Genomic DNA, 114283 nt, shown 5'->3' on the forward strand with positions numbered 1-114283 from the left:
GCGGCGGCCTGGGCGCTTATCTGCTGCAGGCTAACTCAAGGCTTAATACCGCCGGCACGTTTTCCGCCATCGGTTTTCTGGCCTTGCTGGGGGTCTTGAGCTTTCTGCTGGTTATCCTGCTGGAATATCTGGTTACGCCGTGGCGCTCCTCGTCGACCGCCAGGCGCTGGTCGCGGCGCTACTGGCGCCGTTAGTTTAATCCCGCACAGGGCGCCTGATGACCGATGATAGCGTAAAGCCTGGCAGGCCGGTAAGGCCTACGATTCGCGACGTGGCGCGTTTAGCCAATGTTTCCATCGGTACCGTCAGCGCGGTGCTTAACAACAGCGCGCGGCCGGTGGCCGCGGATACGCGCGCGCACGTGCTGCGCTGCATTGCCGAGCTGAATTTTGAACCCAACAACGCCGCGCGCAGCCTGAAACACCAGCGTATTTCCTCCATTGGTTTTATCGTGCCGGATCTGGGCAATGCGTTTTTCGCCGACGTGGCCGAAGGCATCCAGGGCGTGCTTGACCACCTTGATTGCCTGCTGGTGCTGTGCATGACCTGGGCTGATACGCAGCGCGAGGAGTATTACGCACAGGTGTTGCGTACCCAGCGCCTGAACGGGGTGATCTACCTGTCCGGCACCGGTCTGCCCAGCCCCTCGCTGATGAGGCTGGCGCAGCAAGGCGCGGTGGTATTTGTCGATGAATGCCTGCCGGGGATCGACGCGCCTTTTATCAGTGCGCAAAACCTGCTGGGCGCGCGCGCCATGGCGCAATATGTCCTGGGGCGCGGGCATCGGCGGCTGGCCGTCCTCGGCGGGCCGCGCGGATTGTGGACCAGCGAACAGCGCCTGGCCGGATTTCGCGAGGCATTTGCCGCCGCCGATATTATGCCGGACTCGGTGCCGGTATTAAGCGGCGACTATACCGAGGCGTCCGGCAGCCGGGCGGCGGATACGATTATCAATCTGCCGGCGACGGAGCGCCCTACGGCGGTGCTGTGCGCCAACGATCTGATAGCCATAGGCTTTATACGCCGTTGCCGTGAGCGGGGTATCGCCGTGCCGGAACACATCAGCGTCACCGGCTTTGATGATATCCCCGCGGCGCGGCTGCTCAGTCCCGCACTTACCACGGTACGCCAGCCGGGAAATGCCATGGGCCGCGCCGCCGCCACCCTGCTGTTGCAGCGCATCGGTGCCCTCCCGGACGCGCCCTGCCCAAGTGAATTCTCCACCGAGCTGCGCATCCGCCATTCGGTGGGGCAGGGACCGTCGGCCTGAGCCGCGCGGGTCGGCCGCGCATACCATGGCGGGCGGGACGGCGGCTGCGGTTAATTGCGCATGGGATTGTCCCTTAGCGGCGGGAATGTTCCTTTGCGTACCTTGTTATATTTCCGGTAATAACGCTTATTACGGCGTAGAACGGATATACCGACCAAAAAATCAATATGTTATACCGCCTCGTTTATTATTTTTATCAGGTGTGTATAAATATTTTTATAAATTTTTGAGTGGTAATTTGTTGTTGATTTAATTAATAAAAATCACCATTTCTATTATGTTAATAAATAATCCCATAAAACATAAATGCAAAAAATACATCTTTTTCAGTATGTTGAAATTCATTGTGAGGGTCATTTTCACCTAAATGCCGTATTTGCTCTTTTAGAGAACCTTGCCTAACATTAATTCCATTGATGATGAGTCACGTGTAATAAATAGTCATCAATAAACAGTTCAAGCCCGTTAAATGAATGGTATTAATAAGATGGGTAATATCTAACGGCTTGATGATATCATCTGCAATTGGAGGTTAACATGGCTGAACATCGTGGCGGTTCCGGCAACTTCGCCGAAGATAAACAGAAAGCGTCCGACGCGGGTAAAAAAGGCGGTCAGCAGAGTGGCGGCAACTTTAAGAACGATCCTGAAAAAGCCTCGGAAGCAGGCAAGAAAGGCGGTCAACACAGCCATGGCGGCGGCCGCAGCTCTTAGTTAGCATCGGGGAAAACAACGCGTTACCCGCACCGATGAGATGAAAAGCACTTTGGTAAAAACTGCTGATACTCTCTTAATGACCGTCGTGTCGTAATAGGGCGGATTAAGTGATGACAGGGTTAAGGTAGTCATTGCGCCTCCAAAACGGGTTTTGGGGGCGCTGAATTTGCCGGGTGCGCAGCGTGGCTATTATCGTCGTGCTATTAAGGTGATAGCCGCATCTTCACCGGAAAGTTTCTGTTCTGAGCGGCTGTTGATTTATTTAAATTTTTTTGTGCCTATGATACCGGAGAACAATTAAATTATGGGAATCAATAAATGACGCACAAAAAAAAGGATTAAAAGAGCAAATCGCCCTTTCTTCAGGCGCCTGGGCGGGTATTTTTAGACGCCAAGCCAACAAATCAGCGATCAGGGTTCATCAGTATCATTTTCCCATCGCCCATACTCTTATCTTCCGTATCCTCTCTGTGCCCCTTCAGGCTTTTTACATCCACGGGTGGTTAACATCCATGTCACCGGATAGGTATCCCGCGGGAAAACCCCTATCACCTTGATGCAGGGTGATTGCTCGCTGAAAGATAGCGCGGGATAGCGTCCTTTAGCCGGGTCTGCGCACCCAGCGTCATCTGGACGTGCGCCTTAGCTGATTTTTTGCCACTTCCACTCCTTGACGTCGGGCAGATCGTCGCCGTGCTCGCGCACATAATGATAATGTTCATCCAGCCTGGCCTTGAAAAAATCGATGGCGGCGGCGGCCTTGGCGGAATCCTTCAGTCCGGGAATGCGTTTGATCGCCGCCATGGCCAGATGGAAACGATCAAGTTTATTCAGCACGGTCATATCGAACGGCGTGGTGGTGGTGCCTTCCTCCATAAAGCCGTGCACGTGGATATTGGCGTGATTTTTCCGCTTATAGGTGAGGCGGTGGATCAGGAACGGATAACCGTGATAGGCAAAAATCACCGGCCGGTCGGGGGTAAAAAGCCTATCGAAAAATTCATCGCTGTGGCCGTGCGGATGCTGTGTCTCGGACTCCAGCGCCAGCAGATCCACCACGTTGACGACCCGGATGCGCAGCTCCGGCACGTGCCGGCGCAACAGCTCGACGGCGGCCAGCGTTTCCATGGTGGGCACGTCGCCGGCGCAGGCCATCACCACATCGGGGGCGGTGGTGCCGTCCTCGTTGCCGGCCCAGTCCCAGATGCCCAGACCGGCCTCGCAGTGTGTCACCGCCTCGTCCATAGACAGCCACTGCGGCGCGGGCTGCTTGCCGGCCACGATCACATTAATGCGATCGTAGGTTTTCAGGCAATGATCGCCGACCCACAGCAGCGTATTGGCGTCCGGCGGGAAATAGATGCGCACGATATCAGCCTTTTTATTGGCGACCAGATCGACAAAACCCGGATCCTGATGGCTATAGCCGTTATGATCCTGGCGCCAGACGTGCGAGGACAGCAGGTAATTGAGCGAGGAAACGGGCTTGCGCCAGGGCAGGGCGCGCGACACCTTGAGCCATTTGGCATGCTGATTGAACATGGAATCGACAATATGGATAAAGGCTTCATAACAGGAAAACAGCCCGTGGCGGCCGGTGAGCAGGTAGCCTTCCAGCCAGCCCTGGCACAGATGCTCGCTCAGCACCTCCATCACCCGACCGTCCTGGGACAGCTGCTCGTCGTAAGCTTTGGTTTCCTCCATCCAGACCCGGTTAGTGGCCTCGAACACGCTGCTTAAACGATTGGAGGCGGTTTCGTCGGGGCCGAACAGGCGAAAGTTGGCATTATCCGCATTGAGCCGGAAGATATCGCGCAGGTACTCGCCGAATATTTTGGTGGCTTCGGCCTGGATATCCCCCCGTTTCTTGCTGGCCACCGCATAATCCTGGATTGCCGGCGCCTTCAGCGCCTTACGCAGCAGACCGCCGTTGGCATTGGGATTGGCGCCCATGCGCCTGCCGCCCTCCGGCGCCAGTTTGCGCAGTTCCGGCAGCAAACGGCCGTTGCCGTCGAACAAATCGTCCGGGTTATAGCTGCGCAGCCAGTGTTCCAGGATCTGCCGGTGGCCCTCGTCCTCGCGACAGCCCGCCACCGGCACCTGATGGGCGCGCCAGAAGCCCTCGACCTTTTTGCCGTCCACCTCTCTCGGCCCGGTCCAGCCCTTGGGGCTGCGCAGGATAATCATCGGCCAGCGGGGGAGCGATTGCGGCGCGGCGTTGCCGGTGAGCGCGTCGTTTTGGATGGCGCGGATCTCATCGAACGCCTGGTCGAACGCGGCGGCCATCAGCGGATGCATTTTGGCCGGCTCATGGCCTGCGACGAAAATCGGCCGGTAGCCGTAGCCCTGGAACAGCTGACGCAAATCGTCATCGCTGCTGCGCCCGAGCAGGGTAGGATTGGCGATTTTATAGCCATTAAGATGCAGGATAGGCAGCACCGCGCCGTCGCGGGCGGGGTTGATAAATTTATTGGAATGCCAGCTGGCGGCCATCGGCCCGGTTTCGGCCTCGCCGTCGCCGATAACGCAGGCGGCGATCAGATCGGGATTATCGAACACGGCGCCGTAGGCATGGACCAGGGCATAGCCCAGCTCGCCGCCTTCGTTAATGGAACCCGGCGTTTCCGCCGCCGCATGGCTCGGAATGCCGCCGGGAAAGGAAAACTGGCGAAACAGTTTGCGCATGCCTTCGGCATCGTCGGAAATATCCGGATAAATCTCGCTGTAGGTGCCTTCCAGCCAGGTATTGGCCACCATGCCGGGGCCGCCGTGCCCCGGCCCGCAGATATAAATCATATCCAGGTCGCGGGCGCGGATAACCCGGTTCAGGTGTGCATAGATGAAATTAAGGCCGGGAGTGGTGCCCCAGTGGCCGAGCAGGCGCGGCTTGATATGGTCCGGCAACAGCGGCCGGCGCAGCAGGGGGTTATCCATCAGGTAGATCTGGCCCACCGACAGGTAATTCGCCGCCCGCCAGTAGCGGTCGATCAGCGCCAGTTCGGCGGCGTCGGGGGCGGAAACCTGCGAGGTCGTATTTTCCATGTCATTGCTCCTTCGGAGTAGGTTCTACGGAATGGCTCTACCTCAAGTCTAGCGTGGGATGGCGGCCATGCCCGGCGCACGGCCCGTGGAACTATGAAGAAATGTATCTCAAGCGGGGTCGCGGCGCGTGCCGCAGGACGAGCGGATGATCATCTCGCCGCGCAGCTGCAGATGGCGCGGCGCGTCCTGGGGAAACTGCAGCCGGTTAAGCATTAGGAATATGGCGTTCCTGGCAATATCGCCAAAGGGCTGTTTATAGGTGGTCAGCGGAATACCGAGCAGGGCGGAGTATTCATTATCGTCAAAGCCGACGACATTAACCTGGCGACCTATCTGGCCGCAGGTGGATAATAATTTCATGGCGGTAAAATCATTGGCGCAGACAATATTCGTGGCGCCGCCGTCGAGAACGCCGTTAATAAAGTCCTTATCCCCCGCCAGACCCTTGTGCACCCAGCCTTCCTGCGCTTGGATGCCGGCGTCCAGCAGCGCCAGCTTATAGCCCATGATGCGCATTGAAACGGTATGCGCCGAATAGTTTTCACATAAAAAATCAACGCGACGGGTCGCGTTTTTTAATAAATGGCGGGTGACTTCAAAACCGGCGGCAATATTATCAATGCCCACCAGATCGTAGGCGCACTTATTGGGATAGGCTTTGAAATCGCTGTCAACCAGGATGACTCTGATATTGAACAAAGAAAGTTTTTGCAGGATCATCTGGTTAATTTCATCGGCGAAGGGATGGAACTCTATCGGTATAAAAAATATCCCGTGAACATTATTTTTAATGTAGCGATCGATGATGTTTTCAATGGTCTGGATTATTTTCTGCTTACTGGCGTCGATGCCCATGGTGACGATGCCGTTCCAGACCAGGGAGAAATTGAACTGCTGGGAGAGCGATGCAATGGACTTAAAGATCTGCTCGAACAGGAAGCCGCTTTCATTGGCTTCCATGCGCGGCGAGAGGATGCCGAGGGTCAGTTCTCCCTGCGCCGCCGCCGCCGGCTGCTGCCGCGCGCAGACATAATGGCCGGACCCCTGGGTGCTGCTGATAAGCCCCAGTTCCCGCAGTTTGGACAGCGCCTTGGAGACGGTGGGGCGCGATACCGAGAATTCATCGCATAATACCGATTCCGACGGCAGACGCTGGCCTTCCTGGTAAATATTGTCGCGAATGCGCTGTTCGATATTCAAAAAAACGCTATCCAGTTTACCTCTTTTCGCCATGATGATTCTTTTGCCCATGCTGAAATTAATTATCCAAAAGAAATGAGTGAGGACCGCTGGATTATTACAGCTACTGTACAACATGCGTCGCGTAATGTTGCAAAACACCATAAATGATAAAAGTTGTAAAATCAAGCGGGTTATTCGGCTGATAAATACGGCGATAGCGCCTATGTTTAGCGGCCGATTATCCTGTTTCAGCGATAAATAAACCCACGAGCAGCGCGCTAAATCGAGATTTTTTTCCGGTTTTTTTCGCCGCCCCGGCCGGGCGGCATTTTTGTTCAATCTTTATGTCGCCGCGAATGCCGTAGCCGCCGCGGATGCGAAGCGCGCCGCGCCAGGTCGCGGTTTGCTGCCGGCGTCATAGCGCTCCTGCTGGGGGACAGGATGTCAACAGGCAGGTAACGGAATATCGCGCAATAGTAATGTGATCCTTATCACTTAACTGCACATTTCATCATAATATTTAACATTTCGGCGTAAAAAATGTGATCAATATCGATAGATATGACAAAAATTTATCGTATGTTGTATGCATATGTTGGCTAATTAATTTTACATATCAGCTAACATGTAAATTATATTGCGCCTCCCGCCGACGATGATAAAAGTGAGGAATTGCCGATGTATACCTACAAAGGCCTGGTAGAACAGGTGATAGCGGAAAACAAAGCCACCCTGCTGGCCGTGGATGAAGCTGAAATAAGCCAATTGATGGATGAAATTTGTAAAGCAAAGACCATTCAACTCTATGCCATGGGGCGAATGCAACTCTCGGTGCGCGCGTTCGCCATGCGCCTGAAACATATGGGGTTCGACAGCTATGTGGTTTACGACACCACCACGCCCTGTCTTGGCGCGGGCGACTTGCTGATCGGCCATTGCGCGGTCACCAATGTCGAGCTGAACGTGATAAAACTGGCCAAGGAGGCCGGCGCCCGGGTGGCGCTGCTTACCGCCCATCCGGAAAACGAACACGGCGGCTATGCCGATCTGACCGTGCGCGTGCCGGGGCAGATTTTCGGCGGCGACCAGGAAGTGCCGTCAATCCAGCCGATGTCCTCGCTACTGGAGCAATCGCTGTTTCTGTTTGTCGATATCATTACCATGCTGTTGATTGAAAAAACCGGTATTTCCCTCGACGAGATGAAAACACGCCATACCAATCTGGAAGGCTTGCCGCAAAAATTTGCCTGAGACCCGTACCCTTATTTAAAAAGGTTCCACGATGAAAGACGGTGACATTATTCAAATAGCGCATCTGGTGGAAAACCTGGATGACGCCATGGCGCATTATTATCAAGTATGCGATATCGGCCCCTGGGATGTGTATACCTATGGTCCGCACAATATTCGCCATTCACTCTATCGCGGCAAACCGGCGGAGCATATTTATAAAATAGCCGTGTGCTGGGTTAATGGAATTCAAATGGAATTAATGCAGCCGGTCAGCGGTTATAGCATCTATGACGAATATATTGAAAAGCACGGCTACGGCCTGCACCACATGAAGCTGTATTTCCAGGATTGCGACCAGGCGATTGCGCGTTATGCGGCGCGCGGCTACCAGGTGGTGCAAAGCGGCAATATAGGTGACGATGTTTTTTATTATCTTGATACCGAAGAACGGTTTCAGGGCGCGGTGATCGAATTAGGCAATGCCGGCGCTATCCCGCAACCCGAAAGCCGTTATCCCGCCTGATAAAGCTTAGTCAGCGATAAGGAAAAACCATGAAAAAGATCAATGCAATGGCGCTCTGCATGCTGTTGGGCGCGTCCGTCAGCCTGTTGCCCAGCATCAGCGGCGCCGCCGACAAGGAATTAACCATGGTGGGCATCCCGAAATTACGCTCCGCCTGGTTTAACGATTATGAAAAAGGGCTGAAAAAAGCCGGTAAGGATTTTGATGTCAAGGTCTATCAGCAGGCGCCCGCGTCGCCGGATGAGGCGCAGCAGGTGCGTATTATCGAGGATTCGATAAGCCAGGGCGTTAATGCGCTGCTGGTGGTGCCGAACAACGCCAGCTCCTGCGAGCCGGTATTTGCCCGCGCCCATGAAAAGGGCATCGTGGTGATTACCCATGAATCGGTGAATCAGCCCAATGCCGATTACGATGTGGAAATGATTGAAAATGAAAAATTCGGCAAATATATGATGGATCAATTTGCCCAGCACGCTAAAGACGGCGGGGAATATGCCATTTTTGTCGGCTCGCTTACCGTACCGGCCCATAATATCTGGGCGGATGCCGCCATCAAGGAGGCCAAGGAAAAATACCCGAACCTGAAGCTTATTGCCGACCGTTTCCCGGTCAGCGAGGACCGTAACGCCTCGCGCCAGAAAACGCTGGAACTGCTGTCGACCTATCCGGATTTAAAAGGCGTCATCTCCTTCGGCAGCCAGGGCGCGCCGGGTGCCGCCCAGGCGCTGCGCGAAAAGGGGCTGGTAGGCAAGCTGACCGTGATGGGCACCACTTCGCCCAAGGAAAGCGCCTCGTTCCTCAAGGACGGTTCCATTACCACCTCCGTGCTCTGGAGCCCGGGCGATGCCGCCTATTCCATGACCTATATCGCCAAGATGATCCTTGACGGCAAACGCGATCAAATCAAGAACGGCCTGGAAATCCCCGGCATCGGCAAGCCGGTTGTCGACGGCAAAAATATCATTTTTGATAAGCCGCTGACGGTCACCAAGGAAAACTACAGCCAGTACGATTTCTAATCATAGCCACTCCAGGCGTGGCGCCCCTGACCGGGAACCACGCCGTTACGCCTGAGGAATACGACATGGAATTTCTTGCCGTTGAACATGTTACCAAGACATTTGACGGGGTCACCGCCCTCAATGATGTCAGTTTTGACATTAACGTCGGGGAAATTCACGGTTTAGTGGGGGAGAACGGCTGCGGTAAGTCGACCCTGATGAAGATTGTCGCCGGGGTCCTGGCCTACGATCGCGGTTTGCTGCGCATCAACGGCCGGCGCATCGAAAAATATTCCGCCATCGAGGCGGTAAAACAGGGTATCGGCATTATCTACCAGGATCTGTCGTTATTTCCCAACCTGACGGTAATGGAAAATATCTACATCAGCCAGATGATCAACGACCAGAAACCCTGGGTGTTTTCCAGCGCCTATCAGGAGCAGGTGAAGGCCATTATCGGGCAGTTGGGCGTCAGCCTGGACCTGGATGCCCTGGTGGAGGATTTGCCCATTGCCAAACAGCAATTGGTGGCCATCGCCCGGGCGCTGATCAACGACTCGCGGCTGATTATCCTTGATGAGCCGACCACCGCCCTGACGCGCACCGAAATCAAACATCTGTTTACCCTTCTCAACCGCCTGCGTTCCCGGGGCATCTCGTTTATTTTTATCAGCCATAAGCTGAACGAACTGCTGGAAATCTGCGATCGCATTACCGTCATGCGCGACGGGCGGCTGATCGATACCGTCGCCGCCCACGCGCTGACCACCGCGCGGATTGAAGAGCTGATGCTGGGGTATGAACTGACCTATCCGCCGCGCGTCTCCCATGCCACGCAGAACGTGCTGCTGAGCGTGCGCGGGCTCAGCAAGAAAAACAGTTTCCAGGATATCAGTTTCGATTTACATCAGGGCGAGGTGCTGGGTATCGCCGGCCTGCTGGGCGCGGGACGCACCGAGCTGGCGCTGGCGTTGTTCGGCGTGGAGCCGGCCCAGGAGGGGCAAATACTGATTGATAACCGTCCGGTGCGCATCGGCGGCATCAGCGCCGCCGTGGCCAACGGCATTGCCTATGTGCCGGAGGACCGGCTCGCGCAGGGGCTTATCATGGAGCAAAGCATTGCCGCCAATACCGCCATCTGCTCGCTGAAGGATTACCTTAATCCGCTGAAACTGATTAACAGCCGCAAAATGCGCGCCGCGGTAAGGGGATTGCTCCAGGGCATGCAGGTGAAATACGGCGGCATGGATAAAGAGATCCGCATGCTGTCGGGCGGCAATCAGCAAAAAGTGGTGCTGGCCAAATGGCTGGCGACCAATCCGCGCATCTTTATCCTCGACAGCCCGACGGTGGGCATCGACGTCGGCGCTAAAAGTTATATCTACCAGACGGTGAAAGAAAAAGCGGCGGCGGGTATGGGCATCGTGTTTATTTCCGACGAACTGCCGGAGCTGCTGGCGAATTGCGATCGCATCATCATGATGACCCGGGGGCGTTTCGGTAAGGAATACGCGACCGATGCCGTCGACAACGAGGCGTTGCAGCAGGAGATGGAAAGTGCCTGATATCAAGAGGTGGTCTTATTATGGCTTTTGTTAAACTTTTTAAAGCGCGTGAAGCAGTGCTGTTAATACTGATTATCGTATTTTCCATCGCCATCGCCCTGATCAATCCGGCCTTCCTGTCATTGGACAATATCGCCAGCCTGCTTAAATCCTATACGGTGCTGGGGATCTTCGCCCTCGGGGTGCTGCTGGTGCTGCTCTCCGGCGGTTTCGACGTGTCGTTTACCGCCATCGCCCAGGTGGCGCAGTACGCCGTGGTGTATTGGTTTTTGCAGGCCAATCTGGACAATATTTACCTGGCGATTTTGTGCAGCATGATAATCGGCGCGGCCATGGGCTTATTAAACGGCGTCATAATTTATTATTTCAAGATTACCGCCATTATCGTCACCATCGCCACCAACAGCCTGTTCTACGGCTTATTGTATGTCGTGACCCAGGGCGACCTGATTTACGATATTCCGCCGTCGTTCCTTGGGCTGGCGGAATTAAAGATTTTCCCGCTGCATGCCGCCAACGGCTCGCTTTACGGCATCAGCTTTGTCACCTGCCTGTGGTTCTTGCTGGCGATTGTCCTGCATTTTTTCCTGCGCCATACCATCCTTGGGCGCAGCCTGTACGCGGTGGGCGGCAATGCGCTCTCCGCCGAACGGGTGGGATTCAACCTGAAAAAAACCACCTTGTTTATCTATACCCTGGTGGGGGCCATTTCCGGTTTTGCCAGTATCGTCCAGGTGTCGATTGTGCAAACGGTGATCCCCAATTCCATCGTCGGGTCGGAACTGCAGGTCATCGCCGCCGTGGTATTGGGCGGGGCATCGGTCACCGGCGGGCGCGGCACCGTGCCGGGCACGCTGCTCGGGGTACTGTTGTTCGCCATTCTCAGCAATAGCCTGACCCTGCTGAAAGTCTCTCCCTATTATTACAACGTATTCACCGGCCTGGTGATCCTGGTAAGCGTAGCGGCTAACGCGCTGCAGGTCATCAAGCAACGGCGTTCGCGGGTGCGGGTTTTGGTTGAACTTAAGGAGCCATCATGAAAGCGGTCGGCAACAGTAATACACTACCGGGCGCGGCGGCGGGCCTGCCGCCGGCGCTGAAAGAAAACGCCTCGCTGTATGTGGTGCTGGCGGCGGTCTTTATGGTGATGTATGCCTTGAACGGCGACAAATTCCTCAGCCTGCAGAACTTCAGCTCCATGGCGTATCAGCTGCCCATCGTCGGATTTCTGTCGCTGGGCATGATGATTTCCATGTTGTCCGGCGGCATTAACCTGTCGATTATCGCCACCACCAACCTGAACGGCATCGTCATCGCCCTGTTTTTGCAATCCGTGTCGGTTAACGGCATGAAGCTGGCCTCGGGCGAGATGGTGGCGCTGGCCATTTTCCTGGGGCTGCTGGCCTGCATTCTGGTGGGCGTAGTCAATGGTTTGCTGATAGCCCTGCTGAAAATTCCGGACATCCTGGTGACCCTGGGCACCATGACCTTGATTTCCGGCCTGAATGTGGTCTTTACCAAGGGGTATACCATTACCGGATTTCCGCCGGCGCTGGTGAATATCGGCAATGGCCAGAGTTTCGGCGTGCCCAACTCGCTGTATCTGTTTGCCGCCGCCGCCATCGTCGCCTCGGTGATCCTCAATAAGACCCGGTTTGGTTTTAACCTGTACATGATGGGTTCCAATCCGGTGGCCGCGCGCTTTTCCAACGTCAATACCGTCAAGGTGACGGTGATCCAGTATGTGCTGTCGTCGTGTTTCGCCGCCCTGACCGCGCTGGTGATGATAGGCCAGCTGAACTCGGTCAAGGCCAGCTATGCGGATTCGTACCTGCTGGTGGCGGTGCTGGCGGCGTTCCTGGGCAAAGTCAGTCCGTTCGGCGGTTTCGGCCGGGTATCCGGCGTGGTGCTGGCGGTGATTATCCTGCAGCTTATCTCCAGCGGCCTGAACCTGCTGCGGCTGGATCCGTTTATGATCACCGCCACCTGGGGCGGCATTATCATCGTCATCGTGGTGTGCCGCGGCCTGTTTGCCTGGCTCGGCAAGCGGCTAAATCAGCGCAACCCGTGACAGACATCGGCATAACAAAGGTATCCGTATGTATATTGGCATTGATTTAGGCGGCACCAAGACCGAGGTTATCGCGCTGGATCCGGCGGGCGGCGAACTGTACCGTTACCGGGTGCCGACGCCGCGCGACGATTATGCGGCGACGCTTGCCACCATCCGCGATCTGATCCTGGGGGCGGAGCGGGCGGTGGGCGAACAGGGCTCCGTCGGCATCGGCATTCCCGGCACCCTGTCCCGGCTGACCGGCAAGGTCAAGAACGCCAATTCGGTATGGCTTAACGGCCGGCCGTTCAAGGAGGATTTGGGCGCGCTGCTGGGGCGTCCCATTACGGTTGCCAACGACGCCAACTGCCTGGCGATATCCGAGGCCACCGACGGCGCCGGCGCCGGCGAGGAAATGGTGTTCGCGGTGATCATCGGCACCGGCTGCGGCGGGGGCCTGGCGGTCAACGGCCGGGTATATGCCGGCCATAACGGCATCGCCGGCGAGTGGGGCCATAATCCGCTGCCCTGGCCCGACGCGACCGAATTGGTATACCAGCGCGAGGTGCCCTGTTACTGCGGCAAAACCGGCTGCAATGAAACCTTTATCTCCGGCACCGGTTTTGCCACCGCCTACCGGCGCGCCGCCGGGGCGACCCTGAGCGGCGCGGAAATCGCCCGGCGCGCCGGGGACGGCGACGGCGACGCCGAACTGGCGCTGCAGCAGTATGAACGCCGCCTGGCCAAGGCGCTGGCCGGCGTGATTAATACCCTGGACCCGCGGGTGATTGTGCTGGGGGGCGGCATGAGCAACGTGGATCGGCTGTATACCACGCTGCCGGCGCTATTGCCGCAATGGGTATTCGGCGGCGAGTGCGATACGCCGGTGCGCAAAGCCCGTCATGGTGATTCCAGCGGGGTTCGCGGCGCGGCCTGGCTGCCGCGCATCGATTAGCACGCCGTGTCTGTCTATCGGCGTAATAGAATGGGTCGGTAATGCCATTAAAGGTCTATGCTTAGCGGTATAGACCTTTTTATCTCTTGAATGGAGCACAACGCCATGACCGACCCTAAAACCGATGCGGTAAAAACCGGCGAATCCAATGCCGGCGAAGGACAGAAACCCGAGGATGTGACCATCAGCCAGGGGCTGGGTAAGCTTTTCGAGGCGGAAGAAGAATTGACCGATGAGCAGACGGACGCCATGGCCGAAAAGGCCCGGGCGGCGGCCAAAGACAGCCGGGCCGAACGCGATAACAAGAACGCCCAGATAGCCTCGGGCAACGATAAATAATCGCCCCCCCGGGGCTTATTGCCGCCGGCGCGCCCGCGCCGGCACGCCGCGCATCCCGCACTGAAATTTCGTGACCGGCCTCTCACCATCTTATTCATTTGCACAAATAATTTCATTTCCCCACGCGCAACACTGTGCCGTTTTCCAATGTTGGCGCAAAAACCGCTAACTATAATGACTTATATCCCAATAACTTAACGCCGATATCCGGCAAATAAACCGACCGCGTAGAGGCACAGGTTATGAAGATTACCGCGATTGAAGTGATGCGCGTGGCGATGCCGTTCACGTCCGGCAGAAGCAGCGACCAGACGGGCGGCGGCGGGGATGACGCCTATAATGCCGCCTCGCGCGAGCTGACCCGCATGGAAACATTATTGGTGCGTGTGACCACGGACGACGGTCTGCAGGGATGGGGCGAGGGGTTTGGTCATTTGTCCAATCCCGTGACCTACGCCGCGCTGGACGGCCCGGTGGGACGATTTTTCCTCGGCCGGTCCTTCGACGGCACGACCGCGGGCTTAGGACAACTGATGGATCACGCGCAGCGGGCTTTTCATGCCTTTGGCCGCAGCGGGCCGGTCCAGTTCGCGCTGTCGGCGATGGATATCGCCTTATGGGATCTGTGCGCCAAACAGGCCGGTAAACCGTTGTGGCAGCTATTGGGCGCCGCACGCGGGGAAATTGGCGTGTACGCCAGCCTGGTAAGCTATGACAACGACCCGTCGCAGGTGGCCGCCCATGCCCTGCGCGCCTACCGCGCCGGCTTTCGCGCCATCAAGCTGCATGAAACCGAGTATGCCGCCATCGCGGCGGCGCGCGACGCCTTGCCGGACGACGCGCAGCTGATGGTGGACGTAAACTGCCCGTGGCCGGTGGACGAAGCCTGCCGGCGGGCGCAGGCCCTCAATGAACTGGGCCTGGCCTGGCTGGAGGAACCGGTCTGGCCGCCGGACGATCTGGCCGGACTGGCCCGGGTGCGGGCCTGCGGCACGCCCATCGCCGCCGGCGAAAATGCCCAGGGCGTGCAGGGATTTCTACAGCATTTCGCGGCGGGGGCCGTCAGCGTCGCCCAGCCGAGCGTGGCCAAAATCGGCGGCATCAGCGCCGCCCTTGACGTTTACCGGCTGGCGCGCCATTACGGGGTAAAAGTGGTGCCGCATTGCTTCTATTATGGCGCGGCGCTATTGGCCACGGCGCATCTGGTGGCCACGTTGCCGGAGGATATCGCGCTCGAGGTGCCCTATTTGCAGTGGCCCGAACCCTTATATGCCGAACTGGATTTCCAGCCGCGCCTGCGGCTGCCCACCACCCCGGGGCTGGGATTCGCCCCGGATGAAGACCTTCTCGCACGCTACCGCGTTGCCCATAGCAGCCTGACCCGGGAGAAAGCCTGATGTTTAAGCATAACTATCGTTTTATCGTGGCGTTGCTGCTGTTCGCCGCCGGCATGCTCAACTATCTCGATCGCGCGGCGCTCTCGGTGATGGCGCCGCTGATTAAACAGGATTTGCATATCGGCGATGCGCAGATGGGCATTTTATTCAGCTTCTTTTTTGTCGGCTATTGCCTGTTCTGCTTTATCGGCGGCTGGGGGGCGGACAGGTTCGGCCCGCGCAGAGTGTATGCCTGGGCCGCCGGCTTCTGGTCGTTCTTTTGCGGCGCCACAGCCCTGGCCACCGGTTTTGGCCATCTGCTTATCGTGCGCATCCTGTTCGGCATCGGCGAAGGACCGATGGGCACCACCACCAATAAATCCATTTCCAATTGGTTTCCGCGCCGGGAAGTGGGTAGGGCGGTGGGCTTTACCAACGCCGGCCAGCCGCTGGGCGCGGCCGTCGCCGCGCCGATTGTCGGCCTGGTGGGGCTTAACTTCGGCTGGCGCGTCTCTTTTGTGGTGATTGCCTGCCTGGGCTTTGTCTGGCTGGCGCTGTGGCTGGTGTTTTTTCGCGACCGTCCGGAGCAGCACCGCCGCGTCTCCCCGCAGGAGGTGGCGCTGATCACCGCCGATCGCCCGGCCAAACCCGCGGCTGCGGCCGCCGGCGCGCAGAAACACGGCGTGTTCTTTTTTGTGCTGTCGATGCCGGTTTTGGGCGTGGCGGCGGCGTTCTTTTGTTTTAACTATATCCAGTTCTTTTTCCTGTCATGGCTGCCCAGCTACCTGACGGATTTCCAGCATCTGGATATCAAGAGCATGAGTATTGTCGGCATCCTGCCCTGGCTCGGCGCGACGGTCGGCTTTATCGGCGGCGGGCTCGTCTGCGACGCCCTGTTCCGCAAAACCGGCAACTTCCTGCTGTCGCGCAAGCTGGTCATCGTGTGCGGCCTGGCCATCGCCGCGCTGTGCGTGCTGATGACCGCCTATGCGTCCAGCTTAGGGGCGGCGGTCACCCTGATAACCGTCGCCAGCGTTTTCGCCTATATGACGCCGCAGGCGTGCTGGTCGCTGTTGCAGGATATCGTGCCGGCGCAGCGCATCGGTTCCGCCGGCGGGTTTGTCCACCTGCTGGCCAATTTGGCCGGTATCCTGTCCCCCGGCATCACCGGCTTTTTGATCCAGTACGGCGGCGGCTACCATTCGGCGTTTATCCTCGCCAGTATCCTGGCGGTGGCCGGTATCGTGGTGATGCTGCTGTTTGTGCGCCAGCGCAAGGTGGATAGCATTCGCCTGCAGGCCGCTTAGGCTTCACTCCCCTTACGCGCGCGATGCCATGCCTGGCCGTCGCGCGCGGGCCATTGCTAAGCCGCCAGGCGGCGATAGGCGATGCCAAAAAGGAGCGCCTCCTTGCCCGCCGTTTGCCGCCGCGCCGGTTTTCGTCCCTCAATTGATGATCCACGACAATAACCCCCGGCGCCCGGCGGCTAAAATAAAGCGCGCGCCCCGCTTTGCCATGACGATAACCAGAAAGCGGCGCGGCGCTGAAAAAGAGGCCGGTTGCGCTTTCGTTTTCCGGTAATGATGCCGGCGGGTATGTCAGGGTGGGAAAGCGATGAATGAAGACGCGGTGGGTCTGTTAATCGAGCGGTGGCGCAACGATCCGGCCGGCACCTATCAAAGCTGGTTTTTATGGGATCAGCGCATCAAGAATTTCCGGTCGATCCGCCGGGGCATCACGCAGGTGGTGGATGAAATCGAGCGCGGGGTCTTCGGCAATCAGTATCGCGGCTCGTCATTGGAAACCATCGTCCATTCGATTGCGGAACAGCGGCAGATATTCAAGGGCGCCGATCACGCCTTTTTATGGAAGCCCAAGCTGCGTATTCCCGATATTTATGAAAACGCGGACCATCAGCGCGCCTTCGGCCATTTGCTGTTTACCTGTGCCGGCTGCACCGGCGCCGACCCGATTATCAGCGCCATCCACCACATCGATCGCCTGGCGATTAAGGGATTGGGGCCGGCGGTGGCCAATTTGCTTTATTTTCTCCATCCAACGCTGATGCCGCCGTGCAATACCGCTATCGTCAAAGGCTACAATGCCCTCACCGGCGCCAACGTTAAACTGGGCAAATGGCAGGAGTACCTGGCCATGCGGCGCGGCATTATCGCGCTGAACGAGACCTGGCGCCCGTTGCTGTCGAACGATTTTGGCGCGATAGCGGGATTATTGTTCGATCTGGGCAGCGGGCGTTACCCGGTTCCGCCCCGCGCCGATGACCGCGAGGGGCGCCGGATCTGGGAAGCGGATCTGGCGCAGGTGCGTGCCGACGGCGCCGGCGCGGCCAAGGCGCAGCAGCTGGCGGGCGAAAACGAGCGCACCCATACCGAGATCCAGGGCTGGCTGCGCGATCTGGGCCTGGCCCTGGGCTACAGCGTGTGGATTGCGTCCAACGATCGCCGGCGTCCTTATGGCAACGGCGTGCTCGGGTCCGGCTGCCTGGAGCAGTTGCCGGCGGATATTGTCGCCTCGCCCGCCGCCGACGCCATCCGGCTGATTGACGTGCTATGGCTGAACGCGCAGCGCGATCGGGTGATGGCGGCGTTTGAGGTGGAGCATACCACCTCGATCTACTCCGGCATCGTGCGCATGCTGGATCTGGCCCTGAGCGGCGATACCCAGGCCAGCGAAGGGCTGTTCCTGGTGGCGCCGGACAACCGTGAGACGGAGGTGCAGGCCCAGCTGCGCCGTCCGGCCTTCAGCCGCGTGGCCGATATGAAAGTGCGTTACCTGCCCTACAGCGAATTGGCGAATCATCGCGCAGCGCTGGCGCGCTTCGGCAACGGCATCAAAGGCATGTACGCCATCTCCAAAGACCTGGCCTGATCGCGGGGGCTGCTTGATGGTGGCCGGCACGGGCGGCGGCTGTCGATTTTTTGTTCGTCAAAAGTGCCGTCGGCGGCGGCGATTCGTCACCCGTGACGGTGAGAAACCGACGCGGGTTGTGCGTCTTCCCGCCGCCGGTTAGGTTGCGCCGGCAGCTTAGCTGTGGGCATTGCCCGGACGCAGGTAAATCACCCAGTAGGTTAATCCCACCAGCAGGCCGCCGCCGATAATATTGCCGAGGGTCACTGGTATCAGATTATCGACGATAAACTGGCCCACCGTCAGCGAGGCGTACTGATCCGGCGAGGCGTGGATGGCCTGCCAGAAGTCGGGCGGGGCAAAATCACGGATAAGAATAGCCAGGGGAATCAGGAACATATTGGCGATGCTGTGCTCAAAACCGCTGGCGACAAACATACCGATGGGCAGCAGCATGGCGAAGATTTTATCGCTGAGCGAATGGCCCGAATAGCTCAGCCACACCGCCAGGCAGACCATCAGGTTGGCCAGGATCCCCAGGCAGACCGCCTCGATAAAGGTATGGTGCATCTTGTGATCGGCGGTTTGCAGCACGTTCAGGCCCCAGCCGCCGTTGCCCGCCATATACTGGCCGGCAAACCAGATCAGCGCCACGAAAAACAGCGCCCCCGCCAGGTTGCCGATATAAACGTTTATCCAGTTCAGGGTCAATTGCCGCCAGGTGATTTTGCCGCTGGCCTTGGCCACCACCGTCAGTACCGTTGAGGTAAACAGATCGGCGCCGCACACCACCACCAGGATCAGGCCCAGCGAAAAACACAGCCCACCCACCAGTTTGGTCAGGCCGCCGGCGGGGCCGGGACCGGCGGTCACGGTAATATAAAAAGCAAAGGCAATGGAGATGAACATGCCGGCGGTCATGGCCAGGAAAAAGGTCATCTCCGGTTTTTTCATGGTCTTGTATACCCCCGCCTGCTCGGCCATTTTGGCCATTTCCGCAGGCAGGCGCAGATCAAAATAATTTTCGCTATTCATAATGACTCCCGGTTATTTTTGCAATAACTGCTTGTTATTTACCTTCAGAACATGTGCTTACAGAGATAAAAAGCGTGAGACGCGAGGATTAATGCATTTCCCATACCAGTGTTGATTAATGATAAGATGCCGGGGGCGGGGTAGGGTAAATCTAGGGCATTGAGCGGCAAGGAAAAATGTAAAAGAGAATTATTTTCATCACGGTGCAAAATAATCATCCGCCGAGAGAAATATAAACCGTAATATAACTAAATATATATCGATTGCGCCGCTGTCGCCCGTTACGGCGCGGCCGCAAAATGAAATGACGCATCAGATCAAATTAATGACCCGCGTGAATATTTTTTCCCTCCACTCTCCTTTAAAATACAGCGAAGGAATAAATGTGAATATTGCGAAACTATCCTGATGCTCAAGACGTCGAATGATACTGAACATAGCGGGTTATGGCAGGATGCGATCATCGAGCTCTCGCAACGGCTTTTTTTCCAGCGCGACGCCGAATCCCTGCTGGCTGCGCTGTTGCCGCTGCCGATCCCCTGTCAGTGTATTGACCTGATGCTTTCGCTGCCCAAACGCCATCTGATTTGCGATAAGAACGGCGCGCGCGCCGCGCCGGCGCCGCTTCCCGACGACGAACTGGCGGAACCCCTTAGCCGGTGCGCGTTGCCGGTCGCCTCTCCCCGCAGGCAGTTTGGCGAGGTGATATTTACCCGCGCCGACGGCTACCATTACAGCCGGGACGAACGGGCTTTTTTGCGCCGCCTGGCGCAGCTGCTGGCGCTGGCGCTGGAAAATCTTGGCGTCCATGAAACCCTGCGCCAGGAAAACGACCAGTTGCGCCATGAGCGCGATCATCACCGCATCCTGGTGGATGTCACCAATTCGGTCCTTTCCTGCCTGGATATGGATGCGCTGGCCGCGGAAGTATCAAAGGAGATACACCGGTTTTTCGGCATCGACTATATCAGCCTGGCGCTGTGCGAGGGCGGAGGCGACAACGCCTCGCTTAATGTTTACCTGACCCGCTATACGGCGGGCACGCCGATGCGCCGCGAGCAAAAGCGCGTGCCCATGGCGGGCAGCCGCCTGGCGGCGCGGGTGTTGACGGAGTGCCGGCCGCTGCTGGTGGATTTGCGCGACGCGCCGCAGCTTGGCGACGAAGATCCCCATTTGGCGGCCATGCTGGATGACGGGCTGCAGACCTTATGCCTGCTGCCGCTGGTGTTCGGGCACAAGCCGCTGGGCATCCTGAAACTGGCGCTGTGCAGCAGCGACACGTTTAGCGAGGACAACCTGCGCCTGCTCAGTCAGGTCAGCGCCCGTATCGCCATCGCGGTGGACAATGCCCGTTCCTATGATGAGATTTCCCGGTTAAAGGATAACCTGGAACATGAAAACATCTGGCTCAACGAGCAGATGCACGACAGCGGCAGCTTCGGTGAAATTATCTGGCAAAGCGCGGCGATGAGCGCGCTGCTGGAGCAGGTGGAAATGGTGGCGGACAGCGACAGCACGGTGCTGATTTTAGGCGAAACCGGCACCGGCAAGGAGCTGATTGCCCGCGCCATTCACAACCACAGCGCGCGCAGCGGCAAACGCATGGTGAAAATGAACTGCGCCGCCGTGCCGTCCGGCCTGATGGAAAGCGATTTGTTCGGCCACGAAAAGGGCGCCTTTACCGGCGCCATTACGACCCGCCAGGGGCGTTTTGAGCTGGCTGAAGGCGGTACGCTGTTTCTCGACGAAGTGGGGGACATGCCGCTGGAATTGCAGCCCAAGCTGCTGCGGGTATTGCAGGAGCGTGAAATCGAACGGCTCGGCGGCAGTAAAGTGATTCCGGTGAACGCGCGGCTGATTGCCGCCACTAACCGCGATCTGAAGCAAATGGTGGCGGATCGGGAATACCGCAGCGACCTGTACTACCGGCTGAACGTCTTTCCCATCACCATCCCGCCGCTGCGCGACAGGCCGGAGGATATTCCGCTGCTGGCCAAGTTTTTTACCCAGAAAATCTCCCGGCGCATGAACCGCGCCATCGACAGCATTCCCGGCGAGACCCTGCGCCAGCTCAGTCAGTATCCGTGGCCGGGCAACGTGCGCGAGCTGGAGAATGTGATTGAGCGGGCGGTGATCCTCACGCGCGGCAATACGTTGAACCTGCGCCTCGATGAACTGCAGCGCGCCGCGCCGGTGGCCGACGCGCCCGCGCCCCATGCGGCGCCCAGGCCAAGGCCCGATACCGCCCCGCCGGAAAACGACGAGGCGGAACGGGTGCGGATTATCCAGGCGCTGCGCGAGGCCAACGGCATCGTGGCCGGGCCGCGCGGCGCGGCCTTCAAGCTGGGCGTCAAGCGCACCACGCTGCTGTCGCGCATGCAGCGCCTCGGGATTTCACCTCAGGAATGGTAGCCCGCCTCGTTGCCGGATTCGCCATGCCGGGAGGGTAAAAAGCTGGTTTGCGCCTGGCTGTTGTTGATAATGCGATTATTGGCTATCGGGTGAATATCTGCCGGCACAGGTTGGTTTTAGGGGAAGCCGGTGAGGGTTAGGTTGGAGACGGTTTTGTATTTATGTTGGGTCGGTGGCGGTTTCGCGTTTATGTCGGGTCGGTGGCGGTTTCTCGTTTATGTTGGGTCGGAGACGGTTTCGCGTTTATGTTGGGTCGGAGACGGTTTCGCGTTTATGTCGGGTCGGTGACGGTTTCGCGTTTATGTCGGGTCGGTGGCGGTTTCGCGTTTATGCTGGGTCGGTGACGGTTTCGCGTTTATGTTGGGTCGGTGACGGTTTCGCGTTTATGTGGGATCGGAGACGGTTTCGCGTTTATGTGGGATCGGAGACGGTTTCGCTTGCCTTGCGTTCGGTGGTTATATGGAATGCCGGGTGCCGGCAAGCGACAAGGAGGTTCGCTGCGCCCGAACCTCCTTGACCTCCGGGCGTCCGGCAGATCGTGCGCCGCTGCGCGGTGCCCGGCATCACGCATCCCGGCTTTTGGACCGCACGGGACGCGCTCCCGGCGCGGCCCTTAGCTTTCGCCGCTCCCGGCGGCTCATCCAGCCGTGCTACGCGCCGCCGGCGCACTCTATGCCGGCAACAAGGTCAACACCAACGTCTGTTGGATGATGCGTTTTTGCCAGATTTCAGGCGCATGCACTTTCCGGGCAAATGATCGGGGACTTACGGTCTATGGCCGAATTCTACTGGCTAAATGCTAAATGCTAAATGCTAAATGCTAAATGCTAAATGCTAAATGCTAATGTCGAATGCTGATGCTGATGCTGATGCTGATGCTGATGCTGATGCTGATGCTGATGCTGATGGTGTTGGATGTTGGATGTTGGATGCTGAAGATTGAGGATTGAGGATTGAGGATTGAGGATTGAAGATTGAAGATTGAAGATTGATACTTTCCGGTATGACCTGATACTTCGCTGTGCCATTGCCTGCCATTGTGATTAGCCGCATCTCAATTGCATGCCGGCTCCCAATAAACAACAGCGACTATATTGTTCCCAATAAAACCTCACTGACCGCGACATAGGTCCCGGCATAGAGCGCGCTGACGTTGCCTGTGACCCCGGCATGAGCCGCCGGGAGCGGCGAAAGGCCCGGTGGCGCCGGGAGCGCTAACCGGGCCGGTGCATAACGGGGGCATGGGCGGCGGAAGGCATCGCGCAGCGACGCGCGACCTGCCGGGCGCGCGGAGGTCAAGGAGGCCGTCGCGGTACGGCCTCTTTGTCGCTTGCCGGCGCCCGGCATTCCATATAACCACCGAACGCAAGGCAAGCGAAACCGTCTCCGATCCCACATAAACGCGAACCCGTCATCGATCCAACACAAACGCGAACCCGCCACCGATCCAACACAAACGCGAACCCGCCACCGACCCAACATAAACGCGAACCCGTCACCGATCCAACACAAACGCGAACCCGCCACCGATCCAACACAAACGCGAACCCGCCACCGACCCAACATAAACGCGAACCCGTCACCGACCCAACATAAACGCGAAACCGTCACCGACCCAACATAAAAAAAACCGGTGCCAGCCTAGCATACAGGCTAAGCCGGCACCGGTTTAACACTGCTATCAGGCGGGAATAATCGCGTCATCCACCGCATTGCGCAGCCGCGCCTTCAGCTGGCTATATTCCGTCTGTACGTAACTTTCCGCCCAGCGCTGATCGGCGATGGCCTCCAGTTTCACCGCGCAGTACTTATATTCCGGCGTTTTCGAGATAGGATCGAGATGATCGATCGTCAGCTCGTTACAGGCGCCAATCCACCACTGATAGGTCATGTACACCGCCCCGAGGTTGATGCGCTCGCTTACCGAGGCCCGGGTAATCACCTTGCCGCGGCGCGAGGTCACCCACACCAGCTGCTGATCGCGGATACCCAGCCGTTCGGCGTCCTGCGGGTTAATCTGCACATAACCCGGCTCGTCGGCCAGGGTGGCCAGCGCGGTGCAGTTGCCGGTCATCGAACGGCAGGAATAATGCCCCACTTCGCGCACGGTACAGAGCACCAACGGGAAATCGCCGTCCACCAGATCCATCGGCGCGCGCCACTCGGCGGCGAACAACAGTCCCTTGCCGCCCGGACGGTCAAACTTATTGCCCGCATACAGCCACGGCGTGCCCGGACTGCTTTCCTCGGTGCACGGCCAGGGAATATACCCGTACCCGGCCAGCTTCTCATAGGTGGCGCCCACATACAGCGGACACAGGCCGCGCAGCTCGTCCCAGATTTCCTTGGTGTTGTTGTAATGCATCGGATAGCCCAACGCGGTGGCCAGCAGGCTGATGATTTCCCAGTCCGGCTTAACGTTAAACTTCGGCTCGATGGCTTTTTCAAAATGCTGGAAACCCCGATCCGCCGCGGTATAGACCCCCTCATGCTCGCCCCAGGACGTGGCGGGCAGAATCACGTCGGCTTCCGACGCTGTCTTGGTCATAAAGATATCCTGCACGATCAGCAGGTCCAGCTGTTTGAACGCCTGGCGCATCACCGACAGATCCGGCTCGGTCTGCAACGGATCCTCACCCATCACATAGTTGGCCCTGATTTCGCCGCTTAGGATCTTATGCGGCACGTCGGTCAGGGTAAAACCCGGCTCCGGATCAAGCGTTTCCACGCCCCAGGCGCGGGCGAATTTTTCCCGCGCCGCCGGATCGGTCACCGGCTGGTAGCCGGGGAACATATTCGGCAGCGCGCCCATATCGCAGGCGCCCTGCACATTATTCTGCCCGCGCACCGGGCCGACGCCGACGTTCGGCTTGCCCAGATTGCCGGTCAGCAGCGCCAGGCCGGAAAGCCCTTTCACCACATCCACCGCCTGGCCCCATTGGGTCACGCCCATGCCCCATAAAATGGTGGCGGTGGGCGCGGCGGCGTACATGCGCATGGCTTCCCTGATTTGCTGCGCCGGCAGGCCGGTAATTTCCTCGGCATATTCCGGCGTATATTTGGCCACGATAGCGCGGTATTCGTCGAACCCTTCGGTATGGCGCGCGACGTAATCGGCGTCATACAGCCCTTCGTTGATCAATACGTGGGCGAATGCGTTCACCAGCGCCATATTGGAGCCGTTTTTCAGCGGCAGCCACAGGTCGGCCAGACGCGCGGTTTCGATACGCCGGGGATCGCAGACGATCACCTTGGCGCCTTTCTGCTTGGCCTTCAGGATGCGCCGCGCCACGATAGGGTGCGAGTCAGCCGCGTTATAGCCGAATACCAGCAGGCACTTGGTGTCTTCGATTTCGCAAATGGAGTTGCTCATGGCGCCGTTGCCCAGCGTCACCTGCAGGCCGGAAACCGAGGGGCCGTGGCAGACACGGGCGCAGCAGTCGACGTTGTTGTTGCCGATGACCGCGCGGGCGAATTTTTGCATCACGTAATTGGTTTCATTGCCGGTGCCGCGTGAGGAGCCGGTCTGCATAATGGCCTTGGCGCCATATTTCTGCTTGATGTCGCGCAGGCGGGAACTGGTATATTCGATCGCCTCGTCCCAGGACACCTCCTCCAGGTTGCCGCCTTTTTCGCGGCGGATCATCGGGCTGCGCAAGCGGGGGGTCAGCAAGCGGGTGTCATTGAGGAAATCCCAGCCATAATACCCCTTGAGGCATAACTGGCCCTGGTTGGTGACGCCGTCCGCCGCTTCCGCGCCGACGACATTACCGTTTTCAACCAACAGGTTGATCTTGCAGCCGGAGCCGCAGTACGGACATACGGTGAGTGCTTTATGCATTATGCCATACCCCTTGTGGAGGATTTTTTACCTATCTTCCAGCGGTTAATAAAAGAAGCGGTCATGACAGGACGGCGCTGAAGCCTTCCAACGCGGCCCGCTGCCGTTTTTTCAGTTTCATCATTTCGACGGTTTCGTGGGTCATCAGCACCAGCGCGTCGGTGGGACACACATTCACGCAGGCCTGGCCCCCGGCATGGCCTACGCACAGATCGCATTTCTGCGCTTCCGCCTTGATGCTATGGCCGGCTAGTGGATTACGATCGTCATACACATGGCGCGTGACGATGTCCATGGCGCCATAGGGACAGGCGACGGCGCAGGTTTTGCAGCCGATGCATTTTTCCTGCAATACCTGGATGGAATCCTCGGCGTGGATAATGGCGCCGTTCGGGCAGGCATTGGCGCACGGGGCGTCCTCGCACTGCCGGCACAGCACCGGCGTGCTGATATTCCACTCTTTCATCACTTTCAGGCGCGGCAAAAAATTGTCGTGATTGAGCGCGCCGGGGTGGTCGCCGTTGTGCGCAATGACGCAGGCGACTTCACAAGTGAAGCAGCCAATGCATTTTTGTGGATCGGCAATAACGAACCGGTTCATTCATTTCTCCTCGCGGTTCCATCTGTCGTGGTTCTCGGCCCGGTGGCATGGGCGAGATTATATCCCTATATAAAGCATGGTTTATGCCAGTTTGCACGCGCCGTGCTGTTTTTTTAAGGCTATGAAAAACAAAGAATAAAATCCGGCATTTTTTGACCGCCGGCTGATGATGGGCCCGCAGGCGCCCATATCGTCAGATCCGCTGGCGAACCGGTCGACAAAAGTGTCGACCGGACCAGGTGTCGATAACACGTGACGGGGCGGCATGCGCCGTCCTCAGTCATCCTGCTCGGCGGGCGCCAGCCAGGTGAAACCGCCGTCGCCCCGCCAGTGCGCCAATTGCGCATACAGGGTTTCGACCGCCTCCCTGACCGGCGCGGTCATGGGGAAATAAAATGCCACCACATCGGGCTGGATACCGATAAACCATACCTCTTCCACATCTTCCTTTAATTGATCGATCACAAAGCTCAGCGGAAGATTATGGGTACTCATGATAAACATGTCGGCGATGATGGCGGGGTCCACCAGACGCAGCTCCCCGGGCTTCAGCGACATATCGGCGGCATCCACCACCACTACCCGTTTGGGACGCAGGGCGCGCACCCGGTGGACCACGTTTTCCGGCGCGGATCCGCCGTTGACCACGGTCCAGCCGGCCACCGGCGCGCGCGCCATCAGCTCCGCAAGCCACGGCCCGGCGCCGTCGTCGCCCATCATGCTGTTGCCGACGGTCAGCACGACGCTGTCGGACACGTCATCGGCGTGGCCGCGGCCGGCCGGCACCATCTTGCCGTCGCCAGCGTGGTCGTCAACGGTCATAATACTCTCCGCACAATCAGGTAAATGGCCGGCTCGGCGGCGATTTCAGCCAGCAGTCCGACCAACCGGGCGCTCCATGTCCCGAAGGGCGCGGGCTGGTTTGCGCGCAGCGGCGCAAAGGCGTTGGCCAGCAGGTCGGTATGGGTGCTGTCGATGACGATTTCGCCAAAGGTCAGCAGGCCGTGCATTTTGCGCCGCGCCTCGCCTTCCGGCAGCAGGGCGATCCACTGCTCGTATTGTTCCAGCGGGCAGATGAATTCCTTGTTCAGGCAGTCAATGACCCCCACATGGTGGCCGATGGCCAGGGAGTAATACATCACCTGTTTGGCCTGGGCGGGCATGTCGTCGTCGCTGTCCAGAAACTTTTGGCGCAGCGACCAGAAATAGACCTCAGCCATGATGGGCCTCGCTGTTCAGGGTCAGCATCAGCTGCGCGACGATATCCTGCAAACGCGGATCGTCGGCGCGCCGCAGCCAGTCGTCCACCCGCTGCGCCAAGACCGCGGGCGTGGCGCCGGGCAGCAGCGACAGCAGGGTGTCGCTGATTTCGCGTCCCGCGCGATAGCCCGCCATGCGCCGCGCATCGCGCTCGACCAGCACCCGGGTATGCAGCGGCACGTCCGGCAGCAGCAGCGCCGCTTTCTCGTCCGGCTGCTCCAGGTGCGATTCGCCTTTCAGCTTTTGTTCCAGCAGGCCGAGCGCCACGGCAAAACCGTAGATGGTGGCGGCGGGCGTGGGCGGGCAGCCGGGGATCCAGACATCGATGGGCACGATGCTTTCGCTGCCGCTCCAGACGCAGTAAAGATCGTGGAAAATGCCGCCGCCGCAGCCGCAGGCGCCGTAGGAAATACAGATTTTCGGATCCGGCGCCGCGGCATAGGCGCGCAGCGCCGGCACCCGCATCGCCCGGGTTACCGCGCCGGTAAACAGCAGGATATCCGCGTGGCGTGGCGAGGCCACCACCTTGATGCCGAAGCGTTCGGCGTCGAACAACGGGGTAATGGCGGCGAAGATCTCGATTTCACACCCGTTGCAGCCGCCGCAGTCCACCCGGTAGACATAGGCCGAGCGCTTGATATTCTGCAGCAGCGTTTTTTTGAGCGCCAGGGTATGCGGGTCGGGCGCCACGGGGATGCTGACATGGTGTTGCAGCGGGATGTCTTGCTGGCTCATTGGCTTTCTCTCCCCGCGTCGTGCGGCAGGCGCAGATCGCGGTTGCTTTGCAGGTTCTGGTGACGCTTACAGTCCGGGCAGGTTTCGAACTGCGGGCGCAGCGCGTCCAGCGCGGCTGCGTCCAGGCCGGAATGCGCCAGCAGCGCCAGGGTATAATCGATGGATTTTTTGGCGGTAAAGGGTTGATGGCATACCCGGCATTTCTGCAGGGTAAAGGTAGCGTTCACATACAAATCCGCTTTTTGCGTCACCGCCATTTCAAACTCCTCCGACAGCACGATGGCGCGGGTCGGGCAGACTTCCTCGCAGCGGCCGCAGAAAATGCAGCGGCCGAGAAACAGCTGCCAGCGCCGCTCGCCCGACGCCAGGTCCGTTTCCATGGTCAGGGCGTTGGCCGGGCAGACGCTGGTACAGGCGGCGCAGGCAATACACTGCGTGGGGTCATACTGCGGCTTGCCGCGAAATCCCGGCATCACCTCAAGGGGCTTGAACGGGTATTTTACCGTCGGCTCGCCGGCTTTCAGGATGGTTTTAAACAGTTTGAACATCGTTCAACCCTCTACTTAAGCGGCGAATGGGTGCGTTCAATGCCATAGCGTTCCAGCTCCTGATAAGGCACGGTTTTCGCCCTGCGCTTGTTGATATCCACCAGCGTCACGCGATCGGTGCAGGAATAGCAGGGATCGAGGCTGCCGATGATCAGCGGCGCATCGGAGATATTATTGCCGCGCAGCATATACCGCAGCACCGGCCAGTTGGCGTAGGTGGCGGCGCGGCAGCGCCAGCGGAACAGCTTCTGGTTATCGCCGAGCATGCTCCAGTGCACATCCTCGCCGCGCGGCGCCTCGGAAAAGCCGAGCGCGAATTTATGCGGCTGATACGTAAAGCCCTCGGTGAGCAGCGGGCCGCCGGGCAGGTTGTCCAGTCCGTATTCAATCATCGCCAGCGAGTCCAGCACCTCTTTTACCCGTACCATGACGCGGGAATAGACGTCGCAGCCGTCAAGGGTAAACAGCGTTTTCGGCAGGTTGGCGTAGTTGGCGTAGGGGTGATCGAAGCGCAGGTCGCGCTTAAAGCCGCTGGCGCGGATCATCGGTCCCACCGGGCTGAAATCGCGGGCGATTTTCGGGTCCAGCCGGCCGATGCCCTGGGTGCGCTGCGCCATGTTCGGCGTGCTGAGCAGCATATCCACCAACTGGACGAAGTCGGCGCGCATTTCGGCCACCAGCAGCAGCGTTTTCAGCCGCTGCTCCTTGAGGATATCGCGCCGGATGCCGCCGATCAGGTTCATGCCGTAGGTCTTGCGGGCGCCGGTCAGCAGTTCCGCCATGGTCATGGCTTTTTCGCGCACGCGGAAGAACTGCATAAAGCCGGTGTCAAAACCGACAAAGTGGCTGGACAGGCCGATATTCAGCAGATGGCTGTGCAGGCGTTCCACTTCCAGCAGGATGCTGCGGATGGCGTGGGCGCGCGGCGGCACCACGATGCCCAGCGCGTTTTCCACCGAGTTGGTATAGGCCACGCTGTGGGTAAAACCGCAGATGCCGCACACCCGATCCGACAGGAAGGTGACCTCGTTATACCCCATGCGGGTTTCCGCCAGCTTTTCCATGCCGCGATGGACGTAGAATAGCCGGTAGTCGGCGTCGACAATCTGCTCGCCGTCGACAAACAGCCGGAAGTGGCCCGGTTCGTCGGAGGTGATATGCAGCGGGCCGATGGGCACCACCCGGGTCTCGCCGGCGGCGTCGTTCTCGAAGGGATAGGTTTCGGTCTCAGTGGTCGGCGTCGGGCGCTGGCGATAGTCCATGCTGTCCTTGCGCAGCGGATAGAGATCCTCCGGCCAATCGTCGGGCAGCACCAGGCGCCGTTCGTCCGGCAGGCCCACCGGGATCAGGCCGTACATATCGCGGATTTCGCGTTCGCCCCACACCGCCGCCGGGACGCGCGGCGTCACCGACGGGAATTCAAGGGTCGTGGCGCTCACCAGCGCCTTGACGATGATCCAGCACTTCTCGCCCTGTTCCATCGACAGCACATAATAGACGGCAAAATCGCCGCACAGGGTACGCTCATCGTTGCCGAACAGCACCGACAGCCAGCCGCCCTGGTTGTAGTAGAGAAATTCCACCACCTCCGGCAGGGCGTTAACCTTCACCGTGATGGTTAACTGATTGGCCGTTTGCCATTCGTGGGCCAGGACCGCCGCGGGGAATTTTTCGTTTACCTGCGCCAGGTAACCCAGGCCGAGTTTATCGGAAATGATGTCTGTCACTTTACTTCTCCTGACGGGGAATGAATGGGCGTTGCCGTCCCGGTATCCAGCGCGGCCCAGGGCCAGCTGAACGATGCCACATCGTGGTTAAGCACGATGGTGGCGGCGTTTTCCAACAGCCCGATCACCGGCCGGGGAATGCAGGTGCCCATCACCAGCATCAGCACCAGCAGCACGGCCATCGGCAGCGTGGTCAGCCAGCCCAGTTCGCCTTTGCTCGTCGCCTCCGGCCGGTCGCCGAACACGGTCATGGCAATCATGCGCACCAGCCCGCCGAGCACCACGGTCAGCAGCAGCAACAGCACCAAGGTAAGAATAAGATGGCCGCCGGCAAGTCCCGCCGCCACCGTCATAAATTCGCTGAGGAAGATATTAAACGGCGGCATGCCGCCCAGCGCCAGCGCGCCCGCCGCCATCATAACGGCGGTAAAGGGCGCGACGCGCATCATGCCTTTTACCGCGCCCATATCGCGGGTGCCGTATTTCAGCAGCACATTGCCGGACCCGCAGAATAATAAGGTCTTCGTCAAGCTATGGTTGAGGGTATGCAGCAGTGCCGCCAGCACGCCCAGGGGGCCGCCGATGCCAATCGCCACCACGATAAGTCCCATGTTCTCCACGCTGGAATAGGCCAGCAGCCGTTTGATATCGCGCTGCACCAGAATGAAAAACGCGGCTACCGCCACGGACAGCATGCCGAATACGATCAACAGGCGGCTGGGGAACACCGGGCCGATGGCGGCGCTGATAATGATGTAATAGCGCAGGATAACCAGCAGGGCGCAGTTGAGCAGTACCGCCGACAGCAGGGCGCTGGTGGGGCTGGGCGCTTCGCTGTGGGCGTCGGGCAGCCAGGCGTGCATCGGAAACAGGCCGGTCTTGGTGCCGAAACCAATCAGCACGAACACAAACGCCAGGTGCATCAGCGTCGGATCCAGCAGGCTGGTGTGCTTGAGCACTTCGGTCCAGAAAATCGCCTGGCCCGGATCGGGCAGGACACTGGCGGCGTTGGCGTAGACCAGAATGGTGCCGTACAGGCCGAATGCGACGCCGACGGTACAGATAATGATGTATTTCCAGGCCGCCTCCAGCGAGGAGCGCTGGCCGTAAAGGCCCACCAGGAACGCCGAACTGAGGGTGGTGGCTTCCACCGCCGCCCACATCAGGATCAGGTTGTTGCTGCTCACCACCAGCAGCATGGTGAATAAAAACAGATGAAAAAAGCCGTAGTAGTGACACAAGGTGGTGACGGAAATTTCACCGGTGTCGACTTCATGGCGCATGTAACCCATGGAGTACAGGCCGGTGATGAAACCGATAATGCCGAGGATGGCCAGGAACAGCGCGCCCAGGCTGTCGATATACAGCCAGCGGTGCGCGGCCAGCAGCGCTCCTTGCGCCATGACCTGGCCTACCACCCACAGCGCTTCCGCCAGCAAGGCGATGATGCCCAGGGTGTGCAGGGCGGTGACCAGGCCGCGCGCCGCGCCGCCGGCGAACCGGCAGGCAAAGGCCAGCAGCGATATCGCCAGTGGTGTAACCAGTAATATCAATAACATAGCGGTATTGCTCATCTCATTACCCCTTCAGCGCCGTCAGTTGATTAACGTTCAGCGTGTTGAGCGTACGGTAGATTTTGCGTGCCATGAACGCCATGATAAGCACGGCGAAGATAGCGTCGGTGGCAATACCGATTTCCACCAGCTCCGGCGCCCGGTTGGCCAGCAGCGCCAGCGTCAGGTGCGAGCCGTTTTCCATCAGGCAGTATCCGAATACCTGCTTGAGGATATTGCGCTGGGTGACGATACACAGCAGCCCGAGCAGGAAATGGCCCAGCGACACCGCCAGCGCCGGTTTCAGCGCGGCCACCATCGGCAGGTTTACCGGCGCGACGACAAACCAGCACAGCAGCACGATAATCGCCGCCGCCAGCATCAGCAGGGTCGGGCTGATAATGCCGCCATCCGCCCCGGGATCGGACAGTTTGCTAAATGCCCTGGCCATGATCAGCGGCACCAGCACCACCTTGGTGATCAGCGCGCTCAGGGACCAAAGCATCAGCTGGTGGGCCTGGAGCGTTTGCGCCAGGGTGAAGAAAATCAGCACCAGCACCAGCGATTGCAGGGCATACAAACAGCAGGAGACCATGGGGCGTTTGGCGCCGATGACCAACAGCGAGGTGAGCATCATCAGGCCCGCGAGGTTATTGACTATCAGAGATCCGGTCATAAATTTGTTCCTTATCCAAGCCAGGCGACGGCAATAAAGCTGGAGCACAGCGACATCACGATCAGAACCACCAGCACCGCGCGCATGGCCAGCGGCAGCGGCGCGGCCTGCGCCACCGCCTCGCTGGGCTTGCCGGGAACCACCCGTCCGAACCAAAAAAGCAGCCAGGCGAAGCTGGCGACAGACTCAATCAACACCAGGATCATCAGAGGCGTCAGCACCCAGTACTGGCTTGACAGGGCGAAGCCGGCGGCGAAAATCGGGAACTTGCTGAAAAAGCCGTTGAACGGCGGCACGCCGGTAATGGCCAGCGCCGCCACGCAAAAACCGATGCCCAGCAGCGGCATCTTGCCGATGACGCCCTTAAGCCTGGGCAGCATGCGGGTGCCGCAGCTGTAGCTGAAGGCGCCGGCCACCAGGAAGAACAGGCTCTTGGCGAAGGCGTGGTTAAAGATGTAGGCGATGCCGCCGTTGAAGGCCTCCTTCGACCCGAAGATCGCCAGCGACAGGGCGAAAAAGATATACGCCAGCTGGGTGATGGTGGACCAGGCCAGCAGCCGTTTCATATCCTTTTGCGGCAGGTACATCATAAAGCCGTAGATCATGGTCGCCACCGCCATTACCATGCCGACCCAGCCGATGATATGCGGTACGTCGCCGGCGGACAGGATGGCGCGGGCGAAGATATACACCCCGACCTTGACCATGGACGCGGCGTGCAGATAGGCGCTGACCGGGGTCGGCGCCTCCATGGCGTCCGGCAGCCAGGCTTGCAGCGGCAACTGGGCGGACTTGCCCCAGGCGGCGAACAGGATGCCGCCGAACACCACCAGCGCGGGGGTGCCGTGCAGCTGGCCCAGGGCGCTGAGGGCGAAGGTGCCGGTGGTGATAAACAGCGTCGCCGCCGCCAGGTACAGGCCGATGGAGGCGAAGTGGGTTATCAGCAGGGCTTTCATGGCGGAACGCTGGGCTTTCGGCGTCTGGTAGTAGCCGATCAATCCCCAGGAGCAGCCGCCGGTGATTTCAAAAAACAGCAGCTGGCCGAGCAGGGTGGACGACAGCACCAGCCCCGCCATGGCGCCGATAAACACCAGCAGGAAGGCATAATAACGATTGGTGCCCTCATGGGGATGCTCACGGTTGCCGTTGGTAAGGTAACCGGTGGAATACAGACTCACCAGCAGGCCGAGAAACACCACTGCGAACAGGATCAGGGTGCTGATGCGATCGACGGTGACGCCTATCAGCGCCGTGTCGCCATACGACAGCAGGGTATAGGTGGCGTCGAGCTTGCCGCCGCTGAAAAACGCCTGCGCCAGCCAAAGCGTGCCGAGCGTCGCCAGCAGCGCAAACAGGGTGCAGAGCCATTTCGCCAGGCGTTGGGGCAGGCAGGCGGTCAGCAGCGCGCCGGCAAATGGGACCAGAACAGTCGCAAGGGCTATATTCTCCATAATAAATTTCCTGGCTCCTTAAAGTCCGGTGAGGTAAAAAACAAAGGACAGCGCGGCGACGCCGAACCCCAGCCAGGTCACGCGCGGAATCAATAAAAAGCGCCCGCGCGCCAGGCTGTTTTCCAATAGGGAAGCGAGGGTAAACACCACGACAAGCTTGATAACCGTGGCGACCAGCGCCCAGAGCAGCGACGGCGCGGTCAGTTCCGTGACCTTGCCGAAGGGAATAAATACCGCCAGGAACAGTTCGGCCATCACCACCTGTTTCAGGCCGATGCCCCACTTCACCAGCGCCAGGCCGGAACCGCTATACTCGGTCAGCGGCCCTTCCTGCAGTTCCTGTTCCGCCTCCGCCACGTCGAACGGAATCTTGCCCATCTCGATAAAGGTGGCGAAGCCGCAGGCCAGCAGGGCCAGGAAGGTGGCGGTGGGGGAAATCCAGCCGGCGGAAAGCGTGGCGCTGATGGCGCCGATATTGGTGGAGCCGGTAATCAGCGCCACCACCAGCAGCGCCAGGATCAGGGTAGGCTCCACCAGCACGCCCAGCGTCAGCTCGCGGCTGGCGCCGATGCCGGCGAAGGTGCTGCCGGTATCCAGCCCCGACAGCGAAAAGAAGAACCGGAACAGCGCGAACAGATACAGCAGGGCGATCAGATCCCCCGCCGCGCCGAACGGTGAAAAGCGGGTCAGCACCGGCAGGGTCATGGACACCAGCAGCATACTGCCCAGCAGCACATAGGGCATGACGCGAAATACCGGCCCCGCCTGCTCCGGCGCCACGTCCTGGCGTTTGAGCAGCTTGGCGATATCGCGGTAATCCTGCCACAGCCCGGGTCCGCGCCGGGAATGCATACGGGCGCGGATTTGCCGTGACAGGCCGGTCAGCAGCGGCGTCAACGCCAGCAGCAGCAGCGCCTGGACCAGGGCGAACAGCCCCATGGTCAGCGACGGCAACGGTTGTATCAACATGGTCTCTCTCCTCAGAGGGCGGTGACAAGCAGCAGGATGACCAGCGCGGCGACCACGTACAGGCAGTAAATGCGGAAATCCCCGCCCTGCAAGACCTGGACCCGCGCGCCCAGGCGCTGGGTGATACGTACCAAGGGGTTGATGATATCCTCATCCCAGAAGGGTTCGACGCGGCCCGCGCCGAGCGTGGCGTACTCCAGCGCCTGTTTAAGCCGGGGCGACGGGTCGAGCCGGCGCCTGAGCCCGTAAAGGGTGGCGAACATCACGCGCAGCGGCTGGGTAAAGCTGCCGGCCGACATGGCCATCAGCGGTTCCCAGGCATAACCGCAGGCCCAGGGATCGCCGCCGCGGCGATAGCCCGGCTGGGCGCCTTTGCGCAGCAGGTAAATCGCCAGCGGGATCAGCGGCAGGGCCAGCAGCAGGATAAACATCATCAGCGGCGACATCATGGCCTGGCCGGCCTGCTGCGGCACCAGCAGCGTCCCCTGGACCACGGTAAAATCATGGGTATGGCTCAGCCCGGCGGCGACGTTCGCCAGCACCGGGGCCACCAGGGACGCGCCGGCGCCAAGCAGCACGCACGACAGCGCCAGCAGCAGCATGGCCGTGGTCATCTGCCAGGGCACCTCGCGGGCCTGGGCGGCTTTATCGCTCCTGGCCGCGCCGCAAAAGCTGATGCCGTAGACCTTGACAAAGCACATCGCCGCCAGCGCGCCGGTAATGGCCAGCATCACCATCGCCACGGGACCGCTCAGGCGCATGATAAAACCGCCGTCATGGCTCATGGTGAACAGGGATTGATAGGTGTACCACTCGCTGACAAAACCGTTGAGCGGCGGCAGCGCGGAGATGGCCATACAGCCGATAAGAAACGCCATCGCGGTAAGGGGCATCAGGCGGCCAAGGCCCCCCATTTTTTCCATATCGCGGCTGTGCACGCGCCAGATAATGGCGCCGGCGCCGAGGAACAGCAGTCCTTTGAAGACCGCGTGGTTAAGTAAATGATACAGCGCGCCGAGCAGCCCGAGCGCGGCCAGCACCGGATGATGGGCGGCAATGCCCACCATGCCGACGCCCACCCCCATCAGGATGATGCCGATGTTTTCCACCGTATGCCACGCCAGCAGGCGCTTGATATCATGCTCCGCCAGCGCGTACAGCACCCCGAGCACCGAGGACACCGCGCCGAAGGCCAATACCAGGATGCCCCACCACAGCTGGCTGGCGCCCAGCAGGTCGATGCCGACCTTGATAATGCCGAAAATGCCGATTTTCACCATGACGCCGGACATCAGCGCCGAGGCGTGCGACGGCGCGGCGGGATGCGCGCGCGGCAGCCAGCTGTGCAGCGGCAGCATGCCGGCCTTGGCGCCGAAACCGAAAAACGCCAGCAGGAACACCGCCGAGGCGCCGGCGGGCGACAGCGACAGCCCGCGGAACGACGCAAACTCCAGGCTGCCGCTCTGGCGCCACATCAGGAAGAACGACACCATGATCAGTACCGACCCGGCGTGGGCGATAAAGAAGTACAGCAGCCCGGCGTTAACGGATTCTTCGTCCTGATCGGCAATCACCAGGAACCAGGACGCCAGCGACATCATTTCGAAGAAGATGATGAACCAGAAGGCGTTGTCCATCACCACAAGCGTGGCCATCGAGGCGATAAACAGGTTCATAAAGAAGCCCATCGCCGCCGCGCCGCGGCCGATATATTCGCGTACATAAGCGATGGAGTAGAGGGCGCACACCGTCACCAGCAGCGAAATCACCAGCAGCATAAAGGCCGCCAGCCCATCCAGGCGCACGCTGAAGGCGGCAAAGGGAAAGGGGCCGGCGGCGGCCCAGGTCAGCGTCTCGCCGCTCAGCAATACCGGGACGGCGGCAAGTCCGCCCAGCACCCCGCCGGCCATCGCCGTCAGACCGGCGACCCATATCGCCAGCGCTTCCCGGCGCGCCAGCAACAGCGACAGGATGCCGCCGATAACGTACAACCCGAGCGAACCGCTGAGTAATTGAAAGGGGCCCATGTTTATTCCTGCTCCGGTGTAGGGGGGGAAAGAAAATCCAGATCCGACGACAGCCAGCGCGCCGCATAGTTGCGCCTGCGCCGGCTGGCCTGTTCCACCGCGCCGTCATCCACCAGCACCAGCGCGTCGGTCGGGCAGACCTTGACACACTGCGGGCCGTCGGGATGGAAGTCACACAGGTCGCATTTCACCGCCACGCTCCGGACCCCGGCGTTCCAGGCCAGGAACGGATTCATGTTCTGCGGGCTTTCCGGCACATCGGCCAGTTGCCGCGAGGGAATAAAATTCTCGAACAACGTGGGGATATTCACCGGCGTACTGCCGGAGGGCGTGATGGCGCCGAAGGGACAGGCCAGTCCGCACAGTTTGCAGCCGATGCACAGGCTTTCATTGAGCTTGATGGCGTCAGGACCATGGGTTATGGCGTTGACGGGGCAGACGCGGGCGCAGGGCGCGTCTTCACAATGGCGGCACAGCAACGGCGCGGTATGCTCGCCGGTACGGGTTACGTAAAGCCGGGGGTGCGACTGCAACCCCACGGCCTTATGCACCTGGGTACAAGCGGCCATACAGGTGTTACAGCCAATGCAAAGCTGTGGTTCCGCGATAACAAAGCGGTTCATAACCCTCTCCTCCAGGAGAAACGGATGACAGTCAGGCTGCATGCTTAATCGATGCCCGCGACTAAAGCATATTCCATGCCAGCAGTAGGGTTATAGCCGGCAAGGCCCGTGGCGCGGGCATCGGTGGGAGGGTGATCAAGGAAAAAAGGCGCGGGCGAGGGTAATATCGTCATAAGTGTCGACCCCGGCGGCCGCGGGAGTGTCGTCATAAGTGACGACGTGCCGGCGCCGGGGGCCGTGAAGGGAACAGCGCCGCCGGGGCTGGCGTCAGTCCTTTGATTTTTAAGTTTAAATTATTCGTGCCGGCGCGCCAGACCTGGCATCCCCCTTGCATGCGCATGATAAGCACTGCCACGGTCCCCGCGTCCGGAAACGCCCGCGGGACCGCCGCCCCGGCCTGGCCGCGGCCAGCGTCGCGCGCGAAGTCTTGACCGGGCGCTCACCCGACCTTAAGCGGAGCCATTAATGCATGAATTAACACTGGCGCAGAACACGCTGGAAATCCTGGAGCAGCAGGTGCGGTTAAACGGCGCGCGGCGCGTAACCGGCGTTTGGCTGTCCATCGGCGCCTTCTCCTGCGTGGAGGCGGAATCCCTGCATTTTTGTTTCGATATGGTGTGCCGGGGCACCGCGGCCGAGGGATGCGTGCTGCATCTCGAGCAGCAGCCGGCCGAGGCCTGGTGCGAGCGCTGCCTGCGCCACGTCATGCTGCCCGACGCGCCGCTGCTGGTCTGTCCGCTGTGCGGCGGGCATCAGCTGCAAACAGACGCCCATGACCACATCCAGATCAAACGACTGGAAGTGGCGTAACGTTATACTGGGCCTATTCACGATGTTAGGAGACTTGCCATGTGCAGTACCTGCGGTTGTGCCGAAGGCGAACGTCATATCGAGGGTGATGATGATCGCCACTCTCATCATCACCACAGCCATGCCGATCACGACCACGCTCATCATGACCATAGCCATGCCGATCACGATCACCCTCATCATGACCATGGCCACAGCCATCATGACGCCGTTCACGCCGCTTCGCCGCGCCGCATCAGCCTGACCGCCGCCGCGCCTGCGACGATAATCCATCATCACTATCACGGCGACGTGCATAATCATTACTACAGCGTGGCGCCGGGGCACATGCCGCCGCCGGCCGCCGGGCGCGTTATGGATCGCGACGGAAATGCCGGCAGCGGCGCCGGACGTGCCGCTTATCCCGCCGGGGATACCGGCGGTTCGGCGTTTATTCCGCAGTCAGGCCCCCAGGGGGATCTTGATTACGGCCAGGGCCCGGCGGGTACCCATGCGACAGGCCTTAGCCAGCGCCGCATGGTGGAAATCGAGATTGACGTGCTGGATAAAAACAACCGGCTGGCGGCACGCAACCGGGCGCATTTCCAGGCGATGAATATCCTGGCGCTGAACCTGGTTTCCAGCCCCGGATCGGGTAAGACCACCCTGCTGACCGAAACGCTGCTGCGGCTGCGGGACCGGGTCAGCTGCGCGGTGATCGAAGGCGATCAGCAAACCACCAATGACGCCGACCGCATCCGCGCCACCGGCGTCCCGGCCATTCAGGTCAATACCGGCAAAGGCTGTCATCTCGACGCGCAAATGATCCATGACGCCGCCCAACGGCTGGCGCCGCCGGAGAGCAGCCTGCTGTTTATCGAAAACGTCGGCAACCTGGTGTGCCCGGCCGGTTTTGATCTGGGCGAGCGGTTGAAAGTGGTGGTGCTGTCGGTCACCGAAGGAGAGGACAAGCCGCTGAAATATCCCCATATGTTCGCCGCCGCCGGGCTAATGATCCTCAATAAAACCGATTTGCTGCCCTGGGTGACGTTTGACGTCGATATCTGTATCGCCAATGCCCGCCGGGTGAATCCGGCGATTGCGGTGCTGATGGTGTCGGCCACCACCGGCGCGGGCATGGACGCCTGGCTGGGCTGGCTGACGGATCAGCTGGCCGGCGGCCGGACAGCGGCGGACGCGGAGGCACAGTCATGTGCATAGGCATTCCCGGCCAGGTGATGGCGCTGGATAACGACAGCCCGGGCAACGCCTGGGTCGATGTGTGCGGTGTTAGACGCCGGGTTAACGTGCGGCTGGTTTGCGCCGACGAGGCCGCCATGGCCGCGTTGCCGGGTCAATGGATCCTGGTGCATGTCGGGTTTGCCATGAGCCTGCTCGACGAGCATGAGGCGCGGGAAACCCTGGAGGCGCTTCAGGCCATGGGCGAGGTGGAGCCCGACGTCGGTTATTTCCTGCGCGGAGGTGAGCCCGATGCGGTTCGTTGACGAATACCGCCAGCCCGAGCTGGTGCGCGGCCTGGTCACCCGCATCGCCGAGCGCATGCCTTTTACCGGCTATACGCCGGCGCGCCCCCTGCAGATCATGGAAGTGTGCGGCGGCCATACCCATGCCATTTTTAAATTTGGTCTCGATAAATTACTGCCGCCGTCGCTGGAATTTATTCACGGTCCGGGCTGTCCGGTTTGTGTGCTGCCGGCGGGGCGCATCGACGCCTGCCTGGAAATCGCCCAGCGGCCCGGGGTGATTTTTTGCACCTTCGGCGACGCCATGCGCGTGCCCGGCCGCAACGGGTCGCTGCTGACCGCCCGCCAGCGGGGCGCCGACGTGCGTATGGTCTGGTCGCCTCTTGACGCGCTGGCCATTGCCCGGGCGAACCCCGACCGGCAGGTGGTGTTTTTCGGCATCGGGTTTGAAACCACCATGCCCGCCAGCGCCGTCACCCTGCAGCAGGCGCGCGCCGACGGCGTGGAGAACTTTTTCCTGTTCTGCCAGCACATCACCCTGATGCCGACGCTGAAAAGCCTGCTGGCGCAGCCGGATGTGCGCATCGACGGTTTTATCGCCCCCGGCCATGTCAGCATGGTGATAGGCGAACAGCCTTTTGCTTATATCAGCGATGTTTGCCATAAGCCGGTGGTGGTCACCGGCTTCGAACCGGGGGACATCCTGCAGGGCCTGCTGATGCTGATCGAACAGTACGCCGCGGGGCGCTGCACGGTGGAAAACCAATACCGGCGCGTGGTGCCGGGGCAGGGTAACGGCCTGGCGCAGCGCGCCATGGACGAGGTGTTCATCACCGCGGGCGCCAGCGAATGGCGCGGCCTGGGGGTTATAGACGATTCCCGCGTCAGCCTGCGTCCGGACTGGATGGCGTTTGACGCGGAGCTGCGGTTCCATCCCGCCCAGCAACCCGTGGCGGATGACCCGCGCGCCCGCTGCGGCGCGGTGCTGACCGGGCGCTGCAAGCCGGCGGACTGCCCGCTGTTCGGCGGCGTCTGCACGCCGGAAAACGCCTTCGGCGCGCTGATGGTTTCATCGGAGGGGGCTTGCGCCGCCTGGTATCAATATCGTCGGAGTGAGGCATGAACAAACAGATTACGCTGGCGCACGGCAACGGCGGCGGCGCCATGCAGGCGCTGATAAGCGGAGTATTCCTCAGCGCCTTCGACAACCCGCTGCTGTGCACCGGGGAAGACCAGGCCCGCTTGCAGCTGAGCGAAATGACCGCCCTGGGCGACCGGCTGGCCTTTACCACCGACAGCTATGTGGTCGACCCGCTGTTTTTCCCCGGCGGCGATATCGGCAAGCTGGCGGTGTGCGGCACCGCCAACGATCTGGCGGTCAGCGGCGCCACCCCGCGCTGGCTTTCCTGCGGTTTTATCCTTGAGGAAGGACTGCCGCTGGAGATCCTGGAACGGGTGGTGCGGTCGATGGCCGCCACCGCCCGCGACGCCGGCATCCAGATTGTGACCGGCGACACCAAAGTGGTGCCGCGCGGCGCGGTGGATAAATTGTTTATCAATACCGCCGGGCTGGGCGTGATCCCGACCGGCATCGACTGGGGCGCGTCCCGTATCCGCGCCGGCGATCGCATCCTGGTCAGCGGCACGCTGGGGGATCACGGCGCCACGATCCTTAATCTGCGCGAGCACCTCGGCATGGAGGCGGATCTGGTCAGCGACTGCGCGGTGCTGGCGCCGCTTATCGCCGCCCTGCGCGATATCGGCGGCGTGCGTACCCTGCGCGACGCCACGCGTGGCGGCGTGACCGCCATCCTGCATGAGTTCGCCCGCGGCAGCCTGTGCGGCATGAGCATTAACGAGGCGGCGCTGCCGGTAAAAACCACGGTGCGCGGGCTGTGCGAACTGCTGGGGCTGGAGCCGCTGAATTTCGCCAATGAAGGCAAGCTGGTGCTGATAGTGGACGCGGCGGCGGAGCAGCAGGTGCTGCGGGCGCTGCGCGCGCACCCGCTGGGACGCGACGCCGCGGTCATCGGCGAGGTGACCGGGGATAAACAGGTCCGGCTGCGCGGGCTGTACGGCGTTAGCCGTTTGCTCGATCTGCCCCATGACGAACCCCTGCCGAGGATTTGCTAGCGGAGAAGACGATGGCGCACAACGGCGTATTGTTACGCATCACCGGCAAGGTCCAGGGGGTGGGGTTTCGGCCCACGGTCTGGCAGGTGGCCCACCGCCTGGGATTGACCGGCGACGTCGGCAATAACGCCGACGGCGTCGAGGTGCGCCTGTGGGGCCACGATGCCGGGCGGTTTATCGCCCAGCTGCGCCGGGACTGCCCTACGCTTGCGACCATCGACGAAATCGATATCCTGCCCTGGCAGTGGGCGCGCCCGCCGTCGTCGTTTACCATTATCGAAAGCCGCGGCGGCGCGATGAAAACCCAGGTAGTGCCGGACGCGGCCACCTGCGGCGACTGCCTGGCCGAGCTGTTTGATCCCGCCAATCGCCGTTTCGGCTATCCTTTTATCAACTGCACCCACTGCGGGCCGCGTTTTACCCTGATCCGCCGCATGCCCTACGATCGGCCCAATACCGCCATGGCTGCGTTTCCCCAATGCCCTGATTGCCTGGCTGAATACCACAACCCCGCCGACCGGCGTTTTCATGCCCAGCCGAACGCCTGTCCCGCCTGCGGGCCGCAGGCCTGGCTGGCGGACCGCCACGGCGGGCGGCTGGCCGCTGCCGATGACGCCATTACCGAGGCGGCGCGCAGGCTGCTGGCCGGGGAAATCGTGGCGGTGAAAGGCTTGGGCGGTTTTCACCTGGCCTGCGACGCCACCAACCCGGTGGCGGTGGCGCGGCTGCGCGCGCGTAAACGGCGGCCGTCCAAACCGCTGGCGGTAATGATGCCGGACAGCGACTGGCTGCGCCGCTGCCTCGGGCATGCCGACCCGGCGCTGGTGGCGTTGCTGCAATCCGCCGCCGCGCCCATTGTGCTGGTGCCGTTGCCGCCCTGTGCGACGGCGGTCGCCTACGGTGCGGACGTTGCCCCCGGGCTTGCCGCCTCCGCTGCCGGCGCGCCGGCCGATCGGGCGTCCGGTGACGGCGGCGCCCCGGCGCCCGGTGCGATAGGCGCGCAGGCGCCGCTGGCGCTGTGCGCCGGTATTGCGCCCGGCTTGCATGAAATCGGCGTGATGCTGCCGGCCAGTCCGCTGCAACATCTGTTGCTGCGTCGCGCCGGACGGCCGCTGGTCATGACCTCCGGCAATCTTAACGGCCGGCCGCCGGCGCTGGATAACCGCCAGGCGCTGGATGAGCTGGCCGCCATCGCCGACGCCTGGCTATTACACGATCGCGATATCGTCCAGCGCGCCGATGATTCCCTGGTGCGCCTCAGCGCCGGGGGGGTGGAGATGCTGCGCCGTTCCCGCGGCTATGTGCCCGACGCCATCGCGCTGCCTCCCGGATTTTCCCGGGCGCCGGCCATACTGGCCATGGGGGCGGATTTAAAAAACACCTTCTGCCTGCTGCGCGACGGACAGGCGGTGCTCAGCCAGCATCTGGGCGATCTGGCGGATGAAGGCATCCAGCGCCAGCGGCAGCAGGCGCTGGCGCTGTTTCACGCCATCTGGGATTTTACGCCGCGGGCGGTGGCGGTGGACGCCCATCCCGGCTACCTCAGCCGGCGCTGGGGCGCGGCGCTGGCGACCGAACGCGGCTTACCCTGCCTAACCATCCTGCATCATCACGCCCATCTGGCGGCCTGCCTGGGTGAACACGGCTGGCCGCTCGACGGCGGGCCGGTAATCGGCCTGGCCATGGACGGGCTGGGCTACGGCGGCGCGCGGCGGCACGGCAACCCGGCGCAAGACATACCGCCGGATGACGACAGGCGCGGGGACGGCCTGGCGGACAGCGGGCATGAGGGCGGCGCCCTGTGGGGGGGAGAATGCCTTCTCGTGGACTACCGCGAATCCCGGTGGCTGGGCGGCCTGCCCGCCGTCGCCCTGCCCGGCGGCGATCTGGCGGCGCGCCAGCCCTGGCGCAACCTGCTGGCGCAGTGGCTGCGCTTTGTGCCCGACTGGCGCGGCCTGCCGGAAGCCGGGCATATTCCCGCGGGCGCGGGCGAGCTGCTGGCCAGGGCGGTGGCGCGCGGGATCAACGCGCCGCCGGCGTCTTCCACCGGCCGGTTATTTGACGCGGTGGCCGCGGCGCTCGGGGTGTGTGCCGGCGAAACCAGCTGGGAAGGGGAGGCGGCCTGCCGGCTGGAGGCGCTGGCGTGGCGCGGCGCCGGGCAGGGAGGGGAGCCGGCGGTGACTTTGCCCGTATCGCTACCCTTGCTGGATAACCGGCTGGATATGGCGACCTTCTGGCGTCAATGGCTGGCCTGGCGCGCCGGCCCGGCCGAACGGGCCTATGGCTTCCACCTGGCGCTGGCGCGGGGATTCGCCGCGCTGGCCCGGCAGGCGGCGGCGCGCCATGGCATCGACACGGTGGTCTTGTCCGGCGGCGTGCTGCATAACCGGCTGTTTCGCGAACTGCTGGTGCGGGAACTGCAGGGCCTGCGCGTACTGGTTCCCTCCCGGCTGCCGGCCGGCGACGGCGGACTGGCGCTGGGACAGGCGCTGATCGCCGCCGCGCGCCTGCTAGGCTGAGCTGTCCCGGCACGGGGCTACGTCCGCTGCGTCTTCCCGGCCTTTGGGATCGGCCGCGGCCGGATTTTCCGGCGCCGCGCCGTCAAGCAGGGCGGCGTACTCCCGCTGCAGTTCCCCGCAGCCGAGCTTCAGCCGCTCGTACAGCTGGCGTACCGCCGGCGAAAATTGCCGACGGTGCGGGCAGATAAGATGCAACGGCACGCGATCGCCGCCATAGCCTTTCAGCACCACCTCAAGCCTGCCCGCGCGCACGTCATGGCATACGTCCAGCCAGGACTTATAGGCGATCCCCTCGCCGGCAATGGCCAGGCGGCGCACCACTTCCGCGTCGTCGCTGGTCAGGGTGCCGCTTACGCCCACCGCCTGCGGCTGGCCGTGCGGATAAAAACGCCACTTATCATACACACGGCCGTGCAGCACAAACGTCAGGCAATCATGTCCGGCCAGATCGGCCGGGGTCGAAGGCCGGCCGCGGCGCGCCAGATACGCCGGCGACGCCACCACCACCCGCCGGTTTTCCGCCGCGAGCGGCAGGGCGACGTAGCTGGCGTCGTCCATAATGCCGTAGCGGAAGGCCACATCCACCGGATCCTTGAAGATATCGGTCACCTGATCGGATAAATAAAGCCGCACCTGCAGGTTGGGATGATCATGACGAAATTGGGTGATCCAGGGCAGCAGCACGTTACGTCCCAAATCGGACGGGGCGGCGATTTGCAGCATACCGTGCAGGCCGGCCGGCTCCTGATGCAGCAGGTCCTGCCCCTCGCGCAGGCTGCGCAGCGCTGCGCGGGCATAAGGCAGATACTGCTCCCCTTCGGCCGTCAGGCGCAGGCTGCGGGTGGAACGGGCAAACAAACGGATGTTCAGCTCCCGCTCCAGGCGCTTGATCGCCGCGCTGACCTGGGCCGGCAACAGATCCGCCTCCCGCGCCGCGTTCGAAAAGCTGCCGAGCGCCGCCGAGCGGACAAACAACGCCAAATCGTCAATCCTTACCATGTTCCTTTCCCATCACCGGGCCGGCCGCGCCATGCCAAGCGTGCGCCGGAAATAAACCATACCGGCAGTATAACGCTGAATAAGGGGCGGGACGGTGGACAAAATGCGGCCGCCGGCGGGCAGGCGCCTATGGAGTATGGCGCGGGGCGCCCGAGGCAATGACTGTTTACATAATCTTGATAAATGATACAAATCCACAATAAAAGTAAGAGTATTACGTGCTATAAACAAATAGTTAACAATTTAAAAACATATTATTCCGCTCTGTTCTCATCCGGGTAGCGGGGAACCCCCCGGCGGCATACCCAGGCCTGGCTTATTTTTTCCGGTGCCACCGTAAAGGTGACCGATTCAAAGATAGGACACTAACTTATGTTTAACTGGACCCCTACACAGCGCAACGTGGCATTCGCCTGTTTTGCCTGCTGGATGTTGGACGCCTTCGACTTTTTTATCCTGGTATTTGTGCTAAGCGATCTGGCCGCGTGGTTTAAAACCGATATCGCCAGCGTTTCCATCTCGATTATGCTGACCCTGGCGGTGCGTCCGTTGGGGGCGTTGCTGTTTGGCCGCCTGGCCGAGAAGTATGGCCGCCGGCCGATTCTCATGATCAACGTGTTGATGTTCTCGCTGTTTGAATTGCTGTCGGCCTGGTCGCCGACGCTGGCGCTTTTTATTGCCTTCCGGGTGGTATACGGCGTGGCGATGGGGGGCATCTGGGGCGTGGCCTCGTCACTGGCGATGGAAACCATCCCCGACAGGTCCCGCGGCCTGATGTCGGGCATCTTCCAGGCGGGATATCCCGCCGGTTACCTGCTGGCGGCGATTATTTTCGGCCTGTTTTTCGAGAGCGTCGGCTGGCGCGGCATGTTCCTGATCGGGGCGCTGCCGGTGCTGTTGCTGCCCTATATTTACTTCAAGGTGCCGGAATCGCCGGTATGGCTGGCGGCCAGGGAACGCAAGGAGAGCGTGGCGCTGCTGCCCATTATCCGCGCCCATTGGAAGCTCTGCCTCTATATGGTGGTGCTGATGGCCTGCTTTAACTTTTTCAGCCACGGCACCCAGGATCTTTATCCCACCTTTCTGAAAGTGCAGCACGGCTTTGCTCCCCATACCGTCAGCATCATCGCCATCGGCTACAATATCGCCGCCATGCTGGGCGGCATCTGTTTCGGCTCCCTGTCGGAAAAAATAGGGCGTAAAAAAGCGATGATCATCGCCTCCCTGCTGGCCCTGCCGGTGCTGCCGCTGTGGGCGTTCGCCAGCGGGTCGGTGCTGATAGGCCTGGGCGCGTTTCTGATGCAGTTTATGGTGCAGGGCGCCTGGGGCGTGGTGCCTACCTACCTGACGGAGCTGGTGCCCGCCAATTCGCGGGCGGTGCTGCCGGGCTTTGTGTACCAGCTGGGCAACCTGATTGCCTCGGTGAACGCCACGCTGCAGTCCCGTATCGCCGAAGCGCACGGCAATAACTACGGCCTGGCCATGGCCATGGTGGCGGGCACCGTGGCTATTCTGATCAGTATTCTGGTCAGCTTCGGGCGCGAAACGCAGGGCAAAACCATTTCCGGCTATGATAACGGCGGCGGCAGCGGCCGCCCGAAGGTGGAATCCGCCGCCGGCACGGGCAAATAAGGGCCAGGGGCCGCCGATGGCGGCTCTAGGGATAGCCGGGCCGGCTCTCCATGCCGGCAGCCGCCGGATTCGCCGGCGTGCGCCCCCAGAGCGCGGCCACCAGGGAGGCAATAAACAGTTCGAGTTTCAGTGGTTGCTGGCGGTCCGGCAAGGAAATCACATGCATGGGCCGCGGGATGGCCCGCCAGTCCGGCAGCACCTGGACCAGCCGGCCGGCGGCGATATCGTTGCCCAACAATATCTCGGCGTGCATCGCGATGCCAAAGCCTGCCAGGGCCGCCTGCCGCACGCTTTCACCTGAGTCGATGCGCAACCTTGGGTGAACCTCCACGCTGTCCTCCCCGCCAGGGCCGGTCAGCCGCCAGCGGCTATTGCCCTGCCATTGGCTGAAGCCAAAACAGTTATGTCCGCTCAGGTCGGCGGGACGCGCTGGGGCGCCATAACGGGCCAGATAATCCGGGGAGGCCGCCAGCACCAGGGTATAATCCGGCAGCCGACGGGCAATCACGCCATCACTGCCGATATCGCCGATACGGAAAACGGCGTCGAAATGCTCGTCTATCAAATCCACTTTACGGTCCGATAATACCACTTCAATCGTTATTTCCTGGTGTGACTGCATGAACCCGGTCAGCAGCGGGGTCAAGACATGATTGCCAAAGACGACCGGCGCGCTGATGCGCAGTTTCCCGGCGGGTTCGGTTAATAAATGATGCGTCAGCGCCTCGGCCTGCTCCGCGTCCGCCAGCAGGCGGCGGCAGCGTTCATAAAACAGCCTGCCGATTTCCGTTACGCCCTGCTGACGGGTAGTCCTGGCCAGCAGCCTGGCCTGCAATCGGCTTTCCAGGAAACGTATATGTTTGCCGACCATGGTGGGGGAGATGTTCATCTCGGCGGCGGCCAAGACAAAGCTGCCTTTTTCCACGACCTGGATAAATACCGCCATGCTGGTTAAACGGTCCATTAAAAACCCACGGTGTTTTATTAAACTATTTTATCGCTATTTATAGCATATAACCGCCATGGAATACTCCTGGTCATTACCCTGGGTGTTGCATGGAGGAAAGCGAATGCGGGCATTAATGTTTAATCGGTTTGGCGGGCCGGAAGTGTTGTTTTACGGTGATCACCCCACCCCCGCGGTGCCCGCGGGCGCCGTGCAGGTCAAGATGGCGGCGGCCGGACTTAATTTTGCCGATATTTATCGCCGGCGCGGGGACTATCCCCTGGCGGATCGCGCACCTCATATCGGCGGGTATGAGGGCGTCGGTTATGTGACGGCGGTCGGCGCGGAGGTGACCGGCTGGCATCTCGGGCAGCGGGTGGGTTTTGCCGACGTGCCGTTTGCCCATGCCACCCGGGTAAACGTGCCGGTCGACCGCGCCTTGAAACTGCCCGACGACATCGGTGATGTGGCGGCGGCGGCCATATTGTTGCAGGGCCTTACGGCGCAATACCTTATCAATGACAGCGTCAGGGTGGCGGAAAACGATCGGGTGCTGGTGCTGGCGGCCGCCGGCGGGGTGGGGCAACATTTGACGCGATTGATGAAGGCGCGCGGCGCCAGGGTCTACGCCGTGGCCTCGACGCGGGATAAACAGCGTATCTGCCTGGCTAACGGCGCCCTCGCCGCTTACGGTTATGACGATAACTGGGCGGAGCGTGTTCGTGAGGCGACGGGGGGCGGCGTGAAGTATGTGTTTGATTCCGTGGGCAGTACGCTCCCGAACAGTCTTGCGGCGTTGCATCCCGGCGGCAGGGTGGTGTTATTCGGCATGTCGGGCGGCGCGGCGCCCGCCTTAGCGCCTTCCAGCCTGATGATGGCGTCGAAAGGGGTGATCGGCGGCGATCTCTGGACCTATCTTGGCGACGGCGCGCAGCGCGCAAGCCGCGCCCGCGCCCTGTTTTCCGCCTGGCGGCGGGGATGGATCGCGCCGCCGGCCGTGGAGACCTTCCCTTTAAGCGCCGGGGCCGGGGCGCACCGGCGTCTGGAAGACCGCCATTTTGCCGGCAAGATTGTGCTGCTTGGGGAAGAGGACTGACGCAGGTGACGTCGGCCGCCGGTTACCGCTCCGCTCAGGCAATCTTGCGGCGGAACATCCAGTAGGCCGCGCTGCCGGTGGTGGCGGTGATCGCCAGCAACGGCCACAGGCTGTGCCAGATAATGGCGAAATCCGCATCCTTGAGGTAAATCTCTTTAATGATATCGGTAAAATGCCGCACCGGGTTTACCCAGGTCAGCGTTTGCAGCCACGACGGCATATTCTCCACCGGCGCGACATAACCCGACAGCAGGATGGCCGGCATGATAAACACAAACACGCCGATAAACGCCTGCTGCTGCGTCGAGCAAAGCGAGGAGATCAGCAGGCCGAACCCCACCAGCGACAGGCCGTAGATCAGCATGGTGCCGTAAAACAGCAGCAGCGAGCCGGCAAAGGGAATGCGGTACCCCAAAATGCCGATAATCAGCACGATGGACGCCTGGATACTGGCCACCACCAGCGCCGGCACCGCTTTGCCGACAAAAATCTGCCAGGTGGTCAGCGGCGAAACCAGCAGTTGATCCAGGGTCCCTTGCTCCCGCTCGCGCGCCACCGACAGCGAGGTGACGATCAGTACGCCGATGGTGGTGATCAGGGCAATCAATGACGGCACCACAAACCATTTATAATCCAGGTTGGGGTTATACCAGTTGCGTATCACCAGTTCGCTGTTATTGGGTTTAACCTGCCGCGCCGTCAGCTCCAGTTGGTAATCGCGGATAATCTGCTGGATATAGTTGGCCGCTATCTGCGCGCTGTTGGAGTTGCGCCCGTCCAGCAGCAACTGCAGCGGCGCTGGAATGCCGGCGGCCAGGTCGCGTGAGAATTGCGCCGGGAAACGCACCACCAGCAGGGCGCGCTGGTTATCCAGGGTGCTTTGGATCTGCTGCGGGCTGCGCAGCCATACCACCGCGGTAAAGGCTTTGGCCTTGGCGAAGCGCTGGGTCAGCTCCACCGAGGCCTGGCCGCTGTCCTCGCTGTAAACGGCGATGGTGGCATGGGTCACCTCAAGCGTGGCGGCAAACGGGAACAGCAGCACCTGCAGAATAACCGGCATGATCAGGATCGCCCGCGTTTGCGGCTCGCGCAGCAGCGACTGCAGTTCTTTGACGATAAGCGTCCATAAGCGATAGAACATAACCCTTCCTCAATCCAGCCTGCGTTTGGTTTTCCAGGCCGTCAGGCCGATAAATCCCACGGCGGACGCCACCAGGAACAAGGTATTCACGACTAAAATCCCGGCGACATTACCCGCCAGGAACAGGCTTTGCAGCGTGCTGACAAAATAGCGCGCCGGGATGATATAGGTCACCGCGCGCACCACGGCGGGCATGCTGTCTATCTGGAAAATAAAACCCGACAACATCACGGCGGGCAGGAACGCCGCGTTTAGCGCCACCATCGCGGCGTTGAACTGGTTGCGCGTCAGGGTGGAAATCAGCAGCCCCATCCCCAGGGTGCTGGCAAGAAACAGGCTGCTGATGCCGAACAGCACCGCCAGCGAACCGCGGAACGGCACGTCCATGACAAACACCGCCACCGCCATGCACAGCGCCATCGCCACCATTCCCAGCACGTAATAGGGCAGCAGCTTGGACAGCAGCAGTTCGCTTCGCGTCACCTGGGTGGAGAGCAGCGCCTCCATGGTGCCGCGCTCCCACTCGCGCGCTATCACCAGGGAGGTCAGGATGGCCCCGATCACCGTCATGATAATGGTGATGGCGCCGGGAATGATAAAATGCCGGCTGACCGCCGCCGGATTGAACCAATAGCGCACCTTGACGTCGATCAGCTGATGAAAGGCGCGGCCCCGATCCTCGGCGCGCTGCTGCTGCCATATTTGCCAGATGCCCTGGGCATACCCCTGCACGAAATTGGCGGTATTGGGTTCGCTGCCGTCGGTAATCACCTGGATGGGCGCGCTGTTGCCGGTCCGGTCCATATTGATGTCGAAATCAACCGGGATCACGATCAGCCCGCGGATTTTTCCCGCCTGCATCAGCGCCACCAGCGCGCGGCGGTTATCGCTGATGGTCGGGGCGATATAGGGGGAGCCGGCAAAAGCCATGGCCAGGTCGCGGGCATCCTCGCTCTGCTGTTCCATCAGGATGCCCACGTGCAGGCGGCTGGAATCCAGGTTGATGCCGTAGCCGAAGATAAACAGCAGCATCAGGGGAATGACAAAGGCGATCAGGCCGCTGCTGGGATCGCGCAGGATCTGGCGCGTTTCCTTGTCGCACAGGGCGAGCAGCCGCCGCCAGGAGAACCGCGTAGCGTTATGCCGCGTCATTGCCGCCGTCCTTGTCAACGTTCTGCACCAGCGTGATAAACGCCTGTTCCATGGTGGGATTCGGCGTCTCCTGGTCTGCCGTTTGCAGTTTCAGCTCGTCCGGGGTGCCGCTGGCAATCAGCTTGCCGTGATACACCAGGCCGATCCTGTCGCAATATTCCGCCTCGTCCATAAAATGGGTGGTCACCATCACGGTGACGCCTTTTTCCACCATGCCGTTGATATGCAGCCAGAACTCACGCCGGGTGAGGGGGTCGACGCCGGAGGTGGGCTCATCAAGGAACAGGATATCCGGCTCGTGCATCAGCGAGCATGCCAGGGCGAGGCGTTGCTTAAATCCCAGCGGCAGCGCGTCGGGCGTCTGGTTGAAAATGGGGCCGAAATCGAACGCCTCGCTCATCTGCGCGATTTTCTGGCGCTGGCGCTTACCGTGCAATCCATAGACGCCCGAGAAAAACCGCAGGTTCTGCGCCACCGTCAGATTACCGTAGAGCGAAAATTTTTGCGCCATATATCCCAGGCGCTGGCGGGCTTTGCCGGAGCTGGTCTTCAAGTCCATTCCCAGCACCAGCGCCTGGCCCGCGGTGGGGATCAGCAGGCCGCACATCATTTTAAAAGTGGTGGATTTACCGGCGCCGTTCGGGCCCAGCAGGCCGAAAATTTCCCCCCGGGTCACCGTGAAATCCACGTTATCGGTCGCGGCAAAATCACCGAACCTCTTGGTTAGCCCCCGGGCCTCGATCACCGTTTCATGCCGGTCGCCGGTTACCTGCGGCATAATATCCGCCAGCGCCTGTTGGGTGGCCGGGCCGCCGCCCAGCAGATCGATAAAGGCATCCTCGAAACGCGGCGCCGTTTCCTCGATATCCGCATCGGACAAGCCGAGCGCCCGGCCCAGGCCCGACCGGTCGGCGTCTTTTTTCAGGATCAGGCGCACGGCTTTGCCCTGGATGACGCCGTCGCCTATTTGTTCCAGCCGCAGCGCGCGCCGCAGCAGCTGGCGGTTGGTGCCGGCGGCGTCATGGGCCAGCCACGTGCGGCCCGCCATGGTCGCCGTCAACGCTTTGGGCGCGCCGCTATAGATCAGTTCCCCTTGGTTCATCAGCAGCACCTCGCGGCACTGTTCCGCTTCGTCCAGGTATGAGGTGCTCCACAGGATCAGCATGCCGTCGTCGGCCAGTTCATGCACCATGCGCCACAGCTCGCGGCGGGAAATGGGATCCACCCCGACCCCCGGCTCGTCGAGCAACAGCACCTTGGGCTGGCCTATCAGCGTGCATGCCAGGCCGAGTTTTTGTTTCATTCCCCCCGACAGCTTGCCCGCCAGCCGGGTGGTAAAGGGCGCCAGCGCGGTAAAAGCCAGCAGGCGCTCGAAGGTGTGCCGGCGCTGTTCGCCGGTAATGCCGCGCAGGCTGGCGTACAGCGTCAGGTTTTCCATCACCGTCAGGTCTTCATACAGCCCGAACTTCTGCGGCATATAGCCAAGGATGGCGTGCAGGCCGGCGTCGTCGCCCACCGGATCCAATCCGGCCACGCGCAGGGTGCCCTGGCTTGGCGTCAGCAGGCCGGCCAGCATGCGCAGCAGCGTGGTCTTGCCCGCGCCGTCCGGGCCGACCAGCCCGGTGACCCCGCCGCTTTGCAGGGTGATGGTAAGGCTGGCCACCGCCGGTTTCGCCAGGGACGCAAAGCGTTTCTCCAGCGCATCCAGCACAATCTGGTTAGCGGGCATAAACATTCCCGCCGGCGGGCTGTGCCGCGGTTGGCTCCTGGCCGTCGGCGAAATCCAGGGTCACCGGCATGCCCTGGCGCAGCCGGTCGTCGGCATCGGTGACGATAATCCGCAGGCGATACACCAAATCGGTGCGCAGTTCCGGCGTTTCCACGTTTTTAGGCGTGAACTCCGCCGTCGGCGAGACAAAGCCGATTTTACCGTGATAGGCCTTGTCCGGCAGGCCGTCGGCGCGAATGATAATCCGGGTGCCGGGCACCGCCTGGTTGAGGTTGCGTTCATCGATATAGGCGCGCACCCACACCGGCCGCGTCAGGGAAAGGGTAAATACGGTGTCGCCGGCGCCAAGCATGCTGCCGACCTCCTGCGCCCGGGTCAGGATAGTGCCGCCCGAGGGCGCCGCCAGCATGGTATCGGTTGCATCCAGGGCGGCCTGGTCACGCGCCGCCTGCGCCTGGGCGAGATCCGCTTCGGCGGAGGCGATCTCCTGCGGCCGGTTGCCGGCCAGGTACTGTTGCAGCTTATCCCTGGCCGCCTGCAGGTTGGCCTTGGCCTGGTTGCTGGCGGTCAGCGCGTCCTCCAACTGGTCGGCGGAAATGGCCCGTTTGGCCCAGGCGCCCTGCTGGCGATGGTAAAAACTGTCGGCATAATTGAAGGCGGCCTGCAACTGCGCCATCTGCGAGCGCACTTGGGCGATTTCTTCGTTGCGATACCCGGAGCGGGATAAATCCAGTTTGGCCCTGGCGCTGTCCACATTGGCCTGGGCCTGCGCGAGGGCGTTGCGATACGGCGCATCGTCCAGTTTCGCCAGCACCTGGCCGGGATGCACCACATCGCCTTCATCCACCGCCAACTGAGCCAGACGGCCGCCGACGCGGAAACCAAGGTTAACGGTGCGGATATCCACATTGCCGTAAAGGGTCAACGGCCGGTTTTGCTGGCGGTGGTAGTACATGACGCCATAGATCGCCGCGCCCAGCAGCGCGATAACGATGACGGCCGCGGTGATACTTTTTTTATTCATGATTTTTTGCCTGTGTGGCCGGCCTGTTCGGCCCGCAATCCATGAAGGAACCAATCGATATGCTGTGTCAGCACCTGGTTGATCTGGGTAACCTGCGCCGGGCCCAGGTCGCTCCATCCGGTGCGCAGCAGGATGGTTTCCCGCGCCAGCCGGAACGCCAGCACTTCGCCCAGCAGGGCATGCGTGTGGACGATGGTGGCGACCGACAGCGGATCGCAGCCGGTAAAACCCGCCACCAGCCGGGTGATGCGCTGATGCATCGGCGCAATCGCCTGCTGGTGGATAATGGCGTAGGCCCCAGTGGGGGAGAGCTGCTCCCGCGAGATGATTTTACTCAGATTCAGCGTTTCGCTGCGGGCCAGCAGCCCGGTCATGGTCAGCAGGGACTCATGCAGATAACGCCGGCACTGCCCGGCATCCACCTCCGGCTGCGCCAGCAGCGCATCAATTTGTTGCGCCTGTGAATGCAGGGACTGGGCGATAAAATCCGCAATCCATTGCGCGACCGCCAGGTACAGCCCTTCCTTGGAGCCGAAATAATAAAAAATCGCCGCGATATTTTGCCCGGACAACTGGGCGATTTCGCGCGTGGTGGCGGTTTGCGGGCCTTTTTCGCCAAATAAGGTAATGCCGGCGGCGATCAGCTGGGCTTTCGCCTGTTCGCCGCGCGCGGTGGGGGCCGGAGAAGGGGGCATGGTGGCTCCAATAAAATAAGTCAAACGTTTGATTAACTTTAACCCCCGCCCGGTTCGCTGTAAAGGACCGCCGTGATTTATTTAGGCGGCTGGCCGCGTCAAGGATGACGTTTCCTGACCGGGGAAACAAACAGACACGGCGATGCCAACATATTCACCGGTCTTTACAGTACTTTAGGTAATTAGTTAATGATTGATAAAATATTACTTGATCTGCAGCGCCAAGATGTCTATTATTTACTTATCGAACGTTAACAAATTAACGTCCAGTCCATTAATGCTTCATACCATGAGAACAGACATTATGAAAAACCTGACACTTGCCATCGCAGCCATCGTATTCAGCACCGTTTCCGCCGGCGCCTTCGCCGCCCAGGAAGTCACCAGCCGTCCCGCCGGCGAACATTCCATCGGCGTGGTATCGTCATCCACCACCAGTAACCTGTCCGATCTGGAATCCCAGCTGGCCGCCAAGGCCGATGCCGCCAACGCCACCTCGTATCGTATTATCGGTGCCGGCGGTAATGACACCCTGCGCGGCAGCGCCGAGCTGTATAAATAAGCTTAACGTAAAAAAACAGCATAAAAAAAGCGGCCGCAGGGCCGCTTTTTTTTGCGTTTGATAAACCTTAGAACTGATAGGTCAAGCCCAGGCCGACCTGGTCATCGTCGGCGATGCCCAGCTTATTGTCTTCGCTGAGACGGTTGATTTTATAATCAACATACGCATTGATATTCTTGTTGAAGAAATAGGTCAGGGACGCGTCATAGTATTTCACCAGATCAACATCGCCGATGCCTTCAACATCGCTGGCCTTGGACTGGAAGTAACCGAACATTGGTTTCAGGCCAAAATCGAACAGATAAGAAGCGATGGCTTCGAAGTTCTTGGTTTTATTGGCGTAGCCGCCGGTGATCGGGGTGTAGTTATGCGTTTCGCCGTACAACGCGGCGGCATAGACGCCGGAATTGTCATATTTCAAGCCGCCCGCCCAGACGTCGGCTTTGTCGCCGTTACCGAGAGCCAGGCTGTTTTGCGGCTGGGTACGGTTGGACGAGGCATAGGTGCCGAGTACCGACAGGCCGAAATCAAAGGTATAAGACGCCGATGCGCCGTAACCGTCGCCGTTGGATTTGTTGGCGGCACGGGCGTTACCGGAATTTTCGTCGTTGGCGCCCTGGTATTGCAAGCCAAATTTCAGACCGTCGACCAGGCCGAAGAAGTTGTTGTTGCGATAAGTGGCCACGCCGGTGGTACGGCCGCCCATAAACACGTCGGCGGCGCTGTAGGTCAGGTCATCGAAGATTGGCGCGGTATCGGTTATCGCCGCGACATCATAAGCGATGCCCCAGTTGCGGCCGTAGTCGATTGAGCCGTAGTCTTTCAGTTTCAAGCCGGCAAAGCCCAAACGGGTTTTGGTGCCGGTCAGCGCGTCGGTGCCGCCTTCAGTATGGTTGGCCTGAACATTGTATTCCCATTGGCCGTAACCGGTCAGGGTGTCGTTAATCTGGGTCTGGCCTTTGAAGCCAAAACGCATGTAACTTTGGTCGCCGTCAATGGTCTTATTGTCACTAAAATAGTGGCGGGCGCGCACGCTGCCGTACAGATCCAGCTTGTTGCCGTCTTTGTTATAAATTTCCGCGGCGTGCAGAGCTGGGGCAATCAATGTCGCTAAAACGGCCAATGCTATCTTCTTCATTCCTGTTTTTCCTTACCAAATACTCTCGAGTTTATAAAAAGGACTCAACCTTTTGATGGCTGATGTCCTGAGCTAACCAGCATTTATAATTTAAAAATAAAAGCTCAGAGAACGCGCAATGCTAATTTAAATATCACCCTGTGGACCGATTTCGCAGGATAGTAGCAGCAAAATCGTCACGAAGATTGTGAACTTTTCATTAAAGTAGGAATCTACCTATCATAGAGCGCTATGCCGCGCGGTACGCTACCTTAACTTGTCATACAGATTTAAAAGTTGAGAGCCATCACAAAACCCTTTTTTTATTTAAGGGTTTAAACCAATGGCCGTATCAAGCTACCTTCCGGCCGGTGATGAGCGCTGCTTAAGTCAAATCCGCGGTCAAAAAGAGCCTGGCCAGCATCAGTACTGCTCGTCTCTGATGCCCCGCGTGGCAGCCAGCCAGATCGAAATTGGTATAATACATTTTACCCGGGCCAGCACCGCGCGCGGCAAGAAGTCATTGTCCGTGCCGTTATTGCCTTACTGTAAATAACAATTGTCAAGATAATATTTATCATTTGTATAACAATTGTCATGGCAATACGGCAGTAGCAAAACTTATCCGAATACCGCCGCCTTAAAGTTAACTTATCTTAAATTAACCGGACAATCCGCTTTTGCCTGTGCCCGTACGCCGCTTACTTTGCATTATCATGACAAAATAAACAAAGTGTTTTTTTTGATATAGATATTACCTATCACAGCATAATAACCCTTTACTCGCCGCACAGCCTGGGCATAACCACCATAAAACATTGTCAATTTGCCCAACGTTGATTAAGTAAAAAAAGCATATCGTTATTTAGCTAATAGTAACCATGATTAATAATATGCTTATTATTTAACTCCAGGCTCCCGCACCAGGCTCGCCGAGAGCCGGTCCAACAGCATGGCCATCAGCACCACCGCCATGCCGCTTTGCAGCCCCTGGCCGATGTCCAACTGCTGGATGCTGGTCAATATATCGTTGCCAAGACCGCCGGCGCCGACCATGGAGGCGATAATCACCATCGACATCGCCATCATGATGGTTTGGTTTACCCCGGCCATAATGGCCGGCAGCGCGTTGGGCAACTGTACCTTCCATAATAGCTGCCGGCGGGTGCAGCCAAACGCCAGGCCGGCTTCCACCAGGCTTTTGTCCACCTGACGGATGCCCAAATCGGTTAAGCGGACCACCGGCGGCATGGCGAACAGTACGGTGGCGAAAATGCCCGGCGGACGGCCGAGGCCAAACAGGATCGTGGCGGGGATCAGGTAGACGAAGGCGGGCATGGTTTGCATAAAGTCCAGCATCGGCCTGACAAGCTGGCCCGCCCGGTGCCGCCGGGCTATCATAATCCCCAGGGGAATGCCGGCCAGCAGGCTGAATAACGTTGACGCCAGGGTGAGCGCAAGCGTGACCACGGCATGTTCGCTGTAGCCGCTAAAAATGATATACAGCATCGCCAGGGCGCTGAACACGGCGAACCCCTTGCCGACGCGCCACAGGCTCAATCCCACCGCAATCACGGCCAGCCCCCAGGGCGAAAGCCAGCCCAGGCCCAGCTCAAGGGCGCCGGCAACCGTGTCGATCACCTTGGCCACCGCGTCAAAAAATCCGCCGCAGTGTTCCAGCAGGTAACGCACGCCCGCGTCGATCTGCGCGCTGAAATCAACCGTTCCGGTCATGGGCGGGGCTCCCGGTGCGCGGGTGACTGGCCGCTGAACGCGCCGGCATAATCTTCGGCCAGGACGAAACGCGATGTATCGACGCCGGAGAAAAAACGGCGCACGTAGGCGTTTGCCGGCGCATTGACGATTTGCTCGGCGGTGCCGATCTGGATGACCCGGCCCTGCTGCATAATGGCAATGCGGCTGCCGATACGCAGCGCCTCCTCGATATCGTGAGTGACAAAAATGACCGTTCGCCGCTGGCCGGCCTGCAGGCGCAGCAGCAGTTCCTGCATTTCGCGGCGGTTGATGGGATCGAGCGCGGAAAACGCCTCGTCCATCAACAGCAGCGTGGGATTGACCACCAGCGCGCGCGCCAGGCCGACCCGCTGCTGCATGCCGCCGGACAGCTGATGCGGCAGTTGTCCCGCCACCTGCGCCAGCCCCACCTGCGCCAATACCGCCAGCGCCTGCTTATGGCGCTGCGCCGTGCCGACACCGGCCAGCTCCAGCCCGAAGGCGGCGTTATCCAATACGCTGCGTCTCGGCAGCAGGGCGAAAGACTGGAACACCATGCCCATTTCATGCCGGCGCAGCTGGATAAGCGCGGTTGCCGATAGCCCCGATAGCGGTTGTCCGCTGAAAAACACCTCGCCGGCGCTGGGTGTTATCAGGCGATTGAGGGTACGCAGAAGGGTGGATTTGCCGGAGCCGGATAAGCCGACGATGACAAAGATCTCGCCGCGATAAATATCCAGCGAAATATTGTTTAACGCCACCGAGCAGCCAAATTGGGTAAATATGTCGGCAGGGTCCATGCCCTGTTGCAAACGCGACAGGGCATGCCGTTCGCCGTCGCCGAATATTTTATACAGCCCGTCAATTTTTATCAGCGTTTCATTCATCGGATTTTATTTTTTTGCCATGTCCCAACCATAAGCACAGGCTATAAGAAAAAAGAACGGTGCAATAAAATATTATCGTCTGAGTTATAACTAAATGATTTAAACCAATTGACCGTAATGGGCGTTATTTTCCGCATGCAGTTTAAAACTGAACGATTCACGGATTAACCATTTTTTAACTTTCTGGTAAAGCAGGCGATTATTTCCCCGCTCCGGCTGAATTAAATAATAACCGCGCCCGGTTTTTAATTGCGGCCCGCAGACGATCAGTTCGCCGCTATCCAGGAATTGATCCACCAGCGGCTTCCAGCCCAGCGCCACGCCCTGGCTTTTCAGCGCCGCCTGGATGACCAGCGAATAGGCGTTGAAGGTCAGGGAGGTCACGCCGTCGTCCGGCTCCACGCCCTGGCCGCGAAACCAATCCTGCCAGCTCAGCCAGCGCCGGGGCAGGGTATCGGGCAGGTTGAGCAGCGCCAGCGCCAGCAGGTCCCGGGCCGCAGCCGGCCTGCCGAACTGCTGGAAAAACAGTGGGCTGCATACCGGCACCACCAGTTCCGGAAACAGCATATCGCTGTGGCAGCCGGGGATCTGGCCGTCGCCAAACGAGATGCCCAGATGGGCGCTGCTGTCGCGCAGGGAGAACTCGTTGGGCGAGGTGGATATCTGCACATCGACATTGGGGATCAGCTGTTGCAACTGGTCCAGGCGCGGCAGCAGCCAGTAGCTGGCAAAACCCATGTCCGTATCGATGCGCAGCACATCCCGTTGTTTTTTCAGCTGGATTTTTTCTATTTGCTGACTGATCTCCTGCAGGCTGGCGCGCACGATCTGGTAAAGCTGCTCCCCGGTGTCGGTCAGGGCCACGCCGCGGTGGCGCCGTTCGAACAGCGTGGCGCCTAATTGATTTTCCAATAAATTGATGCGCTGGCTTACCGCCGGCTGTGACGAACCTAATTCCTTCGAGGCGGCGGTAAAATTAAGATGACGCGCCGCCGCTTCAAAAACAGTCAGCGCCTGTAACGGCGGCAGCCGGAAATTGTTTGCCATAACGTCCCCTTATAGACCGATAAGAAATTAACCGGTTCACAGCAAAATATATTTGTGCGATAAAAATAACATTGAGCTGTAAATTTATTTAAAGCGAAATTTAACTATGCTTAGCAAAAAAACGAATATTGTTATTCTTATGGCCGATCAGCTTGCCGCCGGCGCGCTTTCCGCTTATGGAAATAATGTCAGCAAAACGCCAAATATAGACAGACTGGCGCGCGAAGGCGTGGTATTTACCTCCGCGTATTGCAATAGTCCATTATGCGCGCCATCGCGCGCGTCGCTGATGACCGGCCAGTTAATTTCCCGTAACGGCGTATACGATAATGCGGCGGAATTTCGCGCCGAGAGTCCAACATTCTGCCATTATCTGCGGCAGGAAGGCTATCGCACCTACCTGGCCGGCAAAATGCATTTTTGCGGGCCGGATCAGTTGCACGGGTTTGACGAACGGCTGACCACCGATATCTACCCGGCGGATTTCGGCTGGACGCCGGACTGGCGTCATCCTGAACGCCGGCTGGACTGGTATCACAATATGAGTTCGGTACTGGACGCGGGAGAATGTATCCGCACGAACCAGCTGGATTTTGACGACGAGGCCCTGTTCCACACCCGGCAAAAGCTGTTTGATTTGGCCAGGCGGGACGACGGGCGGCCCTTCCTGCTGATGATGTCGCTCACGCATCCCCACGATCCCTTCGCCATCCCGCGCCGTTACCTGGATCGCTATCGCCCCCAGGATATCGACCTGCCCAGGGTGGCGGCGGGGGACGCGCCGCCGGACGCGCATTCGCAGCGGCTGCGCGCCATGTATCAGTTGACCGACGGGCTGCTGGATGATGACCACATCCGCCGGGCGCGCCATGCCTATTACGGCGCCCTGGCCTATGTCGACGATCGCTTCGGCGAGGTGCGCGACACCCTGGATGCCACCGGCCTGGCCGACGACACCATTATCATCCTCATCTCCGATCATGGCGAAATGCTCGGCGAGCGCGGCCTGTGGTACAAAATGAGTTTTTTTGAAGGCGCGTCGCGCGTGCCGATGATCATCCACGCCCCCGGCCGCTTTGCGCCCCGGCGCGTTGAGCAGAACGTGTCGCTGGCCGACCTGCTTCCGACATTGCGCGAACTGGCCCATGGCCGGCCGCTGACGGAAGAGGAACAGGCCGCGCCCCTGGACGGCCGCAGCCTGGCGCCGCATCTGCGCGGCGAAGCGGGACCGGACGGGGTTTACGGCGAATATCTGGCGGAGGGCGCGCTGGCGCCGATGGTGATGATCCGGCGCGGACCGTGGAAATTCATCGCCGCCCTGGGGGAACCCGATCAGCTCTACAATTTGCGCCAGGATCCCCTGGAACTGGCCAATCTGGCGTTATCGCCGGCGTTTGCGCCGCAGCTGCGGCAGTTTCAGCAGGAAGCGCAGGCGCGCTGGAACCTTCCCGATCTGAACCAGCGGATCTTAAGCAGCCAGCGCGCCAGGCTGTTCCTGACCGGGGCGCTGGGGCGGGACGGCGCGCCCGACTGGGATTATCAGCCCTGGCAGGACGCCAGCCACCGGTTTATCCGTAACCACCAATCCCTGGACGAGCAGGAGGCGCTGGCGCGCTATCCGCGCCCGCCTTCAACGCTCTGATACTGTTACCTGTGAGGAAGATTATGCGCGTGCACGCCGCTGTTGTTGCCTTGGGGCTATCGCTTGCGATGGGCCTGCCGATCCCAACCCGCGCCGCCGGGGAGGCCGATTGTCAAACGGTGAATATGTCCGATCCCGGCTGGTCCGATATCGCCGCCACCAACGCGGTCGCCGGGGTCCTGCTGCAGGGCCTGGGCTATCGCCAGCAGGTGCAGAATCTCTCGGTGGCCCTGGCTTACCAGGGCTTGAAGACCGGGCAACTGGACGTGTTCCTCGGCAACTGGATGCCGGCGCAGCAGCCGGTGATTGAAAAATACACCCGCGACGGCGCGGTCAAGGTGGTGGGCGCCAACCTGGCCAGCGCTAAATTTACCCTGGCGGTGCCGGACTATGTGGCGCAGGCCGGGGTAAAGGATTTTGCCGACCTGGAAAAATATGCCGACCGGTTCGATCATAAAATTTATGGTATTGCCCCCGGCGCGCCCGCCAACCAGAACATTAAGAACATGCTGGATAAGCATGATTTCAACCTGACCGGCTGGACGCTGGTGGAATCAAGCGAAAGCGGCATGCTGGCCCAGGTCGGGCGCGCGGTGGGCAAGCAGCAGTGGATAGTGTTCCTCGGCTGGGAGCCGCATGCCATGAATACCCACTATAAGCTGACCTATCTGAGCGGGGGCGATCGTTATTTCGGGCCGAATTACGGCAGCGCCACCGTGAATACCGTCACGCGTAAGGATTTTGCCGCCCAATGCCCCAATACCGGCCTGCTGTTTACTCAATTGACGTTTAACGTCGATTTGGAAAACCGGATAATCAAACGGGTGCTGGATGATAAGCAGACCGCCAATGAGGCGGCCGCGGCGGAGCTTAAGCAGCATCCCGAACTGCTGGAACGCTGGCTGGACGGCGTTACCACACGCCAGGGTCAGCCGGGGCTCGCCGCGGTGCGCCAAGCGCTGCAGCTCTAGCCGGCGGCGCTCAGGACCGCCCGCGCCCCAGTGCGCGGGCGGTTGTGCTTACCGCGGTTATTCGTCGAAGGGTTCCCCCAGCGTCAGCATCAGCCGGTTGGCCCAGGCGAAAAACGCGGTGGCCTGCACCAGATCCAGCAGCGCCAAATCGCTTAATCCCAATTCGCGCAGCCGCGCCAGCTGTTGCTCCCCCGCCACGGCCGGGGTGGCGGACAGGGCGGCGGCGAAATCAATGATCCCCTGCCAGCGCGGCGACTGGCCGCTGCTGAGCACCGAACCCGGCGGCGTGTCCAGCAGCCGCTGTATGTCGTCCGGCTGCTTGGACAGCTGCCCGGCCTTGCGGGCGTGTACCGAGGCGCAATAGATGCAGCCATTGACTTTGCTGGCCACCGCCGCGGCCAGCTCCCGCTCTTTACGCGCCAGGCCGCCGGAAGTATAAAAAATACCTTTGTCGGTCAGCGTTCGCTGTTCAAGCACCGGCAGGTTGCGCCCCAGCAGCCGGAAATAGTCGGAGTCGGCATGGCCGTTGTTCACCAGCACACTTTGCTGCTGCGGGGTGAATTCGGTTAATTTTTTGGCGGCGAGCCAGGGCTCCCAGCCCAGCTCCCGCTGGGTAAACGCCAGGGGAGCGGTACGCCCGCCGCGGGTGGTGCCCCCGGTACGCCAGCGTCCCGCCGGCGCCGCCTGATCCGACGGCGTATCCACCGGCCGCTGGTTTATCAGCCGGTAGCCGCGCAGCAGACGGCTTTGGAAACTGACAAACGCGACCAGCTGCGACAAGGTCACGATGGCGTCAAGGGACCACCCCGCCCGCCGCAAATCCGCCAGATGTTCCGCGGCGGCGGCGGCGGGACGATGGCTGAGCAACTGGGCATGGACCAGCGCCGCCTCAAGCCTGGCGCTGCCGGCGGCCGGCGCGGCCTGCCGGAGCGCATAAAAGTCGGCCAGGCGGCTGTCGCCATGCCATAACGCGACCTGCCGCGCGACCTCCAGCCGCTCCGGCAGGGAAAAATCAATGCCGTCGCCGGCGGTGAACAGCGCCTGGTAACTGCCCTGAATATGACGGGTCGCCGCGTCGCGGGTAATACGCGCCGCCGCCAGGGGGGAATCCGGCGCAATCTCCGCCAGGTGGTCGAGTATATCCTCGTTTGCCAGGGTATCGGTCATAGCCTCTCCTGTGAAGAACATGTGGGGGTGCGGTAATCCGGCGCCTCGGCGCTGCGTTGCGCCGCGGGTGTCCAGCCCAGTCCGGGCGCCACCTCCTGGGCGATAAGCTCCAGCGAGCGCAAAATGTCAGCATGGGGCGGGTCGATGGAGTGGACCTGGAAAGCCAAATCGGTCACCCGCGCCAGGGCGGTATCCTGCCGCAGCGTCGCCAATACCCGATCGGGGGTGCCGAGATGGACGTCAAAGGCGGCGATAAGATCATCCAGACGGTCGCCCCGCGGGGACTGTCCGGCGGCGCGGGCGTTTTCCGCCTGGCGGCGCAGCCCTTTTTCCGCCAACCGGCGCGCCAGGTCGCCGTCGTCGGCGGCAAACGCGGTGCGGGAACCAAGGATGCGCGGCGCGACGCCGTCGGGCAAGGCGTCCAGATAAGCGTCGATAATGGGATTCTGGATGGCATCCAGCGGCATGTCGGGCGTATGTTCGGGACGGGGCTGGGTGCGCGAGAGCATCAGGCCGTCGCCGGCGGCGCCGGCGCGGGCGCCGCCGTCAACCGAAAACGTCGCCTGCCATACCCTTCCCGCCAGGTGCGGGGCGGCCGGATACAGCCGGTTGCCGCTGGCGCCGATCTCCTCCCCGCGCCAGGCCGCCAGCAGGATGGCCAGGTTGGCGCCGAAAGCGGCGCCGCGCTCGCTGCTTTGCAGGCCGAACGGCGGAAAAGAAGACGGCGTGCCGCCGGAGCCCAGGCCGATCTCCAGGCGTCCGTCCGCCAGGAGATCCAGCACCGCGGTATCTTCCGCCACCCGCAGCGCCAGCTCCATCGGCAGGGTGATGACGCCGGTGCCCAGGCGGATACGGCGCGTTAACGCCGCCACGTGCGCCAGAAATACCAGCGGCGCGGGCAGGCCGCCCTCGGCTTCATGAAAGTGATGTTGGGCCACCCAGGCGGTGTCGAAACCAAGGGTTTCGGCATGCGCAATCTGCTCGGTCGCCAGACGATACCGTTGCCGTGGATTAACCTCATCCAGCAGCCGGGTAAAAAAACCTAATCGTTTACCGCTGATAGTGCTATTGCTCATAAGGTATCCCCTGGTTGCAGCCGTACGACGTCATGATCAGGTCGCCGGCCGGGTATGGCATTGATCAATTCCCGGGTGTACGCGTCGCCGGGCTGGCTGAAGATGCGCCCGACGGCGCCGGCATCCACCTGGCGGCCTTTGTACAGCACGGAAACGCTATGGGAAATCTGGCGCACGATGGCGAGATCGTGGGAGATGAATAAATACGTCAGGCCCAACTGCTGCTGCAATTCCTGCAGCAGCGCCAGGATCTGCGCCTGTACCGTCACATCCAGCGCCGAGGTGGCCTCGTCGAGGACCAGGATGCGCGGCCGCAGGATCAGCGCGCGGGCAATGGCCACGCGCTGGCGCTGGCCGCCGGACAGTTCGCGCGCTTTACGATCCAGCAGCGCCGGCGGCAGGGCGACGCGTTCGGCCATCTCCTCCACCCGCCGGCGGCGTTCGCTTGTGCTCAGCGGGTCGAAATTGCGCAGCGGTTCTTCTATAACGTTAAACAGACGCTGCGACGGATCAAGGGAACCGAAGGGGTTCTGGTAGACCAGCTGGATTTTCTGGCGTAACCGGCGCAGCGCCTCTCCCCGCAGCCCGGTAATTTCGGTGCCGTCGACAAACGCCCGCCCGGCGTCCGGCCGCTGGAAACCAAGCAGGATACGCGCCAGCGTGGTCTTGCCCGAACCCGATTCACCCACCAGCGCGTGGGTGGTGCCCTGCGCCACGGTAAACGACACCTGGTCCACCGCGCGCAGGGGCGCCGCGTTCTTGCCGCCCAGCGCAAAGGTTTTGCCGATATTCTCGACCACGATCGCCATCGGCGCGGCGTCCTGCCGGGGCAGGGGGGGACGGGCGCGCGCCGACAGCGCCGGGGCATCGTTAAACAGCTGGCGGGTATAGTCGTTTTTGGGCGCGCGCAGCACCTCCGCGGCCGGCCCCTGCTCTTGTATCCGCCCATGGCGGAACACCAGCAGGCGATCGGCGCGCTCGGCCGCCACCGCCAGATCGTGGGTCACCAGCAGCACCGCGGTGCCGAATTCGCGCCTGAGCTCATCGATCAGGTCCAGGATACGTTTTTGCACCGTGACGTCCAGGGCGCTGGTGGGTTCGTCGGCGATAATCAGCGCCGGGCGCAGCGCTATGGCGATGGCGATCAACACCCGTTGTTTCATGCCGCCGGACAGTTCGTGAGGATACTGATGAACGCGCAGCTCGGGATGCGCCAGCCCGACGCGGGTTAACAGCGCGATGACCCGGGCATCGCGCGCCTTGCGTGGCATACGGCCGTGGATGGCGAGGATTTCCGCCACCTGGCTGCCGATGGTCTTGACCGGATTCAGGGAACTGGTCGGGTCCTGCGGGATCAGGCTGATGCGCGCCCCGCGCAGGGCGTCGAGGCGACGCTGCGGCCAGCGGGCGATGTCAACGCCGTTAAGGCGGATGCCGCCTTGTTCCAGCCGGCCGTTGTCCGCCAGCAGGCCGATAATCGCCTGGGCGATGGTGGTTTTGCCCGAGCCGGACTCGCCTACCAGGGCCACCACTTCGCCGGCGCGGATGCGAAACGAGACGTCATGCACCACGCGCCGACGTTGCCCCCCCGCCTCGTAGGCAATGCAGACCTCATCCAGCTCCAGCGCCGGCTCTGCGCTATCGCGCGCGGCGGCGGGCTTGCCGCCCAATCCGGGTAAAGCGTGCAGCAGGCTCATCAGCGGCTCCTGGCAAAAGACTGACTGATACGGTTGGCGGACAGCACCACCAGCACCACCACCACGCCGGGGAAAGTGGTCAGCCACCAGGCGGTGGAAATATAGTTACGGCCTTCGGCAATCAGCAGGCCCCATTCCGGCGTCGGCGGCGGCGTTCCGTACCCCAGGAAGCTCAGCGTGGAAATAGCCAGGATGGCGCTGCCGAACTGCAGGGCGGAAAACGCGATAACCGAGGTCAGGGAATTGGGCAGGATATGCCGCCACAGGACGGCGCCAAAGGTGCCGCCGCTGCCGTAGGCCGCCTCGACGTAATCGCTGTGGCGCACCCGCACCACCTCCGAGCGGGCGAGCCGGGTAAAGTTCGCCACCGAGGTGACGCCCACGGCGATCGCGGCATGCACGGTGCCGAAACCCAGCAGAATAATAATACTCAACGATAACAGCAGCCCCGGTATCGACAGCAGGACATCGATAAAACGCATGATCAGGCTTTCGGCGATGCCGCCGGTGGCGCCGGCCACGACGCCAAGCAGCGTGCCCAGCACCAGTCCCACCGTCACCGCCACCAGGGCGCCCGACAGCGAAAACGCCGCGCCGTAGACGATGCGGGCATAGAGATCGCGTCCCAACTGGTCGGTGCCGAGCCAATGATCGGCGCCCGGCGCCAGCCGCTGGGCGCCGGTTATGCCTTCGGTGCCGCTATAGGAGGTAAACAGCCCCGGCGCTATCGCCCAGCAGAGCACGACGGCAATCACCAGCCAGGACAACAGCAGGCCGGGGCGCACTGCGGGCAAAGGCCGCCGGCCACGGCGCGCCGGGGCGCCGGCGCCGGCCGATGGCGGCGGCGCGGCGGGGGCCGGCGCGGGGGTATTTAAGGGCAAGCTGCTCATGGCGCGGCCTCCGTCTTGGTGTTCACCCGGGGATCGAGCAGCGGATAAACTAAATCCACCGCCAGGTTAATGGCGACAAAGGCCGCGCTGGAAATCAGCACCAGCGCCTGCAACACCGCCACATCCTGGTTATTGACCGCCTGCAGGGTAAGCTGGCCCAGGCCGCCGCGGCCGAATACCGTTTCGGTTATCAGGGCGCCGGCAATCAGTTCGCCCAGCAATAGGCCGGCCATGGTCAGGGCCGGCAGGGCGGCGTTGCGCGCCACATGGCGCCACAGCACGCCGCCGCGGCTGCCGCCCTTGGCCCGCGCCACCGCCACGAAGGGCAGTGTTTGCACCTCGTCGATGTTGCGGGAAAGGATCTGCGCCAGCGGGGCGGCAATCGGCAGAGCCAGGGTGATAACCGGCAGGATCAGCCCCTGCCACTCGCCGGGATTGACGACCGGGATAAGCCTGAGCCGGAAGGAAAACAGCTGGATCAGGGCGATGCCCAGCCAAAAAGTGGGCACGGAGATAAACAGCGAGGGCAGGGCGTGCAGCAGCGATCGCAGCCAGGGGAACGTCGTCAGGCTCGACAGAAACGCTATGCCGAGCGCCAGGGTCGCCGCCACCAGGAAACCGGCGGTCGCCAGGCGCAGCGTGGGGGGCAGATTGGCGGCCAGCAACTGCGTTACCGGCACGCCGGCCTGCACCGAGTACCCCAGATCGCCGCGCAGCACATTGCCCGCCGCGTGCAGATACTGTTGCCATAAGGACACATCGGCGCCGTACGCGGCGCGCATATCCGCGATTTGCGCCGCGCTCAGGCCCATATCCGGATCCTGGAATTTTATCAGGACGGCATCCCCCGGCAGCACCTGCAATAAGATAAAAGAAACGGTGAAGGCCGCCCAAAGCACCAGCAGCGCCTGTCCGATACGTGCGGAAAAATAACGGTTCATTCTGGCCTCCTGGGCGTTAGGGCCGCCGGCGCGGTTTAGTGTTTTTCCAGCCAAGCGCCGTAAAACGACGGCCGTCCCACCGCCTCGAAGCTGACGCCTTTCAGATAGGGCGCGCCGGCAAAGACCTGCGGCTCTTCAAAAATCGGGATAACATAGGCCTGTTCGAGCAGATAACGTTGGGCATCGCCCGCCAGACGCAGCCGTTTTTGCCCGTCCACTTCCGCTGAGATGGCCACCAGCAGCGCGTTAAGCTTATCGTCGCTAAAGGTGTTCACCTTGCTGCTCAGACCGCCTTTTTGCAGCAGGGCGTCACGGTTGGTGGGGTAAAACTCGCTTTTAATCACATCCGGATCGGCGCGGCCGACTTCCACCACGTTGACCGGGGTTTTCAGCGGGTCCAGACTGTCCGCCGTCTTGCTGCCGGCATCGCCGGCCAGGATATTCAGCCGCGCCCCCACCTGTTTCCACTGCTGCGCCACCAGTTGCAGGACTTCTTTATTTTGCGGCTGCGGCGGCGATTCATAGATGGTCAGCGCCAGCGGCTGGCCGTCTTTCTGGCGCACGCCGTCCGCGCCCGGCGCCCAGCCGGCCTCATCAAGCAGTTTTTTCGCCTGCTGCGGGTCAAAGGCCAGTTGGTCCGCCAGGTTAACGTAGCCGGCCGCCGTGGCGGCTATCACCGACGTCGCCTGGGGATAGTGCGGCGAAAACAGGGTTTCGACGATCTGTTTGCTGTTGGTGGCGCGCAGCAGAGCCTGGCGGACCCGCACATCGGCCACCAGGGGGTTATCCGGCCGGAAGGAAATGCCGTCGTTGACGCCGCGCGTCGGCGCGGCGTACAGGTTAAACTGCTGTTCGGCGACCTGTTTCTCGTCGTAGGCCTGGACCTGGCGGATAAAATCCGCCTGGCCGGCCAGCAGCGCGCCGATACGCACGCTGTCTTCCGGCGTTATCAGGTATTTGATGCCGTCAAGATTGGCCCGCCCCTGCTGCGCCAGATTTTTCGGTCCCCAGCGGTAATCCGGCCGCGCGGCCAGATCCACCTCGTGGCCCAGGGTTTCCCCGCTGACCACAAACGGCCCGGAGCCGATGATATGGCGGGCGTCGCCCAGGGCATCGAAGTTTTGCGCCAGCGTGCCGAGCGACACCAGCCCCGATCCGATGGTGGCGGTGCCCTGCAGGAAACCGGGCGATGATTTTTTAAAGATGAATTTCACCGTCAGCGGGTCAATCACTTCGCTGTGATCGTAGTTGTTGATAACTTCCGACACCGGCAAGTGATGTTCTTTATTGCCCAGGCCAAAGGTATCGAAGTTTTTCGCTACCGCGTTGGCGTCAAGAGGCGTGCCGTCCGAGAAGGTGACGCCGGGGCGGATTTTAAAGGTGTACTGCGTTTTATCGTCGTTGGTGGTCCAGGATTCGGCGATCCAGGGCTCAATGGCCAGCGTTTGCGGATTTTGATAGGTCAGCTTATCGGTAATCTGGTTCAAAATGCCGCCGTTGGGATAAAAACCGCCGGCCGGCGGGTAAAGATTGGTGTGCGCCTGCTGCTCCAGATAAATCAGCGTGCCGCCCTGTACCGGGGTGGCGGCGCTGGTTGTCTCTGCGGCCGCCGCCGCGGCGAGGCTGAGCAACGCCAGCGTCAGGCCCGTGACGCGGAAATGTTTGAAGCCATTAAAACCAGGATGCTTGTTGTTGGAACGGTTTTTTTTCTGCATGACGAACCCTCAGGCGAAACATGGGAGCCAATATCGGGTAAATACCGCGCCAGCAGAACAGATATATTCAAATATCCATTGCCGGAAAAAGCATAACCAAATAACAATCCTGGCTAACTTTATAATAAATACAGCTAAGCGATCCCTGGCCTTTAATAAACGCGTTATAAACCGGCGTTCGCCAAATAGATAGAAGAATAAAATATATCTCATATTTTATTGTTTCTTCTGCCGCGACGAAGCTTCCCCTACTATCCCGAACATTATTAGCATCTCAAATAATGATTAAAAAATAATCAGTGAAATTAATCATCAGCTTAACGCAGTCCCGGCAGGGGTAATAAGGATCGACGGGTTATGATCGTGCTGACGAACGTGAGCAAGATATTCGACGGTGATAAAACGCCGATCGTGGCGGTGGATAATGTCAGTCTGCGCGTAGGGCGCGGCCAGATTTACGGTATTGTCGGCTACAGCGGCGCGGGCAAAAGCACGCTGGTGCGCCTGCTGAACGGGCTGGAAAAACCCAGCGCCGGCGAGGTATGGGTGGCCGGCCAGGATATCGCCCGCGCCGGCGGTGAACAGCTGCGCCAGGCGCGGCTGAAAATCAGCATGATTTTCCAGCATTTTAACCTGCTGTGGTCGCGCACAGTCAGGGACAATATCGCCTTTTCCATGCAGATAGCCGGCGCGTCCAAAGCCGCCATCACCGCGCGGGTGGCGGAACTGGTGGCGCTGGTGGGGCTAGAGGGCCGGGAAAACGCCTATCCCTCGCAGCTCAGCGGCGGGCAAAAACAACGGGTGGGCATCGCCCGGGCGCTGGCCAACAATCCCGAGGTGCTGCTGTGCGACGAGGCCACTTCGGCGCTGGATCCGCAGACCACCGACAGCATTCTGGATTTGCTGCTCGACATTAACCGCAAGCTTACTCTCACCATCGTATTGATTACCCACGAGATGCATGTCGTGCGCAAAATCTGCGGGCGGGTGGCGGTGATGGAGGCGGGGCGCGTGGTGGAGGAAGGCGAGGTGCTGGAAGTGTTTACCCATCCCCGGCAGGAGATCACCCGGCAATTTGTCAGGCAGGTCAGCCAGTATCAGGAGATTGAACAGGGCTTTAACCCGCTGCTGGTGCAAAACCTGCCCGGCGCCATCCTGAAGCTGACCTTTGTCGGTCTGAGCACCCATCAGCCGGTGGTGGCGGAGCTGACGCTGCGTTATCAGCTGCCGTTTAATATCCTGCACGGCAAGATGACGCAAACCGCCAGCGGCGTGTTCGGCGAGCTGTGGCTGCATGTGGCGGCCGATGAGGCGCTGCTGGCCGCTATCCTGGCCGATTTGGCCCGCCACGGCATCGCCACCGAGGTGGTAAAACATGCTTGAGTCCCTGTTTCCCCATCTGCGCATTGACCAGCTTTGGGCGGCAACCGCGGATACGCTCTATATGACCGCATTGGCCGGCCTGGCGACCTTCGCCCTGGGCATCGCCCTTGGGCTGGCGCTGTTCCTCACCGCCCGCGGCGGCTTGTTTGCCCATCGCATTGTGTATGGCGCGATCTCGGTGCTGGTGAATGTGTTCCGTTCCATTCCCTTCATTATATTAATCGTGCTGCTGATCCCGTTTACCAAAATCCTGATCGGCACCATCCTGGGCGCCAACGCGGCGCTGCCGGCCCTGATCGTCGGCGCCGCGCCGTTTTACGCCCGCCTGGTGGAGATCGGACTGCGCGAAGTGGATAAAGGCGTGATCGAGGCGTCCCGCGCCATGGGCGCGCGCCCCGCCACCCTGATCTTTCGCGTGTTATTGCCGGAGTCCTCGCCCGCCCTGGTGTCGGGCATCACCGTCACCCTGATAGCGCTGGTCAGCTACAGCGCCATGGCCGGGGTGATCGGCGCCGGCGGGCTGGGCAACCTGGCCTATCTGGAAGGATTCCAACGCAACCATAACGATGTCACGCTGGTGGCGACCGTGATGATTCTTATCATCGTGTTTGTTATCCAGCTGCTTGGCGACGTCATTACCTCACTGCTTGATAAACGTTAAACAGACCGGGATACCACATTATGAAAAAAAGCCTGACACTTATAGCCGCCGCCACCCTGACCGTCCTTAGCCTGTCGGCTCAGGCCCGGGCGGATACCCTCACCGTCGGCGCTTCCAACGTGCCGCACGCCGAGATCCTTGAGCAGGCCAAACCCATCCTGGCCAAACAGGGCATCGACCTTGAAATCAAACCCTTCCAGGACTACATCCTGCCCAACACCGCGCTTGCGAGCGGCGATATCGACGCCAACTACTTCCAGCATGTGCCGTACCTGAACAGCGTGCTCAAGGATCACGCCGGCGACAAGACCTATGATTTCGTCAGCGCGGGGGCCATCCATATCGAGCCCATCGGCATTTACTCGAAGAAATATAAAAGCCTGAAGGCGCTGCCGCAAAACGGCAAGGTGATCATGCGCGATTCGGTGGCGGAAGAAGGCCGCATCCTGTCGATTTTTGAACGCGAGGGCGTGATTAAACTGAAACCCGGCGTCAGCAAGGTGGACGCGCGCATTACCGATATCACCGACAATCCGAAACATCTCCAGTTTCTGCCGAATATCGAAGGATCCCTGCTGCCGCAGATGTATAACAATAACGAGGGCGACGCGGTGGTCATCAACGCCAACTACGCCATCGACGCCGGGCTTAACCCGGTTAAAGATCCCATCGCGGTGGAAAGCGGCGAAAATAACCCCTATGCCAATATTATCACCGTCCATCGCGGCGATGAAAATAAGCCGGATATAAAAGCCCTGGTCAAGGTACTGCATTCCAAGGCCATTCAGGATTGGATCCGCGAAAAATATAAAGGCGCGGTAATCCCGGTTAATAATTAATAATCCCTGTACAGGGCCGGCAAACCGGCCCTGTGGCGTTACCAGCCCTTTACCGCGTCGCCGTGATAGATTTTATCCGCCGCCGCGGCCACTTCATCGGTTTGATACGCTTTCACCAGGTTTTTTATCTTATCGCTATCCTTATTGTCTTCCCGGGCCACGATCAGGTTGACGTAGGGAGAATCCTTATCTTCAATGAACAGGCCGTCCTTATGGGGGGACAGGCCGATTTGCGTGGAATAGTTGGTATTGATGATGGCCGCGTCGACCTTGCCGTCGTCAAGCGTGCGCGGCAGCTGCGCCGCCTCGATTTCGACAATTTTCAGGTGCTTCGGGTTGGCGGTAATATCAAGCGAGGTCGGCAGCAGTCCGGTGCCTTCCCTGAGTGTGATCAGCCCGTTTTTCTGCAGCAGCAGCAGCGATCGTCCCAAATTGGTCGGATCGTTGGGGATGGCAATTTGCGCGCCGTCCGGCAACTGGCCGATGGCGTGGATTTTGCGCGAATAGCCGGCGATGGGGTAGACAAACGTTTTGCCGACCGCCGCCAGCTTATAGCCGCGCTCCTTGATTTGCTGATCCAGGTAAGGGCCGTGCTGGAAGGCATTGGCGTCGATATCCTTGGTGTTCAACGCTTCGTTCGGCAGCACATAATCGGTGAATGTCACCACCTCCACGTCCAGGTTGTACTTATCCTTCGCCACTTTTTTTACCGCGTCCCACAGCGGCTGGTCGATGCCCGCGCTGATGCCTACCTTGATATGGCCGGGGTTTTTATCCGCATTATCGCATGCGCTTAACAATAGGGGGATGGCCATCATGCCGGCAAGGGCGATGGTTTTATAGGTGAGTGTCATGTTACCGCGACTCCAGAATAGGTCAATGGCCGGAGAATTATCCGGCTGGGTTGAAGGTATGGGCAAATCCGGCGGTCAGCCCTGGGGCATGCGCTTTTATTAAAGGTTACAGCAAATGACAGGGGTAATATATTGCTGAAAGTGCATTAATAAATGATGAATTGTTCTGAGCATTATTGTCGATTAAGAAATAAGAAAATCGTATATAATCAATAAGTAACTATTTTTCCTGCCGTTAAGTGAGATAATACTCACAGAACTATAATTTTTACTTTAATTAATAAAACTGCAACAGTATTTGGCCCATAATGTTAACACGACTCCCCGCGCTCAGGTGCCCCCATGGTTCAGTTACCGGTTCATTCCGCCGTTCGTTTTTACCCGCAGCGCCTTGCCGGCGCCCCGGCGCCGGACGGTGTGTTAAGCGAGCGCTTTTTGCGCCAGACCGTGCTGAACAAAAGCAAACCGGCGATTATTACGCTGGACCGCATCCTGAGCTATGGCGAACTGGCCCGCGATGCGCGCTCCCTGGCCGCGCATCTGCGCCGGCTGGGGGTAGGACATGAAACGCCGGTGGGGGTATTATTGGCGCCGGGTATCGAGCATATCACCGCCCAGGCGGCCGTTATCCTGGCCGGCGGCAGCGTGGTGCCGCTGGACGTGTCGCTGCCGGACGAACGGCTGGCCGCCATGCTGCGCCAGTGGCGGGTGCTTTTTACCCTGACCGATGCGCCTTGCCGGGAGCGGGCGCTGGACACCCGTTTGATCATTCTTGAGGATATCGCGGTGGGCGACGGTAACGATAGCGATTTTATGCCGCAGCCCACGTCCCTGCCGCAGCGCACCCACCTGCTGGTGACGGCGCAAACCGGGCGGCCCGCCAGCCGTGAGCTGGACGCGCACAGCCTTGTCGGCCAGGTCATCAATCGCCGGCACGTGCGGGTTAATCCCGACGATCGGGTAGGCTGCATCGCCGCTGCCACCGGTTGTGCCTATCAGCTCGAGGTCTGGGGGGCGTTGCTTAACGGCGCGGCGGCGGTGGTGCTGCCGCAGGATATCGTGCGCGATGCTTCCCGCTTAACGGCGGCGCTGGCGCAGTTCGCCATCAGTATCCTGTTTATTCCCGCCGCCCTGTTTAACCAGGTGGCGCGCAGGTATCCGGATGCTTTTCGCGGCTTGCAGTACCTGCTGGTGGAAGGCGACGGCCTGGATGACGCCAGCCTTACCCGGGTCATGCAGCACGGGGCGCCGCGCCATGTATTAAACGGCCGGCCGGCTGCCGGCAACGCGGCGCGCTCCTTATATCACGAGATCCCCTCCGCCGGCGCGGCGGCGCATACCGCGCGCCCATTATGATGAACGCTGATCCCACAGCTGCTGCATTTGCGCTTCTATCGCCGCGGGATCACGCCTGAGGCTATCCCACACATCCCGGGCGCGCTTATCGGCCAGCACATGCTCCCGATCGTGGCGGATGCCCTCCAGGGTTTGTTCCGCCACCTGCGCGGGCGATACCTTGGCGGCGTCGATGCCCGCGGTCATATCGGTATCGATAAACCCGGCGTAGACGCCGATAACGCGCGTTCCCTGCGCCCGCAGCTGGATGCGCGCCGCATCCGTGATCGACAGCGCCGCATGTTTCGACGCGCCGTAGGTGGCGTTAAACGGCGAGGTGAACCAGCTCACCACGGACAGCATATTGACCAGGGCGCCGCCGCCGTTTTTCGCCAGCACCGGCGCAAAGGCGGTCATCATCGCCAGCAGCCCGAAGACATTCACGTCCATTTCCCGGCGCATGGCGTCGCCGGCACCCGCGGCCAGTATCGGGCTTTGCAGCAGGATGCCGGCGTTGTTGACCAGGAGGGTCACATCCGCGCACGCAAGCGCCGCCGCGGCAACATCGGCCGGCGAGGTCACGTCCAGCTTCACCGGTGTGAGACGCGGATCGGTAATGGCGGCTGGATTGCGCGCCGCCGCGTAAACCTTGGCCGCGCCCGCGTTGAGCAGCGCCTCGGCATAGGCCTTGCCAAGCCCGCGGTTCGCGCCGGTCACCAGTGCGATACTGCCTTCTATCTGCATAATGTCTTCCTCCGCGTTTATCCCTGCATCAGCGTCAGCAGGGTGGTGATGATGATAATGCTGATAAATATCGACAGGGAACCGGTAAAACTGGATACCGAGCCCAGGGAACTGCACCGGGCGGTAAACATCGGCGACAGCGCGGATACCGGGGCAAATACCGCCACCGCCAGCACCTGGCGGATTTCAAGCGGCAGCGGGGTGCCATAATAAAACAGCGCGGCCAGGAGGGCGCCGGCGCCATAACGCAGCGCCAGCACCTTAGAGACGTTTTTCAGCTGCGACCGGTCAATATTGATTTCAAGCATCATGCCGATTATCAGCATGGCGATAAAAGGATTGGCGTTGCCGATGATAGACGTCAGTATGGTGACCTGGCTTGGCAGATGGTAGCCGCACAGGGCCGCTACCAGCAATAGCATATAGACGTCGAACGGAATAGAGGAAAATAAGCGCTTGAAGGTATTTTTCAGGCCGGTATTAATACCGATGACATTGGACGCGGCGACATAACTGCCGCCGGTGCAGATAACCGAATTACCCGCGTCAAACAGGCAGGTGGCGACGATGCCCACCGGACCGAGGAAGCTTTGCACGTAAGGCAGGGTAAAACACCCGATATTGTAGCCGGGCGAATTGATCATATAAAATACTTTGGTGTCATTGTCGCGTTTGCGGGCAAGAAGATAGCCCGCCGCCAGCAGCAGGATATTACAGAGAAATCCAATCAGCACCAGAACCAGCAGGGAAGGGTCCACTTCAAAGCTGGCAAAGCCGGTAATGACCGCCGCGGGCAGCGTGAGGTTCATCATTATTTTCGATAAGGCGATGCTATCGGATCGCTGCAGCACGCCGTATTTTTTTAACAGATAACCGACCACGATAATAAAAAAGAACGAGAAGGCTTTAATGAGGACGTCAAGCATATCATGGCCCAGGCGACATAATGTATTCATCATACATTACCGGCTATAGCCATTACACCGTTTTATGACCGGACGCTATTTTGTTTTTGCCGTATGGGAAACAGCGTATATATCCCCGGTTTCCAGCACCGGACGGGAGAAACCGCGCCGGGCAAGGTTAAGCATGGCCAGGCCCAGGGTTTGCGTGGTCAGGATACGGCGGGGAAACAAAGGCCTAAACAAAGACATCACCGGCGTCAGCAGCAGGTAAAGCACGCGGTAGAGTGGCGTTTTCGACCGCGCGCCGTGTTTAGGCAGGATGATGCCGGGGCGAACAATATACACCGCTTTCAGCGGCAGGCGTTGCAGGGCGTTTTCGGTGCCGCCGCGTACCCGCTGCCACATGGTGCGGCTTTTTTCCGCACTGTCGGCCCCCGTGCCCGAGAGATAGACAAAGGTCGCCGCCGGGCTTATCCGCGCCAGCGCCTGCGCGGCGGCAAGGGTCATATCATGGGTAATGGTGGTGTAGCGTGGTTCGTCCATGCCCACCGAGCTGACCCCCAGGCAAAAAAATGCGGCGTCGATACCGCCGAGCCGGTGCGCAATCGCGTCATACTGCAGCAGCTCGGTGTGGATCAGGGTTTGCAGTTTGGGATGTTCCACGCGCGGCGCCGAGCGCCCCACGGCGACGACCGCCGTCACGTCTTCAGCCAGCAGGCATTCCCGCAGTACGCCCTGGCCCACCATGCCGGTGGCGCCCCAGATCATCACTTTCATGGTTTCTCTCCGCGGGCGCGGCCGCGTTATTCGCCTTCCACGCCCTGGATGATAAACGTCCGGTAGGTCGCGCCGCGAAACCGGTGCGCCACCGCCTCCTGATACTCGGGACTATCATACCAGGCTTCGGCCGCCTCGAAGGTGGGAAATTCCAGGATCACCGCGCCTTCCACCGCGCCGCCGTCGGTATGGCGCAAACGCCCGTACAGCGCCAGGGGAACGGGCTGATGGATAGCGGTGCTTTTCCCCGCCTTCTCGCCGTAGATTTTCATTTGCTCTGGATCATTTACCGCTTCACGTACCGCAACAAAATAGGCCGGCATAGTCGCTCCCGGGGTGTGAGGGGCAGGGGCGTCGCCGCCGCCGCCGGATAAAGGGGTATCCCGGCCGGACAGGCGTCCGGGCCGGGCTTATCGGTAAGGTGCTCGCCGGCCGTCAGCGCCAGCCGCCGGAGGCGCTGATGCGTTCGCCGGTCAGCCAGGCGGCGGCGTCAGACACCAGGAACAGCGCGACGGCGGCAATATCCCCCGGCAGGCCGAACCGGCCCAGCGGCGTCTGCGCAATCAATTCTTTTTCAAAGTCGCTGCCCACTATGCCTAACCGGGCGGCGCCTTCGGTTGCCACGCCGCCCGGCGCGATGGCATTGACCCGGATGCCGCGTGCGCCCAGTTCCCGCGACAGGCCGACCGTCAGGGTATCAATCGCCCCTTTGGTCGCGGCATAAATAGCCGAGCCGGGGGTGGGGTGGGTGCTGATCGCCGAGGTAATGTTGATAACACTGCCGCCCTGGGGATTAAAATACTTTAGCGCTTCCCGCGTCGACAGGATAGTGCCGAGCACATTGATATTAAACTGGCGGTGGAACTCCGCCTCGGTCACCTCTTCAAGCGGTCCGAAGGCGAAGACCCCGGCGTTGTTTACCAGCACGTCCAGCGCGCCGTAGGCGTCCCTGGCGGCGCTGAACACGCGCTCGACATCCGCCGCGTTGCCCACGTCGCCCTGTACGGCAATCGCCTTGCCGCCGTCGGCGACGATCCCGGCGACCACTTTATCCGCATCCTCGCGGCTGGCGGCATAATTAACCACAACCGACGCGCCGGCGGCGGCAAAGCTTTTGGCGATAGCGGCGCCAATGCCCTTGGATGCGCCGGTGACGACGGCGACTTTACCTTGCAACTGACTCATAAGCAGACTCCGGAGGGTGGATAGGATGAAGTACGTTAGTTCGGAATTTATGAACTATCTTAGTTCGTAAAATATGAACTATTGGACACCTTGTCAACAATCTGCTATAAATTTTTTATGAGACCGATAATGCACCCCGCGCCTGAAGACATTACCGTAGAGGGGATTTTGCATGCCCTGTCCGATCCCCTGCGCGTTCATATCTTCGCCGAGATCGCCCGGGCCGGGTGCGCCAGGCCCTGTTCGGCGTTTCTTGCGTTCAGCGATCGCGCCGTGCCGAAATCCACCTTGTCCCAGCACTTCAAGATATTACGGGAAGCCGGCCTGATCCGCAGTGAACGCAAAGGGGTGGAAGTGCGCAATACGTCCCGGCTTGACGATCTGCAGGAACGCTTCGGCCCCCTGATCCAGGCCATCCTCACGTCCTACGCCGCGCAGTGCGCCAGAGAGCGCGACAATACGACTTCTGTTTAATAATTTTATTGCAGTATATGAATATATCCCGCCGATAATATAAGTAATATACAATCGTAACTCTTCTCGCCGGCACGTCCGCGCTAGTAAATCCGGGTAATGGATATTTATGTTATCGTTATAGATAAATATTATTAAATACGAAGGAGTTTTATGGTGAATTTTATACCGTCAAGTATCGCGTGCTTATTAAATAAAATTCCGACTGATGACATCACTGGAATGAATGCAAATCATAAGGGCGCTTGCAATAAAAAATTAAATAATATCGTTTTCGCCGCCAATGATAATAGCGTATTCGTCCCTGTGATCACAAATCAACGCCCGATGAATAGACGGGTGGCTTTAGTCTATGGTTTTGCTAATGTCCGTAATCTTGACAGCGGGGACGGCGTGACTCAATTTACCCTTGATCAGCTTAACCAGGCGCTGGGTATCACTACCGAGCAACTGGATTATCGTAAAATCAGGCAACTACGCCTGGGGGTTGCCATTAGCCGCCGCAGGGTGAGGCGTTTTACCGTATTAACGGGTATCGACGGCGCGACCGCCAAAATGTTGCTGATGTCATGGCGTGACTTTTTACGGGATAATTATGATTTTATATCCGTAAAATCTCGGTTGCTTGAGAAAATAGAAAAATGCCGGATCTTAGGGAGGAATTGCGAGTGCGCAAAAAACATATTGCTTAAAAACAGCCCTTCCAGGCCGCGCTTTGATGACGGGTTATGGCGGGATACCAGAGCGCTGGCGAGAAAATTTATACGGCGGGGCGATGTGGCGGGTTTTAAAGCCTTGCGCAGGCGCGGCGATAAAAACAGGCCTCATCTGGCGGGGGCGATAAAAACGATGCTATTAAGACGTATCATCAAGCTGGGGCTGGAGTGGAGCAATTATTATAAGATTATGGTTAATTTCGATGTGAATTTCCGGCACCAAACCGCCATGAAAATTGAAGGCCGTCAGGATGAGCCGTATTGGCCGCTGACGTATTCCGCCTATCGCTATTGCCAGCGGCAATTGCATGATCACGTGAGTATCCGAATCGTGCCCAGCGCTTACGCCGACACCACGCCGATCCTGCGGATGTGAGGGTAGGTCATGGGGAAACCGGGCGATCGCCCGGTTACATATTATATGTGCCGGTTTCCGCGCGCCGGCAACTATAATGGGCGCATGCGTCAACGGCCGAGCTCGGCCTTTGGCATAACCGGTATTATCAGCAAGATAAACATCATTGCCCCGGATGAGAAAAACCATGGAAAAACCGACTTCAGCCGCCACGCCCGACGCCGCGGACGCCGCGCCCGCAAAGATTGATCATCTGCGTTTCCACCGCCGTCACGCCCATTTGTCCGCGCCGTTCGGCAACGGCTGGTTTGCGCGTAAGGCGGAAGGTTTCGCCCGATTCTTCGGCACGCCGATGTTTTTAGGGGCGCAGACGCTGATCGTTATCGCCTGGGTATGCATCAATACCTTTGGTTTCGCCAAATTCGATATCTATCCGTTTATCCTGCTTAATCTGGCGTTCAGTCTGCAGTCGGCCTATGCCGCGCCGCTGATCCTGTTGGCCCAGACGCGCCAGGCGGAGCGGGACAAGGCGCATGCCGACGCGGATGCCCAGCATCGCGAGGCGCTGGCCGTCGCCAATGCCGAACGCCAGGAGCGGGCGGCGCAAACCTCGGCGCAAATCATGGTGCTGCTGCAGCAAAATACCGAGCTGACCACTCTGACCAAAAACCTGAGCGAGCGCATTGAGATGCTGGCCGCGGAATTGCACAAAAAACTGTTGCTGGATGCGCCAACACCCCAGGGGTGACGGATCGCCGCCCGTGGTTAACGACGGCTGCGATCAGTTGGCCGCATTGGCCGGCATCCTGCCCGCCAGAATACCCACCAGTCCGTCGCGCAGCAGCGACGCCATGCGCAGGCGCGTGGCAAGCGTGGCGCTGCCCAGATGCGGCAGGCCGAATACGTTGTCCATCTGCCGGTAGGCGGGATGGATATCGGGCTCGCCGGCGAAAACGTCCAGCCCGGCGGCGGCCACGTGGCCCGCGTTGAGCGCGGCGATCAGCGCGTTATCGTTGATAATGTCGCCGCGCGAAATATTCACCACCACCGCGCCCTTGGGCAGCTGCGCCAGCAAGGGGGCATCCACCACGCCCCGGGTTTCCGGGGCGGGCGGACAGGCTATGCAAAAGTAATCACTGTGCGCGGCGAGGTCGGCGAGGGAATCGTGATACACGGCGTGTTGTTCGGCCGCGGGCGGCAACCGGTGCCGGTTATGGTAATGAATTTCCATATCAAAACCGCGCGCGCGCCGGGCAATGGCCTGGCCGATGCGGCCCATGCCGAAGATCCCCAGGCGCTGGTTCCAGACATCCTTGCCCAACAGCTGGTCCGGCGCCCAGCCCGGCCAATCGCCGCCTTTTAACAGACGCAGCCCTTCCAGCGCGCGGCGGCCCGCGCCCAACATCAGCAGCAGGGCGGTGTCGGCGCAGGATTCGCTCAGCACATCCGGCGTAAACAACACCTTGATGCCGCGCGCCTTGGCTGCCGCCAAATCGATATGGTTGGTCCCCACCGAATAGGTGCAGATAGCCTTGATGGAGCGCGGCAATTGTTCGATGGCCTGGCTGTCCAGCGGCATGGCCAGGGAAACCAATAACGCCTGCACGTCGGTCATGGCGGACAGCGACGCCAGGGTGCCTGCCAGCGTGCTTTCCGTGGTATGGCGCAGGGTGAAATGCGCGCTTAATAAGGTATGGGCCTGCGTAAATAGCGGGCAGGCCATAAATAGCACCGGTTTATCAGACATGGTTACCTCGTCGCTTATCTCCGGTCCGGCGGTGCAGGACCCCGCGCGGGCATGCCGCGGACGAGGGTTATTCTAGCGCAGGCGCGGCGGCGGGCCAATCGCCGCCGGGCGCCAGGCCGGCTGGAACCCGCGCCCGGCGCCCGGCAACCCGCTCCGCCGGCGGCGCTGGCCGCCATCAGGCCTGGTATTGCAGGTACACCACATGGGTTTGCAAATACTCTTCCAGCCCGTGGCGTCCGTCGGCGCCGCCGATGCCCGACTTGCGCCATCCCGCGTGGAAGCCCTGCATGGCCTCGAAATTTTCCCGGTTAATATAGGTTTCGCCGAACTTCAGTTTTTTTATCGCCGCCATGGCGGTATTGAGGTTGGTGGTATAAATCGAGGAGGTCAGGCCGAATTCGCAGTCATTGGCCATTTGCACCGCTTCGTCAAGGGTGCGGAAGGTCGTGACCGGCAGCACCGGGCCAAAGGTTTCCTCATGCATGATATCCATCTCATGCTTTACATCCACCAGTAGGGTAGGCTGGAAAAAATAGCCCTTATCGCCCGCCCGCCGCCCGCCGGTGACCACCCTGGCGCCTTGCGCCACGGCGTTATCCACTTTGTCCTGCACGCTTTTCAGCGCGGCCGCGTCAATCAACGGCCCCATATCCAGGTTTTCTTCCCGGGCAGGATCGCCAAAAGTCACCTGGTTAAACGCCGCGGTGAGCCGGGCGATAAAGTCATCCTGAATATCTTCCTGCACATACACGCGTTCGGCGCAGTTGCAGACCTGCCCGGTATTGATGACGCGGGAGGCGACTATCGCCTTGACCGCCAGATCCAGATCGGCATCGTTCATGACGATGGCCGGCGCCTTGCCGCCGAGCTCCAGCGAGACCTTGGTAATGTTTTTCGCCGCCGCCGCCATGGTCTGCTCTCCCGCCGCCACGCTGCCGGTCAGGCTTACCATACCGACTTTTGCGTTGGCCGCCAGCTCCTGGCCCACCACCGAACCCCGGCCGGTCACCAGATTAAACACGCCGCGGGGCAAGCCGGCCTCGTGCACGATGCCGGCAAAGGCAATGGCGTTGTTCGGCGTCAGCTGGCTGGGTTTTACGACGATGGTATTGCCGGTGATAAGCGCGGGCGCCGCTTTGCGCGCCACCAGGAAAAAGGGAAAGTTCCAGGGGAGGATGCCGGTGGTCACGCCGATGGCTTTTTTAAACACAAAAATATTCTCGTTGCGCCGGTCGCTTTGTATGATCTCGCCCTCATAGCGCCGCGCCCATTCGGCCATATAGTCGAGATAATCGGCGGTAAACAAGACCTCGGTCCTGGCCAGGCCCTGGGTCTTGCCCCCTTCGGCCACGATAATATCGGTTAGCTCCTGTTCCCTGGCGCGGATGCCCTGGGCAATTTTATGCAGCCACACGCCCCGTTCCTGAGCCGGCAAGTCTTCCCAATCATGCTGCGCCCGCGCGGCGGCGTCGATGGCGTTGCGCACATCGTCCGCATCGGCGTCCGGTATCTGGGATATGACATCCTCGGTGGCGGGGTTGAGGACATCAATCCATTTATCGCTGCGGTTGGAAACAAACTCGCCGTCGATATACATCTGTTGCTGTATTATTGCCATCGCTGCAACTCCATTAAGAAATTGTAGGGTTATTGTTGCGCATTGGATAAAAGTTTTACTCCGGCCGTCGTAATAATGCAATGGCCCCGGCGGCGGCATGGGTCCCCGCATCCCTGGCTTTTGCCGCATTTTGCGCGCAGTATCTTTGTCTTATTGCCACGAGGAAAAATAGTCTGGCAACCATTTCAAGAACGCTGTGATTAATATCTCAAAAATACCTTGTCCGGCAGACAGGCAATATTAATGTGTAATTTTGAGCAATATCACAGAAATCCATTGGCCGCAGGAGGGGGCGCCAACGCGTTGAGCGTGACGCCCTGCTCATTATCAGAGCGTACGCAGGGCGCTGAGCAGTTCGCTGGTGGTGGAAGGGACAAATTCGGTTATGCTGTAGTTGGCCACTTCCTTAAAGGGGTCCTGCGCCAGGATCGCATCCAGATCGGGACGCGGCAGGGTCCGCGTCAGGATGATGCCGCCGATGCGCGGCACTTTCCTTCCGGAGGCCACAAAATCGCCGGTGGCGAAATAGTTACGCAACCAGGCGAGGTGCGCTTCCAGCAGCGCCTCAACTTTTTCCATGGGCTCTTCATACGTTAAATCAACGATAAACATCTGCGGCTCCTGCGTGATTTATGATGCCGTCAGGATAAACCTTAACAGTGGCAACCTCCACCTGCCGATGAAACCCGACCGGGATTTGTCGCGTGACAGGGACGCACTATTAACGCACTCTTTATGGCAAGAAGATGACGTACCAGGTGAACTTGATGAACAACCTGCATTGGTTGAATAAAACACGGGCCATTATTTTATTTACCCTGATGTTGCTCACTGCTTTTTTAATCATCAGCTGGAGCAGCTATGAGGTGGCCAGGCAATCGCTCAACGACGAAATCGAAGAAAACACGCTACCGCTGACCAGCGACAATGTCTATTCCGAGATCCAGCAAGATCTGTTAAAACCGATATTTATTTCTTCCCTGATGGCCCATGACACCTTTGTCCGCGACTGGGTGCTGGTGGATGGCGAGCAGGATCCGAAGGCGATGATTCGCTATCTGAGCGAGATCGATCGGCGTTTCGACACTATTTTTTCCTTTTTTGTCTCCGACAAAACCCGGCGCTATTATGATCCCAAACGGGTTTTGGAAACCGTCTCCGAGCAGGAGGATAAGGATCGGTGGTATTTCCAGATAAAAGCCACGGCCGGCGACAAGCCGTATTTTATCGACGCGCGCCCCGATCCCGAGGACCATACTCACCTGGATATCTTCGTTAATCATAAGGTTATGGATTACCAGGGCAATTTTATCGGGATTACCGGCATCGGCCTTTCCGTCGAAAAAGTCAAATACCTGATTGAAAAATATGAACGCCGCTATAACCGCACCATTTATTTCGTTGATAAAACCGGGGCGGTCATATTGCACGGCACCACCTTTAAACGGCCGCTGCAAATCCGCTTGCAACCGGGACTGGGCCCGCTCGCGACGTCGATTCTGACCGTGCCGGGCGGCAGCTATCAATATGATTACCAGGGCAGGCAGGTGCTGCTCCATACGCGCCTCATTCCGGAATTCGACTGGTATTTGATGGTGGAGCAAAGCGAGCATCCCCTGGAGCGGGTCCTGTTTATGACGCTGCTTAAGAACCTCGGCATCGGGGCCGGCGTCAGCGTACTGTTTATCCTGTTTTTATGGTTGACCATCGGCGGCTACCAGCGCCGCCTGGAAACCATGGCCACCACCGATAAACTGACCGGCATCATGAACCGTCAGGCGTTTGAGTATCGCTTCCAGCGTTTGCGGGGGGCCAGGGCGGCAGAAAACGCCCCGCTGGCCATGGCGATCATTGATATCGATTATTTTAAGCAAATCAACGATCGTTATGGTCACGGCGCGGGCGATCGGGTCATCCAGCATATCGCCCGCTTAATCCGGACGTCCCTGCGCCGCACGGATTTCGTCTGCCGCTGGGGCGGCGATGAATTTTTGGTGCTGCTTACCGAATGCAATGGCGACGAGGCGCTGCGGCGCATGAATACCCTTTCCCACGATATCGGGCAGTCGGAGGTGGTTACCGACCGGGCGGTGATAAGCGCCACGGTCAGTTGCGGCGTGGCGGAACACCGGCCAATGGAAAACCTGGACGCCCTAATCGATCGCGCCGATATTGCCTTATACCAGGCGAAAAAGGCGGGACGCAATCGCGCTGAAAAACGCGATTAGCATCGGGCAAGACGCCGCGCGCCGCCGGTATTGTTGCCAGCGCGGGCAAATGATTTATAGTGCATGTTCCTATTTATCGACAGCGACCGTGACCGTATGACTTTCTCCCGCACCGCCATTGCGGTAACGCCCGCGCAACGCAAAGCGCTGATTGCCGGCTCAGTGGGCAATTTTATTGAATGGTACGAATTCGGCGTTTATGGTTTTCTCGCCACCCTCATCGCCGCCAATTTTTTTACCCTGCAGGGCGAAAGCGCCGCGGCCAGCCTGGTGCTGACCTACGCCGCCTTCGCCCTGGCTTTTTTCTGCCGCCCGCTGGGAGCGATAATTTTTGGCCGTATCGGCGATCGCCTCGGCCGTAAGCCGACGCTGATTACCGTTATCATCATGATGACGCTGTCCACCGCGCTTATCGGCGTAATGCCGACCTACGCCACCCTGGGCGTGGCCGCGCCGCTGCTGCTGACCCTACTGCGTATGGTGCAGGGGATTTCCGCCGGCGGTGAGTTCGGCGGCGCGGTGGCGCTGATGACCGAGTTTGCTCCGCCGGGCAGGCGCGGCCTGTTCGGCGCCTGGCAATCATTCACTGTGGCCCTGGGATTGCTGGCGAGCGTGGGCATGGTGGCGCTGCTGGGCGCCTGCCTTACTCCCGATCAGCTGCATGTTTGGGGCTGGCGCATTCCGTTCCTGCTGGCGTTGCCGATGGGCGTCGTCGCGCTGGGCCTGCGCCTGCGCCTGGAGGAAACGCCCACCTTTCGCGCCATCCATCACGACGCCGCGCCGGCAGCGCCCTCGGCGCCGGCGCTGGCCGTCGTCAAGGCCATCATGCTCGGCATCGGCCGCATGATGGGCTGGTCCGCCGCGGGCTACACCTTTCTGGTGGTCATGCCCGCGTATTTGCAAACGACGCTGCACGCCAGTTTTTTACAGGCGCTGGTCGCCACCGTGCTTGGCAACGTGGGTTTCGCCCTGACCATTCTGCCGGCGGGTATGCTGAGCGATCGGATTGGGCGCAAGCGGGTGATGGTGGCGGCGATATTGGCCACCATCCTGTTTACGTTTCCGCTGCTGCATCTGCTGCAGGATCCGTCTAGCCCCCTGGCGATGAAGGCGCTTGCGGTGCTGGTCGCCGGCGCGGTGGTGGGGCTGCTGGCCGGTCCCGGGCCGGCGATGCTGGCCGAAATGTTCCCGACCCGGGTGCGTTATACCGGTCTCGGTCTTTCTTATTCGCTTTCCAACGCGGTATTTTCCGGCTGCGCGGGGCTCATCATTACCGGATTGATAAAACAAACGGGTAACATTGATATACCGGCTTATTATGTCGTTATAATTTCAGCAATCAGCCTATTGGCGCTGATAACCCTGCGCGGCGACGATCATTTGCGTTAACGCTTCAGCTAAGGGCCGCGTCCGTCCTTAGCTGAACAGGCTGTGGATCAGCTTGAGAAGCTCACTGATAAACTGTAATGTCGGCAGCATGGCATTATCCTCTGGGCAGCGGTGACAGGGGGTATGCCGGCGCGCCGGTGGCCCCGGTCTATTATTAAACATAACATCATTTCGTTCAATCCGGACGTCCCGGTTCCACGGATAAAATAAAGTTGTGTTAACCCGTGCCCGGTCTAAACTAATAATGCTAGTGCAATAAAAGTGTCTGTTGTTATTTTGCGGTCATCGGCACTTTGTATATTTCTTACCAAATCATCACCTAATGCATTGGAGTTAAAATGACCCTATATCATGAAGGTAAGAGAACGTTTGCCCCCTCCAAAGATAAAGCGCCCGTCAAGGACAAACCTTCTGAAAAAGCGAAGTCGCCGGCAAAAGCCAAAAGTGACGACAAAGATAAAAAAGACGATAAGGCCAAGGGGAAAAGCAGCACCAAAAAATAATGATGCCGCCGGCAGGGCGCACTGTTAGCCTAAGCCCATGGGCTGCTGATGTTAACTATCAGCAGCCCATGAATTTTTTATAATCCAGCTAAAAAGCGCAATGCTATAATTCAGAACACCGGCACTTTCCGTGTTGCCTCGATATTATAATATAAAAGAACAACACCACAGGTTTATGGAAACTCGACTGATGAATTCACAACTCAACGCCGCCGCCGGCGCTCTTGCCGAAACATTACGCCGGGATAGGCTCATATTGACCACCGCGGAATCCTGCACGGCGGGCCTGGTGGCCATGGCGCTGTGCGCCGTGGGCGGCAGCGGTGATTTTTTCACCCGCGGCTTCATCACTTATACGGATCGCGCCAAACATGAAGTATTGCGCGTCGGATGGCACGCCCTGGAAACCTATACCGCCGTGAGCGAACAGGTCGTGAAAGAGATGGCCGCGGGCGCGCTGCAGGTCGCAGGTGAAGATATCGCCCTGTCGGTCAGCGGCTACGCCGGACCCGAGGACGGACCTGACGGCACCCCCGCGGGCACCATCTGGTTCGGATGGGTTACGCCGGATAACAAGGTCCATGCGCAGGTAAAACGGTTCAGCGGCGATTGCGAAGCCGTTATTGAACAGGCGGCTGTTTTCGCGTTGGTCAGGATGCGCGAATTACTGCAAAATAAATAGCGTCTTCATGGCAGGGCGCGTAATACCCGGCACGGATTACCGCAGGCCACGACATTGGCGGGAATCGGGCGCGTCACCACGCTGCCCGCGCCGATGGTGGTATTTTCACCAATCGTCACGCCTGGCAGGATAATGCAGCCGCCGGCAATCCAGACATTATCGCTTAGCGTAACCGGTTCGGCCCAGCCGATATGCCGGCCGCGTTCCCCGGGGTCGAGCGGATGATGGGCGGTGTAGAGCTGCACGTCCGGGCCGATAAACACATGGTTGCCGATGTTTACCGGCGCGCAGTCGAGCAGGACAAAATTAAAATTGATAAACACATGGCTCCCGAGCCGGGTGTTCATGCCGTAATCGACCCGCAGGTTTTTCTCGATATGCACATCATCGCCGACCTGGCCGAAGATTTCCGCCAGCAGCTGCTGCTGCCGTGCCGTTTCACGATGCCCGAGGGCATTATAGCGATCGATATTATCCCTGACGGCGTGCCGTATTTCGACCAGTTCGGGATCGTTGATAAAATAATGCTCGCCCCGGCGCATTTTCTCCAATTCGCTCATTGTATTGCCGCCTTTTGTTAAGCGTTAACCATGCCGATAAACTCATCCCGCACCGGGTCCGCCAGCGTGGGGTTCCAAATCATGCCCACCTCCCAGCGGGCATAGGCTCCCTGCAGCGGGATCATCGCTATATTCCTGGGAGCGATGTGCGCGGCGCTTTCCGGCACGATGGCGATTCCCACGCCCGCCGCGACCAGCGCCATCAGGGTTTGCATATCCCGGGTCTGCTGGACCACCCGCGGGCTAATCTGGTTAAAGCGCAAATACTGTTCTATCTGCTGATACAGCCCCGGCCCTTTATCCGGCAAAAGCTGGACCCAGGGCTGCGCCAGCAGGAAATGCCGCCACATCCGCATGTCGGGGTCTCCGGCCGGCAAGGCGGATTTATTGGCCGCCAGCACCAGGCTTTCCGACATAAACCGTCGCCCCTGCAGCGGCGGATCCACCGGCAGGCGCATAAAAGCCAGCTGCAGCTGGCCGGATAATAAGCGGGCATGCTGTTGCGCCGAGGACAGGTCCTCCAAACTGACGGTCACGTCCGGATACGCGCGCCGGAAGCGGGCAATCAAGTCCGGCACCGTTTTTAAGGCGGAGATGCCAAAACCGATCGCCAGGTTGCCGGTGGTCCCTTTCGCCACCCCAAGGGCATAGTGCCTGAATGTCCCTGCCAGCTCCACCAGTTCGGCGGCTTTCGGCAACAGCAATTCTCCCGGATGCGTCAGCAGGGCGCCCCGTCTTCCCCTGACAAACAGCGTGATGCCCAGCGCATGTTCCAGGGCTTTAATCTGTTTTGACAACGCCGGCTGGGTAATACACAGCTGTTGTGCCGCCTCGCGGTAGTTCCTGGTAGCCGCCAGGATGACAAAGGCGCGCAATAATCGATTATCCATTCCAAACGGTTATCAATGGCGAAATTTAAGTGATTATATTTCAATCATTTTTTGCGCTCTACTGTTTTCGGACCTAATGAATGCTCTTGTGATCCCGCTCACATAGCGTTCCGGTTATCCGGTAGATAAAGGAGAATGGCATGAAACAACAGCATTTTATCTTTTTGCGCAAGGCCGACGTCATCACCCCCCAGTCCCTGGACGATCCGGCGGCGGGCATTATTATCCGCGCGGTACTTTTGCAGGGGTTCAGCATCTCCCCGCTCCAGGTACGCGCGGCGGACAGTCGCGAAGCGCTGGACAAATTCCGCCGGGACGCGGCGGAGGCGGGCGATTTTGTCCCGACGCGGCTGCTGGAGTAAATCCCGCCGGCGGCCGTAAGGGGCCGCCGGTAGGTTCCATTCCCCCGGCTGGACGCAAGATCCGGCAATATCCCCGTCCGGCAAAACCACGTATCCCCGCTGTTGAAAAAAGAAGCATATCGTCGTAACAATGACACCTAGGAATTTTCCTATAGTCTTAATATACTCGCGCGCTGATGAAAACGCGGGCGAATTAATATCCCCAGTTTTTGGCGATCTGTATGAAATAACTGTACCGATAAAAGCGTAACGCGATGGCCCCCGAATGTGGTCAGGACGGGTCATATTTATCAAAAATCCAAACCGGTTTACTATCAATGAATTTGTTAATTATATGTGTGATTCTTGTTTTAACTATGCTGTATAGTTTTCACCGGCATGCGCAATTTATTGCCAGCAGAAGCTTGCCTAAAAAACGGCATAAAAAAGAAATAAGATTATATAGCTATATAAAATTACCGTTACCACCCGTAATACGACATCAGGCTTTCTATGCTGTGGACAATAGGGTGGCAACCCATGGCCGCCAGGAGTCGATGATGAACAAGGCGGCATAAAATTGATGTAAATCAATGGTTATTTCATGGGTCATTATAATGACGTCATAGCGAACATTCCCTTAAACTCGCATGGATAAGGATGTCATGGCATGCCCGAAATATAGAATATCTCAATGAAAAATTGATTGACGCTATTTGTATATTACAGGGCATCATTTTCATTAGCAGTCGCAAGGCTCTTCTTTGCAATGCATGTTATCAGCAGGCACAACAGTGAAAGTAATTATCTTTATCCTGGCGTCATTATTGACGGGTTGCAGCGCGGTAGGTCATTATAATGTCGACAAGACCGCCAGTAACAAAGCAGATTTTCATTTTATCGGTATTCCTGTATTGGCGGGCGCTGTCGGCTCCAGTTTCCCGCTGACGGAAAATTACAGTCTTACCGCCGGGCATGTGGCTAAATTAATGATGGTCCGGGTAAAAGCCTATAATCCCGTCTGCGATGTGGCCATAATCTACCATAATAATAAGGGACGGGCGTTGCCCAGGCTGGAATCAGCGGTTAAAGGCGAACGCGTCAATCTTTATGGCTACAACGCCTATACGACGCTGCCCACATCGTCATCCGGCACGTTACAGGCCTTCGGCTGGTGGGATAAGCCCGGCACCAGTTGCCGGATGGGGCTGACCGACGCCGGGGGCATCCAGGGCATGAGCGGCGGGCCGGTATATGTGGCCGACGGCGCTATCGTCGGCATCTTTACCGCCACGCACCCGAAACGCAGGCAAAGCATCTTTGTCCCGTATCAAAATATCGCGGCTTGGGTGGCCACCGAAATGGACGGCAAGGACTTGGCCAGCGTGAGAAAATCAACGGCAATGCCCGACTTGCCGACGCCGGCGGCCGCGCTCCCCGTGGCCAGAGTCGCTGTCGGCGGGCTACACTGACGGGACGTTCAGTCCTCTTTGGCCAACTGTTGCCGATAGGCCTGGGGGCTGATGCCGATATTGCGCTGAAATACCCGCCTGAGCACATCCGCGCTGGTAAAGCCGCATTTGGCCGCAATCTTATCCAGGTTCATGGTGGTCATTTGCAGGTAGCGCTGCGCGGTTTCCAGGCGGATGTTCTCGATATATTTCGCCGGCGTCGTGTTTAGCTCATGTTTAAATATTCTGATCAGGGTGCTCCGGCTCATGGCCAGCTTATCCGCCAGCACATCAACGGTAAGTTCCTGGGCTAAATGCTCATGTATCCAGGGTTGCAGCGTTTTCAGGCTGCGGTGGCTGGAGTATTGCGCCAACAGTGAAAAACTGAGCTGGGCCTGATCGGCGGGCCGGCGCAGGAACATCACCAGCTCCTTGGTCACTTCCCCCGCCAGCCGGTCGCCATGATCGTCGGCGATAAGGTTAAGCGCCAGATCAATGCCGGAAGACATGCCCGCGGAGGAATATATTTTGCCATCCTTGACCCAAATGGGCTGCTCCTCCACATGAACTCCGGGATGATGTTTAGCGAATTCATCCAATACGCGCCAGTGGGTCGTCACGTGTTTTCCTTCCAGCATGCCCGTCTGGGCCAGGGCGAAGATACCGCCGGAGACGGTGCAAATGCGGCGGGCCCGGCTTTCCTGGCTGCTGATCCACTCAATGGTATGTGCCGGATACAGGCCGAATGATGCAATAGTGGTGGTGATGATCAACGTATCGATAACGAACGTATCCCATTTTTTATCAGTCAGGGCGGAATGGCCCAGCAGGCTTATTCCCGCTTCAGTTTCGATGGTTTTATCCGGTCCGGCGGAGACCAGTTCCACCTGGTAAGGGGATTTATTTTCCGCCAGCGTATTCGCCAGACGAAACGCTTCCATTGGACCGGCGACATTTAAAAGATCGATCGGTGGAATACCCAGAATCACTATTTTTTTTGTGGGTATGCGATTTGGCATGCTTAATGACCTTGTGCGGATAAACAGGTGTTGCAATAGTAGTGGTTAACATCTGACGCAAATCGTCGGTAAATTGGAAATTTGCTACCATTGGCCTTAATTTTTATAATCATCTGCAAGGTGGAAAAGTTGTGAATATTAATAGCCGGATAGTAAGATAATGTAAAGCGCCTTGGCAAGGATTTGAAATGATTAGATACATTTTAATATATAAGTAATATTTATTTCCGCTGTTTAAGCGGTCAGCAAAAAATGGACAGTATGGCAAGAAAAAACACTTAAAACATATATTATTAATTACTTTAGGATATATTCATTTTTACAGCAGTGCCGGAAAGCCCGGCGCCAGCAGATCTGAAAATTAAGTATCTTTATGAAATTAAACGTTTTTATTATTAAGATCCACTGAGGTTTATGATGGTTTATCAGATTTTACTGAGATATAATTAAACAGCGTTTTCCGCGAAGACGTACTGTGCAAGGCAGGGTTATTATCGTAACTGGGATGACATTCCATTTTTATATTCATTAATCATTCATTACGTAATCCTGCGCAATGGGCCGGATCGGGCAAGCGATGACGGCATTAACGCCTTTTAAAGTATGGCGGAGCATGCCGGGTAAATATCAATCCGGGATGGTGTTTTACCGAATAGTCATCCCGACGTGGCGGCGCAAGACAATATTGGCTTTGGCGTTACATGAATGTTAAATGCGTAACAATTGTTCTGTGATAATGCATTATTACGGCAAGCGAGAATATGTCCCGGCCGAAACAGTCCTCACTTTCCAGGCGGCAAAGGGTTAACGTCGCCAGGGAAACCCGCTGGCGTATTTACCTAATGGGTTCCATTAAATGGAACTGGAAATATAAATCCGGCAAATAACCGCCGTTCAGTTTTAAAGAAATTCCCGCTCAGGCCGGCGCCGAATTCACGTCGCCCCTTTGCCGTCTTCGCGGATGGTGTTCCCGGGGCGCGGTGCGCGTCCCGGGACGGGCGGGGAGATCGTCGCCGCTACTCGCGCACTTTCACCGCAATAACTGTCATGACGATGGCATAGATGATAAACGCCGCAACGGTTGCCATGATTCACCTCCTTCTTAAGGTTAACTTAAGAAATCTTACCCCCGGCCACGAGCAAAAATTAAACAAAAAATGTCATGCGGATCTGCTTGTGCGCCGCTGGCATGTGACAAGATTCCAGGTCAAATTTTTTACAGGAGTCATCACTGGTGACTTTAACGGTTAAAAAAACCTTGAATGTGGGAACGGAGGCAGATGAAAAGCTCAAATACGAAATGGTCTCCGGCGGTACCAATCAAGGCATCCGCGCCACGGCGTACCGCGAGATTGTCTTAGGTGAGGCCAGGCGATGGCACCAAACGCCGCGCTGATCCTGCATCCCCGCCTGTTGTGAGCGCCGCGCCCCCAATGCCGGCTTCCCGGCTGGCCAAGGCGCGGTTTTTGTTTACCGGCGAACCCACAGGCTTGCGGCCGTCGCGATAACTGATTAGCGCCCGCTGAATTGCGGCGGGCGCCTTGCCGCCAGCGCGCGCATGCCTTCGTCGCGATCGTCGCTGGCGGCAATCAGCGCCGACAGCGAACGCTCATAGCCGATGCCCGCCGTCAACGGCATATCAAAACTCGCCAGCACGGCGCGTTTGGCCATTTTAACCGCCAGCGGGGCCGCCGCCGCCACGCTATGGGCAATCTCCATCGCAACGGCAATCAATTGCCCGGGCGCGGCAATGCGGCTTATCAAGCCCGCCGCCAGCGCTTCGGCGGCGCACAGCCGGCGCCCTGTCAGGATCATGTCCATCGCCATGGCTTTACCGGCCGCTTTGACCAGCCGCTGCGTGCCGCCCGCGCCGGGAATGATGCCAATATGCGTCTCGGGCAGCCCCAGCCGCGCGGTATCATCGGCAATAACAATATCGCATAACAGCGCCAGTTCCAGCCCGCCGCCCAGCGTGTGGCCGGATAACGCCGCAATCAGGGGGGTGTCGATGGCGGCGATGCGATCCCATTTTTCGCTGAAGCCGCTGACATAAAGCGCAACGGCGGATGCGCCGGCCAGTTCGCCGGTATCGGCGCCGGCGGCGAAAGCCCGGGGACCGCCGGAGATAACCACCGCGCGGATATCCGCATCGGCATCAAGCGACGAGAGTTCGGCGTAGAGTTCGTCCAGCATGCCGGCGCTCAGGGCATTCAGTTTTTCCGGCCGGTCCAGCTGGATATGCGCCACGGCCCCGTCGCGGCGACAGGAAATAAAGCTCATGACGACCTCTTCGCGGTCAGCAGGCTAATGATGTCGTTGCGGTGTTCCATGCCGGTTTTGATTTCTTCCTCGCTCCAGACATAAAAGCCCCGGCCGCTTTTTACGCCGAGATGGCCTTGCTCCACCCGATCCAGCACCCACGCGGGCAAATGGGTATCGTTGGCCAGCTCCGGCAACAGGATAGCCGCCACGTTGCGCACGGTATCCAGCCCGGCGAAATCCATTAATTTCATCGGCCCCATGGCAGACCAGCGGGGCGCAAGGGTGCTTTGTACCGCGAAATCCACGTCCTCGACGGTGCCTATGCCCGCCGATACCAAATGCAAAGCCTCGCGCAGCAAGGCGTATTGCAAACGGTTGACGATAAATCCCGGCACGTCTTTGTCGACGGCGATGGTCGTCTTTCCCAGCGCGCGGCACAGCGCCGTTGTCTGCTGAAAGGCGGGTTCGCCGGTCAGCGGTCCCCGCACGATCTCAAGCATCGGCATCACGTCCGCCGGGTTAAACCAGTGCAGGCCGATAAACCGCTGCGGCCGCCGCAGAACGGTGGCGATAGCGCCGATCGGCACGCTGGACGTATTGGTGGTCAGCAGGCAGTCATCGCCGACATGCTGCTCAATCTGCCGGAAAACCTCCTGTTTCAGCGCCAGGTTTTCCGCGATGTTTTCCGACACAAACCCCGCACCGGACAGGCAATCCGCTAATACGGTGGTGAAGGTCACCGGCGCGTCCCCCCCGGCGAGGGTCCGGATCACCGGCTCCGCTTTCTCCAGCGAGGCGGCAGTGCGCGAATAGAGCGAAACGGCAAAGCCCCGCGCCGCGAATACCGCCGCGATGCGTGTTCCCATGGTGCCGGCGCCGATTACGGCGATTTTATTTGGCTGCATAGCGTTTTGCTCCGTTGCCGGGTTAAATAACACCGCGTTGCTGGAGTTCATCCAGCTCGCGCTCGCTCAGGTCCAGGATGTCGCCCAGGATGCCGCGGGTATGCTCGCCCAGCCGCGGCGGCATCAGTTCAGGCGGCTGCGCCATGCCGCTCAGCTTGACCGGCTGGGGGAGCAGGCTGATTTCGCCGGCGGTGGGATGAACGACTTTTTGCAGTAATCCCCGCGATAAGGCATGCGGGCTTTGCAATACCTCGTCCAGCCCCCAAACCGGCGCGGCGGGAATACCCGCCTGGTCGAGCAGCGTCACCGCCTGCGCCACGTTTTTATCCCGCAGCCACGCCTCGATATAACCGCGCAGCTCGGACTGATGTCGCAGCCGCTGCGGATCGGTGGCGAAGCGCGCGTCCTTATCCAGCCCAGGCTGGTCAATGGCCGCCGCCAGACGGGCGAACAGGCTGTCGTTGGCGACCGCGATGACCACGTGGCCGTCGGCGGCCCGGTAACTGTCCATCGGCGCGCTGATGGGATGCGCATTGCCCAGGCGCCCGGCGGAGGGTTTGCCGCCCAGCAACTGGGTGAGCGAGACCATTTGCAACGAGACCATGGCGTCGAGCATCGCCATGTCCACCTGCTGGCCGCGGCCGGTGATGCCCCGTTGCAGCAGCGCGGCCAGCACGCCCCATGAACAATAAAGCCCGGCGACGACATCGCCGATGGCGTCGCCGACGCGGGTCGGCTCGCCGTCCGGCCAGCCGGTCGCCTGCATAATGCCGCCCATGGCCTGGATGACGTGATCATACGCGGCCTTATGCGCCAGGGGGCCCTCCTGGCCGAAACCGGAAATGCTGGCGTAGATAAGCCTGGGATTGATTTCACTTACCGCGCCGTAATCAATGCCCAGACGCCGGGTCACCCCGGGGCGGAAGTTTTCCACCAGCACATCGGCCGTTGCGATCAATTGCTCCAGCAGCCGCCGGCCCTCGGGGGTTTTAAGATTCAGGGTCAGGCTTTTTTTGCCGTGGTTGAGCAGCATGAAATAACTGCTTTCGCCGCCGATATGCGGCCCGAAATCACGGGAATCATCGCCTTTGCCCGGCATTTCTATTTTAATCACCTCCGCGCCCAAATCATTTAGCAGGGATGCGCAATAAGGACCCGCCAGTACGCGCGAGAGATCGAGCACCCGGATGCCTTCCAGCGGCCGCGGTGAAACGGGGATCGTCATAGGCGCGCTCCCGTAGCGGCGCCATCGGCCAGCACGGGTTCCAGGGCTTGCGATAACCGGCCGTCGGCGATCAGCCGCCGGATGGCCAACATATCCGGATACATCTCGTCGTCCCGCTGGCGGAACGGCACTTCCCGGCGTATTACCGCCAGCACCGCCCGGGTTCCCCGCGCGGGGCGCAGCGGCCGATGGAAATCAATGGCCTGGGTGGCGCAGAGAAGTTCGATGGCCACGATATCGACGGCGTTTTGCAGGGCATCCAGCGCTTTACGCGCCGCCGTCACACCCATGCTGACATGATCTTCCTGGCCCGCGCAGGTCGACACCGTGTGAACGCTGGCGGGAGAGGCCAGGGCGCGGTTTTCGCCAGCCAGCGCCGCGGCGACATAAGGCGGGATCATCATGCCGGAATACGCCTCGCCTTCCTGGATCAAAAATGCCGGCAGACCGCTGAGGTGGCTGTTGGTCAACCGGTCGGAACGCGCCTGCGACGCCGTGCTGAGCTGCGCAACGGCGATCGCCAGCGCGTCAAGACACAGGGCGGTGGGCGCGCCATGGCCGTTGCCGCCCGGCAGAACCTGCAGCTCGCCGTCCTCCACCAGAAATACCGGATTATCGGTGACGGAATTGATCTCGGTGGTCAATACCTGCCGGCACCAGGCCAGCACGTCGCGTACCGCGCCGTGAATTTGCGGAATGCAGCGCAGGCTCAGCGCATCCTGCACGCGAAAATCACGATAGCGGTCCAGTATTTCACTGTCCTGGAGCAGGCAGCGCAGGATGCGCGCCGTCTCCAGTTGGCCGGGATGCGGACGCAGCGCGTGCAGACGGGCATCGTAACCACGGATATTGCCTTTCAACGCCTCCAGGCTTATTGCGCCGGCCGCGTCGGCGACCGGCAGCAGCGCGGTAAATTCCTCCACCGCCAGGCATCCCAGGGCGGTGATTTCGTATGTGCCGCTGACCAGGGCATGTCCCTCGCGCGGTCCCGGCGTGCGCATCTCGATACCCGCCCGGCGCAGCGCTTCCTCGCCGGGCAGCAGTTCCCCCTGGTACCAGGCTTTGCCGTGGCCGAAAACCGCCAGGCCGATATGCGCGGTGGCTATCAAATACCCCACCGACCCTTTGGCGGGCGCCCAGGGAATAACACCCCGGTTCAGCATCATCGCCATGCTGGTCACAAGAGACGGACTGACGCCGCTATAACCCTGCAACAGCGATTTAATCATTACCGCCATCATGGCGCGCACTTCCCGGGGCGCCAGATCCGCGCCGGTGCCGCAGGCATGGCTTTTCAGCATGTTCAGCTGCACGGCGGCGATTTGCGGCGAGGACAGGCGCTGGGTAACCAGATCGCCCACGCCGGTGGTCAGGCCGTAAATCACTTTATCCGCGGCCAGCGCCCGGTTGATTTCCTGGTGCACCGCCGCCATGCCCGCCAGCGCCGGCGGATCGAGCCGTACCTCGGCGCCTGCGGCAATCGCGGCGATATCGCCGGTGGTGGTCGCGGTTTTGCCTAACAGAATGCTATCCACTAAAGCCATATCATGCTCCCGACCGGATGGTTTTCATTCACCGGCATTATTTATCCAGGCCGTGCTGGGTCAGCCATTCCTTTGCCACCGCATCGATACTGTCAAAATTGGCCAGTTTGCCGTTCATGACAATCAGATCATCGGTGGTAAGCTGGGCGGAAATCTTATTCAGCGTGTCACCGACCGGGGCGCTGAGTTTGTCGGCGGCAATCAGGGGCACGATATTTTGCGCCGGGAACAGATGCTTGGGATCCTCCAGGGCCACCAGGTTATTTTTTTTCATCGCCGGGTCGGTCGAGGTCATATCCGCCACCTGGATTTGATTATTGACCAGCGCCGACAAAGTCAGCGGTCCCGCCACATCCAGTACCTTGAAGTTTTTAAAGGTCAGGCCGTAAATGTCTTTTAAACCCTTCACCCCCTCGCGCCGGCTTTTCCATTCCGCCGGTCCGCCCAACACCAGTTTGCCGGCGACGGGCTGCAGGTCGCTGATGGTCTTCAGGTTATATTTTTTGGCGGTTTTGTCGGTAACCGCCAGCACGTCGCTATCCTGCGCCCGGGAGATGGACAGCATCTTGATCTTGGCGGGCAGGGCTTTACCCAGCGCGGCCTCGACATCTTCCACGCTATGGGCCTGGGTTTTCTCGTCCAGATAGCTCAGTGTCGCGCCGCTGTATTCCGGGATTAAATTAATGGAACCGTCCAGCAAGGCGGGCATATACACTTCCCGGCTGCCGATGTTTAATTTCTTTTCCACTTTGATATTTTTCGCGGCCAGCGCGTCGGCATAGATCGTGGCCAGCAACTGGCTTTCCGGAAAATCCGCCGATCCCACGATAATGGTCCCGATATCGCCGGTCGCGGACGTTTTATCATCAGCCGATGCCGGGGCGGTCTGCAATAAAACGGCGGAAAACAACGTTGCTGCGAGCAATTGATTCATTTTCATTTTGACGGGCTCCGGTTAATGATATAGGCGATTGATATAGTGGGTTAATAGAATAAAAGGCTTACGCCGGCGCTCGCGCCGCTGTATGCCGGATGAGACCATGAAACGAATGAACAACGAGAAGATAAAATCCACCGCCAGGGCCAGCGCGCCCACCGTAATGGCGCCGACGACCATCTGCGGATAATCGTTTTGCGCGCGGCCGTCGATAATCAACCGGCCCAGGCCGCCCAGCGACACATAGGCGGCAATGGTGGCGGTGGAGACAATCTGCAGCGCCGCGCTGCGAATGCCGGACAGGATCAGCGCCAGCGCGCAGGGAATTTCCACGGTCAGCAGCAGGCGCCAGGGTGAATACCCCATGCCGACGGCGGCGTCGATAACGCTGGGATCAATGGCGGTCATGCCGGAATAGATCCCCATCATAATCGGCGGCAGCGCCAGTATAATCAGCACAATTAGACAGGGGACGATAAACGCCAGATCCGATTCGAACACCGGGCCGAAAATAATGACCAGTAAAATAATCAGGCCAAACGTGGGCAAGGCCCGCATGGCGTTGGCGATACCGATAAGCGTGCGTGTGCCTTTGCCGGTATGGCCGACATAACAGCCAATGGGAAAAGCGATAATCAACGCGATAAGCAACGCTTCGGCGCTGTAAATAACATGCTGGGTGATTAATACCAGCAGGCCGTCATCGCCCAGCCAATGGGCGCTGTCCATAAACCACGCTATCATCGTCCGCTCCGTTTAGGTTTCCAGGCCGTGATCTTATTCGCGCCCAGCAGCAGTAAATTATCGAGAACCAGGGCCAGCGCGATACATAAGACGATGCCGGCGATAATCGGCGTCAGGAAATGCAGCTGGAACCCCTGGGTAAACAGCGCTCCGAGCTGCGGCATGCCCACCACCGCGGCGATGGACACGATACTGACATTGGATACCAGGACCACCCGCATCCCGGCGGCGATAACGGGAACCGCCAGGGGGAGCTCCACCAGCAAGAACCGCTGCAGCGGCCGGTATCCCAGGGCCACGGCGGCCTGGCGGGTGTCTTCCGGCACGGAATCCAGCCCGTCGCATACGGTGCGCACCAGTAATGAAAACGCGTACAGCGTCAGCGCAACCACCACGTTAAGCGTGTCGAGAATTCGGGTGCCAAGGATCCCCGGCAGCAGCACAAACAACGCCAGGGAGGGAATGGTATAGAGCAGTCCGAGCATATTGAGCAGCAGGTTCTTGATATGCGCGCTGCGATAGATAACGATCCCGGCCGGGATGGCCAGGATTAACCCAATCAATACCGGCACCACGGACAAATACAGGTGCCAGCACAGCAGGTTGAAAATGGTGTCTTTTTGCGCCCAGAGCCAGTCAAACCGCATGGCGTTGCTCCACGTCCATCGGTTGACGCGCGGCGCCGAACGCCTGCTCGATATTCACCGAACCGAGTAATTGCCGGTTATCGTCAACGACGATCCCCCGGCCGGAAGGCGAGCTCAGCACCGCGTCCATCAGTTGCCGCAGCGAGCCGCTCAGCGGCGCAAACGTACCGCTCAGGTTAATGTCGCCGGCCAGGATATGGCTTTTTGGCTGGGCGACATCAAACCAGCCCAGGGGCTGGTTGTCAGCGGTCACCAGTATCCACCGGCCCTGCGCCCGCTCACGGGCCTCGGCGACCGGCATCCCCACGGCGGCGCAGGGTTCGCTGGACAAGGCCAGGCCGGAGGGGATGGCGCTAAAGGCCAGCTTACGGTAGCCACGGTCCCGGCCGATAAAATCGGCGACAAACGCATCGCCGGGATGGTTAAGCAGCCTAGACGGCGCGTCGATCTGCGCCAGCCTGCCGCCGGGCCTGAACACCGCCACCCGATCGCCCAGCTTCATGGCTTCATCAATATCGTGCGTGACCATAATAATGGTTTTACCGATATCGCTTTGCAGGCGCAGGAATTCATCCTGCAACTGCTCGCGCACCACCGGATCCACCGCGCTGAAGGGCTCGTCCATCAGCATGAATTCCGGATCCGAGGCCAGCGCCCGGGCAACGCCTACCCGCTGCTGCTGCCCGCCGGACAATTGCCAGGGATAACGCTGGCCCATCTCCGGCGACAGGCCCACCCGCGCCAGTAAATCCAGCGCGGTTTTCCGGGCGGCATGCCGCGTCGCGCCGTTAAGGCGCGCGGTAACGGCGACATTATCCTGTACGGTTTTATGCGGGAATAAGCCGGCATTCTGGATGACATAGCCTATCTTGCGCCGCAGCCGCACCACATCCATATCCTGCGTGGATTGCCCATTGAGCGTAATCACGCCCGAACTCGGCTCAATCAGCCGGTTGATCATGCGCAGCGAGGTGGTTTTGCCGCAACCGGAGGGGCCGACCAGAATGGTGATTTTTGCCGTAGGCGCGACAAAAGACAATCTGTCCACGGCAACGGTGCCATCGGGGTAAAATTTGGTGACATTGTCGAATGCGATCATGGCTTATCCATCAAATTTATAATCCGCGCTGTAAAATCAGGCATGTATATTCTTGTATGTACAACCAAGCAATTTAGATGCCAACTCCAGTCGGATGTCCGCCCGCCCGCAGCGGTGGCGGGACGCCCCGTTGCCTGCGCGATGATGAGTTAGGGCGGGAGCCTGGATGTTCCATCATGTAGCGCGGCGCACTGTAATGAGGCACCGCCATCAACAGAGTTTGCCTAATGGGTAAGGGGGTATGGATAAAGAGGGGAGGGGCTTGGCGTGGGCGCGGCTATGCGACCGCCATAAGCGCAAAAAAAACGCAAATCCATGATCATATCTTGATATGGATTTGCGCCTTGATGAAAAATTTTGTCTTACTTTTACCGCGCTATTATTCCGCGGTATTGACATGCTGGTTAGAACTTTGCGTTACCGGATAGGTATTGGCATAGCTCTGGTAGTCACCGCCGGCGGCCATGGAAACTGCGGGGGCGAGCATGGCGGAAATAAGGGCTAAAGCTGCGATGGTCTTTTTCATGATTGATATCCTCTCGTTCTGTTTGTACAGGTGAAAGCCTTTCGCTTTCGATGTGATTAATATAACGCTCATTAATTAAATAGTCTAGTGAATAAATTTGTTTTTATTGTTCGAATTATTTGATTTGATGTGGGGTTTGTCCGCTATTCGACCTGACAAAAAGCGCAATGGCTTCAATAACGCCCGGAGCCAGGGGAAGGTTCGCATCGGCATAGGCGGCCAGATTGATGCTGGGTTCATCAACAGCGACCCGTTTAAGCACATGATTGGTGTCGGGGATCAGGAGAAGGGTAGAGGCCGGCGCGAACTGATGGAGACGTTTGGCATCCGCAATACCGACCTGGAGATCGCGTTTTCCCTGCAGTATCAGCACCGGCTTGTTAACCGGCTTGATGAGTTGCGCGGGATCTAAGGCAAAGAGGCTGATCAGGAAGGATTGCACCGCCGGCCGGAATAACGCTTCCAGGGCCGGCGGCACTGCTCTGGCATCTACGGGGTGGCCGGACGAAAGCGCGGCGATCGCCTTGGCGGCCGCGTCAAGCAACGGCGCGTTGGCGGGGTTGGCGCGCAACTGGGACATCAGCACTTCGCCGGCCGGCCGGCCGGGGCATGCGACCAATATCAGCCCGGCTATATGTTCCGACGCTCGTGTTAGTGCGCTAAGCGCCACTAAACCGCCTTCACTATGGCCAAGCAACCATACCGCGTTTGTGCCGGTACGCCGGCGCAGGGTGTTAATCCAGTTGTGAATGTCATCGACATAATCAGCGACGGTCACCGCATCCGGGTCCGGTACGGCTGCCGCGCTGGCAAACATGCCGCGCTTATCGATGCGTGCGCTGACTATCCCCTTGGCGGCCAGTCCTTCCGCCAATAATTTATAGGGCGCGGCTTTTATTCCCAGTACGCTATTGCCGTCGCGATCCGTTGGGCCGGACCCCGGGATGATAAGGACCACTGGCGAACACTTATCTGGCACTCCACTAAGGGTTCCCTTAAGCGGCCCCATTGGACCTAACGCGTCAATAGTGCTCATCGGAGTTAACCCGCGCCGATAAAGTTAACATAACCGGGGAAAACCCCGGCAAATCAGCTGAATTCAATAAATACAAATACACGGGGATCTCGCAGGCAACGTTTACTGACACTGAATCTTATAGCCCAACGGCCATGTTGTCTCTTATTTTGCGGGCATACGGGTCACGTTGCGCCGGCTGGCGTGGCCCAGGCGGCGCTGATGGCAAATCATGCTGGCAAGGCCATTCAAGGCGGGCAAAAAAAATCGCAAAACCACGACTTTTGCGCCATGGTTTTGCGATTTAATCAATTTTTTTGTCTTTTACAACATGACGCCCTTATTCGGCGGTATTGACGTGATGATTACTGCTTTGCGTCACCGGATACGTGTTGGTGTAGCTTTGGTAATCACCGCCTGCCGCCATGGAAACTGCTGGGGCAAGAACGGCTGCGATAAGGGCGAGGGCTGCGATGGTCTTTTTCATGATTGATATCCTGTGTGGTATGAGTGAAAGCGTTTTGCTTTCGATGGAATAAATATAACGCTCATTAACATAATGGGATATCGAATAAATTCGCTGGTGTTGTTCAAATTAACTGATTTATGGAGCGGGTGATATACGCCACGGATAACCTCAAGCGGTTAGCCGCGGTGGCGTCATAACGGCAATGCGGCGAGACGGATGTCCTGGCGAAAAAAAAACCTGTCCGGCGCTCTTAGCCTGGGCGCGTATGCCACTCATAATATGCCGATTTCAACAGCCCGTTTCACGCCTCTCAGCCAGCGTGATAAACAGGGGGGCATTAATTAGTACGCATATTGTGGCGTTATCGCTGGCATTTCTGATTCGGGTATAATCTTACGTCTTTTTATGGCCCGCGACGGCGGCTGGCATAAGCTGCAGACAAACCCATAAACCGGATGATGGGCATAAGTGACAAAATGGCCCTGACAATGGCTACAGGGCGTTAATTGCAGCATGCCGCTATTGACAAAGCGTACCAGGGTCCAGGCGCGGGTCATGGTCAGCAGCGGTAACTCGTCCACCTGCGGCGGGCACTGCTCCAGATAGAGGTGATAAGCCTGGATAATTATCGCTATGTCGCTGGATTCGCCGTTTTTCTTTAATGCCCGGAAGATATTATAAAACATAGAGGAGTGGATATTCTGCTCCCATATCATATACCAGTCGGTAGAGAACGGCAGCATCCCTTTCGGCGGAGGGCTGCCGCGCAATTCCTTATAGAGTTTGATTAATTTGGGGCGGCTGATCTGTGTTTCACATTCCAGCATCTGGAGACGGGCCCCCAGGGTGATCAGTTCCATGGCCATTTGGATATCTTTTGCTTCCTGGATGATGCTTTTATAGGTCATGGTCACCCCCTTGGGTTAGGTAAAGGCAGTATTTTTGCGCTTGTACGTTTCGCTAAAGCAGTCGACAAAACAATACCCGCGTGCAGTTGCTGCAATTCGTCAATCCGCGACTCTTGGGTCAGCAATCTGATGGTCTGATGGTCATCAAAGCGAAACAGGCATAAGAGCTGACTGGCTTCCGACAGTTTCGTCATCTGCGATGGCATCAGCTTTTTCAGCGTATCGGCCATGTCTTCATCAATACCCAGACGGAACATTGCGGCGGCTTTATCCTGATTAATCAAGCGTTGCGCCAGAAGTAAATAGGAAAAATTAAGATCGAAGATATATTGGCGAATTTCTTTGGCGTTCATTTTTTCATCCTAACAATCACCGTTAACCATAATTAGAGTATTGAGATTATTATTTATATAAAACAAGCACTAAAGAATAACAATCCAACGCATAACATCACACATTCGGTCATATTCGTCTCTCTTTTCCTGATTGCTGCTAAAAATAGCCTGGTATCACCGGGCAATTATTCACTATTAACTAGCCGGAGAGCTCGTCTGTCATACATTAGTTGTATAACCAACCAAATAGATGAGATGCCATTTATTTTCATGAAAGTTAACAACTGATACCTTCTCGCAACCAAGAATTAAGTGTGAAGCCATCAATATTTGACTTAATTGCTGCGAGGATAATAGTAACAAAGTATTAATTTTATATTAAGGCAACACGTTTAATTAAGCAAATGTTACAGCGATCGACATATTAAATAAATACCTATAAAAATCAACCACTAATGATTTATTGACTTTTCGCTATTTTTTAGTAATAGCTGATATTAAAAATATTAGCATGGTAATTAAATTGAAGTGTTAAATATTTAGGCTCTTTATTTTGCTTAAAGTGCATTAAACATGAATTTTTAGTGGCAAAATTGTGACTTAATCAAAATTATATGCAGTAAGTGAATCCATTCGCGCTCAGCCGAGCGTAATAAGGTAAAAGTGTTGCGGTATTTTAACAATTACCTATTAAGCCAGCGTATGCCGTAATGATAATTAATACCCTACTGCGCATAACATACCCGGCAACGGCTTTCCACAGTGTGTAAAGGTTGTATCGCTCAGCGACGGGTGAGTAAGCAGGGGCGGCTTGCGTGCGCAGAGGGTGCGTCAATCCGGGCGCCTCTCCCGGCCGGTGTTTTTTTTGGGTCTTCCCCTGTTGTTCCCCAGCGTGCCTAGATATCCGAATTGATATGCTCTTTACAGTAACGCTTTTTATATTCCAGCGGCGTCAAACCGGTTAGCCGGCGAAACAGCCGCCTGAAGTATCCCACATCCTGGAAACCACAGCGTTTTGCGATATCGGCAATGATGCCGCAGTCCGCAACCAGCAGCTTTTCTGCGTTGCCGATGCGCCGCCGGTGAATGGCCTCGGTAAGGGTCATACGGAACGTCATTTTATAGACCCGGCCCAGATAGTCGGCATTGCAGAAGAGTTGAGACGCCAACCCGGATGCGGTAAGGGGCAGATGGAACTGGGTGCCGATCAGCTGTTGCGCTTTCCAGGCCAAGGCTATGCCCGGTTCCGCCGGTTCAGTGCTTTCGGTCCAGCCGTCCGCCACCTGTTGCAACAGCAGCAGCAGAATTAATTCCAGCGAGGAAGGAGGCGATCGGTTTTCCTGCTCGCTGAGAAACAGCCTGAACAGCGTAACAAACCGGCGTGGATCGCGTATTTTGCTGTATTGCGGTATAGGTAATTTAATCGCCTGTTCTTTGGCGGCATTACTGGCCGTCATGCCGAAGTGCAGCCAGTAAAATTTTAAATCCGCGGGAAAATTACCTATGCCCGTATGTTCCCGGCCTGGCCATAATAAAAGCGATTCCCCGGCTTTGACATAAAAATCATGCTGGTTCTCTCGAATCGCTAATATCCCCTGTTCAACAAAAATTAATTCATAGGATCCCAGGACGCGGGTGGGGTGGTGGCCCAGGCCGCGGGAAATAAAAAGGCCGCCATTTTCAATTCTAATGGGGTAATTAACTGATATTTCTAGCATAATCAATTACCTTGGTTGCCGTTTTCCCTCACCTTAGCAAACCTGACTGGGCATGTCAGGTAATATGAACGCACTATTGATCTGCTTCACAATTTTAAATCCATGTCGGAATTGTACCCTTTATCTGCCTTTTCCTCACCTTGTTGCGGCCCCGGTAGTGTGCGACGTTTAACCGGTGGAACCCTAAAAATGCTTATTACATTGAAGCGTTAACTTCTTAACCCTTCCGCATGCCAATAACGCGTTATCGGCGAGGAGAAAATAATGTCAACCACCTCCATTCCCCATACAGTTGCCCCGGCAATAACCGCCGGCGGCTATTTATCCATGCGTGAAAAAATCGGTTACGGTTTAGGCGATGCGGGCGGTACCGTTATTACCTGCCTGATGATGAATTTCCTCACCTTCTTTTATACGGATATATTCGGACTCACCCCGGCGCTGGTAGGCATTATGTTTATCGTGCTGCGCGTCGTGGATGCCGTTTCCGATCCCCTGATGGGCGTGGTGGCTGACCGGACCGTAAGCCGCTGGGGACGGTTTCGCCCCTGGCAATTATGGGCCGCGCTGCCCATCGGTATTATCGGTATCCTGACGTTCACCGTGCCCGATGTGGGCATCCATGCAAAAATCCTCTGGGCCTTTGTCACCTACCTGATGCTCTCCCTGAGTTATACCGCCATCAATGTGCCCTATTGCGCGCTGATAAACACCATGACCGGTGTCCACCGGGAGGTGATTTCCTGTCAGGCCTGGCGTTTTGTGCTGTGCGGCGTCGCCGGTTTCCTGGTCTCGGTGGGATTGCCCTGGCTGGTGGAGGCGCTGGGGCGCGGCCATGCGGCCCAAGGCTATCAACGCGGCGTCGCCGTGCTGTGCGTTATCGCGGTGGCGATGTTTTTGTGCTGTTTTTTCTGGGTGCGTGAACGGGTGCCCCTGGCGGTGATGGGTAAGTTTTCACTACGGGACCATTTGCGGGGTCTGCGGCAAAACGATCAGTTGCTGCTGATGTTGCTGATGTCATTTTTGCTGATAAATGTCTTTAATATTCGCGGCGGCGGCTATATGTATTTTATTACCTATGCGCTGCACGGCAGCGCCGGCTACGCTTCGCTGTTTTTTACCGCCGTCACCGTGGCGTCCATTCTTGGCGCCATGATCGTCAATGGCCTGTCACGGCGCATCGATACGGTAAAACTCTATTATTACACCAATATTACCCTGGCGGTCCTGGGCATCCTGATGTGGTTTATCCCCATTGGCGAGGCGTACCGCACCCTATGGCTGGCGCTGATTTTCATCAACAGCATTATTCTCGGTTTTACCCTGACGCTGCATTTTTCCCTCATGGCGTTTGCCGATGATTATGGCTTCTGGAAAACGCGTATCCGCTCATCCGGCATGAGCTTTGCCTTTAATCTGTTTTTTATCAAACTGGCCTGGGCATCCAGCGCCGGTATTATCAGCCTGGTGTTCGTTCTGGTGGCCTATGCTCCCGGCATCGATCGCCAAACCCCCGCGTCGCTCCACGGTATCCAGATGATGGAAACCCTGATACCGACGATATTTCATTTATTGCTGGCGGTGGCGTTGCGTTTTTGCCGGCTGGACAATACCCGTATGGCCCGTATATCCCGCGATCTTCAGGACCGTCGGTTGGCATAAACATTTATTAAACATTGATTAGGTAATCAAAAATGGAAAAAACATCCGAAATCGACCTGCATCATATCAAGCTGAGCGATTCCTTCTGGCTGGATTATCAGCAACTGGTCAGGGATGTGGTCTTGCCGTACCAGTGGGAGGCGCTAAACGATCGTATCGCCGACGCGGAACCCAGTCATGCCATAGAAAATTTCCGCCTCGCGGCCGGACGCAGCCAGGGAGAATTTTACGGAATGGTATTCCAGGACAGCGATGTGGCGAAATGGCTGGAGGCGGTGGCCTGGATGCTGTGCCGGCAACCGGATCCGCAGTTGGAGCGTACCGCCGATGAAACCATTGAGCTGATCGCCGCCGCCCAGCAGCCGGACGGCTACCTGAATACCTATTTTACCGTGAAGGCGCCGGAAAAACGCTGGACCAACCTGGCGGAATGCCATGAGCTGTATTGCGCCGGACATATGATTGAAGCCGGCGTGGCTTACTACCGCGCCACCGGCAAAACCCGCCTGCTCGAGGTCGTATGCGCCCTGGCCGATCATATTGACGGGGTTTTCGGCCCGGGTCCACGGCAGTTGCATGGGTATCCGGGCCACCCGGAAATCGAGCTGGCGTTGATGGAATTGTATGACGTCACGGTCAATCAGCGCTATCTCGCCCTGGCGCGCTATTTTGTTGAGCAGCGCGGTACCGAACCTCATTTCTATGACCTTGAATACGAGCGCCGCGGCCGCACTTCCCACTGGCACAACTACGGCACGGCCTGGATGGTGAAAGACAAGGCGTATAGCCAGGCGCATAAACCCATTGCGCTGCAGGAAACGGCGGTAGGCCATGCGGTCAGGTTCGTTTATCTGCTGGCGGGCGTCGCCCATCTGGCGCGTGTCAGCGGCGATGATGAGAAGCGCCGCGCCTGCCGTCGCTTATGGGACGACATGACCCGGCGCCAGATGTACATTACTGGCGGAATCGGCGCCCAAAGCCATGGCGAGGCGTTTACTTCCGGTTACGATCTGCCCAACGACACTGCTTATACGGAAAGCTGCGCGTCCATCGGCCTGATGATGTTTGCCAGGCGCATGCTGCAAATGGAGGCCGACGGGCAGTATGCCGACGTGATGGAGCGAGCGCTGTATAATACCGTGCTGGCGGGCATGGCTCTTGACGGCAAACACTTCTTCTACGTCAATCCGCTGGAAGTCCATCCTGGCGCCATTAAATGCAACCATATTTACGATCATGTTAAACCGGTGCGCCAGCAATGGTTCGGCTGCGCCTGCTGTCCGCCCAATATCGCCCGGTTGCTGGGCTCGCTCGGCAATTACATTTACACCCGCAACGACGAGACCCTGTTTGTAAATCTCTATATCGGCAGCGAAGTGACCCTGCCGGCGGGCGATCGTGCCCTGACGGTGCGGCAAACCGGTAATTACCCTTGGGACGAAACCGTTACTCTCACCGTCACCTGTGCGGCGCCGACATCCTTTACGCTGGCGCTGCGTTTGCCGGGCTGGTGTCCGTCGCCGCAGGCGATGCTGAACGGCGAACCGGTGGCTATGGCGCCCCGGCGGGGATATGCCTATTTCACGCGTACCTGGTCTGAAGGCGACAGTATTCAACTGACTTTGCCGATGCCGGTGCGCCGGGTCCGCAGCAATCCGCTGGTGCGCCAAAACCTGGGAAAGGTTGCTTTGCAGCGTGGACCGCTGGTGTATTGCCTTGAACAGGCCGATAACGGCGATAATTTGCATCAGCTGCGTTTGTCCGCCGGAAATGATTTTCGCTTAGTGCCCGGTGAAGGCGTGCTGGCGGGGAAAACCCTGATCCAGGCGCCGGGGGAGGGCCTGCCGCCTGCGGATGTTTCGCAACAAACGCTTTATGATTATGACGGAGAACCTCCGCGGCGCCGGCAGCAATCCCTGCTGTTTATTCCTTATTTTTGCTGGGCCAACCGCGGCGAAGGGGAGATGCGGGTATGGGTCGCAGAGGACTGATCCGATATCGCCGTATAAAAGGAGACGCGGGGCAGGGAGCGCCCCGGGGTGGCAGCCTGCCTGAATCGTCAGCGCAGCGATGGCGGCAGAACGCAATGGGGATGCCGCCAGTGTATTTAGCGCCACTTATTAAGCGGCCTCTTTGCCGGGCGATTATTGACGATAGCGCACCAAAATGAGTGCGACAGCGGCCAGAGAAGTGAGGCAAACAGTATACAAAGCCTGGACCGCATCCCATTCAGATGCCAATACGGCGGCGATGGCGGCGACAAGGGCTGAGGTTAAAGCTTGCCATCGCCATGCTTTAGCGCTGGCGCCCGAAACCTGTTCTGCCGGGAAATAAGCGAGAATGCTGAAGGTGCCTAGAGCAAACACAATATTAGAGGCCAGATGCGCACCGAATATAAGCCCTAACGCCACCGCTTTTTGTGAAGCCAGGAAAGGAAACGCGCCATAGGCAGCCAGAAAAATCCCCATACACAGCAACAGGCGGCCGTTACTTTTAGCGTAGCGGCTCAGCCTATCGCCACTGAGCACTAATGGACCGCATAACTGTCCGAGGCTGCGGGCGAACAGTAAAGGTAATGCCAGACTGGTGGTATCCACGGGGCGGATTTGTTGTGCCATTGCCGGCAACAGCGCCATAGCCGGCGAGCCAACGGCGGCCAATGCCGGTAGTAATAACAGGCTGCGCTTTTGCAATACAGACAATCCGTCCCAGCGGAGTATTGCCACCTTACTCTGCGCGACAATCGGTACTATCTGGCTGATGTGGGTATCGCGTGCCGTGGCGACCAATAGCGTTGTAGCCGCAACAAAACTTACTGCATCAATGCTGAGTAATGCCGGCGGGGAAAGCACCTCAAACAGTAGAACACCCAGCCCGGTTCCCAGCAGAACCTGCGCTGCAAAAATCAGTGTTTCCATGCAGGTGGCGGCCGGAAGCTCCTGTACGGATAATCCCTGCTTGAAGATAAGCGTCAGGGCCGGATATGACATTCCACCCAAGAATGCTTCTACCGACTGCATGGCCAGCATCGCCGGGATATTGTGGTGCAGCAGGCCCAGCACCGGCAATATCAGGGCGCACATGCCGAATAGCTCAGTCAGGATCAACAAACGTAGCGGTGGCACCCGACGACTCAAATTTTCGCCAAGCAGGCTGCCGCAAAAACCGGGTAATGTCGCCAGCATGTAGGCAAGTGTCAGGGCGGACGGTGGGGCATGCCAGCGCAACATTTGGCCGAAAATTACCACCTGCGTCAGGCCATTACCTAAAGAAGAAAGAATAAAGGCGCCACCCAGCAGGCGCAACCAGCGATGGTGGTGCAGGGCGCGTACTAATCCTATTAGCAAATTGTTCATCAATAACGTTCTCAATAAAAACAGAATATTGCGCATAGCCGGGACTACACGGAAGAGAAAACTGTCTACATTGAGAAATCGTTACATTGGAAATTACAGTTCTGCACTGGGAGGTGATAAAAATCTAGCACGGCCGCTAACGATCGGGAAAGATTTTATCGAGGGTCTTTCTCATGATAAGCATCCATTGGGCGCATTTTAACCGAACTTCATTAAGCGGTAACACTAAATTCAGAGGGAACTTCAAGGCGAACCGGGACCAGGGATGCCGCAACCAGCCCTATGCAGATTTCTTCCTGGAACGAAACGCCGCCACTTTCATCCGATTGCCGCAAGTGGCCATGCTGCACCAGCGGCGGCGGTGCGATTTGCTCAGGTCATGGAAAAGCAGAATGCAGTCATGGGCTTCGCATTGGCGTACGAATTCGAATTTATCGCCCGTAACCAGACGTACCAAAGCGTCGGCCACAGGCCAAAGCAGGCTTGCCGGGCTGCTATCCCGGTGGTGAACACCGATGCGCAATTCCTGCGCTTCGCCATCCCATTCCAGCCTCTTCACCGGACAACCCGCCGCAAGTACCTGATTGATGGCGGTGAAATCGGCTGGAACGCCTTTCATTGCCGCGTTCACCACTGCCCGCGCACAGTCGCGAAGCCCGCGGGCTTCAGCCAGCAGGCCACAGGGGATCTGCTGGTTAGCGCCATCGGGCCAAAGGCCCGCCAGCTTCAGCCAGCTCGCGACGCTTTGAGCGTCGGTTAGGCAGTCATGACGTTGGTCGCCCACACCGTACTCACTGTTAATGAAATCGAGGGCAAGATTGTCCGCCAGAAAGAGCGGGCCGGAAGACGTGCTGGTCGGATTCATAGTGACCTGTAACTAATAAAATATATTTGACAGGTTACCAAAAAACCACGTAACCTTCAAATTACAAATTTAACGGTTACAAAAGGAATTATCATGACCTCTTCCAAATCGATTGCAGCTACCGGACCCGCGACTTCTCTGCTTGTTGACGGTGCGCATTCCGCCAATGCTATCGGCCCCATTCGTTACCGCTACGAGCAGGTGGGTGATGTGAAGGTTTTCTACCGCGAGGCAGGCAACCCCAGCGCACCCACGCTACTGCTGCTTCACGGCTTCGCAGCCTCATCGTTTATGTTTCGCGACCTTATTCCCGAACTGGCCGAACGCTATCATGTGATCGCGCCGGATTTACCGGCCTTTGGTTTTACCGCGGCCCCGGCGCGGGGCGAGTACGCCTACACCTTCAGCCAGCTGGCGCAGACCATCGGCCAGTTTACCGAACAGCTTAAGCTCGCTACATACGCGCTTATGGTTCACGACTACGGCGCCCCGGTGGGATGGCGCCTGGCTGTCGCCCATCCTGAGCGGGTGACCGCCATTATTTCTCAGAACGGCAACGCCTATGAGGAAGGATTGGGCGATAGCTGGGCACCTATTCAAAAGTACTGGCGCGAACCCACGCAGCAGAACCGGAGCGCCCTGCATGACTTTCCGACACCGGCCTCGATTAAGTGGCAATACCTGGAAGGGGTTACCGACAAGGATTCGGTTTCGCCAGATGGCTATACGTTGGAAGGGCTCCAGATATCGCGGCCTGGCAATGCGGACATTCAGCTCGACCTGCTTTTGGATTACGCCTCCAACGTAGCAATGTACCCCGCCTTCCAGGCGTACTTCCGCAAGTACCAGCCACCATTGCTGGCGGTTTGGGGAAAGAACGATCCGTTTTTCCTTCCGGACGGGGCCGAAGCCTGGAAACGCGATCTGCCCAAGGCGGATATTCGCTTCTATGACACCGGGCACTTCGCGCTTGAAACCCACGCCAGGCAAATCATTCCTGTGATTCGTGCGTTCCTGGACAAGAATATAGGGTAGCGGGTCGG

106 protein-coding genes (1 of these 106 only partly in view) are annotated in these 114283 nt (G+C 59.1%); 43 read left to right on the top strand and 63 right to left on the bottom strand.

Annotated features, from left to right (window positions below; all coding sequences use genetic code 11):
* The 3 genes from ACL2XM_RS00530 to ACL2XM_RS00540 all read left to right on the top strand — a co-directional run.
* A protein-coding gene (locus ACL2XM_RS00530; RefSeq protein WP_410013840.1) for an ABC transporter permease crosses the window boundary here: on the top strand, window positions 1-194 show its 3' portion. The gene continues 610 nt to the left of window position 1, outside the view; 194 of the gene's 804 nt are visible here — the last part of the coding sequence; its start codon lies off the left edge, out of view; its stop codon occupies window positions 192-194.
* A 23-nt stretch (window positions 195-217) separates the two neighbouring features.
* Window positions 218-1270 carry a LacI family DNA-binding transcriptional regulator gene (locus ACL2XM_RS00535; protein WP_413721269.1) on the top strand — a complete coding sequence of 351 codons (1053 nt, stop codon included), beginning with the start codon at window positions 218-220 and terminating at the stop codon, window positions 1268-1270.
* A gap of 537 nt (window positions 1271-1807) precedes the next feature.
* A complete protein-coding gene (locus ACL2XM_RS00540; protein WP_410013842.1) occupies window positions 1808-1984 on the top strand; it encodes a general stress protein in 177 nt (58 codons plus the stop codon).
* Between the two features lie 645 nt (window positions 1985-2629).
* Here ACL2XM_RS00540 and ACL2XM_RS00545 read toward each other — a convergent pair.
* Both ACL2XM_RS00545 and ACL2XM_RS00550 read right to left on the bottom strand, forming a co-directional pair.
* Window positions 2630-5029, bottom strand: a complete 2400-nt coding sequence (locus tag ACL2XM_RS00545) for a phosphoketolase (protein ID WP_413721268.1) — start codon at window positions 5027-5029, stop codon at window positions 2630-2632.
* 108 nt (window positions 5030-5137) lie between these two features.
* A complete protein-coding gene (locus ACL2XM_RS00550) occupies window positions 5138-6262 on the bottom strand; it encodes a GntR family transcriptional regulator (RefSeq protein WP_410013844.1) in 1125 nt (374 codons plus the stop codon).
* Window positions 6263-6889: 627 nt separating this feature from the next.
* On the opposite strand from ACL2XM_RS00550, the gene ACL2XM_RS00555 reads away from it, so the two are divergent.
* From ACL2XM_RS00555 to ACL2XM_RS00605, 11 genes are all read left to right on the top strand, one after another.
* Window positions 6890-7462 (top strand): sugar isomerase, encoded by a 573-nt coding sequence (locus tag ACL2XM_RS00555; RefSeq protein WP_410013845.1) that lies wholly within the window; start codon window positions 6890-6892, stop codon window positions 7460-7462.
* A 31-nt stretch (window positions 7463-7493) separates the two neighbouring features.
* The gene (locus ACL2XM_RS00560) at window positions 7494-7967 is read left to right on the top strand and encodes a VOC family protein (protein WP_410013846.1); all 474 of its coding nucleotides are present in this window, start codon (window positions 7494-7496) and stop codon (window positions 7965-7967) included.
* Between the two features lie 29 nt (window positions 7968-7996).
* Entirely contained in the window at window positions 7997-8986 is a 990-nt protein-coding gene (locus ACL2XM_RS00565; RefSeq protein WP_410013847.1) for an autoinducer 2 ABC transporter substrate-binding protein, read from the top strand.
* A gap of 65 nt (window positions 8987-9051) precedes the next feature.
* On the top strand, window positions 9052-10533 hold the full coding sequence (locus ACL2XM_RS00570) for a sugar ABC transporter ATP-binding protein (RefSeq protein ID WP_410013848.1): 1482 nt from the start codon (window positions 9052-9054) through the stop codon (window positions 10531-10533).
* Between the two features lie 20 nt (window positions 10534-10553).
* Window positions 10554-11573: an ABC transporter permease gene (locus tag ACL2XM_RS00575; RefSeq protein WP_410013849.1), complete on the top strand. Its 1020-nt coding sequence runs from the start codon at window positions 10554-10556 to the stop codon at window positions 11571-11573.
* On the top strand, window positions 11570-12604 hold the full coding sequence (locus ACL2XM_RS00580) for an ABC transporter permease (protein ID WP_413732089.1): 1035 nt from the start codon (window positions 11570-11572) through the stop codon (window positions 12602-12604). The genes ACL2XM_RS00575 and ACL2XM_RS00580 overlap by 4 nt, the downstream gene beginning before the upstream one ends.
* A 28-nt stretch (window positions 12605-12632) precedes the next feature.
* Window positions 12633-13541, top strand: coding sequence for a fructokinase (gene mak / locus ACL2XM_RS00585; RefSeq protein ID WP_413729585.1), 909 nt, complete (start codon window positions 12633-12635; stop codon window positions 13539-13541).
* Between the two features lie 105 nt (window positions 13542-13646).
* Entirely contained in the window at window positions 13647-13880 is a 234-nt protein-coding gene (locus ACL2XM_RS00590; protein WP_410013852.1) for a hypothetical protein, read from the top strand.
* Between the two features lie 242 nt (window positions 13881-14122).
* A complete protein-coding gene (locus tag ACL2XM_RS00595) occupies window positions 14123-15277 on the top strand; it encodes a mandelate racemase/muconate lactonizing enzyme family protein (protein WP_413721265.1) in 1155 nt (384 codons plus the stop codon).
* Window positions 15277-16563 (top strand): MFS transporter, encoded by a 1287-nt coding sequence (locus ACL2XM_RS00600; protein WP_413729586.1) that lies wholly within the window; start codon window positions 15277-15279, stop codon window positions 16561-16563. Before ACL2XM_RS00595 ends, ACL2XM_RS00600 begins: the two co-directional genes overlap by 1 nt.
* Window positions 16564-16870: 307 nt before the next feature.
* Complete coding sequence (locus tag ACL2XM_RS00605) at window positions 16871-18145, top strand: type II restriction endonuclease (RefSeq protein ID WP_410013857.1); 1275 nt, start codon at window positions 16871-16873, stop codon at window positions 18143-18145.
* 156 nt (window positions 18146-18301) lie between these two features.
* On the opposite strand, the gene focA is transcribed toward ACL2XM_RS00605, so the two are convergent.
* Window positions 18302-19159 carry a formate transporter FocA gene (gene focA, locus ACL2XM_RS00610; RefSeq protein ID WP_410013858.1) on the bottom strand — a complete coding sequence of 286 codons (858 nt, stop codon included), beginning with the start codon at window positions 19157-19159 and terminating at the stop codon, window positions 18302-18304.
* Between the two features lie 408 nt (window positions 19160-19567).
* Between focA and ACL2XM_RS00615 the strand changes: the two genes are divergently transcribed.
* Window positions 19568-21571 (top strand): sigma 54-interacting transcriptional regulator, encoded by a 2004-nt coding sequence (locus ACL2XM_RS00615; protein ID WP_413732091.1) that lies wholly within the window; start codon window positions 19568-19570, stop codon window positions 21569-21571.
* A 1681-nt stretch (window positions 21572-23252) separates the two neighbouring features.
* Here the strand turns inward: ACL2XM_RS00615 and fdhF are convergent.
* The 14 genes from fdhF to ACL2XM_RS00685 all read right to left on the bottom strand — a co-directional run bounded on the left by fdhF (window position 23253) and on the right by ACL2XM_RS00685 (window position 37755).
* Window positions 23253-25412, bottom strand: coding sequence for a formate dehydrogenase subunit alpha (gene fdhF / locus ACL2XM_RS00620; protein WP_410013860.1), 2160 nt, complete (start codon window positions 25410-25412; stop codon window positions 23253-23255).
* 61 nt (window positions 25413-25473) lie between these two features.
* Window positions 25474-26013: a 4Fe-4S dicluster domain-containing protein gene (locus ACL2XM_RS00625; RefSeq protein WP_413732093.1), complete on the bottom strand. Its 540-nt coding sequence runs from the start codon at window positions 26011-26013 to the stop codon at window positions 25474-25476.
* A gap of 276 nt (window positions 26014-26289) precedes the next feature.
* Window positions 26290-26733: a hydrogenase maturation peptidase HycI gene (hycI, locus tag ACL2XM_RS00630; RefSeq protein WP_413728746.1), complete on the bottom strand. Its 444-nt coding sequence runs from the start codon at window positions 26731-26733 to the stop codon at window positions 26290-26292.
* 98 nt (window positions 26734-26831) lie between these two features.
* The gene (locus ACL2XM_RS00635; RefSeq protein WP_410013862.1) at window positions 26832-27233 is read right to left on the bottom strand and encodes a formate hydrogenlyase maturation HycH family protein; all 402 of its coding nucleotides are present in this window, start codon (window positions 27231-27233) and stop codon (window positions 26832-26834) included.
* A complete protein-coding gene (locus ACL2XM_RS00640; protein WP_413732095.1) occupies window positions 27226-28008 on the bottom strand; it encodes an NADH-quinone oxidoreductase subunit B family protein in 783 nt (260 codons plus the stop codon). Before ACL2XM_RS00640 ends, ACL2XM_RS00635 begins: the two co-directional genes overlap by 8 nt.
* A complete protein-coding gene (gene hyfH / locus ACL2XM_RS00645; protein WP_413721261.1) occupies window positions 28005-28556 on the bottom strand; it encodes a hydrogenase 4 subunit H in 552 nt (183 codons plus the stop codon). Before hyfH ends, ACL2XM_RS00640 begins: the two co-directional genes overlap by 4 nt.
* 11 nt (window positions 28557-28567) lie before the next feature.
* A complete protein-coding gene (locus ACL2XM_RS00650) occupies window positions 28568-30283 on the bottom strand; it encodes an NADH-quinone oxidoreductase subunit C (RefSeq protein ID WP_410013865.1) in 1716 nt (571 codons plus the stop codon).
* A complete protein-coding gene (locus tag ACL2XM_RS00655) occupies window positions 30280-31857 on the bottom strand; it encodes a hydrogenase 4 subunit F (protein ID WP_410013866.1) in 1578 nt (525 codons plus the stop codon). The genes ACL2XM_RS00650 and ACL2XM_RS00655 overlap by 4 nt, the downstream gene beginning before the upstream one ends.
* Window positions 31858-31861: 4 nt before the next feature.
* A complete protein-coding gene (gene hyfE, locus ACL2XM_RS00660; RefSeq protein ID WP_413721260.1) occupies window positions 31862-32512 on the bottom strand; it encodes a hydrogenase 4 membrane subunit in 651 nt (216 codons plus the stop codon).
* 11 nt (window positions 32513-32523) lie between these two features.
* Entirely contained in the window at window positions 32524-33963 is a 1440-nt protein-coding gene (locus ACL2XM_RS00665) for a hydrogenase 4 subunit D (RefSeq protein WP_413721259.1), read from the bottom strand.
* An 18-nt stretch (window positions 33964-33981) separates the two neighbouring features.
* A complete protein-coding gene (locus ACL2XM_RS00670) occupies window positions 33982-34932 on the bottom strand; it encodes a respiratory chain complex I subunit 1 family protein (RefSeq protein WP_410013869.1) in 951 nt (316 codons plus the stop codon).
* Window positions 34933-34943: 11 nt separating this feature from the next.
* Window positions 34944-36959, bottom strand: a complete 2016-nt coding sequence (gene hyfB, locus ACL2XM_RS00675; protein ID WP_410013870.1) for a hydrogenase 4 subunit B — start codon at window positions 36957-36959, stop codon at window positions 34944-34946.
* 2 nt (window positions 36960-36961) lie between these two features.
* Window positions 36962-37582, bottom strand: coding sequence for a 4Fe-4S dicluster domain-containing protein (locus ACL2XM_RS00680; RefSeq protein WP_413732097.1), 621 nt, complete (start codon window positions 37580-37582; stop codon window positions 36962-36964).
* 44 nt (window positions 37583-37626) lie between these two features.
* Window positions 37627-37755 carry a hypothetical protein gene (locus ACL2XM_RS00685; protein ID WP_410013872.1) on the bottom strand — a complete coding sequence of 43 codons (129 nt, stop codon included), beginning with the start codon at window positions 37753-37755 and terminating at the stop codon, window positions 37627-37629.
* Between the two features lie 292 nt (window positions 37756-38047).
* On the opposite strand from ACL2XM_RS00685, the gene hypA reads away from it, so the two are divergent.
* From hypA to ACL2XM_RS00715, 6 genes are read left to right on the top strand one after another with little or no spacing between them, the layout of a single operon-like run.
* The gene (gene hypA, locus ACL2XM_RS00690; protein WP_413732099.1) at window positions 38048-38392 is read left to right on the top strand and encodes a hydrogenase maturation nickel metallochaperone HypA; all 345 of its coding nucleotides are present in this window, start codon (window positions 38048-38050) and stop codon (window positions 38390-38392) included.
* A gap of 39 nt (window positions 38393-38431) precedes the next feature.
* Entirely contained in the window at window positions 38432-39592 is a 1161-nt protein-coding gene (gene hypB / locus ACL2XM_RS00695; RefSeq protein ID WP_413732100.1) for a hydrogenase nickel incorporation protein HypB, read from the top strand.
* Entirely contained in the window at window positions 39583-39876 is a 294-nt protein-coding gene (gene hypC / locus ACL2XM_RS00700) for a HypC/HybG/HupF family hydrogenase formation chaperone (RefSeq protein ID WP_413721256.1), read from the top strand. The genes hypB and hypC overlap by 10 nt, the downstream gene beginning before the upstream one ends.
* Complete coding sequence (hypD, locus tag ACL2XM_RS00705; RefSeq protein ID WP_410013876.1) at window positions 39863-40978, top strand: hydrogenase formation protein HypD; 1116 nt, start codon at window positions 39863-39865, stop codon at window positions 40976-40978. Before hypC ends, hypD begins: the two co-directional genes overlap by 14 nt.
* Window positions 40975-41988, top strand: coding sequence for a hydrogenase expression/formation protein HypE (gene hypE / locus ACL2XM_RS00710; RefSeq protein WP_410013877.1), 1014 nt, complete (start codon window positions 40975-40977; stop codon window positions 41986-41988). The genes hypD and hypE overlap by 4 nt, the downstream gene beginning before the upstream one ends.
* Window positions 41989-41999: 11 nt before the next feature.
* Window positions 42000-44507 (top strand): carbamoyltransferase HypF, encoded by a 2508-nt coding sequence (locus ACL2XM_RS00715; RefSeq protein WP_413732102.1) that lies wholly within the window; start codon window positions 42000-42002, stop codon window positions 44505-44507.
* On the opposite strand, the gene ACL2XM_RS00720 is transcribed toward ACL2XM_RS00715, so the two are convergent.
* Window positions 44499-45506 carry a LysR family transcriptional regulator gene (locus ACL2XM_RS00720; protein WP_413732103.1) on the bottom strand — a complete coding sequence of 336 codons (1008 nt, stop codon included), beginning with the start codon at window positions 45504-45506 and terminating at the stop codon, window positions 44499-44501. The genes ACL2XM_RS00715 and ACL2XM_RS00720 overlap by 9 nt on opposite strands.
* A 372-nt stretch (window positions 45507-45878) precedes the next feature.
* Here ACL2XM_RS00720 and ACL2XM_RS00725 point away from each other — a divergent pair, with 372 nt between their 5' ends.
* Window positions 45879-47138 carry an MFS transporter gene (locus tag ACL2XM_RS00725; protein WP_413721252.1) on the top strand — a complete coding sequence of 420 codons (1260 nt, stop codon included), beginning with the start codon at window positions 45879-45881 and terminating at the stop codon, window positions 47136-47138.
* A 25-nt stretch (window positions 47139-47163) separates the two neighbouring features.
* Here the strand turns inward: ACL2XM_RS00725 and ACL2XM_RS00730 are convergent, their stop codons facing one another.
* Window positions 47164-48102: a LysR family transcriptional regulator gene (locus ACL2XM_RS00730; RefSeq protein WP_413721251.1), complete on the bottom strand. Its 939-nt coding sequence runs from the start codon at window positions 48100-48102 to the stop codon at window positions 47164-47166.
* A gap of 118 nt (window positions 48103-48220) precedes the next feature.
* Between ACL2XM_RS00730 and ACL2XM_RS00735 the strand changes: the two genes are divergently transcribed.
* A complete protein-coding gene (locus tag ACL2XM_RS00735; RefSeq protein WP_413721250.1) occupies window positions 48221-49180 on the top strand; it encodes a quinone oxidoreductase family protein in 960 nt (319 codons plus the stop codon).
* 34 nt (window positions 49181-49214) lie between these two features.
* Here ACL2XM_RS00735 and ACL2XM_RS00740 read toward each other — a convergent pair whose 3' ends face one another.
* The 5 genes from ACL2XM_RS00740 to cecR are packed head-to-tail and all read right to left on the bottom strand — an operon-like array spanning window position 49215 to window position 54921.
* Window positions 49215-50321 carry an ABC transporter permease gene (locus ACL2XM_RS00740; RefSeq protein WP_410013883.1) on the bottom strand — a complete coding sequence of 369 codons (1107 nt, stop codon included), beginning with the start codon at window positions 50319-50321 and terminating at the stop codon, window positions 49215-49217.
* Window positions 50322-50330: 9 nt separating this feature from the next.
* Window positions 50331-51473, bottom strand: a complete 1143-nt coding sequence (locus tag ACL2XM_RS00745; protein ID WP_413721249.1) for an ABC transporter permease — start codon at window positions 51471-51473, stop codon at window positions 50331-50333.
* The gene (locus ACL2XM_RS00750) at window positions 51460-53202 is read right to left on the bottom strand and encodes an ATP-binding cassette domain-containing protein (RefSeq protein ID WP_413721248.1); all 1743 of its coding nucleotides are present in this window, start codon (window positions 53200-53202) and stop codon (window positions 51460-51462) included. The genes ACL2XM_RS00745 and ACL2XM_RS00750 overlap by 14 nt, the downstream gene beginning before the upstream one ends.
* On the bottom strand, window positions 53192-54226 hold the full coding sequence (hlyD, locus tag ACL2XM_RS00755) for a secretion protein HlyD (RefSeq protein WP_410013886.1): 1035 nt from the start codon (window positions 54224-54226) through the stop codon (window positions 53192-53194). The genes ACL2XM_RS00750 and hlyD overlap by 11 nt, the downstream gene beginning before the upstream one ends.
* Entirely contained in the window at window positions 54223-54921 is a 699-nt protein-coding gene (gene cecR, locus ACL2XM_RS00760; RefSeq protein WP_410013887.1) for a transcriptional regulator CecR, read from the bottom strand. The genes hlyD and cecR overlap by 4 nt, the downstream gene beginning before the upstream one ends.
* Window positions 54922-55225: 304 nt before the next feature.
* Here cecR and bhsA point away from each other — a divergent pair, with 304 nt between their 5' ends.
* Window positions 55226-55483 carry a multiple stress resistance protein BhsA gene (bhsA, locus tag ACL2XM_RS00765; RefSeq protein ID WP_410013888.1) on the top strand — a complete coding sequence of 86 codons (258 nt, stop codon included), beginning with the start codon at window positions 55226-55228 and terminating at the stop codon, window positions 55481-55483.
* A gap of 67 nt (window positions 55484-55550) precedes the next feature.
* Here bhsA and ACL2XM_RS00770 read toward each other — a convergent pair whose 3' ends face one another.
* The 4 genes from ACL2XM_RS00770 to ACL2XM_RS00785 form a co-directional block, all read right to left on the bottom strand.
* Window positions 55551-56621 (bottom strand): porin, encoded by a 1071-nt coding sequence (locus tag ACL2XM_RS00770; RefSeq protein ID WP_410013889.1) that lies wholly within the window; start codon window positions 56619-56621, stop codon window positions 55551-55553.
* A gap of 879 nt (window positions 56622-57500) precedes the next feature.
* Window positions 57501-58334, bottom strand: a complete 834-nt coding sequence (locus ACL2XM_RS00775; RefSeq protein ID WP_413732104.1) for an ABC transporter permease — start codon at window positions 58332-58334, stop codon at window positions 57501-57503.
* A complete protein-coding gene (locus ACL2XM_RS00780) occupies window positions 58331-59221 on the bottom strand; it encodes a quaternary amine ABC transporter ATP-binding protein (protein WP_413732106.1) in 891 nt (296 codons plus the stop codon). The genes ACL2XM_RS00775 and ACL2XM_RS00780 overlap by 4 nt, the downstream gene beginning before the upstream one ends.
* 99 nt (window positions 59222-59320) lie before the next feature.
* Window positions 59321-60268 carry a choline sulfate utilization transcriptional regulator gene (locus ACL2XM_RS00785; RefSeq protein WP_413732108.1) on the bottom strand — a complete coding sequence of 316 codons (948 nt, stop codon included), beginning with the start codon at window positions 60266-60268 and terminating at the stop codon, window positions 59321-59323.
* 106 nt (window positions 60269-60374) lie between these two features.
* Here ACL2XM_RS00785 and betC point away from each other — a divergent pair, with 106 nt between their 5' ends.
* Window positions 60375-61910 (top strand): choline-sulfatase, encoded by a 1536-nt coding sequence (betC, locus tag ACL2XM_RS00790; protein WP_413732110.1) that lies wholly within the window; start codon window positions 60375-60377, stop codon window positions 61908-61910.
* Window positions 61911-61933: 23 nt separating this feature from the next.
* Window positions 61934-62881, top strand: coding sequence for a choline ABC transporter substrate-binding protein (choX, locus tag ACL2XM_RS00795; protein ID WP_413732112.1), 948 nt, complete (start codon window positions 61934-61936; stop codon window positions 62879-62881).
* 57 nt (window positions 62882-62938) lie between these two features.
* On the opposite strand, the gene ACL2XM_RS00800 is transcribed toward choX, so the two are convergent.
* The 6 genes from ACL2XM_RS00800 to ACL2XM_RS00825 are packed head-to-tail and all read right to left on the bottom strand — an operon-like array spanning window position 62939 to window position 70367.
* On the bottom strand, window positions 62939-64048 hold the full coding sequence (locus ACL2XM_RS00800; RefSeq protein WP_413732114.1) for an alkylhydroperoxidase domain protein: 1110 nt from the start codon (window positions 64046-64048) through the stop codon (window positions 62939-62941).
* Window positions 64045-65109, bottom strand: coding sequence for a putative FMN-dependent luciferase-like monooxygenase (locus tag ACL2XM_RS00805; RefSeq protein WP_413733169.1), 1065 nt, complete (start codon window positions 65107-65109; stop codon window positions 64045-64047). The genes ACL2XM_RS00800 and ACL2XM_RS00805 overlap by 4 nt, the downstream gene beginning before the upstream one ends.
* A gap of 11 nt (window positions 65110-65120) precedes the next feature.
* Window positions 65121-66821: a dipeptide ABC transporter ATP-binding protein gene (locus ACL2XM_RS00810; protein WP_413732115.1), complete on the bottom strand. Its 1701-nt coding sequence runs from the start codon at window positions 66819-66821 to the stop codon at window positions 65121-65123.
* Window positions 66821-67711 (bottom strand): ABC transporter permease, encoded by an 891-nt coding sequence (locus ACL2XM_RS00815; protein ID WP_413732116.1) that lies wholly within the window; start codon window positions 67709-67711, stop codon window positions 66821-66823. Before ACL2XM_RS00815 ends, ACL2XM_RS00810 begins: the two co-directional genes overlap by 1 nt.
* Entirely contained in the window at window positions 67708-68652 is a 945-nt protein-coding gene (locus tag ACL2XM_RS00820) for an ABC transporter permease (protein WP_410013898.1), read from the bottom strand. Before ACL2XM_RS00820 ends, ACL2XM_RS00815 begins: the two co-directional genes overlap by 4 nt.
* Before the next feature lie 35 nt (window positions 68653-68687).
* Window positions 68688-70367 (bottom strand): TIGR04028 family ABC transporter substrate-binding protein, encoded by a 1680-nt coding sequence (locus tag ACL2XM_RS00825; protein ID WP_413732117.1) that lies wholly within the window; start codon window positions 70365-70367, stop codon window positions 68688-68690.
* 357 nt (window positions 70368-70724) lie between these two features.
* Here ACL2XM_RS00825 and ACL2XM_RS00830 point away from each other — a divergent pair, with 357 nt between their 5' ends.
* Genes ACL2XM_RS00830 through ACL2XM_RS00840 form a run of 3 tightly spaced genes read left to right on the top strand, consistent with a single transcriptional unit; the run spans window position 70725 to window position 73250 of the window.
* Window positions 70725-71750 (top strand): methionine ABC transporter ATP-binding protein, encoded by a 1026-nt coding sequence (locus ACL2XM_RS00830; protein WP_413732118.1) that lies wholly within the window; start codon window positions 70725-70727, stop codon window positions 71748-71750.
* Entirely contained in the window at window positions 71743-72411 is a 669-nt protein-coding gene (locus ACL2XM_RS00835) for a methionine ABC transporter permease (protein WP_413721242.1), read from the top strand. Before ACL2XM_RS00830 ends, ACL2XM_RS00835 begins: the two co-directional genes overlap by 8 nt.
* Window positions 72412-72431: 20 nt before the next feature.
* Entirely contained in the window at window positions 72432-73250 is an 819-nt protein-coding gene (locus tag ACL2XM_RS00840; protein WP_410013902.1) for a MetQ/NlpA family ABC transporter substrate-binding protein, read from the top strand.
* A 38-nt stretch (window positions 73251-73288) separates the two neighbouring features.
* Here ACL2XM_RS00840 and metQ read toward each other — a convergent pair whose 3' ends face one another.
* A complete protein-coding gene (metQ, locus tag ACL2XM_RS00845; RefSeq protein ID WP_410013903.1) occupies window positions 73289-74104 on the bottom strand; it encodes a methionine ABC transporter substrate-binding lipoprotein MetQ in 816 nt (271 codons plus the stop codon).
* A gap of 342 nt (window positions 74105-74446) precedes the next feature.
* Here metQ and ACL2XM_RS00850 point away from each other — a divergent pair, with 342 nt between their 5' ends.
* Entirely contained in the window at window positions 74447-75460 is a 1014-nt protein-coding gene (locus tag ACL2XM_RS00850; protein ID WP_413729612.1) for an AMP-binding protein, read from the top strand.
* On the opposite strand, the gene ACL2XM_RS00855 is transcribed toward ACL2XM_RS00850, so the two are convergent.
* From ACL2XM_RS00855 to ACL2XM_RS00875, 5 genes are all read right to left on the bottom strand, one after another.
* A complete protein-coding gene (locus ACL2XM_RS00855) occupies window positions 75455-76183 on the bottom strand; it encodes an SDR family oxidoreductase (protein ID WP_413729613.1) in 729 nt (242 codons plus the stop codon). The two genes, ACL2XM_RS00850 and ACL2XM_RS00855, sit on opposite strands and share 6 nt — an antisense overlap.
* Before the next feature lie 17 nt (window positions 76184-76200).
* Complete coding sequence (locus ACL2XM_RS00860) at window positions 76201-77142, bottom strand: AEC family transporter (RefSeq protein ID WP_413732119.1); 942 nt, start codon at window positions 77140-77142, stop codon at window positions 76201-76203.
* 42 nt (window positions 77143-77184) lie between these two features.
* On the bottom strand, window positions 77185-77865 hold the full coding sequence (locus ACL2XM_RS00865) for an NAD(P)H-binding protein (protein ID WP_413732120.1): 681 nt from the start codon (window positions 77863-77865) through the stop codon (window positions 77185-77187).
* A 26-nt stretch (window positions 77866-77891) separates the two neighbouring features.
* On the bottom strand, window positions 77892-78188 hold the full coding sequence (locus tag ACL2XM_RS00870) for a DUF1330 domain-containing protein (protein WP_410013908.1): 297 nt from the start codon (window positions 78186-78188) through the stop codon (window positions 77892-77894).
* A 112-nt stretch (window positions 78189-78300) separates the two neighbouring features.
* On the bottom strand, window positions 78301-79050 hold the full coding sequence (locus tag ACL2XM_RS00875; RefSeq protein ID WP_410013909.1) for an SDR family NAD(P)-dependent oxidoreductase: 750 nt from the start codon (window positions 79048-79050) through the stop codon (window positions 78301-78303).
* A 129-nt stretch (window positions 79051-79179) separates the two neighbouring features.
* Here ACL2XM_RS00875 and ACL2XM_RS00880 point away from each other — a divergent pair, with 129 nt between their 5' ends.
* The 3 genes from ACL2XM_RS00880 (at window position 79180) to ACL2XM_RS00890 (ending at window position 81343) form a co-directional block, all read left to right on the top strand.
* Window positions 79180-79524: an ArsR/SmtB family transcription factor gene (locus ACL2XM_RS00880; RefSeq protein WP_410013910.1), complete on the top strand. Its 345-nt coding sequence runs from the start codon at window positions 79180-79182 to the stop codon at window positions 79522-79524.
* Between the two features lie 339 nt (window positions 79525-79863).
* Window positions 79864-80616, top strand: coding sequence for a hypothetical protein (locus ACL2XM_RS00885; protein ID WP_410013911.1), 753 nt, complete (start codon window positions 79864-79866; stop codon window positions 80614-80616).
* Between the two features lie 166 nt (window positions 80617-80782).
* Complete coding sequence (locus ACL2XM_RS00890; protein WP_410013912.1) at window positions 80783-81343, top strand: DUF1003 domain-containing protein; 561 nt, start codon at window positions 80783-80785, stop codon at window positions 81341-81343.
* A 33-nt stretch (window positions 81344-81376) separates the two neighbouring features.
* Here the strand turns inward: ACL2XM_RS00890 and ACL2XM_RS00895 are convergent, their stop codons facing one another.
* The 3 genes from ACL2XM_RS00895 to ACL2XM_RS00905 all read right to left on the bottom strand — a co-directional run bounded on the left by ACL2XM_RS00895 (window position 81377) and on the right by ACL2XM_RS00905 (window position 84572).
* A complete protein-coding gene (locus ACL2XM_RS00895) occupies window positions 81377-82342 on the bottom strand; it encodes a 2-hydroxyacid dehydrogenase (protein WP_410013913.1) in 966 nt (321 codons plus the stop codon).
* A 175-nt stretch (window positions 82343-82517) separates the two neighbouring features.
* The gene (aldA, locus tag ACL2XM_RS00900; protein ID WP_413732122.1) at window positions 82518-83960 is read right to left on the bottom strand and encodes an aldehyde dehydrogenase; all 1443 of its coding nucleotides are present in this window, start codon (window positions 83958-83960) and stop codon (window positions 82518-82520) included.
* Window positions 83961-84287: 327 nt separating this feature from the next.
* Window positions 84288-84572 (bottom strand): YciI family protein, encoded by a 285-nt coding sequence (locus ACL2XM_RS00905; protein ID WP_410013915.1) that lies wholly within the window; start codon window positions 84570-84572, stop codon window positions 84288-84290.
* 155 nt (window positions 84573-84727) lie between these two features.
* Here ACL2XM_RS00905 and ACL2XM_RS00910 point away from each other — a divergent pair, with 155 nt between their 5' ends.
* Window positions 84728-86188, top strand: coding sequence for a diguanylate cyclase (locus ACL2XM_RS00910; protein ID WP_410013916.1), 1461 nt, complete (start codon window positions 84728-84730; stop codon window positions 86186-86188).
* A 96-nt stretch (window positions 86189-86284) separates the two neighbouring features.
* Window positions 86285-87577, top strand: a complete 1293-nt coding sequence (locus ACL2XM_RS00915; protein WP_410016744.1) for an MFS transporter — start codon at window positions 86285-86287, stop codon at window positions 87575-87577.
* A 27-nt stretch (window positions 87578-87604) separates the two neighbouring features.
* On the opposite strand, the gene ACL2XM_RS00920 is transcribed toward ACL2XM_RS00915, so the two are convergent.
* The gene (locus ACL2XM_RS00920) at window positions 87605-87739 is read right to left on the bottom strand and encodes a hypothetical protein (protein WP_413732123.1); all 135 of its coding nucleotides are present in this window, start codon (window positions 87737-87739) and stop codon (window positions 87605-87607) included.
* A gap of 176 nt (window positions 87740-87915) precedes the next feature.
* Between ACL2XM_RS00920 and ACL2XM_RS00925 the strand changes: the two genes are divergently transcribed.
* Both ACL2XM_RS00925 and ACL2XM_RS00930 read left to right on the top strand, forming a co-directional pair.
* Entirely contained in the window at window positions 87916-88080 is a 165-nt protein-coding gene (locus ACL2XM_RS00925) for a hypothetical protein (protein WP_410013917.1), read from the top strand.
* A gap of 190 nt (window positions 88081-88270) precedes the next feature.
* Entirely contained in the window at window positions 88271-88762 is a 492-nt protein-coding gene (locus ACL2XM_RS00930) for a CinA family protein (RefSeq protein WP_410013918.1), read from the top strand.
* 5 nt (window positions 88763-88767) lie between these two features.
* Here the strand turns inward: ACL2XM_RS00930 and ACL2XM_RS00935 are convergent, their stop codons facing one another.
* Window positions 88768-89322 (bottom strand): sugar O-acetyltransferase, encoded by a 555-nt coding sequence (locus tag ACL2XM_RS00935; RefSeq protein WP_413732124.1) that lies wholly within the window; start codon window positions 89320-89322, stop codon window positions 88768-88770.
* 17 nt (window positions 89323-89339) lie between these two features.
* Window positions 89340-90212 (bottom strand): LysR family transcriptional regulator, encoded by an 873-nt coding sequence (locus ACL2XM_RS00940; RefSeq protein ID WP_413732125.1) that lies wholly within the window; start codon window positions 90210-90212, stop codon window positions 89340-89342.
* 140 nt (window positions 90213-90352) lie between these two features.
* Here ACL2XM_RS00940 and ACL2XM_RS00945 point away from each other — a divergent pair, with 140 nt between their 5' ends.
* Window positions 90353-90574, top strand: a complete 222-nt coding sequence (locus ACL2XM_RS00945) for a hypothetical protein (protein WP_410013921.1) — start codon at window positions 90353-90355, stop codon at window positions 90572-90574.
* A 773-nt stretch (window positions 90575-91347) separates the two neighbouring features.
* Window positions 91348-92025 (top strand): trypsin-like peptidase domain-containing protein, encoded by a 678-nt coding sequence (locus ACL2XM_RS00950; protein ID WP_410013922.1) that lies wholly within the window; start codon window positions 91348-91350, stop codon window positions 92023-92025.
* A gap of 8 nt (window positions 92026-92033) precedes the next feature.
* Here the strand turns inward: ACL2XM_RS00950 and ACL2XM_RS00955 are convergent, their stop codons facing one another.
* Entirely contained in the window at window positions 92034-93023 is a 990-nt protein-coding gene (locus ACL2XM_RS00955; protein WP_413727819.1) for a GlxA family transcriptional regulator, read from the bottom strand.
* Between the two features lie 1234 nt (window positions 93024-94257).
* On the opposite strand from ACL2XM_RS00955, the gene ACL2XM_RS00960 reads away from it, so the two are divergent.
* Window positions 94258-94419 carry a hypothetical protein gene (locus tag ACL2XM_RS00960; protein WP_413721233.1) on the top strand — a complete coding sequence of 54 codons (162 nt, stop codon included), beginning with the start codon at window positions 94258-94260 and terminating at the stop codon, window positions 94417-94419.
* Between the two features lie 116 nt (window positions 94420-94535).
* On the opposite strand, the gene ACL2XM_RS00965 is transcribed toward ACL2XM_RS00960, so the two are convergent.
* The 14 genes from ACL2XM_RS00965 to ACL2XM_RS01030 all read right to left on the bottom strand — a co-directional run bounded on the left by ACL2XM_RS00965 (window position 94536) and on the right by ACL2XM_RS01030 (window position 107357).
* Complete coding sequence (locus ACL2XM_RS00965) at window positions 94536-95303, bottom strand: enoyl-CoA hydratase-related protein (protein ID WP_410013925.1); 768 nt, start codon at window positions 95301-95303, stop codon at window positions 94536-94538.
* On the bottom strand, window positions 95300-96190 hold the full coding sequence (locus ACL2XM_RS00970; RefSeq protein WP_413729621.1) for a 3-hydroxyacyl-CoA dehydrogenase family protein: 891 nt from the start codon (window positions 96188-96190) through the stop codon (window positions 95300-95302). The genes ACL2XM_RS00965 and ACL2XM_RS00970 overlap by 4 nt, the downstream gene beginning before the upstream one ends.
* Before the next feature lie 22 nt (window positions 96191-96212).
* Complete coding sequence (locus ACL2XM_RS00975; RefSeq protein WP_413729622.1) at window positions 96213-97415, bottom strand: CaiB/BaiF CoA transferase family protein; 1203 nt, start codon at window positions 97413-97415, stop codon at window positions 96213-96215.
* Entirely contained in the window at window positions 97412-98959 is a 1548-nt protein-coding gene (locus tag ACL2XM_RS00980) for an HAL/PAL/TAL family ammonia-lyase (RefSeq protein ID WP_413732126.1), read from the bottom strand. Before ACL2XM_RS00980 ends, ACL2XM_RS00975 begins: the two co-directional genes overlap by 4 nt.
* A 37-nt stretch (window positions 98960-98996) precedes the next feature.
* The gene (locus ACL2XM_RS00985) at window positions 98997-99899 is read right to left on the bottom strand and encodes an ABC transporter substrate-binding protein (protein WP_410013929.1); all 903 of its coding nucleotides are present in this window, start codon (window positions 99897-99899) and stop codon (window positions 98997-98999) included.
* 15 nt (window positions 99900-99914) lie between these two features.
* Entirely contained in the window at window positions 99915-100640 is a 726-nt protein-coding gene (locus ACL2XM_RS00990; RefSeq protein ID WP_413732127.1) for an ABC transporter permease, read from the bottom strand.
* On the bottom strand, window positions 100637-101287 hold the full coding sequence (locus ACL2XM_RS00995) for an ABC transporter permease (protein WP_410013931.1): 651 nt from the start codon (window positions 101285-101287) through the stop codon (window positions 100637-100639). Before ACL2XM_RS00995 ends, ACL2XM_RS00990 begins: the two co-directional genes overlap by 4 nt.
* On the bottom strand, window positions 101277-102386 hold the full coding sequence (locus tag ACL2XM_RS01000; protein WP_410013932.1) for an ABC transporter ATP-binding protein: 1110 nt from the start codon (window positions 102384-102386) through the stop codon (window positions 101277-101279). Before ACL2XM_RS01000 ends, ACL2XM_RS00995 begins: the two co-directional genes overlap by 11 nt.
* 379 nt (window positions 102387-102765) lie before the next feature.
* Window positions 102766-102912, bottom strand: coding sequence for a hypothetical protein (locus tag ACL2XM_RS01005; RefSeq protein WP_410013933.1), 147 nt, complete (start codon window positions 102910-102912; stop codon window positions 102766-102768).
* 115 nt (window positions 102913-103027) lie between these two features.
* The gene (locus ACL2XM_RS01010) at window positions 103028-103870 is read right to left on the bottom strand and encodes an alpha/beta hydrolase (protein WP_413732128.1); all 843 of its coding nucleotides are present in this window, start codon (window positions 103868-103870) and stop codon (window positions 103028-103030) included.
* Window positions 103871-104267: 397 nt separating this feature from the next.
* A complete protein-coding gene (locus tag ACL2XM_RS01015) occupies window positions 104268-104414 on the bottom strand; it encodes a hypothetical protein (protein ID WP_410013935.1) in 147 nt (48 codons plus the stop codon).
* A 323-nt stretch (window positions 104415-104737) separates the two neighbouring features.
* Window positions 104738-105304: a flagellar transcriptional regulator FlhC gene (gene flhC, locus ACL2XM_RS01020; protein WP_410013936.1), complete on the bottom strand. Its 567-nt coding sequence runs from the start codon at window positions 105302-105304 to the stop codon at window positions 104738-104740.
* Window positions 105305-105306: 2 nt separating this feature from the next.
* Window positions 105307-105657 (bottom strand): flagellar transcriptional regulator FlhD, encoded by a 351-nt coding sequence (gene flhD / locus ACL2XM_RS01025; protein WP_413732130.1) that lies wholly within the window; start codon window positions 105655-105657, stop codon window positions 105307-105309.
* Window positions 105658-106535: 878 nt separating this feature from the next.
* Entirely contained in the window at window positions 106536-107357 is an 822-nt protein-coding gene (locus tag ACL2XM_RS01030) for an AraC family transcriptional regulator (protein ID WP_410013938.1), read from the bottom strand.
* Window positions 107358-107621: 264 nt separating this feature from the next.
* On the opposite strand from ACL2XM_RS01030, the gene ACL2XM_RS01035 reads away from it, so the two are divergent.
* The gene (locus tag ACL2XM_RS01035; RefSeq protein WP_413732131.1) at window positions 107622-109019 is read left to right on the top strand and encodes an MFS transporter; all 1398 of its coding nucleotides are present in this window, start codon (window positions 107622-107624) and stop codon (window positions 109017-109019) included.
* 32 nt (window positions 109020-109051) lie between these two features.
* Window positions 109052-111010, top strand: a complete 1959-nt coding sequence (locus ACL2XM_RS01040) for a glycoside hydrolase family 127 protein (protein WP_413732132.1) — start codon at window positions 109052-109054, stop codon at window positions 111008-111010.
* A 153-nt stretch (window positions 111011-111163) separates the two neighbouring features.
* On the opposite strand, the gene ACL2XM_RS01045 is transcribed toward ACL2XM_RS01040, so the two are convergent.
* Both ACL2XM_RS01045 and ACL2XM_RS01050 read right to left on the bottom strand, forming a co-directional pair.
* Window positions 111164-112411, bottom strand: a complete 1248-nt coding sequence (locus tag ACL2XM_RS01045; RefSeq protein WP_413732134.1) for an MFS transporter — start codon at window positions 112409-112411, stop codon at window positions 111164-111166.
* 244 nt (window positions 112412-112655) lie between these two features.
* The gene (locus ACL2XM_RS01050; RefSeq protein ID WP_413732136.1) at window positions 112656-113240 is read right to left on the bottom strand and encodes a CGNR zinc finger domain-containing protein; all 585 of its coding nucleotides are present in this window, start codon (window positions 113238-113240) and stop codon (window positions 112656-112658) included.
* A 93-nt stretch (window positions 113241-113333) separates the two neighbouring features.
* Between ACL2XM_RS01050 and ACL2XM_RS01055 the strand changes: the two genes are divergently transcribed.
* Window positions 113334-114275, top strand: a complete 942-nt coding sequence (locus ACL2XM_RS01055; protein WP_413721225.1) for an alpha/beta fold hydrolase — start codon at window positions 113334-113336, stop codon at window positions 114273-114275.
* Window positions 114276-114283: the final 8 nt, after the last annotated feature.

The organism is Sodalis sp. RH20 (genome assembly GCF_047324205.1).
In the GTDB taxonomy this organism is placed as follows: domain Bacteria; phylum Pseudomonadota; class Gammaproteobacteria; order Enterobacterales; family Enterobacteriaceae; genus Acerihabitans.

Excerpts from the sequence above, each read along its gene's own strand:
- ACL2XM_RS01005 (WP_410013933.1), bottom strand. The coding sequence starts at position 102,912 with ATGAAAAAGACCATCGCAGCTTTAGCCCTTATTTCCGCCATGCTCGCC.
- ACL2XM_RS00875 (WP_410013909.1), bottom strand. The coding sequence starts at position 79,050 with ATGAGTCAGTTGCAAGGTAAAGTCGCCGTCGTCACCGGCGCATCCAAG.
- ACL2XM_RS00665 (WP_413721259.1), bottom strand. The coding sequence starts at position 33,963 with ATGGAGAATATAGCCCTTGCGACTGTTCTGGTCCCATTTGCCGGCGCG.
- ACL2XM_RS00910 (WP_410013916.1), top strand. The coding sequence starts at position 84,728 with ATGAACAACCTGCATTGGTTGAATAAAACACGGGCCATTATTTTATTT.
- ACL2XM_RS00555 (WP_410013845.1), top strand. The coding sequence starts at position 6,890 with ATGTATACCTACAAAGGCCTGGTAGAACAGGTGATAGCGGAAAACAAA.
- ACL2XM_RS00730 (WP_413721251.1), bottom strand. The coding sequence starts at position 48,102 with ATGGACCGTTTAACCAGCATGGCGGTATTTATCCAGGTCGTGGAAAAA.
- ACL2XM_RS00670 (WP_410013869.1), bottom strand. The coding sequence starts at position 34,932 with ATGTTGATACAACCGTTGCCGTCGCTGACCATGGGGCTGTTCGCCCTG.
- ACL2XM_RS00740 (WP_410013883.1), bottom strand. The coding sequence starts at position 50,321 with ATGTTCTATCGCTTATGGACGCTTATCGTCAAAGAACTGCAGTCGCTG.
- flhD (WP_413732130.1), bottom strand. The coding sequence starts at position 105,657 with ATGAACGCCAAAGAAATTCGCCAATATATCTTCGATCTTAATTTTTCC.
- ACL2XM_RS00535 (WP_413721269.1), top strand. The coding sequence starts at position 218 with ATGACCGATGATAGCGTAAAGCCTGGCAGGCCGGTAAGGCCTACGATT.
- ACL2XM_RS00890 (WP_410013912.1), top strand. The coding sequence starts at position 80,783 with ATGGAAAAACCGACTTCAGCCGCCACGCCCGACGCCGCGGACGCCGCG.
- ACL2XM_RS00640 (WP_413732095.1), bottom strand. The coding sequence starts at position 28,008 with ATGAGCCAGCAAGACATCCCGCTGCAACACCATGTCAGCATCCCCGTG.
- betC (WP_413732110.1), top strand. The coding sequence starts at position 60,375 with ATGCTTAGCAAAAAAACGAATATTGTTATTCTTATGGCCGATCAGCTT.
- ACL2XM_RS00830 (WP_413732118.1), top strand. The coding sequence starts at position 70,725 with ATGATCGTGCTGACGAACGTGAGCAAGATATTCGACGGTGATAAAACG.
- hycI (WP_413728746.1), bottom strand. The coding sequence starts at position 26,733 with ATGATGGGCGACGACGGCGCCGGGCCGTGGCTTGCGGAGCTGATGGCG.
- ACL2XM_RS00840 (WP_410013902.1), top strand. The coding sequence starts at position 72,432 with ATGAAAAAAAGCCTGACACTTATAGCCGCCGCCACCCTGACCGTCCTT.
- ACL2XM_RS00770 (WP_410013889.1), bottom strand. The coding sequence starts at position 56,621 with ATGAAGAAGATAGCATTGGCCGTTTTAGCGACATTGATTGCCCCAGCT.
- ACL2XM_RS00905 (WP_410013915.1), bottom strand. The coding sequence starts at position 84,572 with ATGTTTATCGTTGATTTAACGTATGAAGAGCCCATGGAAAAAGTTGAG.
- ACL2XM_RS00870 (WP_410013908.1), bottom strand. The coding sequence starts at position 78,188 with ATGCCGGCCTATTTTGTTGCGGTACGTGAAGCGGTAAATGATCCAGAG.
- bhsA (WP_410013888.1), top strand. The coding sequence starts at position 55,226 with ATGAAAAACCTGACACTTGCCATCGCAGCCATCGTATTCAGCACCGTT.
- choX (WP_413732112.1), top strand. The coding sequence starts at position 61,934 with ATGCGCGTGCACGCCGCTGTTGTTGCCTTGGGGCTATCGCTTGCGATG.
- ACL2XM_RS00725 (WP_413721252.1), top strand. The coding sequence starts at position 45,879 with ATGTTTAACTGGACCCCTACACAGCGCAACGTGGCATTCGCCTGTTTT.
- ACL2XM_RS00935 (WP_413732124.1), bottom strand. The coding sequence starts at position 89,322 with ATGAGCGAATTGGAGAAAATGCGCCGGGGCGAGCATTATTTTATCAAC.
- ACL2XM_RS00945 (WP_410013921.1), top strand. The coding sequence starts at position 90,353 with ATGAAACAACAGCATTTTATCTTTTTGCGCAAGGCCGACGTCATCACC.
- hypD (WP_410013876.1), top strand. The coding sequence starts at position 39,863 with ATGCGGTTCGTTGACGAATACCGCCAGCCCGAGCTGGTGCGCGGCCTG.
- fdhF (WP_410013860.1), bottom strand. The coding sequence starts at position 25,412 with ATGCATAAAGCACTCACCGTATGTCCGTACTGCGGCTCCGGCTGCAAG.
- ACL2XM_RS00995 (WP_410013931.1), bottom strand. The coding sequence starts at position 101,287 with ATGCGGTTTGACTGGCTCTGGGCGCAAAAAGACACCATTTTCAACCTG.
- ACL2XM_RS00715 (WP_413732102.1), top strand. The coding sequence starts at position 42,000 with ATGGCGCACAACGGCGTATTGTTACGCATCACCGGCAAGGTCCAGGGG.
- ACL2XM_RS00550 (WP_410013844.1), bottom strand. The coding sequence starts at position 6,262 with ATGGCGAAAAGAGGTAAACTGGATAGCGTTTTTTTGAATATCGAACAG.
- hypA (WP_413732099.1), top strand. The coding sequence starts at position 38,048 with ATGCATGAATTAACACTGGCGCAGAACACGCTGGAAATCCTGGAGCAG.
- hypE (WP_410013877.1), top strand. The coding sequence starts at position 40,975 with ATGAACAAACAGATTACGCTGGCGCACGGCAACGGCGGCGGCGCCATG.
- ACL2XM_RS00580 (WP_413732089.1), top strand. The coding sequence starts at position 11,570 with ATGAAAGCGGTCGGCAACAGTAATACACTACCGGGCGCGGCGGCGGGC.
- ACL2XM_RS00635 (WP_410013862.1), bottom strand. The coding sequence starts at position 27,233 with ATGGCTGAGGTCTATTTCTGGTCGCTGCGCCAAAAGTTTCTGGACAGC.
- ACL2XM_RS00750 (WP_413721248.1), bottom strand. The coding sequence starts at position 53,202 with ATGCCCGCTAACCAGATTGTGCTGGATGCGCTGGAGAAACGCTTTGCG.
- hyfB (WP_410013870.1), bottom strand. The coding sequence starts at position 36,959 with ATGGGCCCCTTTCAATTACTCAGCGGTTCGCTCGGGTTGTACGTTATC.
- ACL2XM_RS01040 (WP_413732132.1), top strand. The coding sequence starts at position 109,052 with ATGGAAAAAACATCCGAAATCGACCTGCATCATATCAAGCTGAGCGAT.
- ACL2XM_RS00895 (WP_410013913.1), bottom strand. The coding sequence starts at position 82,342 with ATGTCTGATAAACCGGTGCTATTTATGGCCTGCCCGCTATTTACGCAG.
- ACL2XM_RS00625 (WP_413732093.1), bottom strand. The coding sequence starts at position 26,013 with ATGAACCGGTTCGTTATTGCCGATCCACAAAAATGCATTGGCTGCTTC.
- ACL2XM_RS00970 (WP_413729621.1), bottom strand. The coding sequence starts at position 96,190 with ATGCAGCCAAATAAAATCGCCGTAATCGGCGCCGGCACCATGGGAACA.
- flhC (WP_410013936.1), bottom strand. The coding sequence starts at position 105,304 with ATGACCTATAAAAGCATCATCCAGGAAGCAAAAGATATCCAAATGGCC.
- ACL2XM_RS00590 (WP_410013852.1), top strand. The coding sequence starts at position 13,647 with ATGACCGACCCTAAAACCGATGCGGTAAAAACCGGCGAATCCAATGCC.
- ACL2XM_RS00615 (WP_413732091.1), top strand. The coding sequence starts at position 19,568 with ATGCTCAAGACGTCGAATGATACTGAACATAGCGGGTTATGGCAGGAT.
- hyfH (WP_413721261.1), bottom strand. The coding sequence starts at position 28,556 with ATGTTCAAACTGTTTAAAACCATCCTGAAAGCCGGCGAGCCGACGGTA.
- cecR (WP_410013887.1), bottom strand. The coding sequence starts at position 54,921 with ATGCCCCCTTCTCCGGCCCCCACCGCGCGCGGCGAACAGGCGAAAGCC.
- ACL2XM_RS00600 (WP_413729586.1), top strand. The coding sequence starts at position 15,277 with ATGTTTAAGCATAACTATCGTTTTATCGTGGCGTTGCTGCTGTTCGCC.
- hypB (WP_413732100.1), top strand. The coding sequence starts at position 38,432 with ATGTGCAGTACCTGCGGTTGTGCCGAAGGCGAACGTCATATCGAGGGT.
- ACL2XM_RS01000 (WP_410013932.1), bottom strand. The coding sequence starts at position 102,386 with ATGATCGCATTCGACAATGTCACCAAATTTTACCCCGATGGCACCGTT.
- ACL2XM_RS01050 (WP_413732136.1), bottom strand. The coding sequence starts at position 113,240 with ATGAATCCGACCAGCACGTCTTCCGGCCCGCTCTTTCTGGCGGACAAT.
- ACL2XM_RS00880 (WP_410013910.1), top strand. The coding sequence starts at position 79,180 with ATGCACCCCGCGCCTGAAGACATTACCGTAGAGGGGATTTTGCATGCC.
- ACL2XM_RS01030 (WP_410013938.1), bottom strand. The coding sequence starts at position 107,357 with ATGCTAGAAATATCAGTTAATTACCCCATTAGAATTGAAAATGGCGGC.
- ACL2XM_RS00545 (WP_413721268.1), bottom strand. The coding sequence starts at position 5,029 with ATGGAAAATACGACCTCGCAGGTTTCCGCCCCCGACGCCGCCGAACTG.
- hypC (WP_413721256.1), top strand. The coding sequence starts at position 39,583 with ATGTGCATAGGCATTCCCGGCCAGGTGATGGCGCTGGATAACGACAGC.
- ACL2XM_RS00985 (WP_410013929.1), bottom strand. The coding sequence starts at position 99,899 with ATGAAAATGAATCAATTGCTCGCAGCAACGTTGTTTTCCGCCGTTTTA.
- ACL2XM_RS00825 (WP_413732117.1), bottom strand. The coding sequence starts at position 70,367 with ATGCAGAAAAAAAACCGTTCCAACAACAAGCATCCTGGTTTTAATGGC.
- ACL2XM_RS00990 (WP_413732127.1), bottom strand. The coding sequence starts at position 100,640 with ATGATAGCGTGGTTTATGGACAGCGCCCATTGGCTGGGCGATGACGGC.
- ACL2XM_RS01055 (WP_413721225.1), top strand. The coding sequence starts at position 113,334 with ATGACCTCTTCCAAATCGATTGCAGCTACCGGACCCGCGACTTCTCTG.
- ACL2XM_RS00735 (WP_413721250.1), top strand. The coding sequence starts at position 48,221 with ATGTTTAATCGGTTTGGCGGGCCGGAAGTGTTGTTTTACGGTGATCAC.
- ACL2XM_RS00655 (WP_410013866.1), bottom strand. The coding sequence starts at position 31,857 with ATGAGCAATACCGCTATGTTATTGATATTACTGGTTACACCACTGGCG.
- ACL2XM_RS00815 (WP_413732116.1), bottom strand. The coding sequence starts at position 67,711 with ATGAGCAGCTTGCCCTTAAATACCCCCGCGCCGGCCCCCGCCGCGCCG.
- ACL2XM_RS00680 (WP_413732097.1), bottom strand. The coding sequence starts at position 37,582 with ATGAACCGCTTTGTTATCGCGGAACCACAGCTTTGCATTGGCTGTAAC.
- ACL2XM_RS00835 (WP_413721242.1), top strand. The coding sequence starts at position 71,743 with ATGCTTGAGTCCCTGTTTCCCCATCTGCGCATTGACCAGCTTTGGGCG.
- ACL2XM_RS00570 (WP_410013848.1), top strand. The coding sequence starts at position 9,052 with ATGGAATTTCTTGCCGTTGAACATGTTACCAAGACATTTGACGGGGTC.
- ACL2XM_RS00810 (WP_413732115.1), bottom strand. The coding sequence starts at position 66,821 with ATGAGCCTGCTGCACGCTTTACCCGGATTGGGCGGCAAGCCCGCCGCC.
- ACL2XM_RS00595 (WP_413721265.1), top strand. The coding sequence starts at position 14,123 with ATGAAGATTACCGCGATTGAAGTGATGCGCGTGGCGATGCCGTTCACG.
- ACL2XM_RS00565 (WP_410013847.1), top strand. The coding sequence starts at position 7,997 with ATGAAAAAGATCAATGCAATGGCGCTCTGCATGCTGTTGGGCGCGTCC.
- ACL2XM_RS00720 (WP_413732103.1), bottom strand. The coding sequence starts at position 45,506 with ATGGTAAGGATTGACGATTTGGCGTTGTTTGTCCGCTCGGCGGCGCTC.
- metQ (WP_410013903.1), bottom strand. The coding sequence starts at position 74,104 with ATGACACTCACCTATAAAACCATCGCCCTTGCCGGCATGATGGCCATC.
- ACL2XM_RS00855 (WP_413729613.1), bottom strand. The coding sequence starts at position 76,183 with ATGCAGATAGAAGGCAGTATCGCACTGGTGACCGGCGCGAACCGCGGG.
- ACL2XM_RS00975 (WP_413729622.1), bottom strand. The coding sequence starts at position 97,415 with ATGACGATCCCCGTTTCACCGCGGCCGCTGGAAGGCATCCGGGTGCTC.
- ACL2XM_RS00955 (WP_413727819.1), bottom strand. The coding sequence starts at position 93,023 with ATGCCAAATCGCATACCCACAAAAAAAATAGTGATTCTGGGTATTCCA.
- ACL2XM_RS00745 (WP_413721249.1), bottom strand. The coding sequence starts at position 51,473 with ATGACGCGGCATAACGCTACGCGGTTCTCCTGGCGGCGGCTGCTCGCC.
- ACL2XM_RS00980 (WP_413732126.1), bottom strand. The coding sequence starts at position 98,959 with ATGGCTTTAGTGGATAGCATTCTGTTAGGCAAAACCGCGACCACCACC.
- ACL2XM_RS00820 (WP_410013898.1), bottom strand. The coding sequence starts at position 68,652 with ATGAACCGTTATTTTTCCGCACGTATCGGACAGGCGCTGCTGGTGCTT.
- ACL2XM_RS00780 (WP_413732106.1), bottom strand. The coding sequence starts at position 59,221 with ATGAATGAAACGCTGATAAAAATTGACGGGCTGTATAAAATATTCGGC.
- ACL2XM_RS00685 (WP_410013872.1), bottom strand. The coding sequence starts at position 37,755 with ATGACGATATTACCCTCGCCCGCGCCTTTTTTCCTTGATCACCCTCCC.
- ACL2XM_RS01015 (WP_410013935.1), bottom strand. The coding sequence starts at position 104,414 with ATGAAAAAGACCATCGCAGCCCTCGCCCTTATCGCAGCCGTTCTTGCC.
- ACL2XM_RS00930 (WP_410013918.1), top strand. The coding sequence starts at position 88,271 with ATGAATTCACAACTCAACGCCGCCGCCGGCGCTCTTGCCGAAACATTA.
- ACL2XM_RS00915 (WP_410016744.1), top strand. The coding sequence starts at position 86,285 with ATGACTTTCTCCCGCACCGCCATTGCGGTAACGCCCGCGCAACGCAAA.
- ACL2XM_RS00850 (WP_413729612.1), top strand. The coding sequence starts at position 74,447 with ATGGTTCAGTTACCGGTTCATTCCGCCGTTCGTTTTTACCCGCAGCGC.
- ACL2XM_RS00560 (WP_410013846.1), top strand. The coding sequence starts at position 7,494 with ATGAAAGACGGTGACATTATTCAAATAGCGCATCTGGTGGAAAACCTG.
- ACL2XM_RS00540 (WP_410013842.1), top strand. The coding sequence starts at position 1,808 with ATGGCTGAACATCGTGGCGGTTCCGGCAACTTCGCCGAAGATAAACAG.
- ACL2XM_RS01045 (WP_413732134.1), bottom strand. The coding sequence starts at position 112,411 with ATGCGCAATATTCTGTTTTTATTGAGAACGTTATTGATGAACAATTTG.
- ACL2XM_RS00860 (WP_413732119.1), bottom strand. The coding sequence starts at position 77,142 with ATGATGAATACATTATGTCGCCTGGGCCATGATATGCTTGACGTCCTC.
- ACL2XM_RS00785 (WP_413732108.1), bottom strand. The coding sequence starts at position 60,268 with ATGGCAAACAATTTCCGGCTGCCGCCGTTACAGGCGCTGACTGTTTTT.
- mak (WP_413729585.1), top strand. The coding sequence starts at position 12,633 with ATGTATATTGGCATTGATTTAGGCGGCACCAAGACCGAGGTTATCGCG.
- ACL2XM_RS00800 (WP_413732114.1), bottom strand. The coding sequence starts at position 64,048 with ATGACCGATACCCTGGCAAACGAGGATATACTCGACCACCTGGCGGAG.
- ACL2XM_RS00575 (WP_410013849.1), top strand. The coding sequence starts at position 10,554 with ATGGCTTTTGTTAAACTTTTTAAAGCGCGTGAAGCAGTGCTGTTAATA.
- ACL2XM_RS00865 (WP_413732120.1), bottom strand. The coding sequence starts at position 77,865 with ATGAAAGTGATGATCTGGGGCGCCACCGGCATGGTGGGCCAGGGCGTA.
- hlyD (WP_410013886.1), bottom strand. The coding sequence starts at position 54,226 with ATGAATAAAAAAAGTATCACCGCGGCCGTCATCGTTATCGCGCTGCTG.
- ACL2XM_RS00925 (WP_410013917.1), top strand. The coding sequence starts at position 87,916 with ATGACCCTATATCATGAAGGTAAGAGAACGTTTGCCCCCTCCAAAGAT.
- ACL2XM_RS00605 (WP_410013857.1), top strand. The coding sequence starts at position 16,871 with ATGAATGAAGACGCGGTGGGTCTGTTAATCGAGCGGTGGCGCAACGAT.
- ACL2XM_RS00940 (WP_413732125.1), bottom strand. The coding sequence starts at position 90,212 with ATGGATAATCGATTATTGCGCGCCTTTGTCATCCTGGCGGCTACCAGG.
- aldA (WP_413732122.1), bottom strand. The coding sequence starts at position 83,960 with ATGGCAATAATACAGCAACAGATGTATATCGACGGCGAGTTTGTTTCC.
- hyfE (WP_413721260.1), bottom strand. The coding sequence starts at position 32,512 with ATGACCGGATCTCTGATAGTCAATAACCTCGCGGGCCTGATGATGCTC.
- ACL2XM_RS01035 (WP_413732131.1), top strand. The coding sequence starts at position 107,622 with ATGTCAACCACCTCCATTCCCCATACAGTTGCCCCGGCAATAACCGCC.
- focA (WP_410013858.1), bottom strand. The coding sequence starts at position 19,159 with ATGAATAGCGAAAATTATTTTGATCTGCGCCTGCCTGCGGAAATGGCC.
- ACL2XM_RS00775 (WP_413732104.1), bottom strand. The coding sequence starts at position 58,334 with ATGACCGGAACGGTTGATTTCAGCGCGCAGATCGACGCGGGCGTGCGT.
- ACL2XM_RS00920 (WP_413732123.1), bottom strand. The coding sequence starts at position 87,739 with ATGTTTAATAATAGACCGGGGCCACCGGCGCGCCGGCATACCCCCTGT.
- ACL2XM_RS00965 (WP_410013925.1), bottom strand. The coding sequence starts at position 95,303 with ATGAGCTTTATTTCCTGTCGCCGCGACGGGGCCGTGGCGCATATCCAG.